The sequence below is a fragment of the Arenibacter sp. P308M17 genome, from assembly GCF_003426735.1.
Taxonomy (GTDB): Bacteria; Bacteroidota; Bacteroidia; order Flavobacteriales; family Flavobacteriaceae; genus Arenibacter.
In genome coordinates, this window is record NZ_QVON01000007.1 from 115,343 (window position 1) to 230,685 (window position 115,343).

At 41.2% G+C, this 115,343-nt stretch carries 101 protein-coding genes and 1 pseudogene (2 of these 102 running past the window's edge); 77 read left to right on the forward strand and 25 right to left on the reverse strand.

The window, feature by feature from the left end:
- The 3 genes in view from D0S24_RS16625 to D0S24_RS16635 are tightly spaced (at most 48 nt apart) and all read left to right on the forward strand, a layout consistent with a single transcriptional unit that may run on beyond the window.
- Positions 1-154 carry the final stretch of a DUF4350 domain-containing protein gene (locus D0S24_RS16625; protein WP_117020952.1) on the forward strand. It extends 1,058 nt beyond the left edge of the window, so the window shows 154 of its 1,212 coding nt (coding positions 1,059-1,212); the start codon falls outside the window, past its left edge; its stop codon occupies positions 152-154.
- A gap of 3 nt (positions 155-157) precedes the next feature.
- Positions 158-1,162 (forward strand): MoxR family ATPase, encoded by a 1,005-nt coding sequence (locus D0S24_RS16630; protein WP_117020953.1) that lies wholly within the window; start codon positions 158-160, stop codon positions 1,160-1,162.
- Between the two features lie 48 nt (positions 1,163-1,210).
- Positions 1,211-2,545 carry a DUF58 domain-containing protein gene (locus D0S24_RS16635; protein ID WP_117020954.1) on the forward strand — a complete coding sequence of 445 codons (1,335 nt, stop codon included), beginning with the start codon at positions 1,211-1,213 and terminating at the stop codon, positions 2,543-2,545.
- 27 nt (positions 2,546-2,572) lie between these two features.
- Here D0S24_RS16635 and D0S24_RS16640 read toward each other — a convergent pair whose 3' ends face one another.
- Entirely contained in the window at positions 2,573-2,956 is a 384-nt protein-coding gene (locus D0S24_RS16640; protein ID WP_117020955.1) for a hypothetical protein, read from the reverse strand.
- 251 nt (positions 2,957-3,207) lie between these two features.
- Here D0S24_RS16640 and D0S24_RS16645 point away from each other — a divergent pair, with 251 nt between their 5' ends.
- Complete coding sequence (locus D0S24_RS16645) at positions 3,208-3,432, forward strand: putative signal transducing protein (RefSeq protein ID WP_117020956.1); 225 nt, start codon at positions 3,208-3,210, stop codon at positions 3,430-3,432.
- A 103-nt stretch (positions 3,433-3,535) separates the two neighbouring features.
- Here the strand turns inward: D0S24_RS16645 and D0S24_RS16650 are convergent, their stop codons facing one another.
- From D0S24_RS16650 to D0S24_RS16675, 6 genes are all read right to left on the reverse strand, one after another.
- Positions 3,536-4,477, reverse strand: coding sequence for a nitronate monooxygenase family protein (locus tag D0S24_RS16650; protein WP_117020957.1), 942 nt, complete (start codon positions 4,475-4,477; stop codon positions 3,536-3,538).
- Positions 4,477-6,102, reverse strand: a complete 1,626-nt coding sequence (locus D0S24_RS16655) for a S8 family serine peptidase (protein ID WP_117020958.1) — start codon at positions 6,100-6,102, stop codon at positions 4,477-4,479. The genes D0S24_RS16650 and D0S24_RS16655 overlap by 1 nt, the downstream gene beginning before the upstream one ends.
- 1 nt (position 6,103) lies before the next feature.
- A complete protein-coding gene (gene mnmA / locus D0S24_RS16660) occupies positions 6,104-7,294 on the reverse strand; it encodes a tRNA 2-thiouridine(34) synthase MnmA (RefSeq protein ID WP_117020959.1) in 1,191 nt (396 codons plus the stop codon).
- 631 nt (positions 7,295-7,925) lie between these two features.
- The gene (gene yidC, locus D0S24_RS16665; protein WP_117020960.1) at positions 7,926-9,782 is read right to left on the reverse strand and encodes a membrane protein insertase YidC; all 1,857 of its coding nucleotides are present in this window, start codon (positions 9,780-9,782) and stop codon (positions 7,926-7,928) included.
- Between the two features lie 118 nt (positions 9,783-9,900).
- A complete protein-coding gene (locus D0S24_RS16670) occupies positions 9,901-11,526 on the reverse strand; it encodes a CTP synthase (RefSeq protein ID WP_117020961.1) in 1,626 nt (541 codons plus the stop codon).
- Between the two features lie 63 nt (positions 11,527-11,589).
- A complete protein-coding gene (locus tag D0S24_RS16675) occupies positions 11,590-11,823 on the reverse strand; it encodes a DUF3820 family protein (RefSeq protein WP_072862729.1) in 234 nt (77 codons plus the stop codon).
- 437 nt (positions 11,824-12,260) lie between these two features.
- On the opposite strand from D0S24_RS16675, the gene D0S24_RS16680 reads away from it, so the two are divergent.
- On the forward strand, positions 12,261-13,130 hold the full coding sequence (locus D0S24_RS16680; protein ID WP_117020962.1) for a hydroxypyruvate isomerase family protein: 870 nt from the start codon (positions 12,261-12,263) through the stop codon (positions 13,128-13,130).
- A gap of 104 nt (positions 13,131-13,234) precedes the next feature.
- Here D0S24_RS16680 and D0S24_RS16685 read toward each other — a convergent pair whose 3' ends face one another.
- From D0S24_RS16685 to guaA, 4 genes are all read right to left on the reverse strand, one after another.
- Positions 13,235-13,741 carry a DUF922 domain-containing protein gene (locus D0S24_RS16685; RefSeq protein WP_251795813.1) on the reverse strand — a complete coding sequence of 169 codons (507 nt, stop codon included), beginning with the start codon at positions 13,739-13,741 and terminating at the stop codon, positions 13,235-13,237.
- Between the two features lie 11 nt (positions 13,742-13,752).
- A complete protein-coding gene (locus D0S24_RS16690) occupies positions 13,753-14,157 on the reverse strand; it encodes an OsmC family protein (RefSeq protein WP_117020963.1) in 405 nt (134 codons plus the stop codon).
- Positions 14,158-14,162: 5 nt separating this feature from the next.
- Positions 14,163-16,328, reverse strand: a complete 2,166-nt coding sequence (locus tag D0S24_RS16695) for a LysM peptidoglycan-binding domain-containing protein (protein ID WP_117020964.1) — start codon at positions 16,326-16,328, stop codon at positions 14,163-14,165.
- A gap of 456 nt (positions 16,329-16,784) precedes the next feature.
- Complete coding sequence (gene guaA / locus D0S24_RS16700; RefSeq protein WP_117020965.1) at positions 16,785-18,317, reverse strand: glutamine-hydrolyzing GMP synthase; 1,533 nt, start codon at positions 18,315-18,317, stop codon at positions 16,785-16,787.
- A gap of 610 nt (positions 18,318-18,927) precedes the next feature.
- Between guaA and D0S24_RS16705 the strand changes: the two genes are divergently transcribed.
- Positions 18,928-19,473, forward strand: a complete 546-nt coding sequence (locus D0S24_RS16705) for a pyridoxamine 5'-phosphate oxidase family protein (protein ID WP_117020966.1) — start codon at positions 18,928-18,930, stop codon at positions 19,471-19,473.
- Positions 19,474-19,484: 11 nt separating this feature from the next.
- On the opposite strand, the gene D0S24_RS16710 is transcribed toward D0S24_RS16705, so the two are convergent.
- Together D0S24_RS16710 and bshC are read right to left on the reverse strand one after the other, a co-directional pair.
- Positions 19,485-20,855, reverse strand: coding sequence for a pyridoxal-dependent decarboxylase (locus D0S24_RS16710; RefSeq protein ID WP_117021075.1), 1,371 nt, complete (start codon positions 20,853-20,855; stop codon positions 19,485-19,487).
- A 79-nt stretch (positions 20,856-20,934) separates the two neighbouring features.
- Positions 20,935-22,536, reverse strand: coding sequence for a bacillithiol biosynthesis cysteine-adding enzyme BshC (gene bshC, locus D0S24_RS16715; protein WP_117020967.1), 1,602 nt, complete (start codon positions 22,534-22,536; stop codon positions 20,935-20,937).
- Positions 22,537-22,747: 211 nt separating this feature from the next.
- Between bshC and D0S24_RS16720 the strand changes: the two genes are divergently transcribed.
- The 7 genes from D0S24_RS16720 (at position 22,748) to D0S24_RS16750 (ending at position 33,229) form a co-directional block, all read left to right on the forward strand.
- Positions 22,748-25,204: a M14 family metallopeptidase gene (locus D0S24_RS16720; protein ID WP_117020968.1), complete on the forward strand. Its 2,457-nt coding sequence runs from the start codon at positions 22,748-22,750 to the stop codon at positions 25,202-25,204.
- A gap of 102 nt (positions 25,205-25,306) precedes the next feature.
- A complete protein-coding gene (locus tag D0S24_RS16725; protein WP_117020969.1) occupies positions 25,307-25,759 on the forward strand; it encodes a DUF1569 domain-containing protein in 453 nt (150 codons plus the stop codon).
- 145 nt (positions 25,760-25,904) lie between these two features.
- A complete protein-coding gene (locus D0S24_RS16730) occupies positions 25,905-28,004 on the forward strand; it encodes a family 20 glycosylhydrolase (RefSeq protein ID WP_117020970.1) in 2,100 nt (699 codons plus the stop codon).
- Between the two features lie 130 nt (positions 28,005-28,134).
- Positions 28,135-28,866 carry a 23S rRNA pseudouridine(2604) synthase RluF gene (rluF, locus tag D0S24_RS16735; RefSeq protein ID WP_117020971.1) on the forward strand — a complete coding sequence of 244 codons (732 nt, stop codon included), beginning with the start codon at positions 28,135-28,137 and terminating at the stop codon, positions 28,864-28,866.
- Positions 28,867-28,912: 46 nt separating this feature from the next.
- Positions 28,913-30,442 carry a carbon-nitrogen hydrolase family protein gene (locus tag D0S24_RS16740; protein WP_117020972.1) on the forward strand — a complete coding sequence of 510 codons (1,530 nt, stop codon included), beginning with the start codon at positions 28,913-28,915 and terminating at the stop codon, positions 30,440-30,442.
- A 309-nt stretch (positions 30,443-30,751) separates the two neighbouring features.
- The gene (locus tag D0S24_RS16745; RefSeq protein WP_117020973.1) at positions 30,752-32,089 is read left to right on the forward strand and encodes a carboxypeptidase-like regulatory domain-containing protein; all 1,338 of its coding nucleotides are present in this window, start codon (positions 30,752-30,754) and stop codon (positions 32,087-32,089) included.
- A gap of 81 nt (positions 32,090-32,170) precedes the next feature.
- Positions 32,171-33,229 carry an LD-carboxypeptidase gene (locus D0S24_RS16750; protein ID WP_117021076.1) on the forward strand — a complete coding sequence of 353 codons (1,059 nt, stop codon included), beginning with the start codon at positions 32,171-32,173 and terminating at the stop codon, positions 33,227-33,229.
- A gap of 136 nt (positions 33,230-33,365) precedes the next feature.
- Here D0S24_RS16750 and recQ read toward each other — a convergent pair whose 3' ends face one another.
- A complete protein-coding gene (gene recQ, locus D0S24_RS16755) occupies positions 33,366-35,567 on the reverse strand; it encodes a DNA helicase RecQ (RefSeq protein WP_117020974.1) in 2,202 nt (733 codons plus the stop codon).
- A gap of 209 nt (positions 35,568-35,776) precedes the next feature.
- On the opposite strand from recQ, the gene D0S24_RS16760 reads away from it, so the two are divergent.
- From D0S24_RS16760 to lptB, 4 genes and pseudogenes are all read left to right on the forward strand, one after another.
- Entirely contained in the window at positions 35,777-36,742 is a 966-nt protein-coding gene (locus D0S24_RS16760; protein ID WP_117020975.1) for an SIS domain-containing protein, read from the forward strand.
- Positions 36,742-37,584 (forward strand): twin-arginine translocase subunit TatC, encoded by an 843-nt coding sequence (gene tatC / locus D0S24_RS16765; RefSeq protein ID WP_117020976.1) that lies wholly within the window; start codon positions 36,742-36,744, stop codon positions 37,582-37,584. Before D0S24_RS16760 ends, tatC begins: the two co-directional genes overlap by 1 nt.
- Positions 37,568-37,678: pseudogene (locus tag D0S24_RS21465) on the forward strand (carboxymuconolactone decarboxylase family protein); the annotation flags it as partial. The gene tatC and the pseudogene D0S24_RS21465, both read left to right, overlap by 17 nt.
- Before the next feature lie 275 nt (positions 37,679-37,953).
- Positions 37,954-38,694, forward strand: coding sequence for an LPS export ABC transporter ATP-binding protein (gene lptB / locus D0S24_RS16775; RefSeq protein WP_117020977.1), 741 nt, complete (start codon positions 37,954-37,956; stop codon positions 38,692-38,694).
- An 84-nt stretch (positions 38,695-38,778) separates the two neighbouring features.
- On the opposite strand, the gene D0S24_RS16780 is transcribed toward lptB, so the two are convergent.
- Complete coding sequence (locus tag D0S24_RS16780; RefSeq protein WP_117020978.1) at positions 38,779-39,522, reverse strand: phosphatidylcholine/phosphatidylserine synthase; 744 nt, start codon at positions 39,520-39,522, stop codon at positions 38,779-38,781.
- 200 nt (positions 39,523-39,722) lie between these two features.
- Between D0S24_RS16780 and D0S24_RS16785 the strand changes: the two genes are divergently transcribed.
- The 8 genes from D0S24_RS16785 (at position 39,723) to D0S24_RS16815 (ending at position 49,916) form a co-directional block, all read left to right on the forward strand.
- Entirely contained in the window at positions 39,723-40,907 is a 1,185-nt protein-coding gene (locus D0S24_RS16785) for a DUF4105 domain-containing protein (RefSeq protein WP_117020979.1), read from the forward strand.
- An 8-nt stretch (positions 40,908-40,915) separates the two neighbouring features.
- On the forward strand, positions 40,916-42,796 hold the full coding sequence (locus D0S24_RS16790; protein ID WP_117020980.1) for an ABC-F family ATP-binding cassette domain-containing protein: 1,881 nt from the start codon (positions 40,916-40,918) through the stop codon (positions 42,794-42,796).
- Positions 42,797-42,817: 21 nt separating this feature from the next.
- Entirely contained in the window at positions 42,818-43,324 is a 507-nt protein-coding gene (locus D0S24_RS16795) for a hypothetical protein (protein ID WP_117020981.1), read from the forward strand.
- A 241-nt stretch (positions 43,325-43,565) separates the two neighbouring features.
- Positions 43,566-43,709 carry a hypothetical protein gene (locus D0S24_RS21180; protein WP_181938123.1) on the forward strand — a complete coding sequence of 48 codons (144 nt, stop codon included), beginning with the start codon at positions 43,566-43,568 and terminating at the stop codon, positions 43,707-43,709.
- 233 nt (positions 43,710-43,942) lie between these two features.
- The gene (locus D0S24_RS16800) at positions 43,943-44,518 is read left to right on the forward strand and encodes a cob(I)yrinic acid a,c-diamide adenosyltransferase (protein WP_117020982.1); all 576 of its coding nucleotides are present in this window, start codon (positions 43,943-43,945) and stop codon (positions 44,516-44,518) included.
- 125 nt (positions 44,519-44,643) lie between these two features.
- On the forward strand, positions 44,644-44,868 hold the full coding sequence (locus tag D0S24_RS16805) for a DUF2795 domain-containing protein (RefSeq protein ID WP_013994285.1): 225 nt from the start codon (positions 44,644-44,646) through the stop codon (positions 44,866-44,868).
- A gap of 171 nt (positions 44,869-45,039) precedes the next feature.
- Complete coding sequence (gene secA / locus D0S24_RS16810) at positions 45,040-48,399, forward strand: preprotein translocase subunit SecA (protein ID WP_117020983.1); 3,360 nt, start codon at positions 45,040-45,042, stop codon at positions 48,397-48,399.
- Between the two features lie 308 nt (positions 48,400-48,707).
- The gene (locus D0S24_RS16815) at positions 48,708-49,916 is read left to right on the forward strand and encodes a sensor histidine kinase (RefSeq protein WP_117020984.1); all 1,209 of its coding nucleotides are present in this window, start codon (positions 48,708-48,710) and stop codon (positions 49,914-49,916) included.
- Between the two features lie 555 nt (positions 49,917-50,471).
- Here D0S24_RS16815 and D0S24_RS16820 read toward each other — a convergent pair.
- Positions 50,472-50,711: a hypothetical protein gene (locus D0S24_RS16820; RefSeq protein WP_117020985.1), complete on the reverse strand. Its 240-nt coding sequence runs from the start codon at positions 50,709-50,711 to the stop codon at positions 50,472-50,474.
- A 745-nt stretch (positions 50,712-51,456) separates the two neighbouring features.
- On the opposite strand from D0S24_RS16820, the gene D0S24_RS16830 reads away from it, so the two are divergent.
- The 4 genes from D0S24_RS16830 (at position 51,457) to arsB (ending at position 54,217) form a co-directional block, all read left to right on the forward strand.
- Positions 51,457-51,789, forward strand: coding sequence for a helix-turn-helix transcriptional regulator (locus tag D0S24_RS16830; RefSeq protein ID WP_117020987.1), 333 nt, complete (start codon positions 51,457-51,459; stop codon positions 51,787-51,789).
- A gap of 47 nt (positions 51,790-51,836) precedes the next feature.
- The gene (locus tag D0S24_RS16835) at positions 51,837-52,310 is read left to right on the forward strand and encodes a DUF6428 family protein (RefSeq protein WP_117020988.1); all 474 of its coding nucleotides are present in this window, start codon (positions 51,837-51,839) and stop codon (positions 52,308-52,310) included.
- A 212-nt stretch (positions 52,311-52,522) separates the two neighbouring features.
- Entirely contained in the window at positions 52,523-53,155 is a 633-nt protein-coding gene (locus D0S24_RS16840) for a low molecular weight phosphatase family protein (RefSeq protein ID WP_117020989.1), read from the forward strand.
- A gap of 3 nt (positions 53,156-53,158) precedes the next feature.
- The gene (gene arsB, locus D0S24_RS16845; protein WP_117020990.1) at positions 53,159-54,217 is read left to right on the forward strand and encodes an ACR3 family arsenite efflux transporter; all 1,059 of its coding nucleotides are present in this window, start codon (positions 53,159-53,161) and stop codon (positions 54,215-54,217) included.
- Between the two features lie 48 nt (positions 54,218-54,265).
- Here arsB and D0S24_RS16850 read toward each other — a convergent pair whose 3' ends face one another.
- Positions 54,266-54,505, reverse strand: a complete 240-nt coding sequence (locus D0S24_RS16850; protein ID WP_117020991.1) for a hypothetical protein — start codon at positions 54,503-54,505, stop codon at positions 54,266-54,268.
- A 201-nt stretch (positions 54,506-54,706) separates the two neighbouring features.
- On the reverse strand, positions 54,707-55,915 hold the full coding sequence (locus tag D0S24_RS16855) for a multidrug effflux MFS transporter (protein ID WP_117020992.1): 1,209 nt from the start codon (positions 55,913-55,915) through the stop codon (positions 54,707-54,709).
- A 401-nt stretch (positions 55,916-56,316) separates the two neighbouring features.
- Between D0S24_RS16855 and D0S24_RS16860 the strand changes: the two genes are divergently transcribed.
- On the forward strand, positions 56,317-56,925 hold the full coding sequence (locus tag D0S24_RS16860; RefSeq protein WP_117020993.1) for a hypothetical protein: 609 nt from the start codon (positions 56,317-56,319) through the stop codon (positions 56,923-56,925).
- A gap of 41 nt (positions 56,926-56,966) precedes the next feature.
- On the opposite strand, the gene D0S24_RS16865 is transcribed toward D0S24_RS16860, so the two are convergent.
- Positions 56,967-58,208 carry an NAD(P)/FAD-dependent oxidoreductase gene (locus D0S24_RS16865; RefSeq protein ID WP_117020994.1) on the reverse strand — a complete coding sequence of 414 codons (1,242 nt, stop codon included), beginning with the start codon at positions 58,206-58,208 and terminating at the stop codon, positions 56,967-56,969.
- Between the two features lie 105 nt (positions 58,209-58,313).
- Between D0S24_RS16865 and hutH the strand changes: the two genes are divergently transcribed.
- The 34 genes from hutH to D0S24_RS17035 all read left to right on the forward strand — a co-directional run bounded on the left by hutH (position 58,314) and on the right by D0S24_RS17035 (position 94,777).
- A complete protein-coding gene (hutH, locus tag D0S24_RS16870; RefSeq protein ID WP_117020995.1) occupies positions 58,314-59,870 on the forward strand; it encodes a histidine ammonia-lyase in 1,557 nt (518 codons plus the stop codon).
- Positions 59,871-60,005: 135 nt separating this feature from the next.
- Positions 60,006-61,148 (forward strand): WG repeat-containing protein, encoded by a 1,143-nt coding sequence (locus tag D0S24_RS16875; RefSeq protein ID WP_117020996.1) that lies wholly within the window; start codon positions 60,006-60,008, stop codon positions 61,146-61,148.
- Positions 61,149-61,166: 18 nt separating this feature from the next.
- A complete protein-coding gene (fabG, locus tag D0S24_RS16880) occupies positions 61,167-61,910 on the forward strand; it encodes a 3-oxoacyl-ACP reductase FabG (protein ID WP_117020997.1) in 744 nt (247 codons plus the stop codon).
- Positions 61,911-61,927: 17 nt separating this feature from the next.
- Positions 61,928-63,151: a beta-ketoacyl synthase gene (locus D0S24_RS16885; protein ID WP_117020998.1), complete on the forward strand. Its 1,224-nt coding sequence runs from the start codon at positions 61,928-61,930 to the stop codon at positions 63,149-63,151.
- Positions 63,152-63,153: 2 nt separating this feature from the next.
- Positions 63,154-63,396, forward strand: a complete 243-nt coding sequence (locus D0S24_RS16890) for a phosphopantetheine-binding protein (RefSeq protein WP_117020999.1) — start codon at positions 63,154-63,156, stop codon at positions 63,394-63,396.
- A 17-nt stretch (positions 63,397-63,413) separates the two neighbouring features.
- Positions 63,414-64,295 carry a lipid A biosynthesis acyltransferase gene (locus D0S24_RS16895; RefSeq protein WP_117021000.1) on the forward strand — a complete coding sequence of 294 codons (882 nt, stop codon included), beginning with the start codon at positions 63,414-63,416 and terminating at the stop codon, positions 64,293-64,295.
- A gap of 297 nt (positions 64,296-64,592) precedes the next feature.
- Positions 64,593-65,519, forward strand: a complete 927-nt coding sequence (locus tag D0S24_RS16900) for a flavodoxin (RefSeq protein ID WP_117021001.1) — start codon at positions 64,593-64,595, stop codon at positions 65,517-65,519.
- Complete coding sequence (locus D0S24_RS16905; RefSeq protein WP_117021002.1) at positions 65,519-66,649, forward strand: beta-ketoacyl-ACP synthase III; 1,131 nt, start codon at positions 65,519-65,521, stop codon at positions 66,647-66,649. The genes D0S24_RS16900 and D0S24_RS16905 overlap by 1 nt, the downstream gene beginning before the upstream one ends.
- Positions 66,650-67,087, forward strand: a complete 438-nt coding sequence (locus D0S24_RS16910) for a hypothetical protein (protein ID WP_117021003.1) — start codon at positions 66,650-66,652, stop codon at positions 67,085-67,087.
- Between the two features lie 5 nt (positions 67,088-67,092).
- Positions 67,093-67,548, forward strand: a complete 456-nt coding sequence (locus D0S24_RS16915; RefSeq protein ID WP_251795814.1) for an ABC transporter permease — start codon at positions 67,093-67,095, stop codon at positions 67,546-67,548.
- A gap of 85 nt (positions 67,549-67,633) precedes the next feature.
- Entirely contained in the window at positions 67,634-68,035 is a 402-nt protein-coding gene (locus D0S24_RS16920; protein ID WP_117021077.1) for a hypothetical protein, read from the forward strand.
- Positions 68,036-68,038: 3 nt separating this feature from the next.
- A complete protein-coding gene (locus D0S24_RS16925; RefSeq protein WP_117021005.1) occupies positions 68,039-69,040 on the forward strand; it encodes a BtrH N-terminal domain-containing protein in 1,002 nt (333 codons plus the stop codon).
- 8 nt (positions 69,041-69,048) lie between these two features.
- A complete protein-coding gene (locus D0S24_RS16930) occupies positions 69,049-69,792 on the forward strand; it encodes an ABC transporter ATP-binding protein (protein ID WP_117021006.1) in 744 nt (247 codons plus the stop codon).
- Entirely contained in the window at positions 69,785-71,053 is a 1,269-nt protein-coding gene (locus D0S24_RS16935; RefSeq protein WP_117021007.1) for an ABC transporter permease, read from the forward strand. The genes D0S24_RS16930 and D0S24_RS16935 overlap by 8 nt, the downstream gene beginning before the upstream one ends.
- The gene (locus D0S24_RS16940; RefSeq protein WP_117021008.1) at positions 71,031-71,480 is read left to right on the forward strand and encodes a thioesterase family protein; all 450 of its coding nucleotides are present in this window, start codon (positions 71,031-71,033) and stop codon (positions 71,478-71,480) included. The genes D0S24_RS16935 and D0S24_RS16940 overlap by 23 nt, the downstream gene beginning before the upstream one ends.
- Positions 71,473-72,621: a beta-ketoacyl synthase gene (locus D0S24_RS16945; protein WP_117021009.1), complete on the forward strand. Its 1,149-nt coding sequence runs from the start codon at positions 71,473-71,475 to the stop codon at positions 72,619-72,621. The genes D0S24_RS16940 and D0S24_RS16945 overlap by 8 nt, the downstream gene beginning before the upstream one ends.
- Positions 72,618-73,241: a 3-oxoacyl-ACP synthase gene (locus D0S24_RS16950; protein ID WP_117021010.1), complete on the forward strand. Its 624-nt coding sequence runs from the start codon at positions 72,618-72,620 to the stop codon at positions 73,239-73,241. The genes D0S24_RS16945 and D0S24_RS16950 overlap by 4 nt, the downstream gene beginning before the upstream one ends.
- Entirely contained in the window at positions 73,238-73,495 is a 258-nt protein-coding gene (locus D0S24_RS16955; RefSeq protein ID WP_117021011.1) for a phosphopantetheine-binding protein, read from the forward strand. The genes D0S24_RS16950 and D0S24_RS16955 overlap by 4 nt, the downstream gene beginning before the upstream one ends.
- A gap of 622 nt (positions 73,496-74,117) precedes the next feature.
- Positions 74,118-75,314, forward strand: coding sequence for a beta-ketoacyl synthase (locus D0S24_RS16960; protein WP_117021012.1), 1,197 nt, complete (start codon positions 74,118-74,120; stop codon positions 75,312-75,314).
- Positions 75,315-75,397: 83 nt separating this feature from the next.
- Positions 75,398-76,462 carry a beta-ketoacyl synthase N-terminal-like domain-containing protein gene (locus D0S24_RS16965; RefSeq protein WP_117021013.1) on the forward strand — a complete coding sequence of 355 codons (1,065 nt, stop codon included), beginning with the start codon at positions 75,398-75,400 and terminating at the stop codon, positions 76,460-76,462.
- On the forward strand, positions 76,456-77,232 hold the full coding sequence (locus D0S24_RS16970) for a polysaccharide deacetylase family protein (protein WP_117021014.1): 777 nt from the start codon (positions 76,456-76,458) through the stop codon (positions 77,230-77,232). Before D0S24_RS16965 ends, D0S24_RS16970 begins: the two co-directional genes overlap by 7 nt.
- Positions 77,225-77,854: an outer membrane lipoprotein carrier protein LolA gene (locus tag D0S24_RS16975; RefSeq protein ID WP_117021015.1), complete on the forward strand. Its 630-nt coding sequence runs from the start codon at positions 77,225-77,227 to the stop codon at positions 77,852-77,854. The genes D0S24_RS16970 and D0S24_RS16975 overlap by 8 nt, the downstream gene beginning before the upstream one ends.
- Positions 77,835-78,443: a hypothetical protein gene (locus D0S24_RS16980; protein WP_117021016.1), complete on the forward strand. Its 609-nt coding sequence runs from the start codon at positions 77,835-77,837 to the stop codon at positions 78,441-78,443. The genes D0S24_RS16975 and D0S24_RS16980 overlap by 20 nt, the downstream gene beginning before the upstream one ends.
- Positions 78,444-78,445: 2 nt before the next feature.
- A complete protein-coding gene (locus D0S24_RS16985; protein WP_117021017.1) occupies positions 78,446-79,039 on the forward strand; it encodes a porin family protein in 594 nt (197 codons plus the stop codon).
- A 5-nt stretch (positions 79,040-79,044) separates the two neighbouring features.
- Positions 79,045-79,419: a 3-hydroxyacyl-ACP dehydratase gene (locus D0S24_RS16990; RefSeq protein WP_309545105.1), complete on the forward strand. Its 375-nt coding sequence runs from the start codon at positions 79,045-79,047 to the stop codon at positions 79,417-79,419.
- Positions 79,420-79,908, forward strand: a complete 489-nt coding sequence (locus tag D0S24_RS16995; protein WP_117021019.1) for a hypothetical protein — start codon at positions 79,420-79,422, stop codon at positions 79,906-79,908.
- A 109-nt stretch (positions 79,909-80,017) separates the two neighbouring features.
- A complete protein-coding gene (locus D0S24_RS17000) occupies positions 80,018-81,187 on the forward strand; it encodes a DUF2062 domain-containing protein (RefSeq protein WP_117021078.1) in 1,170 nt (389 codons plus the stop codon).
- On the forward strand, positions 81,180-84,875 hold the full coding sequence (locus tag D0S24_RS17005; protein ID WP_117021020.1) for an MMPL family transporter: 3,696 nt from the start codon (positions 81,180-81,182) through the stop codon (positions 84,873-84,875). Before D0S24_RS17000 ends, D0S24_RS17005 begins: the two co-directional genes overlap by 8 nt.
- Before the next feature lie 129 nt (positions 84,876-85,004).
- Entirely contained in the window at positions 85,005-86,540 is a 1,536-nt protein-coding gene (locus tag D0S24_RS17010) for an NAD(P)/FAD-dependent oxidoreductase (RefSeq protein ID WP_117021021.1), read from the forward strand.
- A 1-nt stretch (position 86,541) separates the two neighbouring features.
- Positions 86,542-87,414, forward strand: coding sequence for a cupin-like domain-containing protein (locus tag D0S24_RS17015; protein ID WP_117021022.1), 873 nt, complete (start codon positions 86,542-86,544; stop codon positions 87,412-87,414).
- Positions 87,415-87,428: 14 nt separating this feature from the next.
- A complete protein-coding gene (locus D0S24_RS17020; protein WP_117021023.1) occupies positions 87,429-89,099 on the forward strand; it encodes a C45 family peptidase in 1,671 nt (556 codons plus the stop codon).
- Complete coding sequence (locus tag D0S24_RS17025; protein WP_117021024.1) at positions 89,099-90,388, forward strand: phenylacetate--CoA ligase family protein; 1,290 nt, start codon at positions 89,099-89,101, stop codon at positions 90,386-90,388. The genes D0S24_RS17020 and D0S24_RS17025 overlap by 1 nt, the downstream gene beginning before the upstream one ends.
- A 218-nt stretch (positions 90,389-90,606) precedes the next feature.
- The gene (locus tag D0S24_RS17030; RefSeq protein WP_117021025.1) at positions 90,607-93,516 is read left to right on the forward strand and encodes a PEP/pyruvate-binding domain-containing protein; all 2,910 of its coding nucleotides are present in this window, start codon (positions 90,607-90,609) and stop codon (positions 93,514-93,516) included.
- A gap of 1 nt (position 93,517) precedes the next feature.
- Positions 93,518-94,777, forward strand: a complete 1,260-nt coding sequence (locus D0S24_RS17035) for a serine hydrolase (RefSeq protein WP_117021026.1) — start codon at positions 93,518-93,520, stop codon at positions 94,775-94,777.
- A gap of 2 nt (positions 94,778-94,779) precedes the next feature.
- Here the strand turns inward: D0S24_RS17035 and D0S24_RS17040 are convergent, their stop codons facing one another.
- Positions 94,780-97,623, reverse strand: a complete 2,844-nt coding sequence (locus tag D0S24_RS17040) for an MFS transporter (protein WP_251795816.1) — start codon at positions 97,621-97,623, stop codon at positions 94,780-94,782.
- A gap of 129 nt (positions 97,624-97,752) precedes the next feature.
- Positions 97,753-98,697, reverse strand: a complete 945-nt coding sequence (locus D0S24_RS17045) for a serine hydrolase (RefSeq protein ID WP_117021027.1) — start codon at positions 98,695-98,697, stop codon at positions 97,753-97,755.
- 483 nt (positions 98,698-99,180) lie between these two features.
- Here D0S24_RS17045 and udk point away from each other — a divergent pair, with 483 nt between their 5' ends.
- The 13 genes from udk to D0S24_RS17110 all read left to right on the forward strand — a co-directional run bounded on the left by udk (position 99,181) and on the right by D0S24_RS17110 (position 112,194).
- Entirely contained in the window at positions 99,181-99,789 is a 609-nt protein-coding gene (gene udk / locus D0S24_RS17050; protein WP_117021028.1) for a uridine kinase, read from the forward strand.
- 6 nt (positions 99,790-99,795) lie between these two features.
- Positions 99,796-100,128 (forward strand): septum formation initiator family protein, encoded by a 333-nt coding sequence (locus D0S24_RS17055; protein WP_117021029.1) that lies wholly within the window; start codon positions 99,796-99,798, stop codon positions 100,126-100,128.
- The gene (locus D0S24_RS17060; RefSeq protein WP_117021030.1) at positions 100,121-101,503 is read left to right on the forward strand and encodes a methylmalonyl-CoA mutase subunit beta; all 1,383 of its coding nucleotides are present in this window, start codon (positions 100,121-100,123) and stop codon (positions 101,501-101,503) included. Before D0S24_RS17055 ends, D0S24_RS17060 begins: the two co-directional genes overlap by 8 nt.
- Positions 101,504-101,581: 78 nt before the next feature.
- A complete protein-coding gene (gene scpA / locus D0S24_RS17065) occupies positions 101,582-103,756 on the forward strand; it encodes a methylmalonyl-CoA mutase (RefSeq protein ID WP_117021031.1) in 2,175 nt (724 codons plus the stop codon).
- A 119-nt stretch (positions 103,757-103,875) separates the two neighbouring features.
- Positions 103,876-104,649, forward strand: a complete 774-nt coding sequence (locus D0S24_RS17070; RefSeq protein ID WP_117021080.1) for a ParA family protein — start codon at positions 103,876-103,878, stop codon at positions 104,647-104,649.
- On the forward strand, positions 104,649-105,575 hold the full coding sequence (locus tag D0S24_RS17075) for a ParB/RepB/Spo0J family partition protein (RefSeq protein ID WP_117021032.1): 927 nt from the start codon (positions 104,649-104,651) through the stop codon (positions 105,573-105,575). The genes D0S24_RS17070 and D0S24_RS17075 overlap by 1 nt, the downstream gene beginning before the upstream one ends.
- Complete coding sequence (locus tag D0S24_RS17080; protein ID WP_117021033.1) at positions 105,568-106,215, forward strand: DUF5683 domain-containing protein; 648 nt, start codon at positions 105,568-105,570, stop codon at positions 106,213-106,215. Before D0S24_RS17075 ends, D0S24_RS17080 begins: the two co-directional genes overlap by 8 nt.
- A 3-nt stretch (positions 106,216-106,218) precedes the next feature.
- Positions 106,219-106,920, forward strand: coding sequence for a 4-hydroxy-tetrahydrodipicolinate reductase (dapB, locus tag D0S24_RS17085; protein ID WP_117021034.1), 702 nt, complete (start codon positions 106,219-106,221; stop codon positions 106,918-106,920).
- An 81-nt stretch (positions 106,921-107,001) separates the two neighbouring features.
- Entirely contained in the window at positions 107,002-108,732 is a 1,731-nt protein-coding gene (gene lepB, locus D0S24_RS17090; RefSeq protein WP_117021035.1) for a signal peptidase I, read from the forward strand.
- Positions 108,733-108,945: 213 nt separating this feature from the next.
- Positions 108,946-109,578: a WbqC family protein gene (locus tag D0S24_RS17095; protein ID WP_117021036.1), complete on the forward strand. Its 633-nt coding sequence runs from the start codon at positions 108,946-108,948 to the stop codon at positions 109,576-109,578.
- The gene (locus tag D0S24_RS17100) at positions 109,571-109,879 is read left to right on the forward strand and encodes a DUF6122 family protein (protein ID WP_117021037.1); all 309 of its coding nucleotides are present in this window, start codon (positions 109,571-109,573) and stop codon (positions 109,877-109,879) included. Before D0S24_RS17095 ends, D0S24_RS17100 begins: the two co-directional genes overlap by 8 nt.
- Before the next feature lie 179 nt (positions 109,880-110,058).
- A complete protein-coding gene (locus D0S24_RS17105; RefSeq protein WP_117021038.1) occupies positions 110,059-111,372 on the forward strand; it encodes a Gfo/Idh/MocA family protein in 1,314 nt (437 codons plus the stop codon).
- A gap of 78 nt (positions 111,373-111,450) precedes the next feature.
- Positions 111,451-112,194 (forward strand): DUF1080 domain-containing protein, encoded by a 744-nt coding sequence (locus tag D0S24_RS17110; protein WP_117021039.1) that lies wholly within the window; start codon positions 111,451-111,453, stop codon positions 112,192-112,194.
- A gap of 74 nt (positions 112,195-112,268) precedes the next feature.
- Here D0S24_RS17110 and D0S24_RS17115 read toward each other — a convergent pair whose 3' ends face one another.
- From D0S24_RS17115 to mutL, 4 genes are all read right to left on the reverse strand, one after another.
- Positions 112,269-113,207 (reverse strand): endonuclease/exonuclease/phosphatase family protein, encoded by a 939-nt coding sequence (locus tag D0S24_RS17115; RefSeq protein ID WP_251795817.1) that lies wholly within the window; start codon positions 113,205-113,207, stop codon positions 112,269-112,271.
- 99 nt (positions 113,208-113,306) lie between these two features.
- The gene (locus tag D0S24_RS17120) at positions 113,307-114,167 is read right to left on the reverse strand and encodes a rhomboid family intramembrane serine protease (RefSeq protein ID WP_117021041.1); all 861 of its coding nucleotides are present in this window, start codon (positions 114,165-114,167) and stop codon (positions 113,307-113,309) included.
- A complete protein-coding gene (locus D0S24_RS17125) occupies positions 114,167-114,913 on the reverse strand; it encodes a rhomboid family intramembrane serine protease (protein ID WP_117021042.1) in 747 nt (248 codons plus the stop codon). Before D0S24_RS17125 ends, D0S24_RS17120 begins: the two co-directional genes overlap by 1 nt.
- A protein-coding gene (mutL, locus tag D0S24_RS17130) for a DNA mismatch repair endonuclease MutL (RefSeq protein ID WP_117021043.1) crosses the window boundary here: on the reverse strand, positions 114,914-115,343 show its end. Its footprint extends 1,424 nt past the window's final position; 430 of the gene's 1,854 nt are visible here — the last part of the coding sequence; its start codon lies beyond the right edge, outside the window — the gene reads right to left on this strand; it ends in the stop codon at positions 114,914-114,916. It abuts the gene before it with no gap.

A 115,343-nucleotide genomic window follows, 5' to 3' on the forward strand; every position in this document is an offset into this window, starting at 1 on the left:
AAAAACCGCTATGGATCTAGCGGCCAGATCGGGCAATCCACTGTTGGGAACGAAGGATCTTCTGGATTATATAGTGTACCTTAAAAATAAAAAGCAGCACAGTGAACAGGATGTGCTACAACTGAACAGAAAATTAAATCAATTTAAAAAATAGCGTATGGAAGAGAGTCGGCAAGGGGAAGGTTCCAGCCCGTTGGAATTTAAGAACAGAATAGACCTTGGTCAACTACAGGCCTCGGTGGCACAGGTAAAAACGGAGTTGGAAAGGGTGATTATTGGGCAACGGGACATGATCGAATTACTGATTATTTCCATCCTGGCCAATGGGCATTCCTTGATAGAGGGGGTACCCGGGGTGGCCAAAACCGTTACTGCCAAACTCTTGGCGAAGACCATGAACGTAGCGTTCAGCAGAATTCAATTTACACCTGACCTGATGCCAAGTGATATTTTGGGTACTTCCATTTTTAATGTGAAGACCTCGGAATTTGAGTTTAAAAAGGGCCCTTTGTTTTCCAATATTATCCTTATAGACGAAATAAACCGTGCCCCCGCCAAAACACAGGCGGCCTTGTTCGAAGCTATGGCAGAACGCCAAATTACCATGGACGGACAATCTTATGAAATGTCGTCACCATTTTTGGTGTTTGCCACCCAAAATCCTATAGAACAGGAAGGCACTTACCGACTTCCAGAAGCACAATTGGACCGATTCCTTTTTAAAATTAAAGTGGACTATCCGTCCTTGGAGGAAGAAGTAGCGATATTGGAGAGCAAACATCGCCAAAAAAACAAAAACTTGGAAAGTTTGATCGGTTCGGTGCTTACCGCAGACCAAATTGCCAGCTATCAAGAGGTTATTGGGAATATTATAATAGAGGACAATTTAATGAAATATATAGCCGCAATTGTCCATAATACCCGTAACAATGCCAATCTATACCTGGGGGCCTCCCCTAGGGCCTCCATAGCCATCATGGACGCTTCCAAGGCCCTGGCAGCTATCCAAGGTCGTGATTTTGTAACCCCGGACGATATTAAAAAAGTAGCGGCCCCAATATTGGGGCATAGGGTTATATTGACACCGGAAAGGGAAATGGAAGGATTTACATCGGATAAAGTGATACAACAAATTATGGATACCATTGAAATTCCAAGATAGCGAACAGAAACTGTCGGCAATTAAACATACTATAGTTACAAAGGGCAAATGAAAAAAATCCTAAGGGACATCTATCTCCAGAAGAGATTCTTTGTTGTATTGACCGGTATGGTCCTAGCTTTTCTTATTTCCTATATGGTGTCGGATATTTTTGGGGCAATAAAATTGTTGTTCTATATTTTTGCCCTACTTTTTTTGGTCGATATTATTTTGGTATTCGCTTCCAAAGGAAATATAAGGGGCCAGCGTCTTGTTCCCGAAAAATTTTCCAATGGGGATGAAAACGAAATTAAAATAAGCCTTTCCAATTCATATCTGTTCCCTGTTGGTTTGAAAATTTTGGATGAAATGCCACATCAATTTCAAAAGCGGGATTTCGGGATTTCCACACATCTTGGAAAGGGCAAGGTAAAGGTGTTCAAGTATTACCTGAGACCTACCGAGAGAGGCGTATATTCCTTTGGAAACTTAAATGTCTTTGCCCGCTCCCCTATTGGTTTTATCTCCAAAAAATACACCTTTGACCAGGAGCAGCAAGTCCCGGTATATCCCTCCTTCTTACAATTGAGAAAGTACGATCTTATGGCCTTTACCAATAAACTCTTCGAATACGGCATAAAGAAAATTCGCCGTATAGGCCATACTATGGAGTTCGAGCAGATAAAGGATTATGTTTTAGGGGATGATATCCGGAACATTAACTGGAAGGCAACGGCAAAAAAAGGTGGCCTGATGGTAAATCAGTTTCAGGATGAAAGATCGCAGCCTATTTATTCCATAATCGATAAGGGTAGGGTTATGAAAATGCCCTTTAACGGCCTTAACCTACTGGATTATGCCATTAATGCCACCTTGGTTATTTCCCACATCGCCCTAAAAAAGCAGGACAAGGCCGGAATATTTGCCTTTAACCGAAAAATTGAAAACCGGGTAGTGGCAGAGAGACGAAGTGCTCAAATGAACCTGATACTAGAAACACTTTATAATTTGGAGACCAATTTTGAAGAAAGTGATTACAACCGATTGTACGCCGATATTAAAAGAAGCATTACACAAAGGAGCCTGTTGTTGCTCTATACCAATTTTGAGACCTTGGATGCCCTAGTAAGGCAACTCCCCTACTTACAGGCTTTGGCCAAGCAGCATTTATTGGTGGTCATTTTCTTCGAAAATACGGAATTGATCAAGTTTACAGAGGAAAAAGCCGAGACCGTTCAACAAATATTTGAAAAAACAATTGCCGAAAAGTTCATTTATGAAAAGAAGCTTATCGTTAACGAACTAAGGAAATACGGTATTCAGGCCATATTGACCAAACCGGAGAACCTGACCGCTAATACCATCAACAAATATTTGGAAATAAAGGCGAGGGGAATAATCTGAGATGTGGTAAGAAACAACTCTTAAAGGTTACTGACCAAAATCAATTCCGTTCCTTGGGCTTAAGGTTACCCATGCCACAGTTTTCTTTTTATTTTTCTTCCTTGAGAAAAGATTAATGGTAACCCCTACAGTTAACCCTCCCAAAACCGTTGCTGCCAGGTCTTCATTATCCCACCCCTTATATTGGTGTTCATCATAGGCCTCTTTGGCCAAACCTACCAGTAAACTGGATGTAAAAGCCCCTACAATTCTCCAATTGGGATCCTTATTGGATATTTTATCGGCTATTTTGGCCCCAATAAACCCACTAGCGGCACCAGCTGCAAAATGCAACACCTTATCCTCTTGAAATTGCGCTCTAAGTGGTAAAGCCGAAATAAAAATGAACATGACTATAATTATTCCTTTCATCTGTTAATATTTATTGCCTGCCTGTTCGGCAGACAGGTTTTTAAAGGTCAGACCTGCCCGACATCATCATTCCCGTCCGCACCGGAACGGGCGGACAGGCGGGTGCAATTCGCCACTAATTATCTCGGTGGGGATTAAGATTTGTTATTCCTCATTTCATTTTAAAAAGATACTTAGTTCCCCATTGGCACTTTTAGGTTGGAACCAAAAAAAATTATGTAAATTGCCTACAACCCTATAATACAAAATATATGGATTCCAATTATACTAAAATATTTTCCGGCAATTTTATTTTGGCACAGGGCATAATAAATCAACTAAAAGAAGTGGGCATAGTTCCTATAATCAAAGATGAATCGGAATCTGGTAGACTGGCAGGTTTTGGATCTGCCATACAAGGAAACCAGGAAATATATGTCCACTCCGATGAGTTGGAAAAAGCGAAGCCCATTGTACAGGAAGTTTTAAAAACTTAAAGGATAAATAGAACAAATAAGTTCACTTAACCATGTTCTAACGTAATTATATGGCATAGCGTCTAAGCTTTTAATGTGATTCCGCTTCAAAAAAAGTAAAAAATTAGATATCCTTCACCCCTGCCTTGGCTTGGGTAAATTCCTCCATCATGTCCGTCACAATTTGGGCGGCGGGTTTAATGTTGTGGATCAGTGCGGCCACCTGGCCAATTTCCAACTCCCCTTCTTCCAGATCGCCCTCGAACATCCCTTTTTTGGCCCTGGCCCTACCCAATAGGGACTTTAGTTCCTCTACCGTTGCAGATCTGGCATAGGCCTTTTGTATATCGTTAAAGAATTTGTTTTTTATCAATCGTACCGGTGCCAATTCCTTTAAGGTGAGTTGCGTGGCACCCTCACCTGCCTCAACCACTTTTTCCTTGAATAGTGGGTGGGACGAGGCTTCATTGCTCGCCACAAACCTACTGCCTACTTGCACCCCATCGGCCCCCAAGACCATAACGGCCAACATGGCCCTGCCAGTGGCTATGCCCCCGGCAGCTATTAAAGGGATACTTATTTTTTCTTTAACCGCAGGAATCAATGTCAGGGTAGTGGTCTCCTCCCTACCATTATGCCCTCCAGCCTCAAAACCTTCCGCAACAATGGCATCCACCCCTGCCTCCTCAGCCTTTTGGGCAAATTTTACGCTGCTCACCACGTGCACTACAATAATGCCCCTTTCCTTTAAATAGTTGGTCCAGGTTTTAGGGTTTCCTGCCGAAGTAAACACAATCTTCACATCCAGCTCCACTATTATCTCCATGAGCTTTTCAATTTCCGGATACAGCATGGGCACGTTGACCCCAAAAGGATTATTTGTGGCCAACTTACATTTCCCTATATGTTCCCTAAGTACTTCCGGGTACATGGACCCTGCTCCTATGATCCCCAATCCCCCGGCATTGGAAACGGCAGAAGCCAAACGCCATCCACTGGCCCAAACCATACCGGCCTGGATTATGGGGTATCGAATTCCAAAAAGATCGGTAATTCTATTTCCCATTAGTTTTTTATCAATTTAAATTCCTTGCGAACCCCATCCACATTTACATGCACAATATACATGGCCCTGCTTAAATTTTCTACGGATACTTCCTCGTTGGCCTGATTAAGCCGTCTTTCCAGAATTCGTTTTCCGTATGTATCGAATAGCATTAAATGGGCACTCCCATAAGTCTCGGGAAGCAGTACTTGAAACTCGGTACTGGAGGGATTCGGAAATAGGTACAAATCATCCCCAAGATTTGATATATCTATTCCCAATTTTGCCAGGGGGATAGAAAAATTGGGTATTCCATAACCCATTTCAGCATTTGGATTTTGATATCGGGAAGACGATTCCCGTACCATCGCCATAATCTCCATATTGTTTTTTTCCGGGAATGCCTGCCATAAGGAAGCGATGGCACCGGCCATTAGGGGCGAAGCAAAGGAAGTCCCATTATTTTTCACCAATCTACCATCAGGGCCTATTACCGCTGCTCCCGCACCCAAGGCCATCCCATCCGGCTTAAACCTTCCATCGGCACTTGGCCCCCTGGAACTAAAGGCCACATAATTGCCAGCGGTATCCACCGCCCCTACCCCAAACACATCGGCATCTGCAGGAGCCGTAATTATACCCCAAGAACTATCCCCGGAATTCCCGGCAGAATTTACGACCAGTATCCCTTTTTCAGTTGCTATATTGGCCCCTCTGGAAATAAACGCGGTATTTCCGTCCATATCCACTGGGGAGTAATTATACCTTGGATCATCATAGGTACTATAGCCCAGGGAACTGTTAATAATATCTACCCCAAGGCTATCTGCCCGCTCAGCGGCCTCTACCCAATAACTTTCCTCCACCGGGGTTTCGGTCACGGCATCCTCGGTTCTAAAAAGAAGATAACTGGCATCCGGTGCGGCCCCCACAAATTGTCCGTCCACAAAACCGGCCATATCGGACAATACCCTTGTACCGTGATCATTTCCGTTAGTTGCATAAATATTTGTTGACCGAACAACAAAATCATACCCTCCCCATAAATCATTGTTCATGCGTAAACGACCAAATGCCTCCATTTGATCCACATAGGGGAAGCCACTATCCAAAACGGCAATTAAAAGGCCATCCCCTGTATAATTATTTTGGTGAAGAACAGGTACCCCCAATTGTTGCAGCTGTACCTCACTTTGTCCATAGACAAAATCGGCCCCTTGTTCCAGAAACTTGTTGATATGATTGTTGATCTGATCTGCCATATGTATACCCGGGTCGGATTTGGCATTTATACCCTTATCGGCATAAGAAATATGATCCACGAACGGAAGGTCCATTAAGGAGGCAATATCCGATACATTACCAAGAACGTGAACACAATTGAACCATTTGGACTTCGCCTTTACCGTAATTCCCGTTTGAAGTTTCAATTGGGCAATATAAGCCTCGCTCACAGGTACATCCCTTTCATCTATGGCAATATTAAATCTACCTTTTTTTTGTATTGCCCTTGCAGATAAAATGCTTGATGGATTTAAAAGGGACTCTTCTACCCTGTCCTTATCTTTAAAATATACCCATGCGTGTTCTTGGGCCCTTCCCCAAACCGAGAATATTACAAACAATAAAAGGGTTGCCCTGGCCATCTTAAGAGATTACCCCTGAACCTACCAATTCCTCTCCTATATACCAAGCTACAAATTGCCCCTCCGTAATAGCCGATTGTTTTTCAGCGAAATCCACATACACCCCGGCATCTACCCTATAAAGTGTTGCCTTTTGTAAAGGCTGACGGTATCTTATCCTGGCCATCACCTCCATAGTCCGGTCCATTTCCAATGCCATATCTGTACGGACCCAATGCAGTTCATCATTGTTTACAAACAAGGTCCTGCGGTAAAGGCCCGGATGGCCCTTGCCCTGACCGGTATAGATTATATTTTGATCAACATCGGTCTCGATTACGAACAAGGGTTCTTTGGTTCCCCCTACGTCCAAGCCCTTGCGCTGTCCTTTTGTAAAATAGTGGGCCCCCTGGTGTTCCCCTACCACTTTTCCATCAGTTGGTTCATAGTGTGGTTTTTCCGCATAATAGGCCAATTCCTCCAATTTGGAATTAAACTTGGGAATATCGCTCCCATAATGCTCCAATACCGCAGGAACTTCCACAATGACCCCTTTTTTTGGCCTTAACTTCTGTTGCAAGAATTCTGGCAAACGCACTTTTCCGATAAAGCAGAGCCCTTGGGAATCTTTTTTATCCGCAGTGATCAAATCGTTTTCGGCTGCAATTTTACGTACTTCTGGTTTCTGTAATTCACCAATAGGGAACAAGGTTTTGGAAAGTTGTTCCTGGGAAAGCTGACATAAAAAATAGGATTGGTCCTTATTTGCGTCCGCCCCGGCCAGTAACTGATATGTTTCTGTTCCATCCCCATTTTTAATGACGCCCTTTCTACAGTAATGTCCTGTTGCCACATAGTCTGCGCCAAGCTGTATGGCAATTTTCATAAACACATCAAATTTTATTTCCCTATTGCAAAGCACATCGGGATTTGGTGTTCTTCCTTTTTCGTATTCCCTGAACATATAGTCTACGATACGTTCCTTGTATTGGGCACTTAAGTCTACGGTTTGAAAGGGTATTCCCAACTTCTCCGCAACTATAAGGGCATCATTGCTGTCCTCCAACCAAGGGCATTCCTTGGAAATGGTCACGGAATCGTCATGCCAGTTCTTCATAAAAAGGCCTATAACCTCGTACCCCTGCTCCTTTAGTAGATATGCCGTAACACTGGAATCCACCCCGCCGGAAAGTCCGACTACCACCTTTTGCATCTGTAATTCTTTATTGTTTACCCTTGGTCGCTGCAAACCGTTTATGGCTTACAAATCCTATGCAAAAATACGAAATTGAAATTTGCCCGCTATAAAAATATAGTCCGTCTATATTGAGGTATTGTCCAATAGCCAAGTACTGAACAATTGTAGCGTTAATAAGAATCGATCTCAAAATATCTATGGACTTGTATATACTTTTTAGAATGCATAGCAATTAAAATGAAAGTACCTTCCACCAAGAAAATGGAGAATTAAATTCAAGAAAAAATACCCTTACATCAAAAGAAGCCACTTTAGCATACTAAAATGGCAACTTTACAACTATTAATTTTATACAGATTAAAAAAACATAATCTTTGGAGTCCCAAATCTTACCAAACTAAACCCAATCAATACTAAAAACCCCGACCTGATGGCCGGGGTTTTTGTTTTTAAAATTATCCCAACACTTCAATCTTCCACCTCAAGGACTACACCTATCCCAAGCAGATCTTAACACGGCTCTAAGTTATATAGACAAATTAAATTGGGTGGAAGGCTGTTTCCCGGTAGAAAATCGCAGAAGATGTCCAAAAAAAATGCCTGAAAAAATTCAGGCACCTTAATCATTTGTTTAAAAAACAGTTACTTACTTCTTTCCTATCTTTTTCTGTTCCTCGGCCTGCTCCATCATCTCGCGCATCTTCTTTTGAAACTTATTTTCCTTCTTTGGTTTCTTTTTGTTCTCCTGTATCTGGGCGTGGATCTTTTCCTCGTCCAAAATAAAATTCTTGATGGCCAGCATAATAAAAATGGTTATCAAGTTGGACACAAAATAGTACAGACTTAGTCCACTGGCATAATTGTTAAAGAATACCAACATCATCAAGGGGGACAAATACATGATAAATTTCATATTGGGCATTCCGGGCTGCGTCTGCATGTTCTGACCAGTGGTCATCATCATATAAAAGAATATGGCTACAGAGGCCAATATTGGGAACAGACTTACATGGTCCCCATAAAACGGAATATTAAACGGCAATTGTGCTATAGCATCATAGGAAGAAAGGTCATCTGCCCACAGAAACGATTTCTGTCTTAGCGCAAACGAAGTAGGGAAAAACATAAACAGGGCATAAAAAATGGGCATCTGCAACAAAGCAGGTACACAACCACTCATTGGGCTTACCCCAGCCTTGTTGTACAATTTCATGGTCTCCTGCTGCTTTTTCATGGCATTGTCCTTAAACTTCTCGTTAAGCTCGGTGATTTCAGGTTTCAAAACCTTCATTTTGGCCTGGGACAAATAAGACTTGTAGGTTGCAGGAGACATAATCAGCCTTACCAAAATAGTCATGACCACGATAGCGATACCATATGGTAAAAAAGAACTCAAAAAAGTATATACGGGAGTAAAGATATACCTATTGATCCATCCAAAAATACCCCAACCAAAAGGAATGGAGTCATCGAGTCCCAATTCTTTGTACTGTGCCAAAACCTTTACATCGGTTGGCCCATAGTACCAATTAAAATTATAGGCCAACTCCCCACCTTCCAATTTCAAGGGCACCTCGGCAGCAAACTCCTTGGTAAACTGTTGGGTATGACTTTCCTCTTCCACCAAATTTACCGAATTCAATTTAGCCGTTTCAAACTTATTGGCATAGGTAAGAATGGAACTAAAGAAATGCTGCCTGTAAGAAATCCATTTTAAATCCACTTCCGTTTCCTCATCCTCACTGCCTTCTGACAATTTACTTATTTTATCGCCATCGTGATTATAGGTAACCCTGGTATATCTGTTTTCATATTCGATACTTTTGGAATGGCGGATCGTTTTCATCTTCCAATCCAGATCAATGGGCTTAGAAGTATTCAAAATTCCATTTAGGCCTTGGGACCGAACCGTAAAACCAATCATATATTCGTCAGGTTTCATTTCGTAACGATATTCCAAGAACTTGTCCGATGCTACCTTGGCTTTCATGGAAAGTACCTGATTTTCGCCAGATTTGGCAAGAGTGGGTTCAAAGTACAAGTCGTTGGTGTTTAAAACCCTATTGTCCGAAGTACTGAAATTAAGGGCAAAATTGGCATTGCCATCTTTAATCAGATAAACGGGAATGGAATCATAGGTTACGTAACCTTTCATCTTCGCTTCAATAATCTGACCTCCCCTATTGTTTATTTCCAAATAAACAACATCGTTTTCCAATACTGTGGTCCCCTCCGTAGGAGCCGTGTAACCAAAGGCACCTATAGCGCTTTTATAGCCTGCCACGGCCATTGAATCCTGTAGGTCGATCGTCTTGGGTGGGGCAACCCCCTCTTTGGTAGAATCGGCCTTTTGCATTTCAGCGGCCTTCAGCTGTTCTTGTTTTGCCTTCTGTGCTTCCAGCTCTTCCGGTGTTGGCTGATTCTGCCAAAACATAAAAATAAGAATACCAAAAATCAGTACAAAACCGATTATGGTATTAATATCCAATTTCTTTTCCTCCATCTAAAGTTTAATTTAAAATATTATCGGCAGGGATACGGACAGCATCTACGTTCCCAACAGATTGAATCAGCTTGCAAATATATGCCCAATTAGGCTATAAATGCCAAACTGGCATAGTTTATTGCTTTCCTTCCTTCTGATGCTTTAAAGCGGCTTTTATAAACCCTACGAACAATGGGTGCGGATTGTCTACCGTACTCTTGTATTCTGGGTGATATTGAACCCCAATAAACCAAGGATGGGCAGGAATTTCTACTATTTCCACTAATCCGGTTTCATTGTTTATTCCGGAAGCGACCAGTCCGGCCTTCTCCAATTGTTCTTTATAATTGTTGTTAAACTCATAACGATGACGGTGGCGCTCTGAAATTTCGGATGCCCCGTGATAGATCTTTTGTACCAGACTGCCCTTTTCCAAACGACAGTCCCAAGCTCCCAATCTCATAGTACCTCCCTTGTTGACAATATTCTTCTGCTCCTCCATAATACTGATTACGGGATCAGGAGTATTTTCATCCATCTCGGTGGAATTCGCTTTTTTAAGATCAAGTACATTTCTGGAATACTCTATTACTGCCATTTGCATCCCCAAACATATGCCCAAAAATGGTATCTTATTTTCACGGGCAAATTGCACCGCCTTAATTTTCCCTTCTATTCCCCTTTCACCAAAGCCTGGTGCTACCAAGATACCGTCAAGACCTTGCATCTTCTTTTCAATATTCTTGACGGAAAGATGTTCGGAATGAATGGATATAACCTTTACTTTTACATGGTTCACCGATCCGGCATGGATAAAGGATTCCAGAATGGATTTATAGGAATCCTGCAATTCCACATACTTCCCAATGAGACCTACGGTAACTTCATTTTTTGGGTTCTTGTGCCATTGTAAAAATTGGTTCCAATTGGTAAGATCGGGAACTACGTTGTCCGGCAGTGCCAACTTCTTTAAGGTAACGGTATCCAATCCTTCCTGTTGCATTAAAATAGGCACGTCATATATGGTAGACGCATCAATGGATTGTATTACCGCCTCCCTTTTAACATTGCAAAAAAGTGCCAATTTATCCTTGAGGTCGTCCGGAATCTCGTGTTCGGTCCTACACACCAGAATGTCTGCCTTAATACCGCTTTCCATTAAAGTCTTTACGGAATGTTGGGTTGGTTTTGTTTTTAACTCCCCGGCCGCAGAAAGATAGGGCACCAAGGTTAAATGTACAACGATCCCATTATTATCGCCCAACTCCCATAACAACTGACGTACCGCCTCTATATAAGGCAAGGATTCGATATCCCCGACCGTACCACCTATTTCTGTAATAACAATATCATATTCTCCACTTTTTCCCAATAATTGGATACGCTCCTTTATTTCATTGGTGATATGGGGCACCACCTGAACGGTTTTTCCCAAAAATTCACCCCTACGTTCCTTTTCAATAACGCTTTGGTAAATTCTTCCAGTGGTTACATTATTGGCCTGTGAAGTCCTAACATTTAAAAATCGTTCATAATGACCCAAATCCAAATCGGTCTCGGCCCCATCATCGGTAACATAACATTCACCATGCTCATAGGGATTTAAAGTTCCCGGATCAACATTTATATATGGGTCCAATTTTTGGATGGTAGTTCTGTAACCCCGGGCCTGTAATAATTTGGCAAGAGAGGCTGCTATGATCCCTTTTCCGAGGGATGAGGTAACCCCACCGGTTACAAAAATATATTTGGTCTGCGACATGAAGCGTTAGGTTGAATTCGTAACGCGAGCAAAAATACGAATTGCTATAACAATTCACTGATATTATTGGGGAAAATCTTTTTGAATTTTACGAATTAGACCCTCAAGTCCATTAATTTTGATTTCCAGCATGGCCCTTAACAAATTTCCCAGCTTTCCCTCCGGAAAACCACTTTGCTGAAACCATACCAAATAAGGTTCGGGCAGTTCCACCAAATATCTTCCCTTAAATTTACCAAATGGCATTCTATAATGTGCCAATTCTATTAATTGTCTCTTGTCCGGAACTACATTCATGCTAAAAAATCTACCCAAAGATACCACCTTCAAAAATGCTTCCCAAGTTTTTGAATAAAATCCATTTCCAAAAGTACCATAGTATTATGTTAAGTATGTTTTATCAATATATTCAGGTCTCGACTCCGCTCGACCGGACAATCGATAGTCACTTCACAGTTGAGAGGTCATTTCAAGATTTACTTTACACTAATATCCTGTTAACCCTAGTCCATTTTCAACATTCTATTTCCAATTTTCGTATTTTTAAGACAAATCGCCTATCTTTATACGCGTACAAATTACATTTATAATAGCTTAACATATTGCATGGTACCCCAACTGTATTCTAAAATATACAGAAAATAGGTCTATACAAACTGTAGGCGGGGCAAGTATACATGGCGTATCGGAAAGCAACCCATATAGCACCTTCAATACTAATTAAAGCAGAACAGATGAAACGAAGAACATTTATAGGAACCTCAGCAGTGGCATCGGTTGGCATGCTTACTTACAAAACTGGAAATGCAATGGAGCCGAACAAAAATGAAGCAACAAAATTAAAGAACAACATCAACCACAGTGTATGTTATTGGTGCTATGGGAGCATCCCACTTGAGGATTTCCTAAACTCCTTAAAAGAACTGGGCATAAAAAGTATAGACCTAATCGGCCCCAAAGACTGGCCAATACTTAAAAAATACAATATTAATTCCTCCATGTGCAATGGGGCGGAAATTAGCCTTACCGAAGGATGGAACGACCCCCAATATCATGAAACCTTAATTAAGAATTATTCGGAAATGATTCCCAAGGTGGCAGCGGCAGGCTATACCAATCTTATCTGCTTTAGTGGAAATAGAAGGGGCATGGATGATGCCGTTGGACTTCAAAACTGTGTGGACGGATTAAGTAAGATTATGCCACTGGCAGAAAAACACGGGGTGGTAATACAAATGGAGCTATTGAATTCCAAAGTAAACCACGAGGATTATATGTGCGATCATACCGAATGGGGCGTGCAATTGTGCAAAAAATTGGGATCCAACAATTTCAAACTGCTTTATGATATTTACCATATGCAGATCATGGAGGGCGATATTATTAGGAATATCCAAGACTACCATTCGTACTTTGGACATTATCATACCGGCGGCAATCCTGGCCGAAATGAAATAAATGAAACCCAGGAGTTGTATTATCCGGCAATAATGAAGGCAATATTGGCCACAGGCTTTAAAGGACATGTAGCGCAGGAATTTATCCCAACCTGGGACGATAAAATAGCCGCCCTAAAAGAAGGAGTAACTATTTGCGACGTATAGTAGATTTAGGAGACCGGACAATAGATACTGGACACTGGACCTATTGCTTGTGTTGAAGGTTCAAAGTTTGAAGTTCAAAGTTTCAAAAATCTAACGTCTAGAATCTAATCGTTCAGGATCTTTTTGATATTCTTATTCCATGACAGTTGCTGCACAGTATCCCTGGAAAAGTTGGTCTCGGAGTCATATTGGTTCTGATAGTTGTTCAGTTCATGTAGTATATTCCTATAAATTTCCTTTACCTCGTACTTTGCATTGCCTGTAAATTGGGTCGTGTCCAGAATTCGCCTCAATTTTCTGGCAAACACTTCAGCTATATCAAAATGCAATTGCTCATGTCCCAAGATGGTCGGATTGGCCAGTTTAGGTATGTACCATGATTTCTCCGGATAAAAATAGGTATCCACCTTAAAATCAAGTACCATTTTATCATTGGTTCCCTGGGCGGAAAAACTGTAGGTAATACCGCTGGCCGTGATAGCGGCGGCACCGGAATTAGCGGACGGCCTTCCCTTAAAATCGGACCAGGACAATTTCCTTTCCGGGGTCCATAAAACCACCTCATCTTCCTGAGCATAGGCCATATGGAGCATACCCCAAATAAAAAACAATATTGCTTTCCTTAAAGATCCCACTGGAAAGTGATATTCCTTTCGATGTCCGGATGCAAACTGTAATGTACGGGGCAGGTACGGGCCGTATGCTCCAATATTCTTCTGTGCTTGTCAGAAATTATGCTAGGCAGATTAAATTTAACATCGATCCTGGAAATCCGTCGCGGATCTGCTGCCATATGCTTTATAACTTCGGCAGTGGAATTCTCCAAATCCAATTCCAGCCCCCTGGCCTTTATTCCCATAACGGAAAACATACAACTGGCCAAACCCGTGGCAACGGTATCCGTTGGAGAAAATGCCTGTCCCAGGCCATGATTGTCCAATGGTGCATCCGTAATAAAGGAATTCCCGGATCTAATATGCTCGCAGCGTGTTCTAAGATTACCGGTATATGTTACTTTTGAGGTCATTGGAATCAATCCTTTAGTTCTATAATATTCATATTCTCATATCCGAGAATGTAGGAAGCCCTATTGTAATACCCGGAAGAGATATCCTTGTTAAAATTAAATTTATTACCTACATATTCGGTCTCCCCAACCAATTTGGATGCATTTACCAGATTATTTTTATACGCTAATTTCAAAAGTAGGTCGTAAGTAAGGTCAAAACCCCTAACCGCATATTCATCCGGGTCCGCGCCATATTTGGCCCTGTACAATTTTACAAAACCATTCTCCCCGATTTCACGGGAAGCCGAAGGAAAGGTAAACTTCAAATTGGAAAGATGGGAATAGGAAACCACCTCACTGTCAAAAGCCTTGTTCTTGTCGGTTGTAAAAAGACGTATCCCTACCTCCTTACTTATCAATGAATTAAGCAAAGAACCTACGTGATATACCACATTGGCCTGGTCCGTCTCCAAGAACACCCAATTCTCTGTCTCCTTGGAAAGTAGCTTGCTAATTTTCGCGATATCTACCGTTCTATCCTCCTTTAAGGCCACTATTTTGGCCCCAGGGAACTTCATCAACAAGGTAGATTCGACAGGTTTGTTCTTTTGATCCGCAATAATGATTACGTTTTCCTTGGTTCTCAATTCCTCAACATAGTCCAACATATGCTCTTCCAACACCTTTTCTGAAGGAAGGGCAAAAAATACATTGTTCAAACTCAAATCGCTCCTATCGGTCAAGGGTGCAATTACGGGTACTCCGTACTCCGAAGCTTGGAGCGCAACCTCTTTTAGGGATTGGGCCTCCAAAGGACCAAAAATTGCGGATACCCCGATTAAATTTTCCCTTTGCAATATACCCTTGGTGCGATTCAAGTCCAATTGGGTATCATAGGTTTTAACATCTACGGAGATTCCCAGTTTGGCTACCGAATCCAAAGCAACCATCGCCCCGGAATAAAGTCCCAAACTATATTTTACGTCCTTTCTGTTCTCGATGGCACTTTTGGCAGATGTGTTATCGTTCAAATCCAACCTATCCAATCTAAACGGCAGAAGAAACACCAATTTCGGTCGATTTAATGTATTGATACTGTCCCTTAGGTTGATCTTATCCAGGATAAGCGCATTTTTTACGTCAAAATTTCCTTTCTGGGCCTTGGGCAGTTTCAAGACCATTCCCGCCTTTAACCCATCCTTTAATTCTGGATTAAGTTCCAATAATTCCTTATAGGTAACACCAAATTTACGGGTTAACGAAAACTCGGTCTGCTTTGGTTTCACCTCATAAAAATTATAATTCTCAATATTGACCTCACCCGTCTCCATCTTTTTTACCGATATCCTAAGTACCATCCCTTCCTTTAGCCCTCCCCTCTCTTTAATTTCAGGATTCATGGCTATAATTTCGTTGGCGGTCAATCCAAATTTTTTCTCCAGACTATAAAAAGTCTGTTTGGCCGGAACGGTATAGGAATTGTACAATTGGGTTTCTTGATCCTGTATGGAGCTCCCCAATATCTTTGGCAATAGAAGCTCCTGCCCTAAGGACAGGTAATCGGTTATTTTGGACAATTTTGGGTTTAAGGCCAATAAACTATCAATAGTGATCCCATACTTATTGGCTATACTCCAGCGTGTTTCCTTGGGTTGCACGGTATAGATTTCGTAATTATCCTCAATATACGTTTTTTGGGAAGGGTCTATCCTTTTATATTTGGGTATCTTAAGGATCATGCCTTTTTTCAACTGAGCGGAATACAACTCTGTATTGTACCGTTTAATATCGTCCTCCGAAATATTGTACTGTCTGGAAATACCGAACAGGGTTTCCTTTCTTTTGGCCCTATGCGATGTATAGCCAATGGGTTCGCGCTCTTGAGTGCCGGACGTATCACCTTGCAAAGCCTGCAATAAGGTGCCTACTTCCGGAACACTGTCTTTTTTTACAACTACCGCGGTAGACGATGGTATCACCAAAATGGTATTGGCCCTTAAGGCCTGACCTTTTTTTATCTCCTTATTGTAATTTAGTATTCCCTGCTCGCTAACATGGTATCTTTTTGCGATACTTTCCAAGGTTTCCCCAGCTTTAACAGAATGCGTCGTGAACTTTTGTGCAATTGCATTGATGCCCACCAACATGAACAAAAATGTTATCAATAATACTTTTCTATGTATTTTCATCTATTTAAAAATTTTTATAATCTGAAAATGAGTATAATAAAAATTTTCTGCATAGATCAACCGCTGTGCTTTCGCACAAAAAATTTAATTATTTCGGTGGGAATGCAAAAAATTAAATTTGTTTATGCTCATTTCACAAGTATGGATTTTATTTGTTCTATTTAATTAAGCCTTGTACACCTTGGAGAACGAACATAAACACAACAATGTTATAGAACTCATTTAAACTTTTCTCAATTGGCTAAAAAATCGCTCTTTTTCGCCCACTTTTCACCTTTTTCTTGTTCCGTAGCCCTGCTATGCAACTCAAAAAGAGTTTCAATTGGACAAAAACTAGCTGATTCCTGCCCGTACCGGATCGGGCGGGTTCGCTTCAATCAGAAAAGTTTAAATGAGTTCACAATAAAAATTATTGCGCAACAAGGGACATAAAATTTCGATGTACCTGCCGTTAAACTATTCCCATTCGATGGTCGCTGGCGGCTTGGAACTAATATCATATACCACTCTATTTACACCCCTAACCTTATTTATAATGTCATTAGAGGTTTTTTGCAAGAATTCGTAGGGCAGATTAACCCAATCCGCTGTCATCCCGTCCGTGCTTTCCACCGCTCTTAACGCTACACATTTTTCGTAGGTCCGTTCATCTCCCATTACCCCTACACTATTGACCGGCAAAAGCATAGCACCCGCCTGCCAAACCTTATCATAAAGCCCCCATTCCTTTAAACCGTTGATAAAAATGGCATCTACTTCCTGTAAAATAGCCACTTTCTCCCGAGTAATATCCCCAAGGATACGTATGGCCAAGCCCGGTCCCGGAAAGGGATGTCTTCCCAACAGCTCCTTGTTTATTCCCAAAGTGGCACCTACACGTCTAACCTCATCCTTGAACAACATTCTTAATGGCTCCACTACCTTCAATTTCATATAATCCGGTAATCCACCAACATTATGATGGCTCTTTATGGTCGCTGACGGACCTCCTGTGGCAGAGACCGACTCTATAACATCAGGATATATAGTTCCCTGGGCCAGCCATTTTGCATCTTCCACCAAGTGGGATTCATCATCAAAGACCTCTATAAAAACCCTCCCTATGGCCTTTCTTTTTTTCTCCGGATCACTTTCCCCTTCCAAACTATCCAAAAAGCGTGCCGAAGCGTCCACCCCCTTCACATTTAGGCCCATTCCCTTATATTGGTCCAATACCGATTGGAATTCATTTTTCCGCAACAGTCCGTTATTCACAAAAATACAGTGCAAATGCTTTCCGATCGCTTTGTGCAACAAGACTGCCGCTACCGTGGAATCCACTCCCCCGGAAAGGCCAAGAATTACCTTTTCACCACCGATTTTAGCCTTCAATTCCGCAACGGTAGTTTCCACAAAGGAATCCGGGGTCCATGTCTGGGCTACCCCAGCTATATGGACCAGAAAGTTTTCCAACAACTTTTTCCCGTCCGTAGTATGGTATACTTCCGGGTGAAATTGTATGGCATAGGTATCTTCCCCTTTTAGCCTATAGGCCGCATTTTCCACATCATGGGTACTTGCCAATTTAATGGCGCCTTCGGGCAATTCCTTTATGGTATCGCTATGGCTCATCCAAACCTGGCTACCTTCGGAAATCCCATCAAAGAAGGATTCCCTATGATCTATAAAGGACAATTTTGCCCTGCCGTATTCACGGGTGTTGGAAGGAGCTACATTGCCACCGTTAAAGTGCGCCAAATATTGGGCCCCGTAACAAACCGCCAACAATGGCTTTTTCCCTTTTATTTGAGACAGATCAGGATGTGGTGCATCATCCCCCCTTACCGAAAAAGGAGATCCTGATAGTATTACTGCCTTATATTCCGATAAATCGTCGGGCAAATGGTTGAACGGTTTTATTTCGCAGAAAATATTAAGTTCCCTTACCCTTCTAGCGATGAGCTGTGTATATTGGGAACCAAAATCTAATATGAGGACGTTATTTTGCATGGGCAAAAATAGTAATTTGAAGTTTTTGAAAAAGTATCTTTAGGGGATAATAATCACAAAACTTATAAACAGGAAGATATTACGCCCATATTTTGCCTATACACCCATTAAATAGAAGCAACTTTAACCGAATCGAATAAAATGTCTGTCAAAAAAACCAATGATCGGATTTGAACAGGGAGAAAATTTGGTTCCATTTCAAAAATTTATTCCTTAAGGACAAGAAAAAGCCCGGTAACCAACCGGGCTTACTAATCAAAACCAACCTAAAACCAATTAACTAATTATAACTGCTCACAATTCACACGTTTAAATTATTGTAATTACCGAACATTAAATTAATTAAAAAACCAGCCTGAACAGCTCGTCGGGCAGGTTGAGAACGCGTGTAACCGCTACGCTCTCACATTAAACCTGCCTGCCGGCAAGGCAGGAATTTTAAACATCCCTAATAACAATCGGGATGTGAATAAACTTTTAAAATTTATTAACGCTCGTTTCACAAGAAATTATTTTCAAATTCATAGCAATTTACTACCATAACAATCGAAATGGGAAACACCCTACCCCAACAATTATTTATATCTTTAAAAAACAAAAAAAGTTGATCATGGCCGCCAATTATTTAGATGAAATAAGGGAGGAGTTGCATAAGGTGACCACGGAAAAAGACCATCCTTTCCGATTATTTACACTGGCCACGGTAGGATTGGATCAGGTTGCCCGTTTGCGTACCGTTGTATTAAGGGAGGTTTCGGGTAATCTAAAACTGACCTTTTACACCGATAAGCGCTCAAAAAAAATTACACATATAAAAGAGAACAAAAAGGTAAGCCTGCTCCTATACCACCCTACCAAATTGCTACAATTAAAGATCGAAGGCACGGCAAACTGCAGGGATGACGATGCTACCAAAGAGAAATATTGGGGTACACTGGATAGCTACGCAAAAAAACAATATACCACAAGCCGATCTCCCGGAAGTAAGTTAACAGACCCCAGGGATATTACCTATTTAAATCAAGAGCATCATTTCTGCCTGGTAGAGATAACACCCCACAAAATGGAGTATCTAAAATTGTCCCGGCCCCATCATATCAGGGTCCGGTTCTCCAAAGTGGGCACAGAATGGGAAAACGAGTATTTGGTGCCTTAATTTCACTGCTTTTAGGACATCGAATCCAAAATTTTGGAAATATCCTTCTCGGTCGTATCCGGGTTTATAAAACAAAAACGTGCCACAGTTTCATCCATACCGTTTTGCCGGTATTTGGTCGGGGTCACAAGGGCAAAACCTTCCCGATGATTTTTATAGGTCCAATGGGTATAATCCTGGGGCAGCCATCCTTTTCTTCTGAAAAGCACACAGGAAAGACTTGGCTCCCTTACCAATTCTACCAAGGGATGCCGCTCTATTAATTGTCCTGCCAAACCGGCCAATCCAATTCCTTGTTCAACGGCCCAAGAATACTTATCGGTCCCGTGCATGGCCAGCGAAAACCAAAGTGGTAGGCCCCTTACCCTTCTGGTCAACTGTATTTGATAGTCCGAAGGATTGAAACCATGGGCACCTTCATCCTTAAATATTTCCAAATAGGAACCTTCCTGTGAATGCGCTTCTTTGGCCAACTCCGGATTCTTATAAATTATGGCCCCACAATCATAGGGAGAGAAAAGCCATTTATGCGGATCAATGGTTATACTGTCCGCCTTTTCTATCCCATGGAACAATGGCCGTGCCGATTTGGAGGCCAGGGCGCCTCCACCATAGGCAGCATCCACATGAAACCATAGGTTTTCTGTACTGCAAATTTGGGCAATACCGTATAAATCATCTATTATACCTGCATTAGTGGTGCCTCCGGTGGCCACAACGGCAAATAACCTACCCCTCTGTTGGGCATCCAAGGAACAGATGCGTTCTCTTAGGGCCTCCGCAGTCATCTGTTCCTCTGTTTCTACCAAAATTACATCGCAATCCATAACCTTGGCCATGGATTTTACCGATGAGTGGGCCCCTGAAGAGGTTATGATCAACCCCTTTTTATTCCCATTTTCCGGATTTTTCCTCCAATGCTCCCGGGCAGTGACCATACCCGATAAATTGGCCGCCGTACCACCGCTGGTAAATACCCCGAACGATCCCTTTGGCAGCCCGGTTAAGGACACCAACCATTTCATAGCCTCGTTTTCGCAAAAAATGCCACCGGCCCCTTCCATCCAATAGGCTCCGTGAATACTGGAGGCGGAAGTTACCAGATCGAACATGACCGCGGCCCTTGTTGGTGAGGCCGGGACAAATGCCAAATGTCTGGGATGATCAATGGGTACGGTAGCCTTTATCAACACCTCCTTAAACAAATGAAAGGCCCTTTCCCCTCCAATTCCTTCTGGAGTTACTGTTTCCCCTACTAGGGCCTTTAACTCCCTTTCCTTTTTGGGCTTGCCCAATTCCGGGGCCGGATGGGTAATTCGACCAATGGCGTATTTCATGACATCCAATGTCATTTCCACCATTTCAAAGTCTACTTTTTGCATGGACATAGTCTGTTTTTAACAAATATAGCCATTTTGATGGTGTGGAAACTTGTGGGGCAGGGCAATAAATAAGGTTGGATCAATCCATTTTTACGATGGAAAACGCACCGGAAAGTGGCCTAAGTGCTTTCATTAAATGCGGAATCAACCGCTCTCCATACTCTAGATAAAGTTCCGAGAAATTAAGGTGGCGTTCTTGAAGTGATTTATTGGGGAAGAGCTGGTTCTGAATTTCGGTCATGCGCACTACATGGTCCTGCAACTTCCTTTTTTGGGCCTTTAACAATCTTCCCTGTAAATTATCCAACCCCTTTAATTGCTTCACCTCCTGGGCCTTGACCGCCCCTAAAAAAGAAGCGTCCGTTTGGACGGCCAGATCGTACAGGTCCTTGAACTGCTCTTGCAAATATTTCTTTTGGGGAGCAAAGTCTATATCAATATTGGATATTTCCCTGATCTTCTTATTGATAAAACTACTTTGATTTAAAAATATGTCGGTCATAGAAATATTCATTCGCTCCAACTTCTCCTTCTGCTTCCCCGTAATCACCAAGGCCGAATTACGGAGCAATAAAATGGGAAAGGGCACCTTCAATTCTGTAAACATAGCTTTCAATTGCAGCCAATACGCCAATTCCCCGCCCCCTCCAATATAGCACAGATTAGGCAATACCACCTCTTGGTAAAGAGGCCTGGTAATCACATTGGGCGAAAAACGCTCAGGATAAGTCTCCAATTCATTCAGAATTTCCTCTTGACTAAATTCAATTTTAGTATCGTTGACATAAAATCTCCCATCCCGTTCCACAATCCGCTCCCGAACGCCATCCAACAGATAAAAATAATTGATTTCCCTTGGATTGACCTGAATACCGTAATTATCAGGTAATTCCTGCAGTTGCCCTATGGTTTCCATGACCTTTTTATATGAGGCATTTTCCAACAGATCGCGTTTTACATAGGGAACCAATAAACCCTTCAATTCCGTATGGTTCCCGTCCAATATCACCAGCCCGTGTTCCCCAAAAAGTTCATTGGCCAAAAAACGGGTGGCGTCGGAAAGGTTATCATGGCCCATATATGCCTTACCGAACAACTCCTTAAGCTTAGTGGCATTTATACTTTGGCCCATTTCATTGGACAAAGCTTCTAGGATAGGTTCAAGTCCATCCGTTGTCATTGGCCCTACCGCTCCTGTTACTGTTTTATTCCATTGTAATTTTTTCCCCTTAAAATTAAAATAGTTTATTTCTTCAAAATCATGATCCTCGGTTGCCATCCAATATATGGGCACAAAGTTGTTTTCCGGATTGGCCAGCTTCAGTTCTTTGGTCAAGTTTATGGTAGTAATGATCTTGTACAGGAAATATAATGGCCCCGTAAATAAATTTAATTGATGCCCCGTTACCACTGTAAAGGTAGAAGCTTCCTTTAGTAGTGATATATTTACCTTGGTGTCCTCCGAAATATCAATAGCCCTGTATTGATTTTTAAGTACGGAATACAAAACTTCACGATGGGTTATGGGAAAATTTTGCTTGGTCTTAATCTGCCCCGCAAACTGTTCAATTTGGGGCGGCCTATCATAAAAAGGGAATAAGGTTTCCTTTCCATCCAGATAATCACATATTAAATTGGAAAAATAACCGGTTTTCTTAAAGGGTATACTTTCAACTTCCATAGATAATGTTGGTAATAACGGGTAAAGATAAAATTATCCCTTTTTTCAGTTCCTAAAAATACGTTAAGAAGTTTAATTTATATTTTTTAATATAGACCCCATCCTTTAATTAGACAACTTAACCGATCCAAGAAATAACTAGCATCTTCGGAAGATAACCAATATCGCGAATATTCCTTAGATTTGGTTCCTGTCACATCAATGGATTTAAATGAAAAAACTTCTACTACCCTTTTTACTCCTTGTAACCGCCTTGGGCATTTCCCAAGCACTACAATCTCCTTCCGAATTTTTGGGTTATGAATTGGGATCCGAATTTACCCGGCACCATAAGGTGGTGGACTATTATAATTATCTGGCCGAGAATGCTCAGGATCGGGTTAAAATAGTGGCCTATGGAAATACCCATGAGCGTAGGCCCCTTATCGTAGCCTATATTTCCTCGCCCGAAAACATGGTTGCCCTAGAATCCATTAGGCAGGAGCACCTTAAGAACACTACTGGCCAGGGATTACCTACCAAGGCCATAGTCTGGCTGAGCTATAATGTTCATGGAAACGAAAGTGCAAGCACCGAAGCCTCCATGCAGACCATTTATGAACTTTTGACCAGCAAGTCCAATTACTTGGAAAATACGGTAGTAATCATGGATCCCTGCATTAATCCTGATGGTCGCGATAGATATGTCAACTGGTACAACCAATTTAAGAACACTCCCAACAATATAGACCCCAACAGTAAGGAACATCATGAAGGCTGGCTTAGCGGGCGTTCCAACCACTATATGTTCGACCTAAATCGTGATTGGGCTTGGCTCACACAGATCGAAAGTCGGCAACGCATAAAAATTTTCAACCAGTGGTTGCCCCATATCCATGTGGATTTCCACGAGCAGGGAGTGAACAACCCCTATTATTTTGCCCCTGCCGCAGAACCCTTTCATGAAGTGGTAACCGATTTTCAGCGCGACTTTCAGGTTACTATGGGGAAGAACCACGCCAAGTACTTTGATGCCAATGGCTGGTTTTATTTTACAAAAGAAATTTTTGATCTATTGTACCCTAGCTATGGCGATACCTATCCCACCTATAACGGGAGCATAGGAATGACCTACGAGCAGGGCGGCAGTGGGCGTGCCGGACTGGGAATAAATACTTATATAGGGGACACCCTTACCCTGCACGACCGCATTGCCCATCACCATACCACTGGTCTATCTACCGTGGAAGTAGCTTCGGAAAACGTAGAAAAATTAAATAGCGAGTTTAGGAAGTTCTATCTGGAAAAAAGCTTTAAATACAACAGCTATGTGATGAACGGGGATCCCGATAAAATAGAGATCCTAACGGAACTTTTCAGGTCCCATGGGATGACATACGGCTGGACCAAGGAAGGTACCGTAAAAGGACATCTGTACAGTTCGGGGAAATTGGGGGCCATGAAAACCACCCCTTCCAGTTTAGTAGTCTCCACCAACCAAACCAAAGGCACCCTGGCCCAGGTACTTCTGGAACCCAATACAAAGCTAAGCGATTCGCTTACCTATGATATAACGGCCTGGTCCCTGCCCTACGCCTACGGATTGGAGGCCATAGCTTCCCCAACCGTGGTGGAATACGGCCCTTCGGGGGACAAGATGGAATTCCCCTCCAAGGGAGCCCACATGGACCAACACGCCTATGCCTATATTTGCGATTGGACCAGCATGAAGGATGCCCGATTTCTGACCGCACTGCTCAAAGAGAATATCAGGGTGCGATTTGCTAAAAATCCTTTTCGGGCGGAAGGCAAAAAATTTGATAGGGGCAGCCTCATCGTTACCAAAGGGGACAACAAAAACAAGAAGGATTTTGTAGAGGCCATAGGCCGTATTGCACATAACAATAAGACCATATTGACGGCAACCAATACTGGATTTGTGGAAAATGGAAATGATTTTGGTTCCAGTTCCGTGCCAATGATTACGGATACCAGAATAGCACTGCTATCCGGCGAACCTACCAGCACCCTCGAATTTGGGGAAATTTGGCACTTTTTTGAACAGCAGCTCCACTATCCATTGACTGTTTTGGATACCGAGTATTATGACGAAATGGATTTATCCGAATACGATATCCTAATTCTCCCCAACGGGTGGTACAGCAAGTTCTTTACTGAAAATAAACTACAGGAACTGAAGGACTTTGTTACCAATGGGGGAAAGTTGATCGCCATGGAAGGTGCCATAAAAGGGATACATGGGGAACATGGGTTTGCCATCAAGGAAAAGGAAATTAAAAAAGACAGCACGGAAAATATACTTCCCTATGAAGAAGCGGAACGGGAAGACATCAAAAACGCCATCACAGGAGCTATTTTTAGAACCAAGGTGGACCAAACGCACCCCTTGGCATACGGTTACGGCGACCACTATTTTACCCTTAAGTTAGGTGATGATGCCTTTGAAAAATTAGAATCGGGAACAGTGGTCCATTTAGATGGCACCAATTCACATATTGCAGGATTTGCAGGAAGCGAGGCTAAGAAAAAAATTGCCAATACTTTGGTTTTCGGAGTAGAGGAAATGGGCAAGGGACAGATTATTTATATGGTGGACAACCCCTTGTTCCGGGGTTTTTGGGAAAATGGCAAACTCTTCTTTGTCAATGCCCTTTTTATGGTAAAATAATATAGTCGGTACAAATTTCCCGGTTTAAACGGCAGATCCAATATATAAACATGGTGAGCAGTCCTAATAAAATTGGACATAGGAAAAACTGAAACATGAAACATGAAAAATATTTTTGAGAAAAAGGTAGTAGACGAACTCATAGGAAGAATAGATAAATTAACCCCTAATAGTTCAGGTATTTGGGGTAAAATGAATGTTGCCCAAATGTTGGCCCACTGCAATGTGGCCTATGAAATGGTATATACGGAAAAGCATCCCAGACCTAAAGGGCCAATGAAACTAATTCTTAAACTTTTTGTAAAGCCAACAGTGGTCAATGAAAAACCATACAAAAAGAACAGTAGAACGGCCCCAGCCTTTCTAGTTGTGGACCAAAGGGACTTTGATAAGGAAAAGAAGCGATTAATAGATCATTTGATAAAAACCCAAGAGCTAGGGGAGGCTTACTTTCACAATAAGGAATCGCACTCTTTTGGCACTTTGACCAAAACGGAGTGGAACAATTTGTTCTATAAACACCTTAACCATCATTTGGAACAATTTGGAGTTTAGAAAATAAAGAATATTACCTTGGATCCCCTTATAAACCTCATATAATAAGCTTTACGACATTTTTTAATAAATATAATGTTTTTGAATATAATTCAATATTTTTGCAAATAAATCAAACCCATATTTAATTACCAATAATAAATTTATGAGAAAAATTACAGGCATTTATCTATTGACAATCTCCATTTTGCAATTCTCCTGTTCCCCAAAAGAAAATAAATTGGGCGACTTCAAATTGCTGCCCCAACCACAAGAATTTGAAGTTACAGGGGTTAGTTCAATTGCTTATGATCAAACCTTGAACACTGAGGCCAAAAATGGCGAAGCATTGCCTATAATTGACAAAGACATTCTTATGCTCGATGTAAATGAAGGAGACCCGGACCTAGTCTATGAAATAGATAACAGTTTGGACGTACCGGCGGAAGGTTATACCCTTACCATTACGGATGCACAGGTACATATTAAAGGTAAGGATGAAACTGGTTTGTTCTATGCATTCAAAACTTTGGAACAATTAATTTTGGACGCCAAGGACCAAAAGGTAAACCTGCCGTTAATCCAATTAAAGGATTACCCTTTATTGGCCTACCGTTCCGTACACTTGGATGTAAAACACCATTTGGAAAAGACGGAATACTATTATAAGTTATTGGATAAACTGGCCAGCTATAAGGTAAACGGTATTATTTTGGAAGTTGAGGACAAGTTAAAATTTAAACGGCAACCTACAGTAGCCTCCGCAGATGCCCTGAGTATTGGGGAATGGAAAAAGATCAGCGATTACGCCAAGGAGAGGCACATAGAAATAAGTCCGTTGGTACAAGGCCTGGGCCATGCCTCCTTTATCCTAAAGCATCCGGAATACATGGAACTTAGGGACAGCCCGGAAAGCGATTGGGCCTTTAACCCCTTGGACCCCAAAACCTACGAAGTACAATTTGACCTTTATTTGGATGCCATGGAGGCCTTTCCGTACGGAAAGTACCTGCATGTTGGTGGTGACGAAGTACACACCACTGGACGTGGTAGCAAGGAGTCGCCCTTAAAATTACAACTGATGTGGTTGGACAAAGTGGCCCAATTTGCGGAAGAACATGGAAAAACCCCTATTTTTTGGGACGATATGCCCCTTAAACAGGCCGATGTTTATGACCCCATGTTTGAAAAAGATATGACCCAGGAAGAAGTAGATCGGGTTTGGAAGGACAACGAGCACAAATTACTGGAGTTTCTGGACATCTTCCCCAAGAATTGCATCTACATGAGGTGGAACTATAGTTCGCCACAGGCATTGGGCAACATCAAGGCAATGCAGTGGTTTACAGACCATGGCATGGAGGTTATGGGGGCCACGGCGGGCCAGACGAGATGGGTCTTAATGCCGCAGGAAGAAAGCAATATGGAAAACATCCGATCTTTCGCGGTGAGCTCCATAGAAAGTGGTCTAAATGGATTGTTATTAACCCTTTGGGATGATGATTCACCACATTTTGAATTATATATGAGAGGTATTTTGGCTTTCGCGGAATATGCCTGGACAGGGGATAAGCGCAATAAGGAAGAGATAAAGAGCGCCTTCAGGCAAAGGGAATATGGATATACCATGGCCGATGACAACAAGGCTTTTATTACCGAGCTGGAATCGCCAGTGGCCTTTTGGAAGAATGCACTGCTGAAAGGAGATCAACGCAATTACCTTAAAAAGATGGAAGATCCTTTGAAAGAGGGGGTTATTGACTTTCCCGACAAAGAAAATATTGGAGCGTGGAGCCTGGCCAATGAAGATCGTTTAAGGACCGCTGCCCTTACTTTATCCCAAACAGATAGTATTGCAAAGAAAATAGAGAATGCCCGTTCACACGCCCTGCGCAACGACCATAACCTGCAAGTATATGAACAGGTTAACAAACTGGCCGGCTTTAGTCCAAAAATATTATTGGCCCTACGCGACTATGATATGGCAGAAAATAGGGAGAATATCATAGCAACCTCCACCAAGTTAAAGGAATTGCAGTCGGAATTTGGAAGCCTTAGAAAAGAATTGGAACAGGTCTATGGCAAAACCCGAATTTTGAGCAAACCGGACAACTATATCCTGGATCAGGACCATCATGTGCATTTGGCAAATCAATCCATAAATTTCGACTGGCAATTCTATGCCGAAATGTTGTTCCTTAAGAAGTTGGACCTAGAACTTGAAAAAGAGATTTACATGGAAAATGCGGATCCCTTAAAAAAATAAATCCCGGCCAAAATTACTACAGAAGAATTTGGGGATGAAATATCTTGAACCAATGTTAACAATAATAAGCGTTAAATTAAGTATATTTCGCCCCTAAATCCGATTTGATAACCGGGCTTAAGGAGTGTATATGAAAGAGAAGGAAGCCACCCGAATAAACAAATTTTTAAGTGAAATGGGCTATTGTTCGCGTAGGGCGGCGGACAAACTTATTGACCAAAGACGGGTGACCATTAACGGAAAAATTCCCGAAATGGGTACAAAAATTACCCTCGACGACGAAGTACGGGTAGATGGGATGCTTATTTCCGAACCACAGGAAAAACCCGTTTACATTGCCTTTAACAAACCCATTGGCATTGTCTGTACTACCGATACAAAGGTGGAGAAGGACAATATTATCGACTTCATAAATTACCCCAGTAGAATATTCCCTATTGGTAGATTGGACAAACCCAGTGAGGGGCTGATCCTATTGACCAATGACGGGGATATAGTAAATAAGATTCTAAGGGCCAGAAATAGGCACCAAAAAGAATATATTGTAACCGTAGATAGGCCCATTACCGAGACATTCTTGGAAAAAATGGCCAATGGGGTCCCCATTTTGGATAGGGTAACCCGAAAATGCGAAATCGAGGAATTGGACAAATTTCAATTCCGGATTGTTCTAACACAGGGACTTAATCGTCAGATAAGGCGAATGTGCGAATATCTAGGCTACAAAGTAACCGCCCTAAAGCGCATAAGGATAATGAATATTGAATTGGACGTTCCGGTAGGCAAATGGCGATATTTATCCGAAAAGGAATTGAGCGAAATCAATGAAATGATTTCCGGTTCTGAAAAGACCCATCACTAGCCAAAACACTTCTACCCCCAAATTTAATTTTGATAATAATAAGACCATGAAGATGGATGAAATAGAAAATATTGAGTTATTGTACCTTAGCCTGGACGACTATCAGGAGCTTAAATCGGCCATGATAGAATCCTACACCACTATGCCCGAATCATACTGGCAGAAGCATCAAATAGAGCATCTAATAAATAGATTTCCAGAGGGACAGGTGGTTATAAAGGTAAATAACCAAATCGCCGGATGTGCATTGTCCATTATTTTGGATTATGCACTATTTGAAGACAAGCATACCTACCAGCAGATCACGGGCAATTATACTTTTAACACCCATTCCCGGGAGGGTGACGTACTTTACGGTATAGATGTCTTTATAAAACCGGAGTATAGGGGAATGCGTTTGGGCAGAAGGTTGTACGACTACAGAAAAGATCTATGCGAACGTCTAAATTTGAAAGGGGTCGTCTTTGGCGGTAGAATCCCCAATTATCACAAATATATGGATAGCTTATCCCCAAAGGCCTATATAGACAAAGTAAAGCGTAAGGAAATAAACGATCCGGTACTTAATTTTCAGATATCCAACGATTTTCATCCCAGTAAAATTCTTAAGAACTATTTGGAAGGTGATTCCGACTCCAATGATTATGCCGTGCTTTTGGAATGGGACAACATCTACTATGAAAAAACGAACAAAAAGGCCAGTGTTGTAAAAAAGGTGGTTAGGGTAGGACTCATCCAATGGCAAATGAGGCCCTATAAAAATCTGGACGATGTACTTCAGCAGGCAGAGTATTTTGTAGATGCCGTTTCCGGCTATCGTTCAGACTTTGCCCTGTTCCCAGAATTCTTTAATGCCCCGCTTATGGCGGAGAACAATCATCTATCCGAGTCGGCCGCCATCCGGGAATTGGCCAAACACACCGCCACCATAGTTCAGCGCTTTTCGGAACTGGCTATTTCTTACAACATTAATATAATAACAGGGAGTATGCCGGAAATAAAGGAGGAAACGCTTTACAATGTTGGATACATCTGTAAGCGTGACGGCACCAAGGAACGATACGAAAAGCTCCATGTAACTCCAGATGAGGCAAGGGTATGGGGCATGCAGGGAGGCAACGAATTAAAGGTTTTTGATACGGATTGCGGAAAGATAGGTGTCCTGATCTGCTACGACTCCGAATTCCCTGAACTAAGCAGGTTACTGGCAGACGAAGGAATGGATATTTTGTTTGTCCCCTTCCTCACTGATACCCAAAACGGCTTTTCCAGAGTCAGATATTGTGCCCAGGCCAGAGCCATAGAAAATGAATGTTATGTGGCCATTGCCGGAAGCGTAGGCAACTTGCCCAAGGTACATAATATGGATATCCAATATGCCCAATCTATGGTTTTTACTCCCTGTGACTTTGCTTTTCCGGCCAATGGGATAAAGGCCGAAGCTACCCCAAACACAGAAATGATCCTGATCGTTGACCTAGATATAGACCTACTAAGGGAACTGAACCAATTTGGCAGCGTTAGAAACCTAAAAGATAGAAGAACGGATATTTTTGAGGTACGTAGAAAGCAGTAGAAGTGTTTTTGCAAAGGTGGCAACCCTGCCCAGACCGGTATAGGTATACAATGCCAATTTCCAAATGCAATGACTGTGCATTTATAGGACGAAAATCAAGGCTCCATTGGCAAGGACCCCACCATCTTGGGCATCCAAAAAATTAAACAATTTTTAGTAGAGTATTTCACTAAAAATCACTACCTTAGAGAGTCGACCGTTCATTGATATAAACTTTGAGTGCTTGGATCAAATTACTTTTGTCAACCTGCACCAACTACCATTCATAGCCTATGCCTCTGCACGTTTGATACCATAAAATTTAGACAGATGAAGTTCAAAAAAAATTCTTTTGGAAAAAATCCCCTTCTAGCTGCAGTATCTTTTTTATTGTTCTTAGGGGTACCGACCTCCGTTTCGGCGGCCTTCCTGTACCAAGAAATCCAGGAGCAGGAAAACCCGTTCAATCTATATCAAGGTAAAATTATTGATAGTGAAACCAATAATCCGCTGGTCTTCGCCACGCTCTCCATTGAAAACACGAATATTAGTACCGTCAGTAATACCGAGGGTTATTTTTCTTTAAAAGTTCCCAAAGATATTGAAGAGGGACAGGTCAGCGTTTCATTTTTGGGATACGAGACCAAAACTATTCCTTTAAGCCAGTTGAAGGAAAATAAAAACGAAATTGCCCTAGTGGTAAGCTTCATGGAATTATCCGAAGTAAAACTTGCGGTTCCAAAAGACGCAAAATCCCTGGTCAGGGAAACCCTGCTCAGGAAAGGTGAAAATTATTTTGACGACCCTACCTTAATGACAGCCTTTTATAGGGAAACCATTAAAAAAAGAAGAAAAAACGTTTCTTTATCAGAGGCCGTGGTCAATATTTACAAATCTCCCTACAATACCGATCGCAGGGATGCATTACAGCTTTACAAGGCAAGAAAGAGTACCGATTATGACAAATTGGACACCTTGGCCATTAAACTGCAAGGAGGACCATTTAATACACTCTTTGTAGACATGATCAAATACCCACAATATATCTTTACGGAAGAAACCTTCGATGATTACAACTTTAGCTTTGAAAATTCTACCAAAGTTGATGACAGGCTTATCTTTGTCATCAATTTTAAACAAAAGGAATCCATTTTGGACCCATTGTACCAAGGCAAGTTGTATATAGATGCCGATAAAAAAATACTGACCAGTGCCATCTATTCCCTCAACATTACCGATAGGGAAAAGGCCTCCAAAATGTTTGTCCGCAAAAAACCTGTCCATGCCAATGTTTGGCCAACCGATATTGCCTACCGTGTGGATTACAGGGAAAAGAACGGAAAATGGTACTACGGATACAGTAATGTGCTCTTGGAATTTAAAATAAATTGGGACGATCGCCTATTCAATTCGGTATATAGCATGACCTGTGAAATGGCCATTACGGACTGGGAGAAGAACATCACCGGCGAATCTCCCAAATTCAAGGACCGTATTAAATCTTCCATGATATTGGAGGACGAGGCCATTGGATTTTCAGATCCCGATTTTTGGGGAGAGTACAATATTATAGAACCTGAAAAATCTATAGAATCTGCCATAAAGAAAATACAAAGGCAACTAAAAAGGTCCAAATCCAAAGAGGACTCATCCTCCTTGGGAATGTAGCAAATTTATATTTGAAGAAGGAAGTCTGCCACTTATATGGCGGACTTTTTTTATATATTTAGGTGTTACCAAATAAGATTAATGAAAAAAAGGAGACAGTTCTTTAAGACGGCCATTGGGGCAGGCATGGCCGGCCTGCTACCGGCATCCCTATTGGCCCATACACAAGAAAAAAAACCGCCTCCCCACACCCTTAGGCCCAAAGCATTAAAAAGAGGGGATACCATTGGCCTCATTGCCCCTGGCTACGCCATAAAACCCGAGATTTTGATGGAAGCCAAGGAAACTTTGGAAAAAATAGGATTTATACCTTACCATACGGATCGCATACATGGCAACCATGGTTACTTTAGCAATACGGATGGGGAAAGGGCAACCGATCTCAACGAAATGTTCGCCAATAAAAATGTGGACGGCATCCTGTGTGCAAGGGGAGGGTACGGATGTACCAGGATCATGCACTTGATAGATTATGGACTAATTGGAAAAAACCCCAAAGCTTTAATCGGTTTTAGCGATATTACGGCCCTCTTGAACGGCATACATCAGGAAACCGGCCTTATTACTTTTCACGGGCCCGTAGGCAGCACCATCAATGACCCTTACAGCATTGGGCATTTATTAAATGTGGTCATGAATTCCAAAAAATTGCCACCACCCATTACCAATATCGAAATTACGGACCAAGAGGAATATAGCAAACCCGAATATGGCCGATATTGTATTAATCCTGGGATTGTCTCGGGAAAATTGGTAGGGGGCAGTCTAACTTTGGTAAATGCCCTGATAGGAACCCCCCATGAAATAGATTTTACAGATGCCCTGGTCTTTCTTGAAGATGTTGAAGAAGCCCCCTATCGTATAGACCGGATGCTGACCCAATTAATACAGGGCAAGACCTTTGGTAAGGCGGCAGGTATTGTTTTGGGCGTTTTTAATGGGTGCGACAGTGTTCCAGGTCCCGAATCGTTTACACTTAAGGAAGTGGTACAGGACAGAATCAAACCCTTGGGAATACCGGCTGTTTACGGCATGACATTCGGCCATATTGAAAACAACTTTACTTTGCCAATAGGGATCAAGGCGAGATTGGATACCCACCAAATGACACTGCAATTATTGGAAAAGGCGGTCCAATAAATAAATTCCAACCGTTTTTAAACCCTGCACCCCAAAAATATCGGAATCAGGTTCTTTAAACTTTGGGCGGCCATATAGTTGGCAAAAAATGGATTTCACTGCCTATTGCCTATTGCAGAAAACAAACCGAATGGTTTCAATTGGCCACCTCGCTAATAAATTTCAGTCGGTACAATCTAAGTTCCTCATCCTCGTATTCTCCATCAAATTCCTTTAAGGCCACTTCAAGATCATCCGTATTGGCTTCCAAGAAATAATCATGGATTTCCTCCTGCTGATCCTCGTCCAGAATCTCATCGATCCAATAAGCGATATTCAATTTGGTACCACTAAAGACAATCTGTTCCATCTCCTTGATCAATTCGCCCAATTCCAGTCCCTTGGCGGAAGCAATATCGTCCAATGGCAATTTTCTATCAACATTCTGAATGATATAAAGCTTAAGGGAGGAATTGGCGCCCGTACTTTTTACGATCAGATCATCGGGCCTTAAAATATTGTTATCCTCAACATAGGCAGCAATCTGATCTACAAAGGGTTTGCCATATTTTTTTGCCTTACCTTCCCCAACGCCATAGATATTGACCAATTCATCTAGGGATATAGGATATTTCAGGGCCATATCCTCCAAGGAGGGGTCCTGAAAAACAACAAAAGGCGGAACCCCTAATTTATGGGCCTCCTTTTTTCTTAAATCCTTTAAAATCTTTAACAGATTATCATCGGCTACACCAGCTGAAGATTTGGCAGCGCTTACAATGGCATCATCGGTCTCCTTATTGTAAACATGGTCCATCGTCATCATAAATGAAGTTGGATTCTTTACAAATTCCTTCCCTAGGGGGGTTACATGTAAAATTCCGTATTGTTCAATTTCCTTTCTAAGCAGACCGGCGACCAAGGTCTGCCGTATCAAGGCCATCCAATAGCCTTTATCCTTATCCTTTCCGATACCAAAAAATTCCTTTTCATCGGTCTTGTGAGAGGAAATCAAGGCATTTACCTTACCTACCAGGGCCCTAACAATCTCTTTGGACTTGAATTTTTCACTGGTGCCTGTTACTACACCGATCAGCTTAACCACATCGTCCTTGGCCTCCTGCTTTTCCTTGGGGTTTCTAGTATTGTCGTCCATATCGGCCCCCTCACCGTTTACCTCATCAAATTCCTCCCCAAAATAATGCAGTATGAATTTTCTTCGGGACATGGAAGTTTCCGCATAACCTACTATTTCCTGTAACAGGGCGTTTCCTATCTCCTGTTCCGCCACGGGCTTGCCCGACATAAATTTTTCCAATTTTTCCACATCCTTATAGGAATAGAAGGCAAGGCAATGGCCCTCTCCCCCATCCCTTCCGGCCCTACCTGTCTCCTGATAGTAGCTTTCTATACTCTTTGGAATATCGTGATGGATTACAAAGCGTACGTCCGGTTTATCGATTCCCATCCCAAAAGCAATGGTGGCAACCACTACATCTACATCCTCCATAAGGAACATGTCCTGGTGCCTGGACCTGGTCTTACCATCCAATCCGGCATGATATGGCACCGCACTGACCCCGTTCACCTGTAGTACTTGGGCCAACTCCTCCACACGTTTTCTACTAAGACAATAAATAATGCCCGACTTGCCCGAATTTTGCTTTATAAAACGAATGATGTCACTATCAACATTTTGGGTTTTGGGCCTAACTTCGTAATAAAGATTAGGTCTATTGAAACTGGCCTTGAACACCTTGGCATCCATTATGCCCAAGTTCTTGATAATATCTTCCTGTACCTTGGGGGTCGCGGTAGCTGTTAGGGCAATAAGCGGAATCTTATCTCCCAACCTACCGACGATAGATTTCAAATTACGGTATTCCGGCCTAAAATCGTGGCCCCATTCCGAAATACAATGGGCCTCGTCCACTGCCACGAAAGATATGGTCTCCCCCTGTAAAAAGTCTACATATTCCTCCTTGGTCAAGGATTCCGGAGCCACATATAAAAGCTTGGTTATACCACTGCTTACATCGCTTTTCACCTGTCTGATCTCGGTCTTTGTCAACGAAGAGTTCAAGACATGGGCCACCCCTATCTCACTGGAAACGTCCCTAATGGCATCTACCTGGTTTTTCATCAAGGCGATCAACGGTGATACCACAATGGCAGTTCCTTCCTGCATCAGGGCGGGCAATTGATAACAAAGGGATTTCCCACCACCAGTAGGCATGATCACAAAGGTATTGTTCCCTTGTACAATATTCTTAACAACATTTTCCTGTAAACCTTTGAATTGGGAGAATCCAAAATACTTTTTTAGAGAGGCATGTAAATCAATCTCATTTATACCCATACCGTACTACACCATTATTAATATTAAAATAGGCTACACTGCCAAAAATCAAATTCCTTAAGTTAAAGAATTTTTATCTTTTAAATACGTATTTGTGCGAAATAAATTTGTTCAAATTTAAAATATCCTATAAACTTAAGTTTATGTAATTTTGTAAAATAAAGATAAGACTTTCTTTTAGGAAAATCATCACCTAATTATAATTTACTTTGAGCGACACCAAAGCTATATTGGCCATAGCAAAGAAAACCATAGAAAATGAGGCCAAGGCTATATCCCATTTAGCGACTCTCTTGAACGAAGATTTTTCCAATGCGGTGGAATGCATCAGACATTCTAAAGGCAGGGTCATTATTTCCGGAGTTGGAAAAAGTGCCCTTATCGCTTCCAAAATTGTTGCCACCCTAAATTCTACAGGTACCCCATCCATATTTATGCATGCGGCCGATGCCATACACGGCGATCTTGGCACCGTACAGCAAGACGATGTGGTGATCTGCATATCCAAAAGTGGCAATACTGCCGAAATTAAGATGCTGGTGCCCTTAATAAAACGGGGCAGGAACAAATTGATAGGCATGACCGGGAACCCTGATTCCTATTTGGCGGGCCAGGCCGACTTTATTTTAAACACCTATGTGGAAAAAGAGGCCTGCCCCAACAACCTGGCGCCCACTACCAGTACAACTGCCCAATTGGTCATAGGGGATGCCCTGGCCATCTGCCTTTTGGAACTCAAGGGGTTTAGCAGTAAGGACTTTGCAAAATACCACCCGGGAGGTGCACTTGGAAAAAAGTTATATTTAAGGGTAGGCGATATTGCCGGTAACAATCAGATCCCGCAGGTACGCACCAACAGTGACGTAAAATCCGTGATTATAGAGATCTCCGAAAAAATGTTGGGCGCTACAGCGGTATTGGAAGACCAAAAAATAGTTGGGATAATAACGGATGGCGATATAAGGCGAATGCTCAATAAATATGACAATATTTATGGCTTAACCGCCAAGGACATCATGAGTGTTTCCCCTAAAACAATAACCTCGGGTGTCCTCGCCGTAAAGGCTTTGGAAATAATGCAGGCCAATAATATATCACAATTATTGGTTGTTGATGGAGGGAATTACAAAGGAATAGTACATTTACACAATTTAATTAAAGAAGGAATACTGTAATGGCAAAAAAGATTAAGTCCCCAAATGAAATGTCCTTCCTGGACCATTTGGAAGAACTAAGATGGCATTTGATAAGATCGGTCTTGGCCATAGTTATAATAGGGGGAGGAGCTTTTTTAATGAAAAGCTTTATTTTCGACGTTGTCATTTTTGGGCCAATGATGCCCGATTTCCCTACCTATCATGTGTTTTGTGATTTTTCCAAAATGCTGGGCTTTAGTGAGGCATTTTGTAATACTGAACCGGAATTTACGGTACAGAGTAGGCAAATGTCCGAACAGTTCTCCGCACATATCTGGACCTCCATATGGGCCGGTTTTATCATTGGATTCCCCTATGTGCTATACGAATTATGGAAATTTATTGCTCCCGGGCTGTACGACAATGAACGACAGAATGCAAGGGGATTTATTTTTATAGCTTCTACCTTATTCTTTATGGGCGTTTTGTTCGGGTATTATGTAGTAGCCCCTTTATCCATTAACTTTTTAGGAAGTTATTCCATAAGCGACTCCGTAGTACGGGAAATAGATCTATTATCCTATATCTCTACCGTAAGGGCGGCCGTAATTGCCTGCGGTCTCATATTTGAATTGCCCATTATCATTTATTTCTTGACCAAAGTAGGGTTGGTTACCCCGGAAATACTCCGCAAATACAGAAAAATTGCCCTTGTAGTTGTACTTATTATATCCGCTGTGATTACCCCTCCTGACGTGGCCAGCCAAATTATTGTCGCAGTACCTATATTAATCCTTTATCAGTTAAGCATCTATATTTCCAAAATGGTATTAAAAAGGGAAGCGAAAAAAGAAAAGAAAAGGAATGCAAAATCAAGTTAAGGAATTTAACGACTGTCGTTCCAAAATGAACGAAAAGCTGTTGGCAGACAACAACAAGATCATAAAAAGGATCTTTAACCTGGATATCAATGCCTAAGCCGTCGGTGTCCTGGATATAAAGACCAAGGAACTATTGGGATTGGTGGCCTCGGCGGCACAATAGTGGCCCCACCTAAGAAGGGCCTATACATATTGGGAGGAACTGGAAAACCAAGTAGGTTAAAAAAATTACAATATCTTTTCCCAAACTAATTTAAGGCTTAGTTTTGTTCCACCCGTCCTTACCGCCGCGGACGGACCGGAAATCCTGTCCAACGAACGGACAGGTACAGACCCAAGGCTAGGAGAATCTATAGATAGAAAGGTACTATGAAGTTAAGAGCAGATAATATTATGAAGTCCTATCGAGGGCGACAGGTAGTGAAGGGAATTTCCTTGGAGGTCAACCAAGGGGAGATCGTGGGTCTATTGGGCCCCAATGGTGCCGGAAAAACCACCTCGTTCTATATGATAGTAGGCCTAATAAAACCCAATGGCGGCAATATTTATCTGGATAAAATGGAAATTACGCGCTTCCCCATGTACAAAAGGGCGCAAAATGGCATTGGATATTTGGCCCAAGAAGCCTCCGTATTTAGAAAATTGAGCATCGAAAAAAATATTCTGAGCGTACTCCAGTTGACCAAATTGAGCAAGAAGGAGCAGCTGATGAAGATGGAATCGCTCATAGAGGAATTTGGTCTGGGACACATCCGCAAAAACCGGGGCGATCTTTTATCCGGAGGCGAAAGAAGACGTACCGAAATAGCAAGGGCCCTGGCTACAGATCCAAAATTCATTTTATTGGACGAACCTTTTGCGGGAGTGGATCCCGTGGCCGTTGAGGATATTCAGAAAATTGTGGCCCAACTCAAAAATAAGAATATAGGCATCTTAATTACCGACCACAACGTACAGGAAACTTTGGCAATTACCGAACGTTCCTATCTTATGTTTGAAGGGGGCATCCTAAAATCCGGGATTCCCGAAGATTTGGCGGCCGATGAAATGGTCCGCAAAGTGTATTTGGGACAAAATTTTGAGCTGCGAAGGAAAAAATTGGATTTTTAATCAAATCCTTTACCCCGGATTTGTACAAAACAACTATCCTTATAACGTTCGGAACATTTATTAAAGGTCAATATGTACAGGCTATTAATCGGTTTTTTGGACTTTTAGGTTACTTACCATAGAACTAATGACATAAAAGGCTATGATGCCCGGAATTGCCATATATTTCATGGTAAGTATAAGCACAAAACTTACCGTTATAAAAATATAGCGCAGGGCGTTGTCCTTAAAACTCCAATTTTTAAACTTCAGGGCAAACAATGGAATACGGGCATTAAGCAGATAGGAACTCAATAGCGTAGTCCCTATCAAAAACCATTTGTTCAAAATTATGGCATTTAAATAATCGTTGTTGTGATATAGCAATATTAAGGGGAAGGAAAGTATCAACAAGGCATTGGCCGGTGTTGGGAGCCCTACAAAAGAGGAAACCTGATTTTCATCCAGATTAAACTTAGCCAATCGATAGGCCGAGGCCAGGGTAATCAGAAACCCGAAATAAGGAATCAAAGGAATATCGGGTGTGGCCGAATCCAAATGCAGTCCGATGTTCCATCCACCGCTATAGGACATGTTCAACAACTGAAACATCACTATACCGGGTACCAATCCGCTCGTAATTACATCGGCCAAGGAATCCAATTGCAGTCCCAATTCACTTTTTACCTTCAAGGCCCTAGCGGCCAATCCATCAAAAAAATCAAAAAAAATACCTAAAAAGACAAAAAAAGCGGCCATCTCCAACTTGTTCAAAACCGCAAACACGGTGGCTATACAACCACAAAAAACATTCAATAGGGTAATGATATTCGGAATATGGCTCTTCATCGGTCTTGTTTTTACTTGGTTCTACAGCGACATTTGCCTATCGCAACTTCGGTATTCTCCTGTAAAAATACCATTTATTAAAAAATGCTGTTAAAATATATCCTGTTTTTTATAATAGCTAATACTATCCGTCTTAAATCTTATAAATTATTCGATATTTGCGTTGATAATTTCAAAAAAATAGTGGCTCCCTATAGTATATGACCATCAGGATTCTTTTTATTATATTCTTTTTGGGCCCGATCTTCCACGGCGCCGCACAGCTAAGGGAGTTATCGCCAGAATCCCAAATAAGCGTTTTAACTTGTGGCTCAGGAAGTGACCTCTATACCACTTTTGGACATAGTGCCTTTAGGGTCCAAGATCCTTCCCAAGGATTGGACGTGGTCTATAATTATGGGACTTTTAATTTTGACCCGCCCGTGTTCTATGTGGAGTTTGCCATGGGCAAGTTAAACTATTCCCTGAGCAAGCAGAGCATGCCCAACTTTTTGTACGCCTACGAAATGGAGAATAGATGGGTAAAAGAACAGCTCTTGCAACTCAACCCAACCGAAAGGAATGATTTATTCCTATTTTTGGAAAAAAATTATCTCCCGGAAAATAGGGATTACAAATACGATTTCTTTTTTAACAATTGTGCCACCAAAATTGGGGACGTACTTCAGGAGGCCCTGGGCAAAAACCTACATTTTAATGAAGGTCATTTGGAAAAAAACTATACCTTCAGGCAGCTTATACACCAAAACTTATTTACCAATTCATGGTCCAGCTTTGGCATAGACCTAGCCTTAGGAGCTATAATAGATAAAACCGCCACCCTTAAAGAACATATGTTTTTGCCCCTGTACGTTTCGGAACAATTGAACAATACCACCTTGTCCGAAAACGATTTGGTAGTTAGGGAGCGGTCTGTTCTAACCACTGTAAAAAGGGAGGAAAAGGGATATTTTTTGGCCTCTCCCCTATTTTGGATATTGGCCATGGTATTGTTTGTTCTGACCATCACCTATATCGACTATAAGAATCATGTTAGAAGCAGGCTAATGGATTCCATATTATTTTTTGTTACCGGGCTGGCCGGTGTTGTACTCATTTTCCTATGGTTTTTTACCGATCATACGGCCACCGCCAATAATTTTAATATCCTATGGGTATTTCCGCTAAATTTAATTATTGGCTTTTTCATTGTTAAAAAGAACAACGCCCCCAGTTGGTTGCCCAAATACTTATTATTTTTGTTGGGATTATTGGGCTTAACCATGTTTTTGGCAGTATTTAGAGTACAAGTGTTCTCCCCCTTGGCCATTCCCCTTTGGATAATGCTTGGCGTTAGATATCTCTTTTTATGGAAGTTTTTCCGACAACACACCAGTTTAAAATAACACCTTAAATGAACCTACTTACCGTAGAAAACATATCCAAGTCATTTGGCGAATTATCGCTTTTCTCAAACATTTCCTTTGGTATCAACAAAGACCAAAAGATTGCGCTGATCGCCAAAAACGGCAGCGGAAAGACCTCGATCCTAAAAATACTTTCCGGCAAGGATGCGTCGGACAGTGGGCAGATCAATACCCGTAAGGGCATTCGAATTTCCTTTTTAGAACAAGAACCGGAATTGGACCCCAATTTAACCGTTGAGGAAACCATTTTCGCATCGGACAACGAGGTTTTAAAAGTTATCCAAAACTACGAACGCGCACTTCTGGACCCTGAAGATGCCGATGCCTATCAAAAAGCCTTTGAAGCCATGGAACGCTATGGTGCCTGGGATTTTGAAACCCAGTACAAGCAGATCCTTTTCAAATTAAAATTGGAAGATCTAGAAGTAAAGGTAGGGCTGCTTTCCGGAGGGCAAAAGAAGCGATTGGCAATGGCCAATGCCTTGATCAACAGGCCGGACCTACTTATCCTTGATGAACCTACCAACCATTTGGACCTGGAAATGATCGAGTGGCTGGAACAGTATTTCGCCAAAGAAAATATGACCCTGTTCATGGTTACCCACGACCGCTATTTTCTGGAGCGGGTCTGCAATGAAATTATTGAACTGGATAATGGGCAGCTATATTCCTACAAGGGCAATTATTCCTACTATTTGGAAAAGAAGGAGGCCCGGATAGAGCAGGAGGCCGTGGAACAGCACAAATCGAAAATACTGTTCAAAAAGGAATTGGATTGGATGCGGAGACAGCCCAAGGCACGGACCACCAAATCGAAATCCAGAATCGATGATTTTCACGACATCAAGGAAAAGGCAAGTCAGCGGAGAAAGGAGCACGAGGTGCAATTGGAAATAAATATGGAACGGATGGGCAGTAAAATCGTGGAGCTCCATAAAATATCCAAATCTTTCCCCAATAAGCCCATTCTGGACAAATTTGAATACAATTTCCTGAAGGGGGAACGTATTGGCATCATAGGAAAAAATGGTACGGGAAAATCTACCTTTTTAAATATTCTGAGCGGCGGCATACCACCGGACAGTGGCAAGGTGGTCATAGGAGAAACCATTAAGTTTGGCTACTACACCCAAAAGGGCATTACCGTAAAGGAGGGTCAAAAAGTAATCGACGTGATCCGCGAATTCGGGGATTACATTCCGTTAATGAAGGGAAAACAAATTTCGGCCCAGCAACTCTTGGAACGTTTTCTGTTCGACCGTAAAAAACAATATGATTTTGTTGAAAAGTTAAGTGGAGGGGAACGCAAACGGCTATACCTGTGTACCGTATTGATACAAAATCCCAACTTTCTGATCTTGGACGAACCCACCAACGATCTGGACATTGTAACCCTGAACGTATTGGAAAGTTTCCTACTCGATTTCCCAGGCTGCCTTTTGGTAGTTTCCCACGACCGTTATTTTATGGATAAGATCGTGGACCACCTCTTTGTTTTTAGGGGAAATGCGGAAATAGAGGACTTCCCCGGCAACTATTCCGATTTCAGGACCTATGAAGACAGCAACCTACAGGAATACAAGGCCGCCAAGGAAAAAGCCAATGAAATAAAAAACACCAAAAACAGTTGGAAAGAGGAAGAAACCGGAAAAAAACTTTCCTTTATGGAGCAAAAGGAATACAAACAATTGGAAAAGGAAATCCAAAAAATGGAATCCCAAAAAGTAGAGATCCAGAATAAATTTACGGACAGTACCCTATCGGGCGAGGAAATTTCCAAATTGTCCATCCGCCTCAAGGAAATTACGGATGCCATTGAAGAAAAAACGGAACGCTGGTTTGAACTTTCCATGTATATGGATAACTGACCCTACACAATAAAGTTTTAGATGTTGTATAGGCTATTTGCATTTATAAGGTTCCAGCTGTCATCCAGCAACCAGCACGGGGTGCACTCCCCTTTTGTTTACAGCTATATTACCAAATGCCTATACACCGCCCCACATTATAAAATACCAAAGTCCCACAACATTCTAATAAAGACAATGGCCTATTTTAATCTATGCCGTGTTCAATTGGTCCCCAACAATATTTCCCTGCAAAAGGAAATAACCAACCATTTAAAGGAAGTTACTTTCACCATTACCTCCAATGAATTAATTTTTATCGACCTGGCAGATAGGGCAGCCGTAGATGAATGGATTGTCCACAATGGCCACATTGCCAACGATACCGTTGTAATTGTAAATGGGATATATAGAACAGGGAACTCCCACAAATTATGGAAGGACATCAAAGAATTGAAACAGGTAAAGGTAACCATAGACCTATTTTACTGTGGACTGGTATTTTTTAGAAGGGAACAGGTAAAGGAACATTTTAAGATTCGGATTTAAACCCGTATTTTTAAGAAGATAAAGAAATTAGTAGGAATAGTACATGACAAAATTTAGATCCGTAAGATTTTCCTCAATTTATGACCCCGACCCTAAAGCCCGCCTGAACGAAGTAGTCGGGCAGGGGAGAAATCGAGGAAAATCAGGCTCCCTTTAGGGATTGGGGTAAAACGGATTTTCCGAAAAATCTTGTTAAGACGATTTTTGTCATGTACTTAGAAAGAAATTGAAAATATAACCGATGGACTATATCATTTACATAGTACTGGCCGTTCTGGGAGTGGTTTTCTTTGTTGCCCAAGGATTTACCAAAAGAAGGAGCAGGGACAGAAAATCCAGAAAATTCATGGAAGATTATAAGCGGGAAGATAACAGTAAGTCCTAGGGCCAAGCCTAAAACAGTTTTGGACATGCCCTAAAGCAATCCCAACTATTGCTCCGGCTTGCCCTCCCCTATTGACCATAAAAATTATTTGTACCCAAATAAATATACATTGACCGGTATGAAATGGGCATAAACCAATTTCATCATTGCATACCAACCAACTTATGCGAATACCTGAATGTGCAGCAATTTTTAGTTTCTTCATTTTCAGAAAAATATAAAATTTTAAAAAGATGAAAATATACACCAAGACAGGCGATGACGCCACAACAGGCCTGTTTGGCGGCACCCGGGTACCCAAGCATCACATCCGAATTGAAAGTTATGGCACCTTGGACGAGCTCAATTCCTGGATCGGACTGATCAGGGACCAGCCCTTGGGAATACCTTACAAAACGGTATTGATAAAAATCCAGGAACAACTTTTTACCTTGGGTGCCCTATTGGCCATTGAGCCCAAAAAGGAAAAACTAAAAAGTGGAAAAGACCGATTAAACATTCCCAAAATCGCTACTACGGATGTACATTTTCTAGAAAAGGAAATAGACTTAATGGAGCAGCACCTGCCCCCAATGACCAATTTTATATTGCCAGGGGGACATACAACAGTGTCATATTGTCATATTGCAAGGACTATTTGCCGTAGGGCGGAGCGTCTGACCTCCCAATTGAACGATTATGAGCCGGTAGACCCTTTATTGTTATCCTATATTAACAGGCTTTCCGATTTTCTCTTTGTATTGGCACGAAAATTGTCCTATGAAGCACAAGCAGAAGAAGTTAAGTGGATTCCGGAGAAAGGAGACTAATAAAATCGTTAATTCTTCGTTATCAAATTATTAAAGCGATAAAATTAGGTGAATTTTATGCAAAAAAACTTGGCTGTTTCAGTTTAAAAATTACTTTTGCAAAATATAAAAAATAAATAATTACGATGTATTGGACATTAGAATTGGCATCCTATTTGAGCGATGCGCCCTGGCCCGCAACAAAAGACGAATTGATAGATTACTCAATTAGAACCGGTGCACCTTTGGAGGTTGTAGAAAACCTACAGTCCATGGAGGAAGAAGGAGGGGAAATTTATGAATCGATCGAAGAGATTTGGCCAGACTACCCTACGGAAGAAGACTATCTTTGGAACGAGGACGAGTATTAAAATATTAACGGAATTACAACAAAAAAGTCTCATATGAGGCTTTTTTTTTACGTAATTTTGGGGTTGGAAATCTTATATCCCAAAGATGGCATTGCACCTGCCTACTATTTTTTTGTGTACGTATATTGGAAAAGGCTTTTACCTAGCCTTTCATTAATAACATAAATCATTATGAGTTTTTTAAATTCGGTATTAAAGGTATTTGTAGGGGACAAATCAAAGAAAGACGTCAAGGACCTACAACCTTTGGTCAATCAAATAAAATCGTTCGAAGCAGCCTTGGAAAAATTAAGCCACGATGAACTTCGGGAAAAGACGGCTTTTTTCAAAAACAAAATAAAAGAAGACTGTAAGGAGATCAATGGGCAAATAGGGAAGTTGCTAAAAGAGGTCAAGGAGTCGACGGACATAGACAAGAACGAAGATATTTATGCAGAAATAGACAAACTGAAAGGGGAGATATACACCATTTCCGAAAAGACCCTGACCGATTTGTTGCCCGAAGCCTTTGCCGTTGTTAAGGAAACAGCAAAACGCTTTGCCAATAATGAAACCATTACAGTAAAAGCGTCCGAATACGACAGACTGCTTTCCGGTTCCAAAGATTATGTCTCCCTGAATGGTGATAGTGCCATTTGGAAAAACTCCTGGGATGCCGCCGGCAAGCAGGTTACCTGGGACATGGTGCATTATGATGTCCAGTTGATCGGCGGGATTGCCCTTCACCAAGGAAAGATTGCGGAAATGCATACAGGGGAAGGCAAGACCTTGGTCGCTACCCTGCCCCTCTATTTAAACGCACTAACGGGAAACGGATCCCATTTGGTTACAGTGAACGATTATTTGGCCAAAAGGGACAGTGCATGGATGGCACCAATATTTGAATTCCACGGACTTTCGGTAGATTGTATAGACAAGCACCAACCCAATTCCGACGGACGTAGGGCAGCCTATAACGCGGATATTACCTATGGTACCAACAATGAGTTCGGCTTTGATTACCTTAGGGACAATATGGCCCATACCCCCAGTGACCTGGTACAAAGACCACATAATTACGCCATTGTGGATGAGGTAGACTCCGTTCTTGTAGATGATGCACGGACCCCCTTGATCATTTCAGGTCCGGTACCTGAGGGTGATCGACATGAATTTAATGAGCTGAAACCCAAAGTAGGCGACATTGTCAACAAACAGCGCGCCTATTTAACAGGCGTTTTGGCAGAGGCCAAAAAATTGATTGCCGAGGGAGATACCAAAGAAGGTGGTTTCCTTTTGCTACGCGTACATAGGGGCCTTCCCAAGAACAAGGCTTTGATCAAGTTCTTAAGCGAAGAAGGGGTAAAACAATTACTTCAAAAAACCGAGAACTTTTATATGCAGGATAACAATCGTGAAATGCCGAAGGTAGATGAAGAACTTTGGTTTGTTATCGATGAAAAAAACAATCAGATAGAGCTTACCGAAAAGGGAGTGGAATATTTATCAGGGGATGGTGACAAAGACTTTTTTGTAATGCCTGATATTGGCAACGAAATTGCAAAAATTGAGAATCAGGATCTTGAAATTAACAAGGAAGCCGAACTAAAAGAGGATTTGTTCAAGGACTTCGCCATAAAAAGTGAGCGTATCCACACCATGAACCAGCTTTTAAAGGCATATACCCTTTTTGAAAAGGACGTAGAGTATGTGGTAATGGAGAACAAGGTCATGATCGTAGACGAACAAACTGGCCGTATTATGGATGGACGCCGCTATTCCGACGGCCTGCACCAAGCCATTGAAGCCAAGGAAAATGTAAAGATCGAGGCAATGACCCAGACCTTTGCCACAGTAACCCTGCAGAACTACTTTAGGATGTACAGCAAACTGGCAGGAATGACCGGTACGGCCGTTACCGAAGCGGGGGAATTTTGGGAAATTTACAAGTTGGATGTGATGGAAATCCCTACCAACAGACCCATTGCACGAGATGATAGGCAAGATTTGATCTACAAGACCAAACGTGAAAAGTACAATGCCATTATAGACGAGGTCACCAAAATTTCACAATCCGGCAGACCGGCACTTATTGGTACTACCTCCGTAGAGATATCCGAACTTCTTTCCCGTATGTTGACGATCAGGAAAGTACCCCACAATGTACTTAATGCAAAATTGCACAAAAAGGAGGCAGATATTGTAGCCGAGGCCGGAAATGCAGGTGTGGTAACCATAGCTACCAACATGGCAGGTCGTGGTACGGATATCAAATTGAGTGCAGAAGTTAAGAAAGCAGGCGGTTTGGCCATTATTGGAACCGAACGCCATGATTCCAGAAGGGTAGACAGACAGCTTAGAGGACGTTCTGGACGACAGGGAGATCCGGGAAGTTCGCAATTCTATGTTTCTTTGGAAGACAACCTTATGCGATTGTTCGGCTCGGACAGAGTAGCCAAAATGATGGATAAAATGGGCTTGGAAGAAGGGGAGGTTATCCAACATTCCATGATGACAAAATCCATTGAGCGGGCACAGAAGAAAGTGGAAGAAAACAATTTTGGAGTCCGTAAGCGATTGTTGGAATATGATGATGTTATGAACGCCCAAAGGGAAGTAGTCTATAAAAGAAGGCGCCACGCCCTACAAGGGGAGCGTCTTAAGGTAGATATCGCCAATATGATCTACGACACTTGTGAGGTAATTGTGGATACCAATAAGGCGGCCAACGACTATAAGAACTTTGAATTTGAACTTATAAAATATTTCTCCATCACCTCACCCATTAGCGAAAACGACTTTGCCAAAATGGGCATACAGGAAATGGCGAATGTTATCTATAAGACGGCATATGCCCATTACAAGGACAAAATGGAGCGCAATGCCGCCACGGCTTTCCCGGTTATCAAAAAGGTATATGAGGACAATGCCAACAAGTTTGAACGAATCGTGGTACCATTTACGGACGGGATTAAATCCTTGAACGTAGTTACCAATCTTCAGGAGGCCTATGAAAGCAAGGGCAACCAATTGGTAACGGATTTCGAAAAGAACATTTCCCTGGCCATCATTGACGATTCTTGGAAAACCCATCTGCGAAAAATGGACGAGTTGAAGCAATCCGTTCAATTGGCCGTACACGAACAAAAGGATCCCTTATTGATCTACAAATTCGAGGCCTTTGAACTTTTCAAGGGAATGATAGAAAAGGTAAACAAAGAAGTCGTTTCTTTCCTCTTCAAAGGAGAGCTTCCAACACAGAGTCCGGAGATCCAAGAAGCTAGAAATATTCGCAGGCCAAAGGAAAATTTAAAGACCTCCAAAGAAGAAATTCCCAACAATGATGAAATGTCCGCCCAAAGCAGGGCTGTAGGCCAAAATCAGGGAGGACGGCCACAGGTAACCGAAACCATTGTACGGGAAAAGGCCAAAATTGGGAGAAACGAAAGAATCACTATCAAGAATGTAATGTCCGGTGAAAGCAAGACGGTCAAATACAAACAGGCGGAACCGCTTTTGGACAAAGGTGAATGGGTGATTATAGAAGATTAGCAAAAACCCCTAACATCTTTATAATTAAAGAAGTATGCAAAAAAAAGCGATGCCCAGCCAAAGGCGTCGCTTTTTTATTGTCCAAATTTTAATATATTTATAATTAGGCTAAGGTTTCTCCGACGGAAAAGTAGCATTGAAAATGAATTTAGAAGCCGAGAAGTTGGGACGCAAATCAATAGATCCTATATTCAACCTACAAGGCTTGTAGGATTACCATAAAAGTATTGTTTTAACCTTTAAATTCATCCCACTTTAATTCAAACGATTATCTTTACCCTTAGAATACAACCAATAACCAAATTTTAATGCAAATACCCGATCAGGATCAGTACCGACTAAAGGACAAAGTCCGTTTAACGTTAAGGGTTAACTATATTTCCTCTGTCCTCTCCATTATTTTCGGTATTATCTGCATATTTTTACTGAAGATAACTCAAATAATTCCCACTGCCTTTATTGTTTTTGGAACTTTAAATTTGGCCAACACCTTTATGTACCACAGGCATAAACTATTGGGGTTAACATACAATATTACTTCAATAATGGCCTTGGCCACTTCCGTTATTATTACCATATACAGTGGTGGCATTAATAGTCCCTTTATTTTTGTGCTGGCCCTGGTGGTTTTTGCCGGATATATCAGTACAAAGGTGTATGGCCGGATCTATTTAAACTTAAACTTACTGATTATCATTCTAATATACTCCCAGAGTATTGCGGAATTTAATTTTACGGAAAATGTTGTCCCTGTAGAAAGCAAAAATATTTTTGCCCTTTTTAGTATTCTTTTCTCCGTATACCTATTAGGGGGGGTCATAGGAAAAAACCTTATAAAGGCACATAATGAATTACACAGGATCCGAAATGAAAATGAATCCCGTATCCGTGAAAAAGACACGCTTTTAAAAGAAATTCACCATAGGGTAAAAAATAATCTTCAAACCGTATCCAGCCTACTTAGTCTTCAATCCAGGAGTATTGAGGAGCCCAGAATAAAAACCTTGATAAAAAGCAGTCAGAATCGGGTAATTTCGATGGCCATGGTACATGAGATGTTGTACATGCGCCATGATCTATCCAAAATTGAATATAAATCCTATGTAGAGGAATTAAGTGATTATCTAATACGGTCCTTTAAAGGAACGGACAATAATATTACCCTTAACATCAAGATCCCTGACATTAAACTCGGGATAGATACCGCCATCCCGTTAGGACTGTTGATCAACGAAGTAATTACCAACGCCCTTAAATACGGAATAAAGGATGATGATAAAGGGGAAATACATATAGAACTTGTAAAATTGAACAACAAGGATTATATACTTTATATTGGGGACGATGGTGAAGGCTTTCCCGAGGGCATCAGTCATAAGAACACAAAATCGTTGGGACTAAAGCTTATCCATAATCTGTCCCGGCAATTAAAGGGAACCATAAACAGGGACCCCTCCAAAAAAGGCACGAACTACATTTTCAAATTTTCGGATATACAACATTCCTTTAAGACTTGAGTCCAACGCACTATATACACCTATTCGTATATCCTTCCTTATTTCCCCTCACCTTGAACTGTCCAAAAGGCTGTCCCGGTCCTGCCTTCCGACAAGGTAGACCCATCCGAACGGGCTGGCCCCACCCTATGGACGGAGAATCTTTGGATAACGCGAGTTCGACATAAAAATAATTGCAAGTCATTGATTTTTTGCAAACTAAAAAAAATTATCCTGTCGCCTTAAGCGCCCGCCCGTACCGAACGACCTGTTCGGACGGGGAATAGAGAGGTTATTTCACTGTATTGCTTTTTACCATAAGATCTCGACGCTCGACCTCACAGATGTTTTATAAACAACTGATTTTAAATAAAATATATAGCGAACTCAACTTTGGATAGAATCGGAACCTATGGCTCAATCCTGTTTCGACGGTATTTTTAAAGGTCTCAAAATACCCATGGTCTTGGGAAAAACAACTATATGGCCAAGAACGAGGCCTATGAGGATTAAAAGTGTAAATACTATCATAATGGTCTTTTTTGGGCTCCCATTTAGAGCAGGTTATTACATTTACTAAGCCAATTTGGCCTTGTTCAATTGAGTTGAAAAAGACAATGCTTTTGTGATCCTGGAATTTTTAAACATATACAAACGCGCCACTGGATTTTCATTTTTTACGGCAACTTCCTGTTTTGAAGTAGCCTTTGCAATATCCATAACAAGGGTTTCAATCTTTACTTCCGCAGCACCGTTTTGTGCTTGGGCAGCTACTCCGATAAAAAGAACAAAGATTAAGGTTAAAATGGTTTTCATGACTTGCGTTTTGTTATATATATAACTCGGGCAAGTGTAATTATCCAGGTTCCAATTCGCTGAAAAGCACTGTTTTTCGTTGAGCTGAAAAATCGCTGATAAAGTGCATAAAAATGTCGATAAAAGCAACACTGTCAGAAATCAATTGGGCGATAAAAATTGGTATTTCACCGATACTCTTCCATGGTTTTGGCCGACCGTTGCCCTCATTATATATGATTTTTCAAGTTCTAAATGGATATTAATAAACCTTTCCTCTGTAATTAAGTACTTACAGCTTTCTTTAGGCCAAAATAATCCTGTCCATTTAGAAAAAAATAATATTTGTAAGCAAAAGGGAAACCTTTACAATATAGACCCCTTAAAATCAACTGTTCGTGCCAATTGAATAAGCCCTAACTACACAATGGCTCCTTACTGTCAATAATCCTATACCAACAACCAATGGTACTTATAACAGGAACTACACTACTCAAAGTGCCAATTCCAAAAAAAAATCAAAAAAAGTTGGTGGAAATTCATATTAATCGTAATATTGCAATGTTAAGATCAATATAATCTATAACATTCCTTGATAAAGACTGGATGATGAGTTGACGATAAGCAGTAGGCAAAAAAAATGGATTATACTCCCTTTTTCCAACTATGGACACCCGAAATTTATGGCAGCTCATCCAGAGAACTATCGGGAGCAGGCTTGCCTTCGGGCAAAGACAGGATTTCAACCTTTAACTAGATAATACAAATGGGCTTAGCCAAAACAGAAATATTTTCGGATGAACAAAATGAAATTGCCGGTTTTGCAAAGGTCTTTGGGCATCCGGCCAGAGTAGCCATACTACAGCATCTTTTTAAAATAAATACCTGTGTATGTGGCGATCTGGTAAACGAAATTGGATTGGCACAACCCACCATTTCACAGCACCTTAAGGAATTAAAACTACTGGGGCTCATCAAAGGCAGTGTGGAAGGCACGAGTGTCTGCTATTGTATCAATACCGAAAAATGGTTGGAAATGAAAGGGATTTTAAACCAATTTCTAAATCAGGACATCGCCCAGCAGGGGGACTGCTGCTAAAAAATTTAAATTTATCAATCGTTTAATCGCAATAAACAAATAACAAAATGAAACTATCAGAAATAAAAACAATTTTAGAAAATTTGGAAACCATTGCCTTTCAATTGCCCAACGGCAAATTGGTACCCAATAATTTTCACGTTACGGAAGTAGGTAAAATCACCAAAAACTTCATAGACTGTGGCGGTACGCTGCGCAAGGAGGAGGTTGTAAATTTTCAGCTATGGGATTCCAACGACTATGACCACAGGCTCCATCCCGAAAAATTGATCCACATCATTGAACTATCAGAAAAGGTACTGGAAATTGGGAACTTGGAAATTGAAGTGGAGTACCAAGGGGAAACCATTCAAAAATTTGGGCTGGACTTTGACGGTACCAACTTTCTTTTGGCCACCAAGCATACGGATTGTTTAGCGAAGGACAACTGTGGGATACCAGCAGAAAAACCGAAAATTAAATTATCCCAATTACAAGAGACTTCGACAAATTGCTGTACCCCCAACTCCGGATGTTGTTAAACCACTTTCGCTTGGCAGTGAGTAGTGAGTAGTGAGTAGTGAGTAGTGAGTAAAAAAACGGATATCATTGCCTTTTGCCAACAATGGAGTAACAAAATTTATGGAAACTCATCCAGAAAACGATCAAGAGCAGGCCTGCCTGCCTTTGCCGGCAGGCAGGCCCGACTACGTTCAGGCGGGGTTTTAACCTTTAACTATATAATAAAAATAATATGACACCGGTAAAAACGAAGGTCTATGACCCAATAGCACAGCTTATCCCCAAGCTGGACAAGGATACCATAAGCCAGGAACGAAGGGAAATTTTACAGCCCCTTGCCCAGTATATACAGTCCAAAACGGATAGCCAAGAACCCATAAGAATTAATTTTATATGCACCCATAATTCCAGAAGGAGTCACTTATCGCAAGTATGGGCGCAAACAATGGCCCACTATTTTAATGTAAAGAATGTGCAATGCTATTCGGGGGGGACGGAATCTACCGCCTTATTTCCAATAGTAGCGCAAACCTTAAAAAATACTGGATTCCAAATAGAAACCATTTCAGAAGGTAAAAATCCAATTTATAGCATAAAATATGCTGAAAATGAGCCTCCAATAATCGGCTTTTCAAAGAAGCTGGATGATAATTTTAATCCCAAATCGGAATTTGCAGCAGTTATGACCTGTTCGCAGGCCGATGGGGGCTGTCCGTTTATTGCTGGCGCCGAAAAACGTATCCCAATAACTTTCGAAGATCCAAAGGCTTTTGACAATACCCCGCTACAGGCTGAAAAGTATCAGGATAGAAGCCTTCAAATTGCGACTGAACTATTTTATGTGTTTTCCCAAATAAAATCGTAATCAATGGCCTTGAACAAAAAATTAAGCTTTCTGGACAGCTATCTTACCCTTTGGATTTTTTTAGCCATGGCTTTGGGCATAGGTATAGGCTATTCGGTACCTAGCTTTCCAAAAATCATCAATAGTTTTGGTAACGGAACAACCAATATACCCATTGCCATTGGACTTATCCTAATGATGTATCCGCCATTGGCAAAGGTAGATTACTCCCTTTTGCCCAAGGTTTTTAAAAACACTAAAGTATTATCCATTTCCCTCATTCTGAATTGGATAGTGGGTCCAATTTTAATGTTTGTACTGGCCATTACTTTTTTGCGGGACTATCCGGAATATATGGTTGGACTCATCCTCATTGGTTTGGCGCGTTGCATAGCCATGGTACTGGTATGGAACGATTTGGCCGAAGGAAATAGCGAATACGGTGCCGGATTGGTAGCCCTTAATAGTATTTTTCAGGTATTTGCCTACAGTTTCTACGCCTGGATCTTTATCACCGTGCTCCCACCCTACTTCGGGTTTGAAGGGGCAATTGTAACTATTTCCATAGCGACCATAGCCGAAAGCGTAGCCATATATTTAGGAATTCCGTTTGCACTGGGTTTTTTAAGTAGATTGATCCTGGTTAAACTGAAAGGCAGGGAATGGTACTCCAATACATTTATTGCGACCATATCCCCGATGACCTTGATAGCCTTATTGTTTACCATAGTGGTCATGTTTTCCTTAAAAGGGGAAATGATCGTTGCCATACCCATGGATGTCCTTATCATAGCGGTTCCTCTGCTCATTTATTTTACCCTGATGTTTATCATTGGTTTTTTCTTTACCAAGGCCATGGGGGCAGATTATGATAAAACGGCCTCGGTAGCCTTCACGGCGGCAGGAAACAATTTTGAATTGGCCATAGCGGTGGCCATAGCGGTCTTCGGACTAAATTCGGGACAGGCATTTGTCGGGGTCATTGGTCCCTTGGTAGAAGTTCCCGCACTAATTTTATTGGTCCGGGTAGCCTTTCGCCTACGAAAAAAGTATTATCCCAAAGAAACAGCCCAGAGTATGTAAAGTTTGTTGCTATTTAGAAATTAATAGGCCTAAGAACTTAGATGGAGCTTAAGCCAATTTGGCCTTGTTCATTTTGGTAGTGAAGGACAAGGCTTTGGTTACCTTGGCATTTTTGAGCATATAAAGGCGGGCAACCATGTTTTCGGTTTTTAAGGGACCCTCTTTTTTGGAAACAACAGTAACAATACCCCTAGCAACAACTTCAACCTTAACCTCGGAAGTATCGTTTTTGGCCTGTACGGCCATTCCGATAAAAAGAACAAAGATTATGGTTAAGGTGATTTTCATGACTTGCGTTTTGTTTTAAGTATAACTTGCGCAAGGGCATTGAACTAGGTTTCGATTCGTTTAAAGGCATTTTTTCTCGTTAAAAGGAAAAATATCGGATAAAGTGTACGTTATTATCGACAAACGCAAATCAATCCTATTTCCTTTTATCGATGAAATTTTACATTTCATCAATAAAAGGAAGTAAATACTCATGTTGAATTACGCAGTGGCCAAAATGCTCCGTCTCCGCATCACCATAAAAATACCCAGGGAAATGGATCCGCAAACTAAAAAGCCAACAAAAAGCGGCAGAATGGTATCCCCTATAAAACTACCAATATAGGTGGCAATGGGAATGGAAATCATGGTAGATATAAAACCAGTGATGGCAGCCCCTATCCCAGCTATATGGCCAATGGGCTCCATGGCAATGGCCCTGAGGTTACCGAATATAAAGCCAAGGGTAAAAAATTGCATGGCCAAGAAAGTGATCAAAATCCACAGTCCGGGATTATGGGAGTTCCAGAACAAGCCCACATAAACAATGGAAACCGTACAAAATAGGGTCATGGCAATCAGAGCCAACCTCCGCATCCCCAATTTCACCACCATGGTACCGTTCAACAATGTAGATAAGCCAATAGAAATTGCCAATCCTGCAAAAACAAAGGGAAAATTACCGGCCAAACCATACTGCCCCTCAAAGACCTCCTGAGCAGAACTCAAATAGACCATAAAAGCTCCCGTAATGAGCCCTGAAACAATGGTAAAGGCCATTGTTTCAGGATATCGGAGCAATTCCCTAAATCCGTCCATGAACACATGACTGGAAAATTTAATCTTATATTCCGGTTTTAAGGTTTCCGGTTGCCTTCTCCAAAACCAAACCCCCACCACTAAAGTAGCCACCAATTGCATATAGAAAATAGCTTCCCAGCCGTAATGGTCCAAGAAGAATTTTCCCATGGCCGGGGCAACTATTGGCACCAATATAAAAAAGGCGGTCACAAAAGACATGATCTTGGCCATATAATCCCCTTTATAGGAATCCCGAATCATGGATATGCTTATTGTTCTTGGGGCAGAAAGTCCAACCCCCTGAAGGATTCTACCTATTATCATCCACTCCAAATTGGGAGCCAGCACACAGATAGCACTGGCCAAACAAAAGACAACAAAACCAATGTAAACAATAGGCTTCCTCCCAAAACTATCAGATAAGGGCCCAAAAACCAATTGTCCGACTCCCAAACCCAAAAAGATCATTGTTATAAACTTTTGATTTTCCGTAGGATCCAAACTATTTATGGATTTCCCTATGGTGGACATAGCAGGCAAGAGGGCATCGATGGCCAGGGCTACAATAGACATTAGGGAAGCCATTATGGCAACAAATTCGAACTGCGGTCGCTGCTGACTATTTTGCATCCGGCAAAATTAAACATCTGGAACAAGATTCCCTTATATATTAAAGGAAATAACAAAACCATAACATTTATGATAATAGACAAAGAACCAACTTTTTAACGCTAGCAAAGGTCCCTGCGAATTACAGAAACCGAATGGACCGATTTATCTGCAACCAACCAAAAAATAATCCAAAAAAACTACCTTAAATCATAAAACCTATATATTTGAAACTATAAACATTTACTTAACACATGACAAAATTCAATTCCGCAAGATTTTCCGAGAAACCTTGCAAAGACAATTTTGTCATGTACTATAAAACATTTATTATGAAATGAGCATAATCGAAAATTGGTCGCAGATATAAATAAAGATATGCGAATTACAAATGACAGTTAAAAAACAATAAATATCTACATATGAAAACCTATTTTATCATTGCAGTAGTATTTTTGTCCAATCTATTTGGTTATGGACAAAAGCTAAAAGTAATACAAGGAGATTTTAATTTTATCAAGGATCAGAAGGAAATAAACGTAGAGTTTGTTTATGACAATATGAAACTCTTAAAAAAGAACCTGTCCAATGAAGATTACGTAAAGGAGCATTCTGCCGAACTGGAGGAAGAAACACGTGGAAAAGGCACTTCTTGGGAAAAAAGCTGGTACGCCAGCAGAGAGTTGATCTATGCCCCAAAATTCTTGGAATTAATGAACAGGTACCTGTACGAGGACCATAACGTATTTTTTGCCGAGAATTTAACCGATGCCAATTACACACTAATAGTGGAAACCATATGGGTATATCCAGGCTGGGATGCCGGGGTCATGAAACAGCCCGCAAAAGTGAGCACCTTATTAAAATTCGTGGAAACCACTAATAGAGAGCACATAGCATTGGAAGTTTCCAGTGAGAATGCCCCAGGAGACCAGTGGGGAAGCTCGTTTAACAATGAGGACAGATTAGGGGAAGGTTACGCAAAAACTGGAAAATCCTTTGCCAAATTAATTTTAAAAAAAGGATTCTAGTACTCTTTTAATCGGTTGCAAAAAGTGAATGATCTCATCATTCACTTTTTTTGATTTTCCAAGTCAATGAAATGTGCGACTGTCCTTATAAGCCTGTTATGTTTTGTTACAAAGGGGTTGGTCCTATCCCAAACATAGCCCGCCAGAACTGAACAAATTTGCCGTTTTACTTCAGGATTTTCCGGTTGATGGAAAAACAAGGTCTGTAGATTACCGCTATACCATTCCCTAACATAGGAAGAAAACACACTTACCCCTTCCTTGATGTAATCGGAATAATCCTTTTCCCAATCCACAGCCTGCCCTCCAAGAACTTTGGTTATAAGCTTTGCCCCCAATAAGGCCGATTCCGTGGCAAAAGTAACTCCCGAAGAAAAAACAGGGTCCAAAAATTCAGCGCTATTGCCCGTTAGGACAAAACCCTTGCCAAAAAGTTGCTTTACCGACTTGGAATAGTTCTTGATCAAAACCGGTTCAAACAAAAAATCGACCCCCTCAAAACGGTCGTAATAATAATTGGACAACTGCAGTAACTGCCTCAATTTTTCACTATTGCTTCCCTCAAAGGATTCTAAAAATTCTGTGGGGCCTACATATCCAATACTTGTTCTTCCATCGGAAAACGGTATTACCCACAACCATACTTCGGTCTCTATTACATCAAAGGTGATAAGAGTGCCCTCCCTACCCTTTGGACGATTTACGTCCACCACATGTGTAAAAATGGACGAATGATTGGGCAGCACGGAAGGTTTGTCCAAATGCAACAATCTGGGCAAGACCCTCCCATATCCACTGGAATCTATAATATATTTGGCTTTAATCCGGTAGGGCGTCCCATTTTCATCCTTTATGGTGGTCTCAGAATCCCCATTTTCGTCAATGACCACATCCACCACCTCATGGCCAAAGGAGACCTCCACTCCCTTCTTGATCAATTCGTCTACCAAAACCTTGTCAAAATCGGCTCTTGGAACCTGCCAGGTCCAATCCCAGCCCTTGGTGTGCTTTTTACTAAAATCAAATTCACAGACCTTATCCCCTTTTATAAATCGGGCACCAAATTTCTTTTCAAAACCGAAGGCATTTAAACCATCCAATAACCCTACTTCCTCAAAATGATCCATACATCTGGGCAAAAGGCTCTCCCCTATAACAAATCTTGGAAAAATATTTTTTTCAACTACTCGAACTTTAATTCCCCGATCTTGCAAAAAGGCTGCCGAGACACAACCGGAAGGTCCTGCGCCAATTACCAAGACTTCGACTATACGTTGATTCATTATTTTTAAAATATTGATTGGTTAAATATCATACATTTGCAATCCAAAATAACTATTTTTATTAATTGTTATTCAATTTACTTTTTAAATATTGAATTTATATACATGTTGACTATTAAAGGAAAGTTGGGAATAGAGGATTTTTATAGTATAATTTTTAAGGAGGAATCTATTCTAATAAATAAAGACGTTTTAGCAACCGTTGAAAATAGTTTTAATTTTTTAAGCCAATTCTCCCAAAACAAAATTATTTACGGTGTAAATACAGGTTTTGGCCCAATGGCACAATACAAAATAAAGGATTCTGACCGAATTCAACTACAGTACAACCTTATAAGAAGCCACGCATCCGGCACAGGAAATCTAATTCCGGCTCAATATGTCAAGGCCGCCATGTTGGCCAGATTGAACACCTTAAGCCTGGGACATTCAGGAGTACATATTTCAGTAATCGAATTAATGACCTCCCTTATCAATAAGAACATTACCCCTGTAATTTTTGAGCACGGAGGTGTCGGGGCCAGCGGGGATTTAGTGCAACTGGCCCATATTGCCCTAGTGCTTATAGGGGAAGGGGAAGTGTTCTACGAAGGAGAAAGAAGGGCAACGGAAGAAGTTTTTAAAATTGAAAACCTAAAGCCGATTACCATAACCTTAAGAGAAGGCTTGGCGCTTATTAATGGAACTTCGGTAATGACAGGAATAGGCCTGATCAATACCATAAATACCCGAAAGTTATTGGATTGGATGATATGTTGTTCTTCTGCCATCAATGAAATAGTACAGGCCTATGACGATCATTTGTCCCTAGAACTAAATCGGTCCAAAAAACATAAGGGGCAGCAGCAGATCGCCAAATTGATGAGAGATCATTTAAAAGACAGTACCCTTACCCGAAAAAGGGAACACCATCTGTACAATGGCAACAATGAAGTGCAAATTTTTGAGGAAAAGGTTCAGGAATACTATTCCCTAAGATGCGTGCCCCAAATTTTAGGCCCCGTTCTAGATACGCTGAACAACGTGGAAAAAATTCTTATTGAAGAAGTCAATTCGGCCAATGACAACCCTATTGTGGATGTTGAAAAAGAACATGTTTACCACGGTGGTAATTTTCACGGCGACTATGTTTCCCTTGAAATGGACAAGCTGAAATTAGTGGTCACCAAAATGAGCATGCTCGCAGAAAGACAATTAAATTACCTACTAAATCCAAACTTAAATAATATACTTCCCCCATTTGTCAATCTTGGTAAACTTGGTTTAAATTTTGGAATGCAGGGTGTGCAGTTTACTGCCACCTCCACCACTGCCGAAAACCAAATGTTGTCCAATCCCATGTACGTGCACAGTATCCCTAACAACAACGACAATCAGGACATTGTTAGCATGGGAACCAACGCAGCCAATATTACCAAAAAAGTAATCGAAAATACTTTCGAGATCCTTGCCATAGAAACGATCACTATTGTTCAGGCCATTGAATATTTGAAAGTACAGGATAAAATATCATCAAAAACAAGAAAAATGTATGATGATATTAGAAATTTGGTTCCCCCTATCTCTGACAAAGACGTTCCCATGTATCCTTATATAAATAAGGTCAAAAATTTTATTCTAAATTTTGAAGAAGAAACTTACTCTTATGGACAGCTTAATTAAATAATGGCATTGAAGCGCTTATTTATATAAAATAATCCATAATTTAATAGTGACATTGTTTATTATTTAACAAACACCAAGTACCAACTTGGCAATTATTCAATATGAACGTTTTAATTTTAACAAAAATCTCAAATGAAAGCAAAAATTACATTTTCAGTGGCACTTTTTCTAGTTTTTGGCATTTTTTACTCCCACTCCCAAGAATATGCCCTGGTCAGGGAAAATGGCCTATTTGGATATATCAATACCTCCGGGGAATTTGCGATAAAGCCCCAATTTAAAAAAGCCGACAATTTTACCAATGAGCGCGCCGCGGCCTCAATGGGCGACAAATGGGGGTACATCAATACTGCCGGGGAATGGGCAATAGAACCAGAATATGAGCATGTTAAGGAATTTAATTCCGGACTTGCCCTTGTAAACAAAGGGGACCAATGGCACTACATCAATGTTTCGGGGGAAACCTTGGAAACTCCCGTATCCGAAAAATACTATGATTTTGACAATGGGGTAGCCTTTTTTAAAAGCGGTGAAAAAATTGGGCTTTTGGGTACCGATGGAAAATTAATAGCCGAACCGGATTTTGACGAAATAAAACCTTTTATCGATGGATATGCAAAGGCAAGGAAAGGGGAGCTATGGGGAATGATCAACAAAAAGGGCGAGATCTATATCCCTATTGAGAACCAAGAAATTGGAGATTACAACAGTAAAGGTGTATGGGTTAAAAAGCAGGATGCTTTTGGTATTGTGGCCAATGGCAACTTTAACCCGGTAAAGAATGCCGATAAGATCTGGGATTTCACCGAAAAGTCAGAATTAACATATGCACGGAGCAATAAATTGATGGGGTTTATCAATAACAAGGGAGAGTGGGTCATAGCGCCTACCTATGAAAAGGCTAGGGATTTCAGTCAAGGATTGGCCCCGGTATTTATGGATAAAAACTGGGGGTATATTAATGAAAAGGGAGAAAAAGTAATAGATTTCAACTTTAAGGATGCGGAAGTGTTCTCCGCCAACGGTCTTGCTCCCGTAAAAGAAAAGAAATGGGGGTTTATAGATAAAACTGGAAAATGGGTAATACAACCCGAATATGATATCACCGCCGGATTATCGTTTTCTATCTTTCAAAAGAATTTGGAAAAAGGGTTCATTAACGGACTTGCCCGTGTAAAATACAATAAGGAATGGGGATTTCTAAATGGTAAGGGAGAGGTTTTGGGCAATAAATGGTACGAAAATGCGGAGGTATTCGATGACGTAAAAAATTAAACCACACTAACAAAATACATGGGCGAAAAAAAGAAATTTGCATTGGTAACCGGAGGGTCTAGAGGAATTGGAAAAGCCATATGCCTGCAGCTCGCACTGGATACCGAGTATACAATTCTAATCAATTACAAGGAAAATGAATCCGCAGCACAAGAAACATTAATCGAGATCGAAAAAATTGGGGGGAAGGCGGAACCCATACAATTTAATGTCGGCGATTACAAGGATGTACAAAATAAATTGGACCTATGGCATGAGACCAACAAGGACGCCATTATAGAGGTAATCGTAAACAATGCCGGAATTACCAAGGACGGCCTTTTTATGTGGATGAAACCCGAGGATTGGAACAATGTAATCAATACTAGTTTAAACGGTTTTTTCAATGTCACCAATCACTTGATCCAAAAATTATTGGTACATAAATATGGTAGGATCATTAATCTGGTTTCAGTGTCCGGTCTAAAAGGAACACCGGGGCAAGTAAATTATTCTGCCGCAAAAGGAGGAATAATAGCGGCAACAAAGGCCTTGGCCCAAGAAATAGCAAAAAGGAACATCACCGTTAATGCCGTGGCACCAGGTTTTATCAAAACAGATATGACCGATGATCTTGACGAGAAGGAGCTAAAAAAAATGATCCCTATGAACCGCTTTGGGGAAGCAGGGGAGGTAGCCCATTTGGTTTCCTTTTTGGCATCCAAAAAGTCATCGTATATTACAGGCGAGGTAATAAATATTAACGGAGGAATATATTCTTAACATTAACATTGGGAAAGATGAAGAGGGTCGTAATTACAGGTATGGGAATATACTCTTGTTTGGGGAAAAATTTAAGCGAAGTCAAAGAATCTCTTTACAAGGGAACTTCAGGAATTGTTTATGACGAAAAACGGAAGGAATTCGGATATCGCTCCTGTTTAACCGGTTTGGTAGAAGTACCGGACCTGAAAGACCTGCTTACTAGAAGGCAACGGCTAAGTATGGGAGAGGAAGGAGCCTATGCGTATGTTGCCACCTTGGAGGCGCTAAAAAATGCTGGCATATCCCAAGAATATATGGACAAGAATGAGGTTGGCGTACTCTACGGAAATGATAGCACGGCTAAATCCGTGATAGAATCCATAGATAAACTAAGGGAGAAAAAAGATACTACCCTGGTTGGTTCCGGAGCCATTTTTAAGGCCATGAACTCTTCAGTAACCATGAACCTCTCTACCATCTTCAGATTAACGGGAATCAATTTTACCGTAAGTGCCGCCTGTGCAAGTGGATCACATGCCATTGGTATTGCCTATCAATTAATTAAAAGTGGGCTTCAAGATTGTATCATTTGTGGCGGAACGCAGGAAATAAATGAATTGGCAATGGGAAGTTTTGATGGCCTTGGTGTATTTTCGGTCAACGATGCCGAACCCTGGGCCGCTTCGCGCCCTTTTGACAAAAGCAGGGACGGCCTTGTCCCCAGTGGCGGGGCGGCAACCATTATAGTTGAAAGTTATGAATCCGCAAAAAAAAGGAATGCCGTTATTTTAGGGGAAATTATTGGTTACGGGTTTTCCTCCAATGGGGACCATATCTCTACCCCAAACGTGGAGGGCCCTACATTGGCTATGAAAAAAGCTTTGGACCAAGCCCAAATAAAACCTAGTGAAATAGATTATGTCAACGCCCATGCCACCTCTACCCCTGTAGGGGATTCCAATGAAGCCAAGGCCATATTCGCCGTTTTTGGAAATAACGGCCCCTATGTAAGCTCTACGAAATCCATGACCGGCCATGAATGTTGGATGGCGGGTGCCAGTGAGATCGTTTATTCCATGTTGATGATGGAACATTCGTTCATTGCCCCCAACATAAACCTTGAAAACCCTGATGAGGATGCTGCCAAATTAAATCTTGTAAGAAAAACACTGGATAAAAAAATTGATGTATTTTTGTCCAATTCTTTTGGATTTGGAGGTACAAATTCGGCATTGCTAATAAAAAAAGTGAAAGATTAAAAATGAATAAAGAAGTAATTATTGATAAAATAAACAACTTTCTTATAGATGAGTTTGAAGTTGATGTAGATGATATTTCTCCAATGGCCAATTTAAAGAAGACCCTTGAATTGGACAGTTTGGATTTTGTTGATTTAGTAGTAGCCATCGAATCCAACTTTGGTGTTAAATTAGTTGGGGAAGATTTCATTAATGTAATTACATTGCAGGATTTTTATGATCTGATAGAGAAGAAATTAAACTAAAATTTTATTCACAAAAAATGTCAAATCAATGGAAAGGAAAGTCCAGAGGTTCTGTTTTAGGCTATAAGATTTTTGTTTTTTCCATTAGGAGGCTCGGATTGGGATCGGCCTATTTTATCCTGTATTTTGTAGCCTTTTATTTTTGCTTTTTTGCCCCCCAAAGCACTAGATCAAGCTATTATTACTTCCGTAAAAGACTTAATTACGGCACCCTAAAAACTATTGTGTCCATTTATAGAAGCTACTACGTATTTGGGCAGACCATTTTAGACAAAGTAGCAATTTCGTCTGGCCTTAGAAATAAATTCTCCTATCATTTTGATGGTATAGAAAACCTAAACGAAACCTTGGCAGATAAAAAGGGGGGGATTTTGATCAGTGCCCATTTGGGCAACTTCGAAATAGCTGAGTTTTTTCTGGACGAACTGGAAGGGAACGCCACTATCAATTTACTTACTACGGATGCCGAGCATAAGGCCATAAAGGAATACCTTGATCGATATATTAAAAAATCATCCACCAAATTTATTATCCTACGGGAAGATATGTCCCATATCTTTGAAATGAATGCCGCCTTGGCAAAAAATGAAATAATTTGCATGACAGGGGACAGGTACGCAACAACGTCCAAGTTGATGACCTCGCCAATTTTAGGTAAAGAAGCGCTGTTTCCTTCCGGCCCTTTTTTAATGGGATCCAGATTGAACGTTCCCGTCCTTTTTGTATATGTTATGAAGGAAACCAATAAACACTATCATCTTTATGCCAGAAAGGCCGATTTCAAGAAAAGGGATGCCGAAGGATTATTGGCCAGTTATATTAAGAGCATGGAATGGATTATAGAACAATATCCATTGCAGTGGTTCAACTATTATGATTTTTGGGGTGCAAAAAACTAAGTTCGGATATGTCGGTACTAAGTTTTGACCACCTTATCCAAGTTAGGCACCGATCCGAAATACATTAAAATTACATAAAAAGTCGAGTAAAAGACCTTATAGGTATTTATAAAATCTCACTATTGGAAGTATCAAAATGAATATCAACAGCTTACCTATGAAATGAGCCATAACAAATCTTGATACCAACCGATATGTTCAATGGCAAATTCCACCCACCTGTCCGCCCGTTCCGGTACGGACGGGAACGAAGAAGTCGGACAGGTCTGACCTATAAAAAACAATGAATTTGAACAAATGAAAGAAGTTCTTATAATCTATTACTCCCAATCCGGACAGTTGTTGGATATTGCCAAAAATTTGGCAACTACCATAGGTGGAGGGAATGTAAACATTACTTATTACAGGATAATTCCCGAAAATGATTATAAATTTCCCTGGAAACAGGATGATTTTTATGATGCCTTTCCTGAATCCTTCCTGCAAATACCCTGTAAAATAAAGCCCCCAAAGGCCGATATCCTCGAAAAGAAATATGACCTCATAATTCTAGGTTACCAGGTCTGGTATTTAACTCCCTCGATACCAATAAACTCCTTTCTGAAATCCGATTTTGCCAAAAAAATTCTTGATAAAACACCTGTAGTTACCGTTATAGCCTGTAGGAACATGTGGTTAATGGCACAGGAAAAAATGAAACGCCTACTTGTATCCTGTAATGCCAGCTTAGTGGGCAATATCGCCTTGGTAGACCAACATATAAATCACATAAGCGTCATTACCATAGTGCATTGGATGCTGAGAGGAAAAAAGACCAGATACCTTGGTATTTTTCCCAAACCGGGCGTTTCCGACAAGGATATAAAAGCGTCGGAAAAATTTGGGATTCCCATAAGGAAAGCACTATTGGCCAATGATTACGTCAACCTACAGGACGATTTATTAAAATTGGGCGCCGTTAAGGTAAAACCCCTGCTGATACAGACAGACATAAGGGGCAATGTATTGTTTACAAAATGGGCCAACCTTATTATAAAGAAAGGACCAGCAGCTGATCCGAAACGAAAAAAATTGCTGGTTTTGTTCAAATATTATTTGTTATTTGCAATTTGGGTGATAGCTCCAATAGTTTTTATTGTATTTTTGGCGACTTACATACCTCGGTACAATAAAATTAAAAGGGATAAAGCATACTATTCATCCGTTAGATTAAAGAACAATTAATGAAAGACGTTTACATTACCAGGATTGCCAAGTTCTTACCTAATGAACCTATTGAAAATGAACAAATGGAGGAAAAGTTGGGCATTATCAATGGTAAGAATTCCAAGGCCAGACGTATAGTCCTGCGGAACAACCAAATTAAGACCAGATATTACGCCATTGACGCTGTTGGAAACATTACCCATAACAATGCCCAACTGACCAAGGAGGCCATAGAGCTGTTATGTGATGACGATTTTACGACCAAGGACATAGAACTTCTTTCCTGTGGCACCAGTAGCCCAGATCAAATATTGCCTTCGCACGCCTCTATGGTGCACGGCTTTTTAAAAAATGGGAATTTAGAGGTCAACTCCCCATCAGGGGCCTGTTGTTCGGGTATGAATGCCCTAAAATATGGTTTCTTGGCCGTTAAGGCGGGGCAGGTATCCAATGCGGTGTGTACGGGATCGGAAAGAACCTCAACTTGGATGAAATCCGATATTTTTGAAAATGAGGTAGCACACCTTAAAGAGTTGGAGGACAACCCTATATTGGCATTTAACAAAGAATTTTTACGCTGGATGCTATCCGATGGTTCCGGTGCCGTATTACTCGAAAGTGAACCCAATGGCATCGCTCTAAAAATTGAATGGATGGAAGGGTATTCCTATGCCTTTGAAATGGAAACATGTATGTATGCCGGTGCCGATAAATTGGAAAATGGCCATTTAAAGCCTTGGAGCGAATACCCTGCCGAAGACTGGGCCAACAAATCTCTTTTTGCCATGAAACAGGACGTTAAGCTCCTGGGCGAAAACATATTGGTCAAAGGAGTGGACAGTCTAAAAATGGCTATGGCCAAGCACCACATCACTACCGCCGATTTTGACTATTATTTACCCCATATCTCTTCCTATTATTTTAAAGAGAATTTATACGAGGAATTGAAAAGACAAGGAGTGGAAATACCTTGGGAGAAATGGTTTATGAATTTAAGCAAGGTGGGCAACGTGGGTGCAGCCTCCATCTATGTAATGCTAGAGGAATTGGTAAGTTCGGGACAACTGAAAAAGGGAGATAAAATATTGTTGCACGTACCGGAAAGTGCCAGGTTTTCGTATTCCTATGCATACCTAACGGTCTGTTAAATGAATTTATTGAAACATACAATAGACGATAAAGGGCTAATTGAAAATCTGATCCCCCAAAAAGCGCCTTTTGTAATGGTGGACAAGTTGATCCACTACTCCGAAGAAAAGGTGATTGCCGGCTTTAGGCCCACACCAAACAATTTGTTCGCCTACAATAATACATTTATGGCCGCCGGATTAATTGAACATATGGCACAGTCCGTAGCCCTTCATACAGGATATCGGTATTTCCTGAAAAATGAGCCTGCCCCAACAGGTTATATCGGAGCCATTAAATCCGCAGAAATATTGGAGTTGCCAACCATAGACCAAGAACTAATAACGACGGTCACCATTCTACACGATATTTTGGGAGTTACCTTGGTAAGGATTCAGGTAAGCTGCAACGGCAAAATTATGGCGAACAGTGAAATGAAGACCGTTTTGGCAAACTAAACGTAGTGGATACAGCGCGTTCACATATCGATATACACAAATTTTTACCCCATAGGGCACCGATGCTCATGGTCACAAAAATAATTGATCTTAACGAGGATACGGTGACCACCGAATTTAAAGTAACCAAAGATTGTATCTTTGTAAATAACGATAGGTTTACCGAATCGGGGATTATAGAAAATGCCGCACAGTCATGCTCCGCAATTGTTGGGCAGGATTTCTTTGCGGCAGACGACCTTGAAGGGGCGGGCAATAGCATTATCGGTTTTATTAGTGGAATTAAAAAAGCCCATATTTTTTTATTGCCCAAAACAGGGGATATCCTAACTACAAAGGCCAATCTCCTTTCCAATTACAGTGCGGGAAATTTTAGCATCTGCACTATGGAATGCAAAATATATACGGGGAAAGAATTAGTGGCAGATTGTATTTTAAATTTCTTGATACAGGAAGTTTAGTTGCATCCGCGGATCGAATATGAAATTGTATTAATAACTTTATAGGCCAGTAAACTTTGGTATATAAATTATAATGACCCAAGGCATGAAAAAGAACGAAGTACCACAGGACAAAAGCAATCTTGAGTCGGCCAATTTTAAGGAACTGTGCTATGCCGTTGATGAAAACGGAGAGTATACCACAGAATTAAGCACGGGTTGGAGCCCCAAGACCATTGCCCTGAACAATGCCATAGAGGCCTTGAACGAGCGTATTGCCGCTTCAAAACAAAGGGTAAGGGAACTTAAGGCAAGTCCCTTGGAATACTATATGGAACTCCATAAAATGGACCTTCCCATCCTGGCGAGCTACGTGGGGATCTGGAAATGGAGGGTTAAAAGACATTTTAGGCCTGCCGTATTCAACAACCTTAACAACAAAACATTACAAAAATATGCAGATGTCTTCGAGGTTACGATCGAAGAGCTAAAACGCACCGATCTCTAAACCATGGAAATAGATTTTAAACATAAGCAGGCCGCACACTGCGAGAACGGTGTTGTAGCCAACTTAATGACGTACAATGGGTTTACGGTAAGTGAACCGATGGTTTTTGGAATAGGCTCCGGGCTCTTGTTTACCTATATCCCTTTTTTAAAAGTGAACTATGCCCCCGTGGTGTCCTATAGGGCCATGCCCGGCATAATCTTTACCCGATTCGCCACAAGGGTGGGGATTAAAATAAAACGTGAAAAATTTCGAAATCCCCAAACCGCCAAGGCCAGATTGGATGAAAACCTAAAAAGGAACAATCCGGTGGGGCTTCAGGTAGGCGTTTATAACCTGCCCTATTTCCCTGACGAATATCGCTTCCATTTTAACGCCCACAATATGGTGGTCTACGGCAAAAAGGAGGGTACTTACTTAATTAGTGATCCCGTAATGGAAACCGTTACCTCGCTTACCGAAAAAGAACTGGAAAAAGTAAGGTTTGCCAAAGGTGCCTTTGCCCCTAAGGGTCATATTTACTATCCTACGGCTTTCCCCGAAAAGTTACAGCTGGAAAAAGCCATTATTAAAGGAATAAGGCACACCTGCAGGGATATGCTGGCCCCCGTCCCCATCGTTGGGGTAAAGGGGATACGAAAAATTGCCAAACTTATTCGTAAATGGCCAAAGGCAAAGGGGATTAAAATTGCCAACCATTATTTGGGACAAATTGTGCGCATGCAGGAAGAAATAGGTACTGGAGGTGGCGGGTTCCGGTATATTTACGCCGCCTTCCTACAAGAGGTGGGAAAATTGTTGGCGAACGATCGGCTTTTGGAACTTTCCAAAGAGATGACCTTGATAGGCGACCAATGGCGCGATTTTGCGGTAGAGGCATCGCGCATATACAAAAACAGGAGCAATAATGTGGCCGTTGACCAATACGACCATGTAGCCACCCTTCTTGAAGATATCGCCAACAAAGAGGAAGTTTTTTTTAAAAAACTGAAAAAGGCAATATAAGGCAGCCCATGATTCAAATATCCCATCTATCCAAAAAATATAAAAATAACGAGGAATATTCGGTAGTAGACCTCGATCTAAAAATAGCCGAAGGGGAAATTTTTGGTCTATTGGGGCCTAACGGAGCGGGAAAAACAACCCTGATCTCCATGTTGAGTTCCTTGATAAAACCTACCTCCGGGAGTTTTTCCATCAATGGACTTACCTTCCAAAAAAATGCCAACCAACTTAAACGATCAATTGGTATAGTACCCCAGGAATATGCCCTCTACCCTACCCTTACCGCATATGAAAATTTACATTATCTGGGCAGCATGTACGGATTAAAAGGGAAACAATTAAAGGAAAAGATCCATTCCCATCTGGAAATCTTGGGGCTGAAAAAGTTTTACAACAAAAAAGTGGATACTTTTTCCGGTGGAATGAAAAGACGTGTCAACTTAATTGCCAGCATTTTGCACGGCCCCAAAGTGTTGTTCCTGGACGAACCTACGGTTGGCGTGGACGTTCAATCCAAAAATGTAATTATGGAACATTTAAAGAAATTGAACGCCCAGGGAACCACTATCATCTATACCTCCCATCATCTGAACGAAGCCGAACAATTTTGTAGCAAGGTGGCCATCATAGACCATGGCAGGATCATCATTGAAGGGGCACCTAAAGATCTAATTTCCAAATACCCGGAATCACGTAATCTAGAAGACGTCTTCCTGACCTTGACCGGAAAAGCCCTGAGAGATCATGCATAAACTTTGGGCCTCCATATATAAGGAACTACTACTCCTATTTAGGGATATTGGCGGATTGGCCATTTTATTTGTAATGCCCCTGGTCTTGGTGGTCACCATCACCATGATCCAGGATAGTACCTTTAGGTCTATCAATGACAACAAAATTCCCATTCTATGGGTGGACAATGATAAGGGAGAGGTCTCCAAAAGCATATACGATGGACTTGCAGCGTCCAAATCCTTTACTATTATCGACAAAAAATCGGACAGCGAAGCCAAAGAACTTGTTTTTAAGGGCAAGTATCAATTGGCCATTGTAATTCCGCCCAACCTTAGTTCCGGGCTGGAAAAAAAAGTAAATCTAAATGTAGAAGGCCTGCTATCCAAATTTGGTTTGGAAGAGGAAAAACCACGGTCCGAAAAAGAGGATCCGGAAAAAAAAGAGGTAATACTCTATTTTGATCCCGCCACACAAATGACCTTTAAAAACTCCATAAAGAACGGGATAGACAAGATGATCTTTAAAATAGAGACCCAAACTATCTACAAGGCTTTCCAAGCCCAAATAACGGATGATGAAACCGAGGCGATTTTTGACACCGAAAGTTTTATCACCTTTAAAGAGATTAGCCCAAGTACTGGCGAAAATGAAATAATTCCAAACTCCGTACAGCACAATGTGCCGGCATGGACCCTGTTCGCCATATTTTTCATCATTGTTCCCCTGTCCATCAATATGGTCAAGGAAAAAAGTCAAGGTACCTTTGTTCGCCTAAGGACAAACCCCGTTTCCTATCTAATAGTATTGGGAGGAAAAACAGTAGTTTACCTTGCGGTTTGTCTCATACAGTTTGGCCTGATGTTGGGAATAGGGGTTTACCTCTTGCCAACACTTGGCCTGCCCAGTCTTGAGGTCTCGGGAAAAATACCCCTATTGTTCCTTGTTGCCATATTTGCGGGACTTGCGGCCATTGGCCTTGGGTTGCTATTGGGAACGGTGGCCAGGACCCAGGAGCAATCCGCTCCCTTCGGAGCTACTTTTGTTGTTATTTTGGCCGCTTTGGGAGGGGTATGGGTGCCTGTCTTTATAATGCCTAAATTTATGCAGGCACTTTCCAATTTATCACCGATGAACTGGGGCCTAAATGCCTTTTATGATGTTTTTCTGAGAAATGTGGGCATTCTAGATGTAATCCCCGAACTTGCCCTCTTATTTCTATTTTTTGTAATAACTACCGCAATTTCCATTGCGTATAATGAAAGAAAAAATGCCGTCTAAAAACAGATCAGAGATTAGCTTCACTAGTGAAATTAGGGTTCGCTTTGCAGAAACGGACCCATTGGGCATTGTATGGCACGGTAATTATATCCAATATTTTGAAGATGGTAGGGAAGCCTTTGGCAGACACCACGGAATTGCCTATTTGGATCATAAGGCGGCAGGCTACACTACCCCCATCGTTAAATCCACTTGTGAACACAAACTTCCTTTGCGCTACGGTGATGTGGCCACGATAAAAACAATTTTTGTAGATTCCCCGGCCGCAAAAATGGTTTTTAAATACGAAATTTATGATCCCCAAAACAAATTGGTCTGTACCGGGGAGACCATACAGGTTTTTGTAGAGGACGATGGCGGTCTATCCCTGACCATGCCTACATTTTTTTTGAAATGGAAACAAAAAGTTGGATTATTGAATGAATAGTACCTATCTCTCATATAACAATATTGTTTCCTCCTTGGGCTTTGATAGTCCTACAGTGGTAAAAAATATGCATGAGGGATTATCGGGGATAACATTAATTGAGGATGAAAACCTGTTTCCCGATCCGTTTTACGCTTCGGTCATCGATTCCCATTACCTAAGTAAGGCCTTTAAAAAATTGGGCCGGAATGGTGGTTATACCCGCTTGGAGCAAATGATGATCCTATCCCTGGGCAATATCATTACCGCCTCCGGAGTTGAATTAACGGATAGGGTAGGACTCATTCTGTCCACCACCAAAGGAAATATAGACTGTCTGGATCCGAAACACCATATGCCCCCGGAAAGGGCCTATTTGGGAACTTTAGGGCATATCGTAAAGAATTACTTTGGCTTTGCCACAGAGCCTATTGTACTTTCCAATGCCTGTGTGTCCGGACTATTGGCCATTGCTGTAGGTAAAAGATTTATTTCCCAGGGAACCTTCGATCAGGTTTTTATAGTTGGGGGCGATGTTGTTTCCAATTTTATACTTTCGGGCTTCAATTCTTTCCAAGCATTGAGCCCCCTGCCCTGCAAACCCTATTGCAAGCAAAGATCCGGCATCAATATAGGAGAGGCGGCCGCTAGTGTCCTGATAACCAAGGACAACAACAATTTACCCGCAGAGGCCGTAGAAATACTGGGCGAAGCTTCCTGTAACGATGCCAATCATATTTCCGGCCCATCAAGAACAGGGGAAGGCCTTTACCGGAGTATTCTTTCGGCTTTTAAAGAAGCCAAGGTTGGCCCTAGCCATATAGATTATATTTCCGCCCATGGCACTGCAACCCAGTTCAATGATGAGATGGAGGCCATAGCCTTGAACAGACTAGGTCTGGGCTCTGTTCCATTGAACAGCCTAAAAGGTTATTTTGGACATACCCTGGGGGCATCCGGCCTTGTGGAAACCATTGTGGGCATGCACTCCCTCTACCACAACACCTTGTATTCCTCCATGGGCTTCACCGAGTTGGGAGTATCGCAACCCCTTAATATTATTACGGCTCCTACGGTCAGGAATTTAGATTGCTTCTTAAAGACAGCCTCCGGTTTTGGAGGTTGCAATACGGCAGCCGTGTTTAAAAAGCTAGGATCATGAAGACCGGACAGCTAAAAATAAAGGGATATTGCAGTATATCCAACAACAGGGTCATATTGAACGATACGTTGCTCATGGAAGACCCTGGTAGCGATTTCAGCACTTTTTTAAAACTGGCCTATAAAAAAATGGTTACGAATTATCCCAAGTTTTTTAAAATGGACGACCTCAGCAAACTTGGGTTTCTGGCCGCCGATATTTTACTTAAGCCGATGATCCGGGATTCCGAAATGTCGAAAAATATTGCCCTGGTCTTTTCAAATAGTGCTTCCAGCCTGCAAACGGACAGAAAGCACCAAGAGTCCATTACGGACAGGGAAAACTATTTTCCAAGTCCAGCTGTTTTTGTCTATACCTTGCCCAATATTTGTCTTGGGGAGATAAGTATTAAACATAGGCTATATTCTGAAAATAGTTTTTTTATCTTTAACCACTTTAATGTAGCATATCTACACGACTACGCAATGGGTTTAATTACAACCGAAAAAGCGGACGAAGTATTGTGCGGGTGGGTAAACTGTGACACAGATGACTACGAGGCATTTTTGTACCTAGTTTCTACGGAAGGAAACATTGAACATCATAAAGAAGAAATAATAAAATTGTACACAACCAAATGAGCGATTTAAAACAAGAACTTAAGGAAAAAATAATTACCCAATTAAACTTGGAGGATATTGCAATTGAGGAAATTGCAGATAATGATCCCTTGTTTGGTGATGGCCTTGGACTGGACTCCATTGACGCCTTGGAACTCATAGTAATGTTGGACAAGGATTACGGTATAAAACTTACGGACCCCAAAGAGGGGAAAAAAATATTTGAATCCATTGAAGTAATGGCAAAATATATTGCCGAGCACCGCACAAAATAATTCTATTGTATGCAATGGGCAAAGGCAGGCCTGTCAAGCCGGTGTGCAGGCATGCCCGACTACGTTCAGGCGGGGTTTTAACCTTTAAACTAGTGTTATGTTAAGGATGTTTTGTCATTTAATTTAGGTCTCGATCCCCGCCCGAACGGACCGTTCAGTACAGGCGGACGCTCGACCAGACAATCGATCGTCACTTCGAGCCCCTAGAAATTTTATTTTTCAAGCCGATAAAATGATATTATTTTAAAATTTGATTTTGAGGTACAAAACATATAGGATACCGGTAGAGTAATAATTAAAGGTTTAAGTTATAAATTAAAAGTTTCGAGGACGTCATTTCGAATGCATATGAGAAACCGAAGGTTCAGCGAAGCCAAATTGGAGATTCAGCGAAGCTAAACCGAAGGTTCATGAATACCCGTGAAATAAATATGACATGAGCTAAATCGCACATCCAGCTCCCGGCCAGTATATGCGACTTCTCGTCGTCCCGAAAAGGGACTCTGTCGAAGTGACTGCCGTTGCCGAGTTCAAATCATTGAGATTCTTAATAAAGTTGTCAATGGTAGCGGAGTCGAGAAGTCATTTCACGATTAACTTAACACTAGATAATAGAAAAATAATGTCCACAGGAGTAGCTATTACGGGAATGGGTATCATTTCGGCCATTGGAAACAATGTGGCCGAGAATTACAGTGCACTCTTAAAAAAGAGAACGGGAATATCCCATATTTCCAAAATAGACACTGTGCACAAAGGCAGTATTATGGTAGGTGAAATTGAATTCACCAACGGGGAATTGGAGGCTATATTGGGTTTAGGTCCCAACAATAATTACTCCAGAACGGCCTTATTAGGGGCCATTGCGGCCAAAGAAGCCATTGCTGATGCCAAAATAACCAATATAAAAGCTTACAGGACGGGACTTATTTCATCCACCAGTGTTGGAGGAATGGACATGACCGAAAAATTTTATTACGATTACCTGGAAAGTGGGGACAACAGAAGGTACATTGAGGGCCACCATGCCGGGGATTCAACGGAAAAAATAGCGGAACAATTGGGCTTGGACCAAAGTTTGGTCACCACCATCAGTACTGCCTGTTCCTCTGCAGCGAATGCCATTATGTTTGGGGCCAGATTAATAAAATCGGGAAAATTGGATAGGGTAATTGTTGGTGGTGCCGACTGTTTATCGAAATTCACCATTAACGGTTTTAACACCTTAATGATTCTGTCCAACACTTATAACACCCCTTTTGACGAAAATAGAAAAGGATTAAATTTAGGGGAGGCCGCAGCATATTTGGTATTGGAATCGGAATTCCTGGTAAAAAAGGAAGATAAAAAAGTGTTGGGATATGTAGTAGGCTATGGCAATGCCAACGATGCCTATCATCAAACGGCCTCTTCCGAAAACGGGGATGGTGCCACCTTGGCCATGGAGAAGGCCCTTGCCGTTGCAGGATTGGTGCCTAAGGATATTGATTATATCAATGCCCATGGGACCGCCACCGGCAATAATGATCTGTCCGAAGGACGGGCCATTATCCGTGTATTTGGCGAAGAAGTGCCAGAATTCAGCTCCACCAAAGCCTATACGGGGCATACCCTGGCCGCAGCAGGTGCAATAGAGGCGGTATATGCAGTTCTAGCGCTTCAAAACAACATTATCTATCCCAATTTAAATTTTAAAACTCCCATGAAAGAGTTTGCCCTTGTTCCAGAAACCTCCTTAAAAGAAAAAGTCTTAAATACCGTTCTGTCCAATTCCCTGGGGTTTGGAGGTAATTGTTCCACCTTGATTTTTTCAAAATAGCCTAAGAAGGAATTATTATATTTACATTTGGTCCATTTTAGCTTATTTGATATTATATTAGAATTCGGCATTCCTAACAACCAATGGAAAAAGTTTATATAAACAGTATCGGTTCCATATCTGCACAAAAAACATTTGACAACAATGATTTTTTGGAGGAAATAACACCCTATGAGGACACTGTTATTTCTGCAATAGAACCCAACTACAAGGATTTTATTCCGCCAGCGGCAGCTAGAAGAATGGCAAAAGGTATAAAAATGGGGGTGGTTGCTTCCAAAATAGCCTTGGAGGAAGCGCACCTAACGGATATAGATGCCATTATAACCGGGACGGGAATGGGATGTGTCCGGGATTCCGAAAAATTTGTAACCGCTATTTTGGACAATAATGAGCAATTCCTTACCCCTACCTCCTTTATACAATCTACCCACAATACCGTTGCGGGCCAGATAGCACTGGGTATTGGATGCAAGGGATATAATTTCACCTATGTACATAGCAGTATTTCTTTTGAATCGGCCCTTATGGATGCCTTAATGCAATTGGAGTGCAGGGAAGCGGAAAACATACTTGTTGGTGGTGTAGATGAGTCCGGGGAACACACCAACGCCATACATAAACTAATAAAACATATAAAACCGGAAAAGGTACATTCCAACAAGCTACTGCATTCCAATACCGTGGGCGCCGTATTTGGGGAAGGTGCCAATTTCTTTGTGCTGTCCAACAACAAACAAGAATTCAGCTACGCCCAGGTACTGGATGTGAAGACCTACAATACCTTGGCCAAACCGGAACTGATGGCCGTTCTTAAAGCGTTTTTAAAGGAAAATGAACTGTCGGAGGCAGATATAGATGTATTGATCAGCGGAAATAATGGGGACATTGACTACGATGATTATTATTTGGATCTTACCAATGGGCCCTTTAAAAACACCCAACAGGTTTATTACAAACATCTGAGCGGAGAATTCAACACCGCCTCCGCTTTTGGATTTTGGCTGGGAGCTAAAATTCTAAAGACCCAACATACCCCTAGTGCCATTACCCTAAATACTTTTAGGGCCAACAAAATTGAATCCATATTACTGTACAATCAGTACAGGGGTAAAAACCATAGTTTCACCCTACTTCGCCGATGTTGAAGTATCCCGTTATAAATAACATTTTTAGAGTTGCTTTTGCCGCCATTATTTTATTGGATGTATTTAAGGAAATAAGTTGGTGGCCCTATATTCTTCTTGGTGCCATATGGTTGACCATTACCATTATCGGCTCCTTCCACATCCGTTGGAATTATCATCTGCCCGCCTTGCATGGCAACAAGAACATCCCCAACAATTTGGTGGCCATTACTTTTGATGATGGCCCACATCCCAATTTTACTCCAAAAGTTCTGGAACTACTACAAAAATATAATGCCAAGGCATCTTTTTTTTGTGTAGGCCATCAAGTACACCAATTTGGTGGAATTGTCAAGAAAATAGTAGCCAACGGGCATACCATTGGCAACCATACCTACTCGCATTCCAATAAATTTGGATTTTATGGAACGCAAAAAGTAATTTTGGAGCTCCAAAGAACAAATAGGGCCATAAAGGAAACAACAGGACTTGACCCCAAAATGTACAGACCCGCCTTTGGGGTAACGAATCCAAGTATAACCAAGGCGGTCAAAAAACTTCAACTCACTACCATTGGCTGGAACATTCGGTCTTTGGACACTACCAAAAGATCAAAAAAAACAGTCCTGGAGCGGATCACCAATAAAATAAAAAAAGGCGACATTATACTCCTACATGACAGTAGCGATAAAACTGTTGAAGTATTGGAACAGTTATTGCTATTTTTAAAGCAGAACGAAATTCAATCGGTTACTGTAGACCAATTGTTAGATATTAAAGCCTATGCGTAAACTATTATTTTTAATTGTGCTGATCGCCCATACCTCCCTGCTCTTCGCTCAGGAAAGTACTATGAGCGATCCCGAAATTACTTCTTTCAAGGCCATGGTTAACAAGACATCCAAGACCATGATCACGATCCAAAGCAATTTTACGCAGTATAAGCACATGGACTTTTTGTCCAATGATATCACTACAAAGGGCAAAATGGCCTTTAAGGCTCCCGACATGGTGAAATGGGAGTATACAGACCCCTTCAAATACAGCATTATTTTTAAGGAAGACCAGTTATTGATTAACGATTCCGGGACCAAAAGCAATATGGATCTGGGAAATAATATGCTGTTTAAAAAGCTGAACCAATTAATTGTCAACAGTATAAAGGGCAACTTGTTCCAAGATTCGGACTTCACTATGAGTTACTTTAAAGATCCTAAATATTTCAAGGTCATCTTTATCCCCAAAGACGAAAAAATAAAGGCCTATATCGCCTCTTTTATTTTGTTTTTTAATAAGGAGCAGGCCGATGTTATGGAGGTCAAAATGGTGGAACCTACCAATGACTATACCAGAATTGTCTTTACCGATCGGCAAATCAATAAACCTTTGGACAATGAAGTATTTACCAATTAGCCTAACCTTCTTGCTATTTGCCTGTGCTTCCTTTCCAAAAAAGTATAATCTAGGAAGAATAGATAGTGATGTGGCAATTGCAGTCAATCCTTACTTTTCGGACATTTCAATGGATTATATCTACAAGGCCAAAATTAATTTTGGCGAGAAATCCTTTGGCGGCATATTTGTTGTAAAAAAGTTTGGACCAGAACACCATAGGGTAGTTTTCACAACTGAATTGGGCAATAAACTATTTGATTTTTCGTTCATCAAAAACGAATTCAGAATTAATTTTATACTCAGTGAAATGAATAAAAAAATTCTTATAAGCCTTCTTAAGAAGGATTTTTTTGTCCTTACCCATGAAAACGCCAACATTCTGAACCATTACCAAAAAATAGGGGACAGCACATACTTTGAGACGAAAATAGGGAATAACACTTACTTTTACTTAACAACGGATGAACGGCTACATAAAATACTGGAAACAAAAGGTAGCAAAGTGAAATCGGATTATATTTTTACAGAATTGGAAAACGACCATGCAAGGGAAATTAAAATACAGCACAAAAACATTGGATTAACTATAGATTTAAAAGCCATTTAGAAATGAAAAAGTTACTGTTTATCGGCCTTTTCCTCATCATTTCCGCTACCTTAACGGCCCAAGGCAAGTCGCAACTAGGGGTAAGATTGGGCCTAAACAACGCCAAGGTGCTAAATTCCGGTCTGGACACCAAATCCGGATTATATGCAGGATTGTTTTTAGCAGTCCGTTTTACGGATAATTATACTATGCAACCTGAAATTGTATATTCCAACCAAGGAGGCAATGCCAGCTATAGAAATGGGGGGGAAATAAATATTAATTACGTATCCATTGCCCTGGCAAATAAATTTTTTGTTTCTAAAAATCAGGGGTTCCATTTTATTCTTGGTCCAAGTCTGGACATTAATTTTGATGACAATTTTATCAACTTGATAAACGACAATGGTGACAATTTAGAGATCACACCCATTGATCTGGCCATATTTGGAGGTATTGGGTACGAGTTTGATTTTGGATTGGCATTGGAATTAAGGTATAAACAAGGATTGATAGATCTGGATTTCAATGACTCCGAAGAGTATGGGGGCAATTCGGAGGAGAATCAATTGAACAGGGTATTCCAAATTGGACTCTCCTATAAATTTAATATGTGACCATAATGTTAATGTTAATAGAAGGACTTTATACAACAGAATCTTTTTATAAAAACGAAGAAGGCATATCGGCCAAAATAAAACTGAATCCCAGGCATGAAATTTTCAAAGGCCATTTCCCCGGAAAACCCATTATGCCGGGGGTATGTATGATTCAGATCATAAAGGAATTAACAGAGAGGAGCCTGGATCAGGATTTGTTTCTATCCGTTGCCGCAAATGTAAAATTCATGGCCATTATAAACCCTGAAACGGATCCGGTTCTTTTTATAGAAATCAACCTTACTGAACTGGACGGGCTTATCAAGGTAAAAAGTACGACCATCTTCGGGGAAACAGTGGCCCTAAAACTAAGTGCAACCTTTAAAAGTATCACATAAATGAAACTTATCTGTTTTCTACTGTACGTGATTTCCATTTCTACTTTTACGCCCGATCTGGGTCAGATCCGAGAAGCTTTTAAATTGGCCTCCAACGACCGTGAAACCGCTTTGGCCTTAAGGGAGAAACTGGAAACCGTTACCAAGGAAGACAATATGGTATTGGTTGCCTACAAGGGCGCTGTTACTGCATTAACGGCAAAATATACCAAGGATAATACAGAAAGGAAAAACCTTTTCAAAAACGGGGTAGCCCTCTTGGAATTTGCGGTATCCCAAAAACCGGAAAGCATAGAAATTAGGTGCCTTAGATTAGGAATCCAGGAAAATTCTCCCAAATTTCTAAAATACCGATCCAATATTCAGGAAGACAAAACCTTCATTTTAAACCAGTACGAAAAGACAAATTCTAAAGCGGTCAAAGAATTTGTAAAATCCTATATATTACAATCCCCAGGATTTAATACTGAAGAAAAGCAACTGTTTTAACTTCAGTAATTCCTATTTTTGCATGCCATGTCCTGTATCTTTATACAAGATGGAACAACCAAATGCCAATAGCACCGTGTTACACTATACCACATCCACAACTAAGGCTATGGATCAGCTTAAATGCTGTGTGGTCATACCTACCTACAACAATCATAAGACCCTAAAAAAAGTCATTGAAGGGGTGCTGCAATACACCCAAAACCTCATAGTCGTAAATGATGGGTCTTCGGATACCACCTCCCATATTTTAACCGAATTTCCCAATGTCCGTACACTACACCTTCCGCATAACATAGGTAAAGGATATGCTTTGAGGAAGGGTTTTGAAATAGCCCTTGAACTAGGTTTCCACTTTGCCATAACCATTGATTCGGACGGCCAACACTTTCCGGATGATATCCCCCTGTTCATCAACAGCCTTAGTAAGGAAGCCTCAAGAGATGTACTTTACATAGGAGCAAGAAATATGGGGCAAAAAGACGTTCCTAAAAAAAGTAGTTTTGGCAACAAGTTTTCCAATTTTTGGTTTTGGGTAGAAACGGGGATCAAACTACAGGACACCCAATCCGGATATAGGCTATATCCCATACTTGCCCTTAAGGACATCAATTTCCATACTAAAAAATTCGAGTTTGAAATTGAAGTGATCGTTAAGGCGGCATGGATCGGGATAGAAGTGAAGAATCTTCCCATAAAGGTAACCTATGATATAACCGAAAGGGTATCCCATTTTAGACCGTTTACCGATTTTTCAAGAATTAGCCTTTTAAACACCTACTTGGTCCTGCTTACGTTTCTATACATATTTCCCCGGGATCTTATCCGAAAAATAAAAAAAAAAGGGGTTAAGAGGTTTTTCCACGAAGACTTTCTGGGCAGCAACGATTCCCATGAAAAAAAGGCGCTCTCCATAGCACTTGGAGTACTTATCGGTTTATCTCCACTGTGGGGGTTCCAGACCCTGATAGTCATTTTCTTGGCGGTTCTTTTTAAACTGAACAAGGCCATTGCCTTTGCTTTTTCCAATGTAAGCTTTCCTCCTTTTATACCTTTTGTGCTGTTTATAAGCCTTAAAATGGGCCACTGGATCTTGGGTAACGAGTTTAATTTTACCTTTGGGGAGGCAGGGACCGATTTTGAAGTTATAAAACATCTGGAATCCTATATAATTGGCAGTATAACCCTTTCCCTTATTGGATCTTTTACAGCGGGAATATGTGGTTATATCATTTTGAATATTTTTGAAAGAAAAAAAATTGCACTTAAAAATGGGTGATTTTTTATATAGGTTCCATCAATATGTGGCCAAGAAAAGACTGCCCTTCGGCATTGGTCTTTTGGCCTTATTTTTATTCCTGGCCTATTGCGCCTTCAATATTGAATTCGAGGAGGATATCACCAAACTTATACCCAGTAACCGCAAGACCGAAGAGGTTCAAAAAGTATTAAGATCGGTTAATTTTTCGGATAAGATCATTATCAATATTGTGCGACGGCCAGGTACGCCCATTGAAGAACTAACAAGGTATGCAAATGATTTCTTGGATAGTATATCCAAAAAATCTTCATCCCATATAAAGAAGATCCAGGGCAAAATAGATGATGGTGACCTGGGCAACACCTTGGAGTTTGTCTATGAAAATGTCCCTTTGCTATTGGACAGGGAGGACTACATGACCATATCAAAAAAATTGGATAAGGACAGCATTGCCAAAATAACACAAAAAAACTACAGAACATTAATTTCCCCCTCCGGAATCGTTGCCAAGGAAATGATTATGAAAGACCCCCTTGGTATTTCCTTTATTGCCCTAAACAAACTAAAAAGTTTGGGCATGGGGGATCAGTTTACCCTCAAGGAAGGTTTTCTCCTGAGCAAGGATCTTCAAAACATTTTACTGTTTATTACCCCTGCGCACCCTTCCAGTGAAACCGTGGAAAATACCAAATTTGTAAAAGAGCTTTATGAAACGCGGGATCAATTGGACCGATTGTTTCAGGACAGGGTAAAAAGTGAATATTATGGGGCCACCCTAATAGCCGTTGCCAACGCCCAACAAATAAAAGAGGACATTCGTCTTACGATAACCATTGCCCTATCCGTTTTAATGGGCATCCTTATCCTATTTTATAGAAAATTAACCATTCCCTTTATCCTTTTTGCCCCTACCCTTTTTGGTGCAACACTATCCGTTGCCGTATTGTATTGGACCAGGGGGAAGATTTCTGCCATTTCCTTGGGGATAGGTTCGGTTCTGTTAGGGGTTACCTTGGATTATTCCTTACATATTCTGACCCAAATTAGAAATAACCCTTCCATAAGGGCACTTTACTCCGATGTGGCCCAGCCCGTAATTATGAGCAGTATTACCACGGCCCTCGCCTTTCTATGCCTTCTTTTCCTTGATTCGCAAGCCTTACAGGATCTTGGTATTTTTGCTGCCGTTAGCGTAATCGGTTCCTGTATTTTCGCACTCCTTATCATACCCCATGTGTATAGGAATACGGACAGGCTTAAGGTAAAATATACCCTCTTGGATAAAATAGCCTCCTACAAGCTCCATAAGAACAAATGGAGTATATCTGTCCTTGTAGGTCTATTGATTGCCAGTGTATTTTTTCACGATAAGGTGATTTTCAATAAGGATATTGCCAAACTCAACTATGAGCCTCCAGCTTTGTTACAGGCCAGGGAAAGATTGGACGCACTTACCAATATGTCTTCCAAATCCATTTATTTGGCCACTTATGGGGAGGATGGCGACAAGGCCCTGGAAACTACCAATGTCCTATACCACAAATTGGACAGCCTAAAAAATCTTGGCGAGGTACTTAGCTTTAGTTCCATTGGCAACCTTGTCCTGTCCCAGAAAAAACAACAGGAAAAAATTGATCTATGGAAAGGGTTTTGGAAGGAGGATATGATTCTAAACACCACCGAACATCTAATAGAAAGTGGTACGGAACTAGGATTTAAGTCCAACTCTTTTGATAAATTTTATTCCTTTCTCAAAAAGGATTTTAGCCTCTTGGGGATTGAAGATTACAGCAATGCAGCGGCCTTGCCTATGGATGACTACATGGTAAGCAACAAAGGTTTTACCACTGTTACCTCCCTGATCAAATTAAAGGAGGGAAATGAAGAAAACGTAAAACAACTTTTTAGGGCCTACCCTAATACCTTGGTAATCGATAGACAGGAAATGAACGAGATGTTTTTAGGCAATCTCAAAAACGATTTTAATGAATTAATTGGCTACTCCCTTGGAATAGTAGTCCTGATCCTCTTCTTTTTCTTTAGAAGTTTTTCCCTGGTCTTGGTTACCAGTATCCCCATCCTATTGACCTGGTGGCTGACCATTGGTATTATGGGAATGTTCCATATAGAATTCAACATCTTTAATATCATTATCTCCACCTTTATCTTTGGTCTGGGAATAGATTACAGCATATTCATAACCACGGGACTACTCAAGGAATACAGGAAAGGGGAAGAAGTACTTGGAACGCACAGAACCTCTATCCTACTTTCGGCCATTACCACCGTTTTGGGAATTGGGGTACTTATTTTTGCACAACACCCCGCCCTGCATTCCATTAGCCTCGTATCGCTCATAGGTATCCTATCGGCGGTTTTTGTTGCTTTCACCATACAACCCTTATTATTTTTGCTCTTTATAGGGAATAAGGAAAAGCGTCCTATCAGTCTTCGGCTACTTATTCATTCCGTCCTTTCATTTGGTTATTATGGTTCCGGTGGATTGTTGTTGTCCATAGGGAGCATCAGTGTTATGAAAATACTGCCCTTTAAGAAAAAAGTTAAAATGAAATGGTTCCACATGGCCATTTCAAAATTTATGAAATCGGTGCTATATACCAATCCCTTTGTTAGCAAAAAAATCATCAATGTATCTGGGGAAGATTTTGGCAAACCGGCCATTATCATTGCCAACCACACTTCCTTTCTGGATATTTTGGCTGTTGGCATGTTGCATCCCAAGATTATTTACTTGGTAAACGACTGGGTGTACAAATCCCCTATTTTTGGAAAGGCCGTGCAACTGGCCGGTTTTTATCCAGTGTCCGACGGGATAGATAATGGCCTGGAACATTTAAGGAAAAAGGTGGCCCAAGGTTACTCATTAATGGCCTTCCCCGAAGGAACAAGGTCCAGCACCAACAAAATACGACGTTTCCATAAAGGAGCCTTTTATTTGGCAGAAAAGTTTAATATGGATATTGTTCCCGTGTTGATACATGGAAATTCGGAGGTGCTTCCCAAAGGAAGTTTTGTAATAAGGAATGGCAGTATAACGGTCAAGATATTGGAAAGGATCCCCCAAGAAAATCAACACTACGGCAAAAACTACAGAGAGCGCAACAAGGGGATCGCCGCCCATTTCAGATCCGAATTCCAAACCCTAAGAAATGAAGTGGAAGGGGATACCTATTTCAAGGGAACCATTCTGGAGGATTACAGATACAAAGGGGACGCCATCTACCGATCTGTAAAAAGGGATTTAAAAAATAACGCAAAAACATATGCCCTTATCCTTAAACATATTGGCACCTCGGATTCCATAATTCATCTTTCAAAAGAATACGGGCAGCTAGATTTTCTTTTATCTTTAAACTCCGTTGATAGAAAAATTTTTGCCTACTTGGCCGATGAGGAGATACGGGCAATGGTAAAGAACAGTTTTATTGCCCAACAAATAGCCAAGTTAACATTGACAAATTCCATTGAAGAAGCTATGGCAATGCCTGCGGATATTATGATCATTGATTTTGAAATGCAGGACCTGGATAGTTTGACACTTAAAATAGGAAATAATATCCGCTTATTGATATTGGTAAGGGAGGGAGCTAGATTGACGGAAAAAATTATTGGGCCCAACGGTTTTAAAAACATCCTTGAATATGATAATCTTGTTATCTTGGAAAATAAGAAGGGCCTAAAATAAGCTGGTTTCGCAAGAGTCAAAAAAATCCTCGGATTCAATCCAGGTGTGATATTAATTATTATAAGGATACAAGGCCTACCAAAATCCGATATTAAACATTGGTTTTGGAAATTGTAAAGAATACCAATTATGAAAGAACATTACGATATTGTAATTGTTGGAAGCGGATTAGGGGGTTTGGTTTCTGCATTGATTATGGCCAAAGAAGGGTATAGTGTCTGTGTCCTGGAAAAAAACAATCAATTTGGAGGCAACCTTCAAACCTTTGTTCGGGACAAGACCATCTTTGATACCGGGGTGCACTATATTGGCGGACTATCCGAAGGTCAAAACCTGAACCAATATTTTAAGTATTTGGGTATCATGGACCAATTAAAGCTCAAAAAATTGGATGAAGACGGTTTTGATGTGATTACGTTTGATGGAGATCAGAAAGAGTACAAACACGCCCAAGGATATGACCGATTTGAAAAAAGTTTACTTTCCCAATTTCCAGGAGAGGAAAAAGCAATAAAAACATATACCAAGAAATTAAGGGAAACCTGTTCCAAATTTCCATTGTACAATTTAAACAAGGGGAATCCATCCTACGGCCAAGAGGAGATATTTAAGCTCAATGCCAAAACATATATCAATTCCCTTACCAACAACAAAAAGTTACAGGCCGTATTGGCGGGGACCAATTTTCTATATGCCGGAGACGGGGAACGCTCCCCCTTTTATGTGCATGCCCTTTCCGTAAATTCCTATATTGAAAGCGCCTATAGATGTGTTAATGGGGGAAGTCAGATTACCAAAGTACTTATTGGTCAAATTAGGAAACTTGGTGGGGATACCTTCAAGCATCATGAAATTACCAAATTTAATGTCAGTAATGGCAATATCACTTCCGTGGAAACCAAAAATGGAAAGCAAATAAACGGTGATACCTTCATCTCAAATATAGAACCCAAGCTTACTTTAAAAATGGTTGGCCTGGAAAACTTTAGAAAGTCCTATACGAACAGAATAAACAACATTGAGAGTATTGTTTCGGCCTTTAGTGTATACATTGTCTTAAAACCCAATTCCTTTAAATATTACAATAAGAATTTTTATCATTTTAAATATGAAGATCGTATTTGGGATGCACAAAATTACACTCAGGAAAGTTGGCCCGAGGGATATATGGTCTCTATGGGCATCAATAAAAAAGATGATGGATGGGGGGACAGTTTAATTGCTATGACCTATATGAATTTTAAGGAAGTGGAGCACTGGCAAAATACCTATAATACGGTTGCCTCCAAAAATGATAGAGGGCAGACCTATGAACAGTTCAAGGCGCATAAAACTGAAATTTTTATTTTGGAACTGGAAAAAAAATTCCCTAATTTAAGAGATTGCATCCAAACCGTTTATTCCTCCACTCCCCTATCCTACAGGGATTATATAGGGTCCCATAATGGGTCTATGTATGGCTATGTCAAGGACGTAAACAACCCCCTTCACTCCTTTGTTTCTCCCAGGACAAAAATCAAAAACCTACTATTTACTGGCCAGAGTTTAAATATGCACGGTATCCTAGGTGTAACCATCGGGGCAATCGTTACCTGTTCCGAATTAGTGGGAAAGGATTATTTATTGGAAAAAATTTTGGAAGTAAATAAAAAACAAGAAGTTTAATATGGAACAGCTCAAAACGATTCCAATCACCAGGGTCAGTACTATTAGCAAAGAGGATTTTATTAATCAATTTTACAAAACCCAGCGTCCTGTTTTAATTGAAAACCTCACTTCGGATTGGCCTGCTCGAAAGAAATGGAATCTAGATTACATACAGAAAAAAGCGGGAGACCAAGTGGTTCCCCTTTACAACAATGAACCTACCAAAGGGAAACAAAACTCCGCTGCCCCGGTAATGGAAATGAAACTGTACGATTATCTGGAAATCCTAAAAACCAAACCAACGGACCTTCGTATTTTTTTCTATAATATCCTGGATAAAATGCCTGAATTGATCAATGATATACATTATCCGGATATAGGATTAAAATTATTTAAGCGCCTACCGGTCATGTTTTTTGGCGGTGAGGGTTCTGCTGTGCTTCCCCATTATGACATGGATTTGTCAGACTTGTTACATTTTCATTTTCACGGGCACAAAAGTGTACTTTTATTCCCCCCAGATCAGTCAAAATACCTCTACAAGGTACCTTTTTCCGTTCATAATTTGGAATCCATTAATATGGATGATCCGGATTTTGATCGCTATCCGGCCTTAAAAAAAGCAGAGGGACTATACGTAGAGATGAAACATGGGGATGCCCTGTATATGCCCAGTGGATACTGGCACTATATTAAGTACCTTGATGGTGGATTTTCCATTACCTTAAGGGCTTTGCCCAAAAAACCCCTGCTATTGTCCAAAATGATGGGAAACCTATTCCTTATGAGGCCGTTTGAAAATACCATGAGAAAAATTTGGGGTCAGAAGTGGGTAGATTTTAAAGAGAAAAGAATGCTGGCAAAAACCAATGATAGGTTTGGAAAGGAATAACTTAAGAAATTAGGATGTACCGGATAAAATGGATAGTATATGTTACTGTTTTGCTTGGGCTTTTCAGTTCTTGTGGAATTTCAAAATCCCTAAAGGACAGACCCAACATAGGGTACTATAACGCCAAAATTCCTGAAATAACGAAAACCTCGGATACTTCATTTACCTCTTCCAATAACTCCCTCACCAAAAACAAACAAGGGCTTTGGGAACTTTATGTTTCCGGGGACCCCTTGCAAAGAGGATTAATAACCGGAGCCTTAACAGAAGACCTATTTCGGCAACAGGAAGCAATATTCTTGTCGAAGGTAGAAGAATTGGTACCCTCCAAAACAAAAAGATACCTCCTTAGAAAATTTCTGGCCTGGTACAATAGAAAAATGTACAGGAACATCCCTGAAGAAATTAAGGCAGAAATTTGGGGGCTTTCCCGATACGCCTCCCAAAAATTTAACTACTTGGCCGATCCCTACGCAAGGGTTCTTTACCTTCATGGCGCCCATGATATAGGGCATGCCCTTCAAGATCTGGCCCTTGTTGGCTGTTCTTCCTTTGCTGTATGGGGCAATAAATCCGAAGACGGGAGTCTGATCCTTGGCCGCAATTTTGACTTTTACGCAGGGGATGATTTTGCTAAGAACAAAATAGTTTTCTTTGTTGACCCAACAGAAGGCCACAAATTTATGTCCGTGACCTGGGCCGGCATGACGGGAGTGGTCTCTGGAATGAACGAGCATGGACTAACGGTTACCATCAATGCCGGAAAATCCAAAATTCCCTTGGTGGCAAAAACGCCCATTAGCATCCTTACCAGGGAAATTTTACAATATTCAGCTACCCTGGAGGAGGCCGTATCCATTGCAAAAAAAAGACAGGTCTTTGTATCGGAATCTATTTTGGTAGGCAGCGCCAGGGATAAAAAGGCAATGGTAATAGAAGTCTCTCCCCACAATTTTGGGGTATATGAAGTGCCCAATTCCAATCAGTTGATCTGCTCCAACCACTTTCAGAGCGATGCCTATGCAGAGGACAAAAACAACCAAAAGCACATCTTCGAAAGCCATTCCAAATACAGATATGAACGCATGGAGGAACTGTTGGGGGACCACAATAAAATTAGTCCGGAAATTGCAGTGGACATTCTTAGAAATAAGCAAGGTCTGATGGACAGCGACATTGGCTACGGCAATGAAAAGGCATTAAACCAATTATTGGCACACCACGGCATTGTGTTCAAACCAGAGCAGCGACTGGTCTGGGTTTCTTCAAATCCGTACCAATTGGGAGAATTTGTGGCCTATGATCTAAGTAAAATTTTCAAGGACAGTTTAAATCCCAGGAGCGGGTCTGCGCTTTCCATCCCCACTAAAAATATTGAAAAAGATAGTTTTCTATATACCAAAGCCTATCAAGACTATGAAAAATATCGCATAGAAATCGATAAGATAAAGCAGGCGGTTGCGGACAATAAACATTTGACTCCTGAATTTCTGGAGGAATTTAAGAGTTTGAACCCTGAATTTTGGGAAACGCATTATTGGACAGGCCTCTATAATTACCATCAAAAATATTATAGAGCGGCCCTGAACAACTTTATGGAAGCCAGTACAAAAGAAATTACTACAGTTCCGGAGAAAGCTATGGTACATTCGTATATTCGAAGATTAAAACGTAAATTTAAATAATGATCCCTGAAATAGAAAAAGCATCGGCAGAGGCAATTCAACAGTTACAAGAACAGCGTTTAAGGGAGCTTATTAATTATATTACCCAACACTCTGCCTACTATAAAAGAATTTTTAAGGAAAATAATTTGCAGGCCGGCGACATAAAGACCTTGGCAGACCTGAGCAAACTCCCCACCACCTCCAAAGAGGAGCTGCAGCAATACAATGATGATTTCTTATGTGTAGATAGGCATAAGATAATAGATTATGTAACCACTTCCGGGACCTTGGGCGAACCAGTGACCTTTGCCCTTACGGATAACGACCTTAACCGTTTGGCATATAACGAGGCTATCTCATTTGCCTCTGCGGGGGTTACACCTAATGATATTCTACAATTAACAACAACCATAGATAGACGGTTCATGGCCGGTTTGGCCTATTTTTTGGGGGCTCGGGAACTGGGCGCCGGAATTATTAGGGTAGGTGCCGGAATTCCTGAACTTCAATGGGATTCCATACTAAAGTTTAAACCTACCTATCTTATTGTTGTCCCTTCCTTTTTATTAAAATTAATAGAATACGCCCATCAGCACGGAATTGATCCCAACCAAGCCGGGATAAAAGGGGCCATATGTATAGGGGAATCACTACGGAATGAAGACTTTTCCTTGAACACCCTCGCCACCAAAATAAAGAAAGATTGGAACATTCCCCTTTATTCCACCTATGCCTCCACAGAAATGAGTACGGCCTTTACCGAATGCACGGCACAGCAGGGAGGCCACCATCATCCGGAACTGATCATTATTGAAATTTTGGACGATGAGGAAAAACAGGTTGGGGAAGGAATGCCAGGGGAGCTCACCATTACGACACTGGGTGTGGAAGGTATGCCCTTGCTCAGGTTTAAAACCGGCGATATCATGCAGGCACATACCTCCAAATGTTCCTGTGGAAGAAATACACCCCGCCTGGGCCCAGTTATTGGAAGGAAGAAACAAATGATCAAATACAAGGGCACCACCCTGTATCCTCCTGCAATGTACAACGTCCTAAACGCTTTTAACGAAATTGACGCCTTTGTAATCGAAATTGGCCATAACGACATAGGTACGGATGAAATTTGTATTAAAATAGCTACTTCCAATCCAACCAATACTTTATTACAGAGCATTAAGGATCACTTTAGGGCAAAACTAAGGGTACTCCCCAACATTGAATTCCACGATTTTAAAACCCTTCAGGAATTACGATTTCCAAAAATGAGCAGAAAACCTGTTATTGTCATAGACCACAGGCCCTAATTTGGGATTGGGCCATGGCAACCCCAAAAAACAATTTGCAAATCATCCTTCATTTTCTTAACTTCTAAAGCCATATAGCCCCTTTTTCATTTCAATTCCTATTTCCGCGTTATGGCAAGGTTTTTATCATTAGGCCTTAGAAACAGGCATAATTATATATTGTTTGCATCAGAATTGGTATTACATTTGGTTAGACATTAAACAGGTATTGCAGCATTATGAAAAAACATATTCATCTATATATATTACTATTTTTTTGCCTTCCATTAATAAGTGCTGGACAAAAATTGGGCAATCAGGAAATAAAGGATTTGATCAACTCGTACAAGAAGGATATCCGGGGACCATATAAGGAAATTAGATGGTTCTGTACGGATGGAAGCATACGCCATCCCAAAGACCCTTGTCCCGATAATATTGGTCCCGGGGTACAGCATGCCACCTATAAAAGCTCCATTATCGAATTGGGAAATAGCAACCATCTCTTTTTGGGCCAAATATTATCCTATACCGCCAAAGAGGAATTTTGGGACTCGGAAAACAACCATTCCCGTCTTAAACAGTATCAGTTGGACCTATATTTAAGAACTGTAGATAATGGCTGGATACTGGAAAAAGGGCAGTACTATAGGGGGGCCACCCAGGCCGAGGATGAAGGGGCATGGGGCGTAGATTTCTATAAATGGCTGTTATCCGACACTCAAAAATTGACCCAAAATTTTTATCTCATTCGCCAGTCCTTGAAGGACATACCGCATAAGGGCGACGATAATCTAGCGCAAAAAATAAGGAGCGAATCAAAAGTAATATCGGACCTAGCCCCAACATTTATGGAATTAAGGGTTAAGATCCACAGTAGGCCGGATGCCGGGGACATAAAGAAAGTAACAGACTTTAAGTCCAAAAATAGCAGCAATCTCACCAATGGGGTAAAAGCAAAAATTGATGCCTTAATATCGACTATGGTCCTTTTCTACCAACCAATGGATATTGCACAAATACAAAAAAACACTCCTCTTGTCAATGATAGTCCTATTGGGGTTTCCATAAAGAACTTTAGCACCAATTATAGTGGAGAAACAAATGCAGCAGTCCTTATTCCCGCCGTCGCAGAATTATTGTTGGATATAAGACAGGCCATTCCAAAAGAAGTAAATGCGGAAGCCCGACTTCAAGTTTTGGACGCCTCCCTTAAGTTGGAAGAAATCATATTTAAAAATGCTCCCCAATGGCAACCGGAAGATCTAAATGGCTTATTGGACAAAGTCTGTTATTTGGGTATGGCGACTGCCGGTGCCGGATATATAGAACTGGCAGAATGGGAACAACTCAATCTATCCCTAAAGGGATCCGATAGCAACTCCTTGTCTTTAGGGCAGCTAACTACTGTATTGGAAAATGCCCGAAGGGAAGTGGAATGGAGCTCTTCCATGGTAAAGGCCAATTATCAGGAAATAGTGGAGATTTATACCGCTTTTGAGCCAAAGGCCTATGGATTTATTGACGATAAAATTAGAGGTTCCATTGCCCTCCGTTTAGGTGAAACCGTGGGAGAATTGGGCGATATCATTGCCCGGGAATCCACCTTGACCAATAGGGTGATGGACTTAGAAAATCAAAGTGGTATACGAGGTCTAAACCCAGGTTATGCCCTTGGAGAATTGTTAGTGGTTGACGGCTCTCCAGACGATATTGAAGTCTCTTCCGATAAAATCTATATTTTTCAACGCCCCCCATCAGATCTTAAGCCAGTAGCAGGAATTGCCACGGTTTCTGAAGGAAACATGGTATCCCACGTGCAATTATTGGCCAGAAACATGGGCATCCCCAATGCTGCCCTTGGCGATGAAAATCTTAAAAGCCTTCAAAAATATAATGGGGATAAGGTCTTTTATGCGGTTTCCAACAAGGGCAATGTTATTATGAAATTGGAAAAAGATATGTCCCAAGAGGAGCGTAACTTGTTTATAAAAACCGAACGTAAGGAAGAAAGAATCGAAGTACCGATACAAAATATACGTTTGGACGAAAATGCCATATTAAACCTAAGATCCGTAGACGCCGATGATTCAGGGAAACTTTGTGGACCGAAAGCGGCCAATTTGGGACAGTTAAAAAAAATGTTCCCGGACATGGTGGTCGAAGGCCTGGTGATTCCCTTTGGAATATTTAGGGATCATATGGACCAGCCCATGCCCGACCAACAGGGCAGTTATTGGGAATTCTTAAATGCTACCTTTATGTCGGCCGAAACTATGCGTAACCAGGGTATTGCTGAGGGCCAGGTAGAAAACTACCAACTAAGGCAATTGGAGATCCTACGGGGTGCCATTAAGAAAATGCCAATGAAGTCCGCATTCATAGCACAATTGGAAAATGGATTTCAAGATGTATTGGGGAAAGCAATTGGTGAAATCCCTGTTTTTCTAAGAAGTGACACCAACATGGAGGATTTGAAGAATTTTACAGGGGCCGGATTAAACCTCACCATATTCAATGTGGCCGACAAGGAAAAAATTATATCCGGAATTAAGGATGTATGGGCTTCCCCCTATTCGGAACGCAGTTTTAAGTGGCGACAGAAATATCTCCTAAACCCTCAAAATGTATTTCCCTCCATTTTAATAATCCCCAGTGTGGACGTTGATTATTCCGGGGTATTGATCACCAAGGGTATCAGTTCCGGAAACCCGGACGATCTCACCATAGCCTTTAGCAGAGGTGCCGGAGGTGCCGTAGATGGCCAATCGGCAGAAACCTATCTGGTTAGGGATAATGGTGGCACCCAACTTTTAGCTCCCGCCAGGGAAATGTACCATAACCGACTTCCAGTTGTAGGGGGAACGGAAAAACGAATGTCCACCTTTGAAAATTTCATCCTAAACCAAAAAAATATTGATGAAATAAGAACATTGGCCAAAACAATCCGTGAAACTATGCCCACAGAAACCAAATCGGACTATGAAGGGGCCTATGATGTGGAATTGGGATTCCAAAACAATAGGTTGTGGCTGTTCCAAATACGCCCTTTTGTAGAAAATAAAAAAGCGTTAAGCTCCCAATACCTGGAATCTATTACACCAAAAATCGATTTGGACAAAAGCATTCCCCTTTCTAAAAAAATATAAGATGCAAAAGAGTATTAAATATATAGTTTTATTACTGATTTGTTCGGCCTTTACCACTATAAACTATTACCCTATAGATGGCTACCTACATACGGGAATCAAAAGGCTGAAGTATCTTGAACTCGTTAAAATCGGGGAGCTGAAGTCGACTACGGTAATTCCTCCAGGGGCCCAAAAGTCCTATATGGATATTGAACTGAACCTAATATCCAAAAAGGAGGACAGCACTACTGCCTTCCTAAGTGTAGATGAACAATTCCAAAAGGAAATCAACGCGCTATTTAGAGGCTTGGACAAGAGTTATTCCATTGCCGTTTTGGATATTTCGGATATTGACAGTATTCGATATGCCAAAAGAAACGAAACTGCCGGATATCAACCGGGCAGTGTTGGTAAACTGGCCGTGATGGTAGCCTTGTTTGCGCAATTAAAAAAAATATACCCGGATTCCTTTGAAAAACGATTGGAGCTTTTACGATCCAAATCCGTGAAGTCCGGCGTTTGGGGTTTGACAGATGAGCACACGGTGCCCATTTTTAATCTGGAGAACCATAAACTACTTAAAAGACAGGTCATTGGCAGTGATGTTTTTACCCTGTTCGAATGGGCAGACCATATGCTTTCCGTTAGCAATAACGGCGCGGCCAGTATTGTATGGCGGGAGGCCTTATTAATGGAAGCCTTCGGGGAGTCCTACCCTACCCTTGGCCAAGAAGAGGCGGATGCCTACTTCACCACTACCCCAAAAAAGGAATTGACAGATTTGGCCAACAATGTGGTAAACCTTCCTCTACGGGAATTGGGAATTACTATGGACGAATGGCGGTTGGGGAGTTTTTTTACTTCCGGACCCAACCGCTATGTGGGCGACAAGGGGGGCAGTATAGGCTCTCCCCTAGGGTTGATGAAATTCCTGATCCAGTTGGAGCAGGGCAAGGTGGTGGACCAAGAGTCCAGTTTGGAAATGAAACGCCTTATGTATATGACGGACCGACGAATTCGATACGCTCAATCCCCTGCCCTAAAGCCGGCTGCCGTTTATTTTAAGTCGGGGAGTTTATATAAATGTGATAGAAGTACGGGTGAAGCCTGTGGAAAATATATGGGCAATGTTACCAATTATATGAATTCTGTGGCCATTGTAGAACATCCTGACAATTGCAAATATATGGTAGTACTAATGACCAACGTATTGCGAAAGAATTCGGCAACGGACCACATGACCCTGGCCAGTAGCATAGACAAAATAATTAGACGTTGATATTATTGAAAATTATTCAGGATTTCGGCCGCCTTTTTTCGTGCCCTCTCATTGGCGTCTTCCAAAACAATTTCCAAAAGGGGGATAAATTTGGGATCCTTGGTTCTTTCTATCAAGTAAAGTACTGCCAGTTTCAATTTAATATCCTTGCGCTTCAATAGGGCCAAATAACTTTCGGATTCGCTAAGGACCTTTACATTGAGGTTTTTTAAATTTTCTTCGGAAATAACACCCACTTGTACAATGGATTCGGCAACCGGAATCAATTCCTTTTTGAGTTGAACGTCCAAGATATTGTCCAAAAATTCAATGGCATGTATGCGCTGCTCCTCCTGGCCTTTTAGTATGGCATTTAATATGGGGTCCACATCCCGGGGCGGATATTTTACTCCCAAAAATTGAAAAATCCGTTTCAATTGCCGATCCAACCTCAACTCCAACAAATGTATAAGGCCATTCCTAGCTTCGTTTTCATCCTTGGTCCCTTGATTTTCAGGATTCTTCCTGTACTGAAGTACTATTTGGGTATGAATTACGGACAGGGTGCTTTGGTACAGGTGACACTCGTCCAAGATCTTATCCACTATAAACCGGTCCCTTATCTTCAGATGGGGGTTTTTCCACTTTAGGTGTTTAAGGGCTTCAATAGCTTCTATTTTCACCGTATGTTCCATATCCCCCGTAAGTTTCATCAAGGTATTTATGGCCTTCTGTGAATTGAACTTTCCTATAACCATGACCACGAAGGCACTATCATCCGGGTCTATACTTTCCCTTCTTAATCCCTCAAACAAAATATCAATTATGGGCTCCCCATAAAAGTAAAGGGCCTCCATGGCCGATTTTCTGGTATCCTTACCGGATAACCTGGAAACAATTAGGTCTATAAACTGCTTGTCCAAAGTCTTTGATGCCGCTAAAATAGCGGTATTTGCAATTAGAACATTATTGGAATACAAATGTGCCTTTATAACAGGGTAGCACCTTTCCACCTTGGCGTTCCCTATGGTTTCGAGAACGGCAACGATCTTGTTGGTCCTTTCCATATCCGTATTGGTCTGCGACAACTGTGAAAGGATATTTTCAATTCTATGTTCCAAAGAGAATCGGTCCTGCATCACCCTATTATTTCGTAATTCCATAGACAGGCCAACTAGGGAGGCATTGGCAATGGTATTGTCCTCTACCGATAAATATTTATCCAAAAGTTCCACTGGGTCCTCTGGATATTTTTTCAACAAATACCGAAAGGCTGCGGTGGTCACTTGTTGATCCTCGTCGTAGATCATGGGCTCTACGACCTGATATACATTTTCCGTATTCAAAAAATATAGATTTTCAATGGCCAAAGCCCTAACCTTGGCAGAAGGGTTGTTCAACAGGGCCTTAATTGCAAAAAAGAAACGCTCATCCTTTACTTCCAATGCTTTGCTCAACATATGTAAAATCTGATTCTCGTTCCCCGTTTCGAATACCTTGATTACCGTCTCTACAATGGATGTAACCTTTATTTCCGATTTGGCCGCCTTCCCCTTTCGTGTATGGTTATATTCCAATAAGTGTTTGAAGGAAATTATATATTCGTTCCTTAAATGATATATAAAATACAACCAAACTAAAATAAGCCCGATAATAATTATACTTATGTAGGTAGATGATATTTCCAGACCATTTATAAAAAAAATCAGAATAAAGCCTGCCATCCCTGTAGCTATGCTATCTACGACCACATCGGTAAATGTTTTGGTCTTTTTTTTAATTTCTATCGGGATGGGTATGGAAAGAAGTTCCGTGGCGGCCTTATTTACCGACTGCTTTAAACTTCCGTCCACAATTTTAATAAATACCACTACCCAAAGCTGTGGCACGATCAATAGCATAAAAGACCCCAGCAATATGCCCGAGGGCAACCATAAAAGGGATTTACCTACACCAAAAGTACCTACTATCCGTTTGGTAAGGAACAACTGTATCAAAAGCGAAATAACGCTCAGGGTAGAAAACCAAAATCCAAAAAAAGAGGTTAATTCATCCTGATCCTTAATGAACCTAGAGGCGTAATCACTATACTGGTAATCTACCAACTTGGCCACCAAAACACTTATACCGATAACCACTGCAATCAAGCTAAGCAATTTGGACTGCCTGATCAGCCTAAAAGGGGATTCGACCTTGGGGTTGGATCTACTGGAAACCTGGAAAGGGTTGAGCTTCAATACCTCGTTTTTCCAGATATAACGGGTAATGGACAGACAGCACATCAGTAGGGCACCGGCAACATACAATAAATCTTCGGAATTTAAAATATTGGTCAATAAAGAGGTTAGGTAGCCTCCAAATATTCCTCCGCCTATGGCTCCGGCACCTATAAACCCAAATACACGCTTGGCTTCCCGAACATTATATACCAGATTGGCCATTACCCAAAATTGGGAAGCCGTCAACAATCCAAAAATGGCCACCCAGATATAGGGTATATACAATGCAAAACCATAGCCGAGATTAAAATTTAAGGCCATCCCAAATATTCCCAAAGAAATAACAGATCCCAACAAGGTACGGTCCACAATAATATTCAAGGGATACTTTTCCAAGGCCCTGTCATAAAAAAAAGACCCCACTACGGCCATTATTGCGGTTAAAACATACCCCAATGGCAGTGCATCTGAAGAAAGTTCGGATAAAAAAAGGGAATTTATTGTTGGCTTTACTATTAGTAAAACCGTAATAATAAGGAATATGTTGAGTTGAAGTAGAAGCGTCTTGGTGAGTTCCTCCTCTTTTAGATCAAATGCCTTAAGGATGTAAGTTTTAAACGTTGTAATAAATGAATTAAGGTAGTTCAATTTTCATGCGTTTTAGTAATATCCAACAGCACTCTTAAATATAACCATTCCATAGAAGAAGATCAGGGCCAAAATTACTTTATTGGCAGACCGTAAACGAATAAAGAAAAGAAAATACGCTAATTGGATTTAATTAACGGCAAAATGTACCTGCTCAGCCTTCAAAACCCTTTCCACTGGCCTTACCAAGTCCCGAATAATTTGCTCACCTCCTGCATCATCTATCAAGGCCACCAAAATATAGCGGCGATTGGGAGTATTACCCCATACTAAAATGGAATCCGAATGAAAGGTTCTCCAGGAGCCCGACTTTCTGTATAATCTGGCATCGGGCGCAATATGGTCCAAGGTATTCACAAATTTATGATGCAGTTCAGGATCCCCCATTATATCCAACATTTGTTTTGAACGCCCTTTATTCACTAATTTTCCATTGGCCAATAGGTAATAATATCTACATACTTGGTCCACTGTGGCAGCATGCGATAAATTCTTTAATGGTTCCCTATTGGTATCCCCACCGCTTCCATATCTTTTACCAACCCATAATCCGCCGCCATTACTTTTATCATAGAACATATATTTTGGATCGGTCATTACGGACTGAATTTTTTCATAACCCAAAAGATCGATCATTCTGGTAGTGGCTTCGTTGTTGGATTTACTGATCATGGATCGCATATCCTTTTTTATTTCGGGAGTTTCCTTGAGTTCCCCTTTTTCAATGGCATCCATTGAGGACAGGAGCACCGCAATTTTTGGCAAACTGGCAGCATACATCATATAATCACCGTTGATACTGGCATATTTTGCATTTTCTGGATTTGAGAGGTCTACTATACCAACGGCCATCTTATTCTTCTTCATCAAAGATTTCCAGTTGGGATTGGACATGAGCTCCTTTTCCAAACTTTTTTGCAAGTCGCTGTCCACCAAACTTGGAAGTGGCTTTATTTTGGCATTGTCTATATTAATGGGCAAGTCTTTCTGCGCTAAAGCGAAACAAGAAGATAAAACGGCACACAATACTCCTAGCCTACGCGCCTGCAATTGAAAATAAGTTATACCCACCATATATATACCATAATACTGTTAGTTAAGCAACTATAATTTAAATCGCAAAAAAAGAACTACCCTCAAAAACTACCAAAGATATTCCATATCCGTATTGGATCCTTGTTAATTTTTTCCGACTTCAACAAAAAAAATACTCAGATAATATAACGCTAATTTTAGCAGTATGTGATTTTTATCCTTTAAATTATTTTAGGGTTTGCGAAAAATAAAATCCAACCCCCAACAGAAAAATTATCATTCCATCATTTACTTCCTTTACTTACACTGAAAGCGGATAAAAAGATTATAAGTGAACAACCTCTGGCAAGCCCGCCTGAACGGATACGGGCAGGCCCGTCTGACTAAGGCAGGCAAGCGTCGGAGCAGCTGCCTGCCGCAGGCAGGTTTAAATCTCACTTAGTGCGTAAAGGCAGATAGTAGTAATATTTAATTATTACGGTTTAATTGCAAATTGTTATTTTTGGAACAAATTAGAAATACATGTTGGTTATTGGGATCGCCGGTGGAACGGGTTGTGGAAAAACTACGGTGGTAAATCAAATAATAAATGAACTGCCCTTTGAGGAAGTGGGTGTTATTTCCCAGGATTCCTATTATTGTGATCTGTCCCATTTATCATATAACGAGCGTGTACAGGTAAATTTTGACCATCCCCGTGCCATAGATTTTGAATTGCTAGGCAGCCACTTACAGGATTTAAGGAGAGGAACTCCCATTCACCAACCTGTCTATTCCTTTGTTGAACACAACCGGACCAAAGATACTATTCCAACCTACCCAAGAAAGGTGATGATCGTAGAGGGTATCCTAATCCTGACCAATCCCCAGATCAGGGAGATGTTCGACATCAAAATCTTTGTACATGCCGATTCGGACGAGCGATTGATAAGGCGTTTAAAAAGGGACATCACCGAACGTGGCAGGGATTTGGACGAAGTTTTAACGCGATATAAAAACACGCTAAAGCCCATGCACGATCAGTTTATTGAGCCTACCAAGGAATATGCGGACATTATAATTCCAAACAACAAGTACAATACGGTGGCGGTAGACATAGTAAGGACCATTATCAACCAAAAATTAAGCTAATCACCAATGGGAATAAAAGGGTTAAGAAAGAAAAAATGGTTTGGGGTGGTCACCAATATGTATGTATTGGTGCTGACCGTTTTTGTTGTTTGGATGGTTTTTTTTGATACCAACTCCCTACTCATTCACTGGGAGCTTAAAAAACAGATCAATAATCTGGAAAAGCAAAAGGAGTTTCTTCATGAAGAAATAGCCAAGGATAAAAAAATTATAGAAAAGCTTTCGGACCCAGAGGAGTTGGAAAAGTTTGCAAGGGAGCAATATTATTTAAAAAAGAAAGGTGAAGAAATTTATTTAATTGAATATGAAGATAGTGTAAAAACCAAAAACGATGAGTAAGTCCCAGCTCTTTGACGATTTTCACGAGATTACATCCAAAGCCTGGAAACAGAAGATCCAGTTTGAATTACAAGGGGAGGATTACAATAATACCTTGGTCTGGGAATCTCCCGAAGGCATTAAGGTAAAACCGTTCTACAACTGCGAAGACCAAAAGGCAGACGAAATTCCCTTAAAGTCCAAAGATGATGACTGGAGCATAGCCCAGGCCATATATGCAGGGAATGCCGAAATGGCCAACAAGAAAGCCCTGGATGCCATATCGAGAGGTGCCGAATGTATTTATTTTACCATTCCTTCCTCGGGGATAGATATCCATGGACTACTTAATGAAATCGACCTCGGCCAAACCGATATCCAATTTAACCATCAATTTCTATCCTTAGCCTTTGTAAAAACACTTTTAACGGTAACGGAAAACCATCATAGCAAGGTATTTACCAACATCGATATTATTGGTCATTTGGCCAGAAATGGCAATTGGCATTTCAACCTTGATGAAGACCATAAAATATTAGGGGAAATCCTAAATTTAAATCACGCCCAAACCTTGGGAGTGGATGTGGCCCTCTATGGAAATGCCGGAGCCAATATGGTACAGCAATTGGCCTATGCCCTATCACAAGCCAATGAATATTTAAATTATATTAACGATCACCATAAAGACAAGTTAAAAAGTACAACAATAACCTTTAAGGTCTCCATTGGGAGCAACTATTTCTTTGAAATAGCAAAATTAAGGGCCCTTCGGATTTTGTTCGGAACCCTGGCACGGGAATATGGGGCTATGGAGAATTGCCATATTATAGCTACTCCCACTTTGAGAAATAAAACCTTGTACGATTACAATACCAATATGCTCCGTACCGCAACGGAATGTATGTCGGCCATTTTGGGGCAGGCCGATACCATATTGAATATGCCCTATGATGTCATTTACCATAAGGACAATGAATTTGGGGAACGTATGGCCCGAAATCAACTATTGATCTTAAAAAATGAAAGCTATTTTGACAAGGTCAACAATGCGGCCGATGGAGCTTATTATATGGAGTACTTAACCCATCAACTCTCCTCCAAGGCCTTGGAACTATTTAAACAAATTGAAGCGGGTGGCGGATTTCTGGTGCAATTGAAGGAACATCTCATTCAAAAAAAAATAAAGGAAAGCGCCGCCAAGGAACAAGAGCGTTTTAACAGACGCGATAAAATTCTGGTAGGCACCAATAAATATGCCTCCAGATTGGATAAAATGAAGGGGAGTTTGGAACTGTACCCCTTTGTAAAAACCAATACCCGAAAAACCTTGATAGAACCCATCTTTGAAAAAAGATTGTCCGAAGAATGGGAACAGGAGCGATTGAAGACCGAATGAAGGTGCTATGTTACCTTTTCAAAAAAATATCTACTACAAAGCAAACAAGAATAGGTTAGGATAAGACGAACAAAAGCAATGCCAAGAAAAAACCTTCAACATATTCAACTCAAATCGGTACCAGAAAAGGATGATCGGAATCGGGACCCCGATTTGCCGTATGAGACCGCAGAAGGAATAACCCTGAAAAAAAACTATACCAGGGAAGATATTGAAAATTTGGAACATTTAAATTTCGCCGCGGGCATACCGCCATTTCTAAGGGGCCCCTATTCCACCATGTACGTCAGCAGACCATGGACCATAAGACAGTACGCGGGGTTCTCGACCGCAGGGGAAAGTAATGCATTCTATAGAAGAAATCTAAAGGCGGGACAAAAAGGCCTATCCATAGCTTTTGATCTACCCACCCATAGAGGATATGACAGTAATCACCCCCGGGTGGTGGGCGATGTGGGCAAAGCCGGTGTGGCCATCGATTCTGTGGAGGATATGAAACTTCTATTTCAGGACATCCCCCTGGATAAAATATCGGTTTCCATGACCATGAACGGAGCCGTATTGCCCATAATGGCATTTTTTGTCGTGGCAGCGGAGGAACAGGGAGTTTTGCCCAAAGACCTTTCGGGAACTATCCAGAACGATATTCTAAAGGAATTTATGGTAAGGAACACCTACATTTATCCTCCCGCCCCGTCTATGCAGATCGTTGCCGATATTTTTGAATATTCCAGCAAGTTTATGCCCCATTTTAATAGTATAAGTATATCCGGTTATCATATGCACGAGGCAGGGGCCACTGCAGATATTGAATTGGCATATACCCTGGCCGATGGACTGGAATATATTAGAACCGGTTTAAATACCGGATTGAACATTGATGATTTTGCCCCAAGATTATCCTTCTTTTGGGGAATTGGGATGAACCATTTTATGGAAATAGCCAAAATGAGGGCCGGTAGAATGCTCTGGGCCAAATTGGTTAAACAGTTTAACCCAAAAAATGAGAAGTCGCTCACCCTAAGGGCCCATTGCCAGACCAGCGGTTGGAGCCTTACCGAGCAAGACCCTTTCAACAATATTACCAGAACGACCATAGAGGCCGCCGCAGCAGTTTTTGGCGGCACACAAAGCTTACATACCAATGCCTTGGACGAGGCCATAGCGCTCCCCACTGATTTTTCTGCGCGTATTGCCAGAAATACACAATTATATTTACAAAAGGAGACCGAAATCACTAAGACGGTAGACCCTTGGGGCGGCAGTTATTATATAGAAAAACTAACGGACGGGATTGTACAAAAGGCGTGGGCCCTTATAAGTGAAGTAGAGGAATTGGGAGGAATGACCAAGGCCATAGACGCTGGTATTCCAAAATTTAGGATCGAGGAGGCCGCTGCAAAAAAACAGGCCCGTATAGACAGTGGCAGGGACATCATAGTTGGCGTAAATAAATTCCTGTCCAAAACAGATGATGACCTTCAAATATTGGAAGTGGACAATGAAGAGGTAAGAAATCAGCAATTGGCACGTTTACAAATCCTAAGGGCAAATAGAAACGAACATGAAGTGCAGCAAACGCTTTCCACTCTTACCAAGGTTGCCAAGGAAAGAATGAAGACCATTTCCTCCATAACCGCCGATATAAATGCCCTAGAAGAAAAAAATTTATTAGCTTTAGCTATAAAGGCCGCAAGGGCAAGGGCTACGCTGGGCGAAATCAGCATGGCTTTGGAGAATGCCTTTGGGAGGCACAAGGCAATTATTAATTCGTTTACCGGGGTGTATTCAAAAGAAATAAAAGGAGATGACAGCTTTGGGATAGCTAGGCAAATGGCAGACAATTTTGCAGGGCAGGAAGGCCGTAGGCCAAGGATAATGATTGCCAAAATGGGGCAGGACGGTCACGACCGTGGTGCCAAAGTAGTGGCAACCGCATATGCCGATCTGGGTTTTGATGTGGATATTGGCTCCTTGTTCCAGTCTCCGGCGGAAGCGGCAAAACAAGCCGTGGAAAATGACGTCCATGTATTGGGGATCTCCTCCCTGGCAGGTGGGCATAAGACCTTGGTACCCCAGCTACTGCAGGAATTAAGGACCTATGGTCGCGAAGATATTATGGTCATTGTAGGTGGGGTAATACCCAAAAAGGATTATGATTTTTTATACCGAGCAGGAGCCGTGGCAATATTTGGTCCCGGTACAAAAATAAGCGATACGGCCATCGAAATTCTGAAAATCCTAAACGAATAGGATCCACTGAACTTTAACCTACTTTAACGCTAACGTCACAATTATTCACCCAGTGTTAACAAAATACATTTTATAACAACTTAAATAATCGTATTTTTACCCCCTAACTTACTATGATAATGGGCAAAATAATTGCTATTGCTAATCAAAAAGGCGGTGTAGGAAAAACTACTACTTCAGTGAATTTAGCCGCCTCTTTAGGTGTATTGGAAAAAAAAGTATTACTAATAGACGCCGACCCCCAGGCAAATGCAACTTCCGGATTGGGTTTGGATGTAGATAGTATCGAATTGGGAACTTACCAATTATTGGAACATACCAAGACCGCCGAAGAAACCATTATTAAGACCTCCTCCCCAAATGTAGATCTTATCCCGGCGCATATTGATCTTGTAGCCATCGAAATTGAATTGGTGGACAAGGACGATAGGGAATATATGTTGAAAAATGCCATTCGTGGCCTCAAGGACAAATACGACTATATTCTTATAGACTGTGCGCCCTCACTTGGACTTTTAACTTTAAACGCCCTTACTGCGGCCGATTCTGTTATGATACCTATTCAATGTGAGTATTTTGCATTGGAAGGTCTGGGCAAATTATTGAATACCATAAAAAGTGTTCAAAAAATCCACAATCCCGAATTGGACATAGAGGGAATGGTACTTACCATGTACGATTCCAGATTACGGTTGTCCAACCAAGTAGTGGAAGAGGTTAAAAAGCACTTTTCCGAAATGGTATTCGACACTATCATACAAAGAAATGTAAGATTGAGCGAAGCCCCTAGTTATGGTGAAAGCATTATTAAATATGATGCCAGTAGTAAAGGAGCTGCCAATTATTTAAATTTGGCAAATGAAGTAGTTGTAAAAAACAAGGAGACAGTATAATGGCGAAAGCGATAAAAAAGCAAGCGTTGGGCCGCGGTTTATCGGCCCTATTAAAAGATCCCGAAAACGATATTCAGTCGGCCAGTGACAAGAATGCAGATAAGGTTGTGGGCAATATTGTGGAGTTGGATATGGACTCCATAGATGTAAACCCATTTCAGCCCCGTTCCAATTTCAATGATGAAGCATTACAGGAACTGGCCTCTTCTATTAAGGAATTGGGGGTAATACAACCTATTACGGTAAGAAAGCTGGATTTCAACAAATATCAATTGGTTTCAGGGGAACGCAGGTACAGGGCATCCAAATTAATTGGTCTGGAGACCATACCGGCCTATATCCGTATTGCAAACGACCAAGAATCCCTGGAAATGGCACTTGTCGAAAATATTCAACGACAGGATTTGGATCCCATTGAAATTGCCTTGTCCTACCAAAGATTGATCGACGAAATTCAATTGACCCAAGAAAAAATGAGCGAACGGGTAGGCAAAAAACGTTCTACCATAACAAACTATTTGCGATTACTACGCTTGGATCCCATTATACAGACCGGTATACGTGACGGCTTTGTGAGTATGGGGCACGGCAGGGCGCTGGTCAATGTGGACAAAAAGCAGGACCAAATTGCCCTGTACGAAAAAATTATAGGCGAGAATCTCTCGGTAAGGGATACGGAAAAAGCGGTAAAGGATTATCAGGAAGGCGGCGCCCCTGATGCCCAAGTTGCGGCACCCTCTGGAAAGGAACCGAAAAAAGCCCCCGTAAGCCCCGATTTTATCAGTAAAAACCTGGGTACTTTCTCAGATTATTTATCGGTAAAAGTAGATATCAAGGCCTCTGAAAAAGGCAAAGGAAAAATTACCATCCCCTTTCATTCCAAGGAAGAATTCAATCGGTTAAAAAAATTGATTACGGGTGAGTAAATATCTTGTATCACTGGCTATATATATTCTTCTTATCACCTTTGGACAAGCGCAGGAGGAAGAAAACAATTCCCAGGCGTCGGATTCCATTACAAACTCGATTAAAAAGGAAGGGATTGCCGTAGTAGATACCCTTAAGGTAAAAAAAAGGGCCATAAATCCTTTGGCGCCCAGTAAGGCTGCCTTCTACTCTGCTGTATTTCCCGGACTTGGGCAAATATATAATAAACGTTATTGGAAGGTTCCCTTAGTGTATGCCATTATAGGCGGGGGAATTTATGGATATATATACAACGACGACCTGTACGACCGTTTTAGAACGGCATTTAAAAGGCGACAGGCCGGTTTTACGGATGATGAATTTTATGATCTGGGTGCACCCAATGCCCCTGGGGCAGATCCGGACTTTTCAATGGACGCATTGGAAAGTGCACAGAAAAGATATCAGGAAGATCGGGATTTATGGCTCTTGGTCACCATTGGGATGTATGCCCTAAATATTGTGGATGCCAATGTTGATTCCCACTTAAAGCAATTTAACGTGGATGACGACCTTAGTATGGATTTTAAACCATATTTGGATCTGGACGCCATTACCGCCAAACCAGTATATGGTATGGCATTAACCATTAAGTTTTAATTTATGAATATTGCCTTGTTCGGATATGGTAAAATGGGAAAAATGATCGAAAAGATCGCCCTTAAAAGAAACCATAATATTGTAGCCAAAATTGATTTGGACGCTACGGATATAAATTTTTCGGAAATCGATGTTGCGATCGATTTTAGTATGCCCAACGCAGCCTATGGGAACATAAAGAACTGCCTGGACCACAATGTTCCCATAATTTCGGGAACAACCGGTTGGCTTCAAGATTATCCAAAAGCAGTAGCGTTGTGTAAAAAAAATAATGGCGCATTCATTTACGCCTCCAACTTCAGTTTGGGTGTGAACCTTTTTTTTGAACTGAACTCCCATTTGGCAAAATTGATGGCGTCCCAGGATCAATATAGAGTGTCCATGAAGGAGATCCACCATACCCAAAAATTGGATGCCCCCAGCGGAACGGCCATTACTCTGGCAGAAGGTGTTATTGCCAATACCGATTACAAGGGTTGGAAATTGGACAGGGCCGAGGATAGGGAAATCCCCATCACTGCCAAGCGTATCGGCGATACTCCCGGAACCCATACCGTTTCTTATGAAAGTGAAGTGGATGGCATTGAAATTATACATACCGCCCATAATAGGGAAGGTTTTGCCCTGGGGGCAGTGATCGCAGCGGAGTGGATCGTTGGAAAAACAGGGGTTTTCACCATGAAGGACGTGTTAAACCTTAGTTAAAGAACGTAACAAAGAAAAAATTAAACTGACTTAATGCTTGATGGACCTTAAACCATCAATCCTTAATTAACAATTACCGATATGAACGGCACACAGTGGATTATTTTTATTTTAATTATTCAGGTGATACATTTTTTAGGCACTTGGAAATTATATGTAAAGGCTGGAAGAAAAGCATGGGAAGCGGCCATCCCAGTTTATAACGCCATTGTGCTGATGCAGATCATCAACAGGCCCAAATGGTGGGTGATCCTACTTTTTATCCCCATCATTAATTTACTGATGTTTCCGGTAGTCTGGGTAGAGACCCTTAGAAGTTTTGGAAAAAATAGTCTACTGGATACTTGGCTCGCCATATTGACCCTTGGGCTGTATATCTACTATGTGAACTATTTTGAGGATGTAAAATATATTGAAAATAGGGACATTCACCCCAAAACGGCACTCGGGGAATGGGTCAGTTCCATTGTATTTGCCATTGTGGCCGCCACTTTGGTCCACACCTATTTGATCCAACCCTTTGTTATCCCTACCTCTTCCCTGGAAAAAACCCTGTTGGTAGGCGATTTCCTTTTTGTAAGTAAATTTCATTATGGAGCAAGGATACCAATGACCACTGTGGCTGCACCCATGGTCCACGATACCCTGCCCATACTAAAGACCAGGTCCTATGTTGCTGATGTAGACCCTGCCACCTATAAAACTTCTATTTGGAACAAATTACAATTACCCTACCTAAGGTTTCCGGGCTTTAAAAAGGTAAAACGAAACGATATCGTTGTATTTAGTTGGCCAGCGGATACGGTTTACCAATTCTTTAAAAAACAGCAGGGGGTACGCAAACCCATCGATAAAAAATCCAACTATGTAAAGCGTTGTGTAGGAATACCTGGAGATTCATTGACGATTAAAGACGGCTATGTCCATATCAACGGTAAAAAAACTGTTCTGCCCTATAGGGCAAAACCAGAATTCCTGCATACCGTTACCGTGGACGGCCAATTTTCCAATGCCGCCATAGCACTTTTGGGCAGGGAGAACCTATCGGGGAACGTAATCCGTGTTCCCAACAGCTCCCTCCAGCAGGAACGGGCTACCGAAGTAATCAATGCCATGAATCTGGAAAAAATAAAATCCGATTCATCCTATACCTATTACGCCGGTAGCATGGGCAACCAAAAGGTAAGGGACTACCTAAAATCCGAAGACATGAAGAATATGGCGCTCTTTAACCTAACCGAGGCAGAAGCCAAAAATTATACAGGTCAGGACGGTATTGTCTCCATCGACAAATTTTCATATAAAAACCCGGATACTTCCATTTTTCCACAAAATGTCGCACATGCAGGTACAGTGGACAATATGGGGCCGATTTATATTCCTGAAAAAGGAAAAACGGTTCCTATTAACATAGACGTACTTCCCATTTATGAAAAAATAATTAAGGAATATGAAGGAAATGATATTAAGGTAAACGGAAATCAAATCCTCATTAATGATAAAGTTGCCAATTTCTATACCTTTAAACAGAATTACTATTGGATGATGGGCGATAATAGACACAGATCGGAAGACAGTAGGTTCTGGGGCTATGTCCCTGAAGACCATATTGTAGGGACCCCCATATTTATATGGATGAGTATTGATGGCATTAACGAAGGTATGAGCAATTGGAAGGTAAGATGGGACAGGGTATTTACTACGGTGAACGGTGATGGCGAGCCTACCTCCTACTTTAAGTATTTCTTGATATTGTTGGCCGCCTGGTTTGTATTTGATTTCTTTAGGAAAAAGAAGAAAACAACTAATTAATTTACCAATGATTCAATGAAGTAATGAATTAATGTACCAATGTTTTAATGTACCAATGAAACAATGATTTAATGTAACAATAATTCAATGTAGCAATGAGTCAATGTACCAATGGAACGGTTCCGGTTATCCTTAAATCCAATTGTCAAATTTTCAAATTGATACATTAGCGAATTGTTACATTTTTAAATTGATACATTAGCAAATTAAACCATGAAACTGCTGCTCCATCCCGGTTATTTTCCAAATATCATCAACTTTGCCGCTATTGTTCAAAATGATATTTGCTGGGAAGTAATGGACAATTACCAAAAACAAACTTTTCGCAACAGGTGTTATATATGCACGGATCTTGGTATCCATATGCTCAATATACCCATAAAACACCTTCGGAACAATAAAGGAAAGCAAAGGTACGGCGATGTAAAAATGGACAACGATTATCCCTGGCAGAGACAGCATTGGCGAACCTTGGAAACGGCCTATAGAACCTCTCCCTTCTTCGAGTTCTATGAAGATGATATTGCCCCATTGTTCCATAATACCTACCATTCCTTAATGGATTTTAATTTAAAGACAATCGAGACCATATGCGCATGTCTGCAAATTAAAATGCCCCGGGAGAGTACCCAAATCTTTGAGCTCGATGTTAGGGACAAAATGGACGGGAGGACATTGATCAACTCCAAAACAAAGCTGCCATTGCAACAACCGGAATATGTGCAAGTTTTTGGCGACAGGAATGACTTCATTCCCAACTTAAGTATTTTGGACCTGTTGTTCAACGAGGGTACCAACACCTTGACCTATCTAAAAAACTTGCAATTAAACCTACCCTATGCTTAGGTTTTGCTTGCATTACGGCATTCATTTTATTCTGCCCGTCATTATTGGTCTATTTTTTTACAAGGAACACCGTCTTAAAATAATCCTGATCCTATTGGCCGGAATTATTTTGGATTTGGACCATTTGTGGGCAGATCCAATTTTTGATTCAAATCGATGTAGCATTAATTTTCATACCTTACATATGTATTGGGCCATTGCCGGTTATTTCCTATTGCTATTTTTTCAAAAAACCAGGGTTTTTGGAATTGCTTTTTTAATACATATATTGGCAGATACCGTAGACTGCTATTTAATGTAAGCCGGTTACGGCCCAATAATATCCCTATTCCATTAAATTTGTTAGGTTACAGTTGGTTTCCTTGATCGATGGTCCATCAAATAATTTAACGACCTATAAAAAGTCCTTTTTAAAGACTTTAGGAAATAATTGCTATTTTGTAAAAACTTTTAACAAGGGCAAATCTAATCGACACAAAAATGAAATACCATAAACCTATGAATGCGGCCACTCCTGGAAGAAGGGATTTTATAAAAAAATCGGGAATCGCCATTATTGGAGGTTCATTGACATATCCCACCATTTCCTTTGGAGCAACAAACGCCTATAATGACTCCCCACTAAAGGTAGGCCTGATAGGTTGTGGCGGACGGGGAACCGGTGCTGCCGCCCAGGCCTTGGAAGCCGACCCCAATGTAGTCCTCTACGCCATGGGCGATATTTTTGAAGATCGACTGGAGGAAGCGCATTCCGCATTGATGAAGATTGCCGGGGACAAAATAAAAGTGGAAAACAAAAACAAATTTATAGGGTTTGATGCCTATATGAAGGTAATCGAATCTGGAGTGGATGTAGTACTGCTTACTACACCTCCCGCATTTCGGCCCGACCATCTCACGGCAGCGGTAAATGCCGGAAAGCACGTTTTCTGTGAAAAACCGGTGGCCGTGGATGCTCCCGGTGTGCACAGAGTGTTAGCCGCAGCAAAAATTGCCAAAGAAAAAAACCTATCTCTGGTATCCGGATTCTGCTTTAGATACGACTATCCCAACAGGGCCATATACGGCCGTGTTCTGGATGGGACCATTGGGGATATCCGTACCGTGACCACTTTCCGTAATGGCGGGGAGGCCTGGTACAAGGAACGGCAACCAGACTGGACCGATATGACCTACAATTTGCGCAACTGGTATTATTATAATTGGTTATCAGGGGATTTTGTCGTGGAACAGGCGGTTCACAGTTTGGACATGATGTCCTGGGTAATGGGCGATAAAATGCCCATTAGTGCCACAGGAACTGGAGGAAGACAAGTGAGGACCGACAAAAAATACGGTAACATATTTGACCATTTTGCCGTGGAGTTCGAATACGAAAACGGCGCGAAAGGGTATCATTTTACTAGGCAACAAAGCGATACCTCGCACAAAAACAGTGTTGAGGTTTTTGGCAGTGAGGGCAGCGCCATAGTGCATATTGGCCGTAAATACGAAATAACCGGAAGGAATCCTTGGACCTATGAAGGGGAAAGAAACAATATGTTCCAGACAGAGCACGATGAACTTTTTGCTTCCATCCGAAATGGAAATCCGATCAACAATGGGGAATGGATGGCCACCAGTACCATGTTGGCCATATGGGCGCGCATGGTAGGCTATACCGGCCAGACCATTAGCTGGGAACAAGCGTTTAATTCGCAAGAAAACCTAGGTCCCAAAGCGGATGAATATCATTGGGATTTAAAATGGCCCACACAGCCCGTGGCGGTTCCCGGCAAAACGAAATTTATTTGATATATCCAAGCTACCGACCTTTAAAATAACGCTTTGGTCAAAGCAATCCATACGTTCATCACAAACACATAAAAGGCAATGAAAATAGGTACAACACTTTGGTTGTTATTTTGCTTGGGAGCAAGTTTAAATACCCTGGCCCAAAACAAAACAATACGCTTCGGTACAGAAACCAATTTGGAACAACTGATTAATAATAAAAAGGGGAAATCCATTAACTGGATCAATGTAAATACGGATCCGGAAACATGGCGAAAGGAAAAGGAAATCCTTATCTGTTCAGGGCTTCCCATTGGTGTAATGCGTTCGGAAAAACAATATGAAAACTTTATCATCCTGGTAGAATGGCGACATATGGAAGCAGGCGGCAATTCAGGCGTATTTGTGTGGAGCGATGCCGTACCTGGCGAAAAAGATCGTTTACCGGGAGGTGTGGAGGTACAAATGCTGGAACTGGATTGGGTAAACCAAAATATACGTGATGGGGTAAAGCCCCCTATAGCATACGTACATGGAGAACTTTTTGGCGTGGGCGGGGTTACTACCCTACCGGACAACCCAAGGGGCACCAGAAGTAAATCCGTTGAAAATAGGGCACTTGGCAAGGGGCAATGGAACAGTTACAAAGTGGTATGTGTTGATGGCACTATAAAACTCTCGGTAAATGGAAAGTTTGTGAACGGCATTAGTAGGTCATCCATTAAAAAAGGCTACTTATGCCTAGAGTCCGAAGGGGCAGAAATTCAGTTTAGAAATTTTAAAATAATAGAATTGGCTCCAGGGCTTACCTCGGAGGCGCAAACGGCCAAGGAAGTACCTTAATAAGGCAGATGATAACAGGGATTCCCGATCCTTAAAGGCTAGGATTTCTTTTGCTTTTCCTATGGATGGCAGATTTATTTGGAGTCCATTTTAATCGATGCCATTACCGGGAAATGATCCGATAATTTTATATCGAAATTTTTATGGGCCGTAATTTCCAAAGCCTCATCCACCAATATAAAATCTATTCTAACAGGATAATATCTAAAATTAAAGGTCCGCCCGTAACCGGTTCCCTGTTCCGAAAAGGAGTCGTTCATATTCCCTTTGATCACCTTGTACACATTGGAAAACTGAGTATTGTTGAAATCGCCACATACAATTTTCCTATAGGGGGCAGCGTTCATATGTTTCTGAACCAACTGTGCCTGTGCCCCTTGTTTCGCAAAGGATTTGCCCAACCTTTTCAACAACCTTCCCTTGGGTTCATTTGATAACCTACTTACGCTGGGTATGATCCTGTGCGATTCCAAATGAAGGTTATATATCCTCAAGGTATCCTTATTCACCACAATATCGGCAAATATGGCATTATTTCCAGTATCGGGAAAGTCCAGGGAGCCGCTATTGATTATGTCGTATTTGGAATAAATAGCTTGAATGGATTTCTTTTCGTTGGATTTATGGGCTGTAATAAATTTAAAGGGGTACATTTTCTTAAGCTCTCTATCCTTAATGCGACTAAACTCTTGAATGCACAATACATCTGGGGCTTCCAAGGAAATAAATTCCATTATACGCTCATCCGCCAAAGGGTCATTGAGCAAATCGTACTTATTGAACCCCCTTACGTTGTAGCTCATAATACCGAGGTCCGCTTCCCTTACCTCCTCCTCCGCCAATTTAAACCTGAAAAAGTTTCCCAGGCAGAAAAAGCCCAGCCCCAATACAATGGCGGATAGCCATAATTGTCTCTTTCCCTTTAACAGCCAATAGGATAAAAAAAGTAAATTGAAAAGTACCAATAGGGGTACCGTTAGGCCCAAAACGGAAAAATATGCAAAATGTGCCACTGGTATTTGTGGCACAAAACAAGAAATAAACAACAGAAGTGCAAAAATTGCATTTAGAAAGAACAGAAATCTATCGATAAAATTAAGGTTCCCCACGTGCTATTCCTTTCCTGCCTTAAATAAAAAATCCTTTTCGGCCTTGGAAAGACTTTCGTAACCGGACTTACTGATCTTATCCAAAATAGCATCTATTTTACGTTGCCGACTTTCCTTGTCATAAGAGTCTGTAGCAACACCACCTCGTTGCTCTTTGCGGTAAACCGTTTTTAAGGGAGCCTTTCTTTCACTCCGCTTAAATAAATCCAAAAGCTTGGCAAAACCGCTACCAATATCGTTGCCGTTAATGAGTTGGCGTGCATAAAAATAGCCCAATGCGGCACCGCCCAAATGGGCCAAACGGCCTCCTACGTTACCTCCTATTGAAATTTGGATAAGATCCAACAGCACTACAAAGACCCCAATATGCCAAAGTTTTACATTAAAAAAAATAACCCGTACCTCCTGATTGGGCAAATAGGAACAAATAAATATGAGTACAGCGGTAACTCCGGCCGAGGCACCTATCAAAGAGGTGTTTATACCCAATAGGGCGGGGAAAATATTATAACTCAACAAGAATATCATTCCCCCGAGAATTACCCCCAAAAAGTATACGTTCAGAAACCTCCGATTATCAAAAAGGTTCAAAAAAATTCTCCCTGCAAAATACAGCATCAACATATTCCAAAAAATATGGCCCAAGCCGGAATGGAAGAAAGAATAGGTAAAAATAGACCATGGCTGTCCAAGAAAATGAAAGAAATCCTTTGGGAGTTCAAACCAACCAATAATGCTATCCCCGGAAAAACCGAACAATATCTTTAGCAGACCACTTAGAATAAATACCGCTATATTAATGGCTATAAGCCTTTCCGCAATATTTAACCTGCTGTAATAATACCTAATGTTCTGATTGCCCATTACTTGTCCCAGCGATTGTTGTTAAACTGATTCTTTTTCCAGTACCACATCATGATGAACCCGAACAATGCACCGCCAACATGGGCAAAATGTGCTATTCCGTTCCCAAAAATGGAATAGCCCGTTACCCCAGAAAACAAATCGAGCCCAATAAGTACAGGAATAAAATATTTGGCCTTTACCGGCACAGGAATGAACATTAAAAAAAGTTCGCTGTTGGGGTAAGACATGCCAAAAGCCACCAAAACACCGTATATGGCACCGGAGGCACCTACTGCCGGGGTGTTAAAAGCACCCAAAAAATTATCTATGGTACTTTTGGAGGCCACATCGTACCAACTAGGGCTGTATTTGCCACCACTAATAATTTCCATTATTTGTTCTTTGGGAATGCCAGAGCTTATCAAAGCCTCCATTCCTTGGTTAAAATAGTAGTAGTTTACCCCGGTATGGATCAGGGCGGCCCCAATACCCGCCGAGAAATAAAAGAAGAAAAATTTATTTCTTCCCCACATTTGTTCCAAGGGCGATCCAAAGGCCCATAATGCGTACATATTGAACAGGATATGCATAAATCCACCATGCATGAACATATGCGACAATATCTGCCAAAACACAAAATTTTCATTTTTCGGAAACCAAAGGGAAAACCATTGGTACATTTGATCACCGTATAATTGGGTCGCTACAAAAAACAACACGTTTATAATGATCAAATGCTTTACTGCGTCCGTAATCCTACCCATTTATATAAATTTTTTATCAATATCGTCCTCGGTAATGGTGACGTATATTGGTTTGTTAAAAGGACTTGTCCCAGACTCCTTACAGGCAAACAGATCGTTTACCAGGGCCAGCTGGGAATCGCTGTCCAATATCTCCCCTGTTTTGACCGAGAGGGACTTGGCCAATGTTTTTGCCAAGATATCGGTCTGTGAAAAGCCATCCACCACAAAATCCTGTTGATAGTCCGATATCAGTTGATCCAAAATAATCCCTACCTCGCTCTCGGGGACGGATAGGGGCACCCCGGTAACCGTTACCTCTTCCCCCTCAATACTATCAAAAACAAACCCTACCGTGGTAAGGCTTTCCTGAATTTCCTTAATAATAGCGCAATCGGATTTGGAAAACGTCAAAGATAAGGGAAATAACAATTGCTGGCTAACAGCTTCC

What these genes read in the sequence shown, in the direction of transcription:
- D0S24_RS16630 (WP_117020953.1), top strand. Translation starts at nt 158, where the DNA reads ATGGAAGAGAGTCGGCAAGGGGAAGGTTCCAGCCCGTTGGAATTTAAG.
- D0S24_RS16635 (WP_117020954.1), top strand. Translation starts at nt 1,211, where the DNA reads ATGAAAAAAATCCTAAGGGACATCTATCTCCAGAAGAGATTCTTTGTT.
- D0S24_RS16640 (WP_117020955.1), bottom strand. Translation starts at nt 2,956, where the DNA reads ATGAAAGGAATAATTATAGTCATGTTCATTTTTATTTCGGCTTTACCA.
- D0S24_RS16645 (WP_117020956.1), top strand. Translation starts at nt 3,208, where the DNA reads ATGGATTCCAATTATACTAAAATATTTTCCGGCAATTTTATTTTGGCA.
- D0S24_RS16650 (WP_117020957.1), bottom strand. Translation starts at nt 4,477, where the DNA reads ATGGGAAATAGAATTACCGATCTTTTTGGAATTCGATACCCCATAATC.
- D0S24_RS16655 (WP_117020958.1), bottom strand. Translation starts at nt 6,102, where the DNA reads ATGGCCAGGGCAACCCTTTTATTGTTTGTAATATTCTCGGTTTGGGGA.
- mnmA (WP_117020959.1), bottom strand. Translation starts at nt 7,294, where the DNA reads ATGCAAAAGGTGGTAGTCGGACTTTCCGGCGGGGTGGATTCCAGTGTT.
- yidC (WP_117020960.1), bottom strand. Translation starts at nt 9,782, where the DNA reads ATGGAGGAAAAGAAATTGGATATTAATACCATAATCGGTTTTGTACTG.
- D0S24_RS16670 (WP_117020961.1), bottom strand. Translation starts at nt 11,526, where the DNA reads ATGTCGCAGACCAAATATATTTTTGTAACCGGTGGGGTTACCTCATCC.
- D0S24_RS16675 (WP_072862729.1), bottom strand. Translation starts at nt 11,823, where the DNA reads ATGAATGTAGTTCCGGACAAGAGACAATTAATAGAATTGGCACATTAT.
- D0S24_RS16680 (WP_117020962.1), top strand. Translation starts at nt 12,261, where the DNA reads ATGAAACGAAGAACATTTATAGGAACCTCAGCAGTGGCATCGGTTGGC.
- D0S24_RS16690 (WP_117020963.1), bottom strand. Translation starts at nt 14,157, where the DNA reads ATGACCTCAAAAGTAACATATACCGGTAATCTTAGAACACGCTGCGAG.
- D0S24_RS16695 (WP_117020964.1), bottom strand. Translation starts at nt 16,328, where the DNA reads ATGAAAATACATAGAAAAGTATTATTGATAACATTTTTGTTCATGTTG.
- guaA (WP_117020965.1), bottom strand. Translation starts at nt 18,317, where the DNA reads ATGCAAAATAACGTCCTCATATTAGATTTTGGTTCCCAATATACACAG.
- D0S24_RS16705 (WP_117020966.1), top strand. Translation starts at nt 18,928, where the DNA reads ATGGCCGCCAATTATTTAGATGAAATAAGGGAGGAGTTGCATAAGGTG.
- D0S24_RS16710 (WP_117021075.1), bottom strand. Translation starts at nt 20,855, where the DNA reads ATGCAAAAAGTAGACTTTGAAATGGTGGAAATGACATTGGATGTCATG.
- bshC (WP_117020967.1), bottom strand. Translation starts at nt 22,536, where the DNA reads ATGGAAGTTGAAAGTATACCCTTTAAGAAAACCGGTTATTTTTCCAAT.
- D0S24_RS16720 (WP_117020968.1), top strand. Translation starts at nt 22,748, where the DNA reads ATGAAAAAACTTCTACTACCCTTTTTACTCCTTGTAACCGCCTTGGGC.
- D0S24_RS16725 (WP_117020969.1), top strand. Translation starts at nt 25,307, where the DNA reads ATGAAAAATATTTTTGAGAAAAAGGTAGTAGACGAACTCATAGGAAGA.
- D0S24_RS16730 (WP_117020970.1), top strand. Translation starts at nt 25,905, where the DNA reads ATGAGAAAAATTACAGGCATTTATCTATTGACAATCTCCATTTTGCAA.
- rluF (WP_117020971.1), top strand. Translation starts at nt 28,135, where the DNA reads ATGAAAGAGAAGGAAGCCACCCGAATAAACAAATTTTTAAGTGAAATG.
- D0S24_RS16740 (WP_117020972.1), top strand. Translation starts at nt 28,913, where the DNA reads ATGAAGATGGATGAAATAGAAAATATTGAGTTATTGTACCTTAGCCTG.
- D0S24_RS16745 (WP_117020973.1), top strand. Translation starts at nt 30,752, where the DNA reads ATGAAGTTCAAAAAAAATTCTTTTGGAAAAAATCCCCTTCTAGCTGCA.
- D0S24_RS16750 (WP_117021076.1), top strand. Translation starts at nt 32,171, where the DNA reads ATGAAAAAAAGGAGACAGTTCTTTAAGACGGCCATTGGGGCAGGCATG.
- recQ (WP_117020974.1), bottom strand. Translation starts at nt 35,567, where the DNA reads ATGGGTATAAATGAGATTGATTTACATGCCTCTCTAAAAAAGTATTTT.
- tatC (WP_117020976.1), top strand. Translation starts at nt 36,742, where the DNA reads ATGGCAAAAAAGATTAAGTCCCCAAATGAAATGTCCTTCCTGGACCAT.
- lptB (WP_117020977.1), top strand. Translation starts at nt 37,954, where the DNA reads ATGAAGTTAAGAGCAGATAATATTATGAAGTCCTATCGAGGGCGACAG.
- D0S24_RS16780 (WP_117020978.1), bottom strand. Translation starts at nt 39,522, where the DNA reads ATGAAGAGCCATATTCCGAATATCATTACCCTATTGAATGTTTTTTGT.
- D0S24_RS16785 (WP_117020979.1), top strand. Translation starts at nt 39,723, where the DNA reads ATGACCATCAGGATTCTTTTTATTATATTCTTTTTGGGCCCGATCTTC.
- D0S24_RS16790 (WP_117020980.1), top strand. Translation starts at nt 40,916, where the DNA reads ATGAACCTACTTACCGTAGAAAACATATCCAAGTCATTTGGCGAATTA.
- D0S24_RS16795 (WP_117020981.1), top strand. Translation starts at nt 42,818, where the DNA reads ATGTTGTATAGGCTATTTGCATTTATAAGGTTCCAGCTGTCATCCAGC.
- D0S24_RS21180 (WP_181938123.1), top strand. Translation starts at nt 43,566, where the DNA reads ATGGACTATATCATTTACATAGTACTGGCCGTTCTGGGAGTGGTTTTC.
- D0S24_RS16800 (WP_117020982.1), top strand. Translation starts at nt 43,943, where the DNA reads ATGAAAATATACACCAAGACAGGCGATGACGCCACAACAGGCCTGTTT.
- D0S24_RS16805 (WP_013994285.1), top strand. Translation starts at nt 44,644, where the DNA reads ATGTATTGGACATTAGAATTGGCATCCTATTTGAGCGATGCGCCCTGG.
- secA (WP_117020983.1), top strand. Translation starts at nt 45,040, where the DNA reads ATGAGTTTTTTAAATTCGGTATTAAAGGTATTTGTAGGGGACAAATCA.
- D0S24_RS16815 (WP_117020984.1), top strand. Translation starts at nt 48,708, where the DNA reads ATGCAAATACCCGATCAGGATCAGTACCGACTAAAGGACAAAGTCCGT.
- D0S24_RS16820 (WP_117020985.1), bottom strand. Translation starts at nt 50,711, where the DNA reads ATGAAAACCATTTTAACCTTAATCTTTGTTCTTTTTATCGGAGTAGCT.
- D0S24_RS16830 (WP_117020987.1), top strand. Translation starts at nt 51,457, where the DNA reads ATGGGCTTAGCCAAAACAGAAATATTTTCGGATGAACAAAATGAAATT.
- D0S24_RS16835 (WP_117020988.1), top strand. Translation starts at nt 51,837, where the DNA reads ATGAAACTATCAGAAATAAAAACAATTTTAGAAAATTTGGAAACCATT.
- D0S24_RS16840 (WP_117020989.1), top strand. Translation starts at nt 52,523, where the DNA reads ATGACACCGGTAAAAACGAAGGTCTATGACCCAATAGCACAGCTTATC.
- arsB (WP_117020990.1), top strand. Translation starts at nt 53,159, where the DNA reads ATGGCCTTGAACAAAAAATTAAGCTTTCTGGACAGCTATCTTACCCTT.
- D0S24_RS16850 (WP_117020991.1), bottom strand. Translation starts at nt 54,505, where the DNA reads ATGAAAATCACCTTAACCATAATCTTTGTTCTTTTTATCGGAATGGCC.
- D0S24_RS16855 (WP_117020992.1), bottom strand. Translation starts at nt 55,915, where the DNA reads ATGCAAAATAGTCAGCAGCGACCGCAGTTCGAATTTGTTGCCATAATG.
- D0S24_RS16860 (WP_117020993.1), top strand. Translation starts at nt 56,317, where the DNA reads ATGAAAACCTATTTTATCATTGCAGTAGTATTTTTGTCCAATCTATTT.
- D0S24_RS16865 (WP_117020994.1), bottom strand. Translation starts at nt 58,208, where the DNA reads ATGAATCAACGTATAGTCGAAGTCTTGGTAATTGGCGCAGGACCTTCC.
- hutH (WP_117020995.1), top strand. Translation starts at nt 58,314, where the DNA reads ATGTTGACTATTAAAGGAAAGTTGGGAATAGAGGATTTTTATAGTATA.
- D0S24_RS16875 (WP_117020996.1), top strand. Translation starts at nt 60,006, where the DNA reads ATGAAAGCAAAAATTACATTTTCAGTGGCACTTTTTCTAGTTTTTGGC.
- fabG (WP_117020997.1), top strand. Translation starts at nt 61,167, where the DNA reads ATGGGCGAAAAAAAGAAATTTGCATTGGTAACCGGAGGGTCTAGAGGA.
- D0S24_RS16885 (WP_117020998.1), top strand. Translation starts at nt 61,928, where the DNA reads ATGAAGAGGGTCGTAATTACAGGTATGGGAATATACTCTTGTTTGGGG.
- D0S24_RS16890 (WP_117020999.1), top strand. Translation starts at nt 63,154, where the DNA reads ATGAATAAAGAAGTAATTATTGATAAAATAAACAACTTTCTTATAGAT.
- D0S24_RS16895 (WP_117021000.1), top strand. Translation starts at nt 63,414, where the DNA reads ATGTCAAATCAATGGAAAGGAAAGTCCAGAGGTTCTGTTTTAGGCTAT.
- D0S24_RS16900 (WP_117021001.1), top strand. Translation starts at nt 64,593, where the DNA reads ATGAAAGAAGTTCTTATAATCTATTACTCCCAATCCGGACAGTTGTTG.
- D0S24_RS16905 (WP_117021002.1), top strand. Translation starts at nt 65,519, where the DNA reads ATGAAAGACGTTTACATTACCAGGATTGCCAAGTTCTTACCTAATGAA.
- D0S24_RS16910 (WP_117021003.1), top strand. Translation starts at nt 66,650, where the DNA reads ATGAATTTATTGAAACATACAATAGACGATAAAGGGCTAATTGAAAAT.
- D0S24_RS16920 (WP_117021077.1), top strand. Translation starts at nt 67,634, where the DNA reads ATGAAAAAGAACGAAGTACCACAGGACAAAAGCAATCTTGAGTCGGCC.
- D0S24_RS16925 (WP_117021005.1), top strand. Translation starts at nt 68,039, where the DNA reads ATGGAAATAGATTTTAAACATAAGCAGGCCGCACACTGCGAGAACGGT.
- D0S24_RS16930 (WP_117021006.1), top strand. Translation starts at nt 69,049, where the DNA reads ATGATTCAAATATCCCATCTATCCAAAAAATATAAAAATAACGAGGAA.
- D0S24_RS16935 (WP_117021007.1), top strand. Translation starts at nt 69,785, where the DNA reads ATGCATAAACTTTGGGCCTCCATATATAAGGAACTACTACTCCTATTT.
- D0S24_RS16940 (WP_117021008.1), top strand. Translation starts at nt 71,031, where the DNA reads ATGAAAGAAAAAATGCCGTCTAAAAACAGATCAGAGATTAGCTTCACT.
- D0S24_RS16945 (WP_117021009.1), top strand. Translation starts at nt 71,473, where the DNA reads ATGAATAGTACCTATCTCTCATATAACAATATTGTTTCCTCCTTGGGC.
- D0S24_RS16950 (WP_117021010.1), top strand. Translation starts at nt 72,618, where the DNA reads ATGAAGACCGGACAGCTAAAAATAAAGGGATATTGCAGTATATCCAAC.
- D0S24_RS16955 (WP_117021011.1), top strand. Translation starts at nt 73,238, where the DNA reads ATGAGCGATTTAAAACAAGAACTTAAGGAAAAAATAATTACCCAATTA.
- D0S24_RS16960 (WP_117021012.1), top strand. Translation starts at nt 74,118, where the DNA reads ATGTCCACAGGAGTAGCTATTACGGGAATGGGTATCATTTCGGCCATT.
- D0S24_RS16965 (WP_117021013.1), top strand. Translation starts at nt 75,398, where the DNA reads ATGGAAAAAGTTTATATAAACAGTATCGGTTCCATATCTGCACAAAAA.
- D0S24_RS16970 (WP_117021014.1), top strand. Translation starts at nt 76,456, where the DNA reads ATGTTGAAGTATCCCGTTATAAATAACATTTTTAGAGTTGCTTTTGCC.
- D0S24_RS16975 (WP_117021015.1), top strand. Translation starts at nt 77,225, where the DNA reads ATGCGTAAACTATTATTTTTAATTGTGCTGATCGCCCATACCTCCCTG.
- D0S24_RS16980 (WP_117021016.1), top strand. Translation starts at nt 77,835, where the DNA reads ATGAAGTATTTACCAATTAGCCTAACCTTCTTGCTATTTGCCTGTGCT.
- D0S24_RS16985 (WP_117021017.1), top strand. Translation starts at nt 78,446, where the DNA reads ATGAAAAAGTTACTGTTTATCGGCCTTTTCCTCATCATTTCCGCTACC.
- D0S24_RS16990 (WP_309545105.1), top strand. Translation starts at nt 79,045, where the DNA reads ATGTTAATGTTAATAGAAGGACTTTATACAACAGAATCTTTTTATAAA.
- D0S24_RS16995 (WP_117021019.1), top strand. Translation starts at nt 79,420, where the DNA reads ATGAAACTTATCTGTTTTCTACTGTACGTGATTTCCATTTCTACTTTT.
- D0S24_RS17000 (WP_117021078.1), top strand. Translation starts at nt 80,018, where the DNA reads ATGGATCAGCTTAAATGCTGTGTGGTCATACCTACCTACAACAATCAT.
- D0S24_RS17005 (WP_117021020.1), top strand. Translation starts at nt 81,180, where the DNA reads ATGGGTGATTTTTTATATAGGTTCCATCAATATGTGGCCAAGAAAAGA.
- D0S24_RS17010 (WP_117021021.1), top strand. Translation starts at nt 85,005, where the DNA reads ATGAAAGAACATTACGATATTGTAATTGTTGGAAGCGGATTAGGGGGT.
- D0S24_RS17015 (WP_117021022.1), top strand. Translation starts at nt 86,542, where the DNA reads ATGGAACAGCTCAAAACGATTCCAATCACCAGGGTCAGTACTATTAGC.
- D0S24_RS17020 (WP_117021023.1), top strand. Translation starts at nt 87,429, where the DNA reads ATGTACCGGATAAAATGGATAGTATATGTTACTGTTTTGCTTGGGCTT.
- D0S24_RS17025 (WP_117021024.1), top strand. Translation starts at nt 89,099, where the DNA reads ATGATCCCTGAAATAGAAAAAGCATCGGCAGAGGCAATTCAACAGTTA.
- D0S24_RS17030 (WP_117021025.1), top strand. Translation starts at nt 90,607, where the DNA reads ATGAAAAAACATATTCATCTATATATATTACTATTTTTTTGCCTTCCA.
- D0S24_RS17035 (WP_117021026.1), top strand. Translation starts at nt 93,518, where the DNA reads ATGCAAAAGAGTATTAAATATATAGTTTTATTACTGATTTGTTCGGCC.
- D0S24_RS17045 (WP_117021027.1), bottom strand. Translation starts at nt 98,697, where the DNA reads ATGGTGGGTATAACTTATTTTCAATTGCAGGCGCGTAGGCTAGGAGTA.
- udk (WP_117021028.1), top strand. Translation starts at nt 99,181, where the DNA reads ATGTTGGTTATTGGGATCGCCGGTGGAACGGGTTGTGGAAAAACTACG.
- D0S24_RS17055 (WP_117021029.1), top strand. Translation starts at nt 99,796, where the DNA reads ATGGGAATAAAAGGGTTAAGAAAGAAAAAATGGTTTGGGGTGGTCACC.
- D0S24_RS17060 (WP_117021030.1), top strand. Translation starts at nt 100,121, where the DNA reads ATGAGTAAGTCCCAGCTCTTTGACGATTTTCACGAGATTACATCCAAA.
- scpA (WP_117021031.1), top strand. Translation starts at nt 101,582, where the DNA reads ATGCCAAGAAAAAACCTTCAACATATTCAACTCAAATCGGTACCAGAA.
- D0S24_RS17070 (WP_117021080.1), top strand. Translation starts at nt 103,876, where the DNA reads ATGGGCAAAATAATTGCTATTGCTAATCAAAAAGGCGGTGTAGGAAAA.
- D0S24_RS17075 (WP_117021032.1), top strand. Translation starts at nt 104,649, where the DNA reads ATGGCGAAAGCGATAAAAAAGCAAGCGTTGGGCCGCGGTTTATCGGCC.
- dapB (WP_117021034.1), top strand. Translation starts at nt 106,219, where the DNA reads ATGAATATTGCCTTGTTCGGATATGGTAAAATGGGAAAAATGATCGAA.
- lepB (WP_117021035.1), top strand. Translation starts at nt 107,002, where the DNA reads ATGAACGGCACACAGTGGATTATTTTTATTTTAATTATTCAGGTGATA.
- D0S24_RS17095 (WP_117021036.1), top strand. Translation starts at nt 108,946, where the DNA reads ATGAAACTGCTGCTCCATCCCGGTTATTTTCCAAATATCATCAACTTT.
- D0S24_RS17100 (WP_117021037.1), top strand. Translation starts at nt 109,571, where the DNA reads ATGCTTAGGTTTTGCTTGCATTACGGCATTCATTTTATTCTGCCCGTC.
- D0S24_RS17105 (WP_117021038.1), top strand. Translation starts at nt 110,059, where the DNA reads ATGAAATACCATAAACCTATGAATGCGGCCACTCCTGGAAGAAGGGAT.
- D0S24_RS17110 (WP_117021039.1), top strand. Translation starts at nt 111,451, where the DNA reads ATGAAAATAGGTACAACACTTTGGTTGTTATTTTGCTTGGGAGCAAGT.
- D0S24_RS17120 (WP_117021041.1), bottom strand. Translation starts at nt 114,167, where the DNA reads ATGGGCAATCAGAACATTAGGTATTATTACAGCAGGTTAAATATTGCG.
- D0S24_RS17125 (WP_117021042.1), bottom strand. Translation starts at nt 114,913, where the DNA reads ATGGGTAGGATTACGGACGCAGTAAAGCATTTGATCATTATAAACGTG.